This window comes from Tardiphaga sp. OK246 (genome assembly GCF_900188215.1).
Lineage (GTDB): Bacteria > Pseudomonadota > Alphaproteobacteria > Rhizobiales > Xanthobacteraceae > Tardiphaga > Tardiphaga robiniae.
The window spans coordinates 1,074,194-1,185,440 of record NZ_FZOX01000001.1 but is presented as its reverse complement, the minus strand read 5'-3'; the positions used below and the strand labels follow the sequence as shown (position 1 = coordinate 1,185,440).

111 protein-coding genes and 2 tRNA genes (2 of these 113 cut by a window edge) are annotated in these 111,247 nt (G+C 62.0%); 68 read left to right on the top strand and 45 right to left on the bottom strand.

All coding sequences use genetic code 11. The features are described from left to right. Both rutD and CHC01_RS05765 read left to right on the top strand, forming a co-directional pair. Positions 1-188, top strand: partial view of a pyrimidine utilization protein D gene (rutD, locus tag CHC01_RS05770; RefSeq protein WP_089263214.1) — the 3' portion only. The gene continues 613 nt to the left of window position 1, outside the view; only the last 188 of its 801 coding nucleotides appear in the window; the start codon falls outside the window, past its left edge; its stop codon occupies positions 186-188. Then, positions 185-997 (top strand): ABC transporter ATP-binding protein, encoded by an 813-nt coding sequence (locus tag CHC01_RS05765; protein ID WP_089263212.1) that lies wholly within the window; start codon positions 185-187, stop codon positions 995-997. The genes rutD and CHC01_RS05765 overlap by 4 nt, the downstream gene beginning before the upstream one ends. A 56-nt stretch (positions 998-1,053) precedes the next feature. Here the strand turns inward: CHC01_RS05765 and CHC01_RS05760 are convergent. The 4 genes from CHC01_RS05760 to CHC01_RS05745 form a co-directional block, all read right to left on the bottom strand. Continuing rightward, a tRNA-Thr gene (locus CHC01_RS05760) sits at positions 1,054-1,129 on the bottom strand. Positions 1,130-1,283: 154 nt separating this feature from the next. Continuing rightward, a complete protein-coding gene (locus CHC01_RS05755) occupies positions 1,284-2,999 on the bottom strand; it encodes a heme biosynthesis protein HemY (RefSeq protein ID WP_089263210.1) in 1,716 nt (571 codons plus the stop codon). 7 nt (positions 3,000-3,006) lie between these two features. Next, the gene (locus tag CHC01_RS05750) at positions 3,007-4,170 is read right to left on the bottom strand and encodes a COG4223 family protein (protein ID WP_089263208.1); all 1,164 of its coding nucleotides are present in this window, start codon (positions 4,168-4,170) and stop codon (positions 3,007-3,009) included. Between the two features lie 56 nt (positions 4,171-4,226). Continuing rightward, a complete protein-coding gene (locus CHC01_RS05745; RefSeq protein WP_089263206.1) occupies positions 4,227-4,973 on the bottom strand; it encodes a uroporphyrinogen-III synthase in 747 nt (248 codons plus the stop codon). A 145-nt stretch (positions 4,974-5,118) separates the two neighbouring features. Between CHC01_RS05745 and tsaD the strand changes: the two genes are divergently transcribed. From tsaD to CHC01_RS05725, 4 genes are read left to right on the top strand one after another with little or no spacing between them, the layout of a single operon-like run. Then, positions 5,119-6,192: a tRNA (adenosine(37)-N6)-threonylcarbamoyltransferase complex transferase subunit TsaD gene (gene tsaD, locus CHC01_RS05740; protein WP_089263204.1), complete on the top strand. Its 1,074-nt coding sequence runs from the start codon at positions 5,119-5,121 to the stop codon at positions 6,190-6,192. A gap of 10 nt (positions 6,193-6,202) precedes the next feature. Further along, positions 6,203-7,183 (top strand): NAD(P)H-dependent glycerol-3-phosphate dehydrogenase, encoded by a 981-nt coding sequence (locus CHC01_RS05735; protein WP_089263202.1) that lies wholly within the window; start codon positions 6,203-6,205, stop codon positions 7,181-7,183. A gap of 7 nt (positions 7,184-7,190) precedes the next feature. Then, the gene (locus CHC01_RS05730) at positions 7,191-7,604 is read left to right on the top strand and encodes an EVE domain-containing protein (protein WP_089263200.1); all 414 of its coding nucleotides are present in this window, start codon (positions 7,191-7,193) and stop codon (positions 7,602-7,604) included. Further along, positions 7,601-8,278 carry a class I SAM-dependent methyltransferase gene (locus tag CHC01_RS05725; protein WP_244558218.1) on the top strand — a complete coding sequence of 226 codons (678 nt, stop codon included), beginning with the start codon at positions 7,601-7,603 and terminating at the stop codon, positions 8,276-8,278. Before CHC01_RS05730 ends, CHC01_RS05725 begins: the two co-directional genes overlap by 4 nt. On the opposite strand, the gene CHC01_RS05720 is transcribed toward CHC01_RS05725, so the two are convergent. Further along, complete coding sequence (locus CHC01_RS05720) at positions 8,279-9,385, bottom strand: DNA topoisomerase IB (protein WP_089263196.1); 1,107 nt, start codon at positions 9,383-9,385, stop codon at positions 8,279-8,281. A 351-nt stretch (positions 9,386-9,736) separates the two neighbouring features. On the opposite strand from CHC01_RS05720, the gene acs reads away from it, so the two are divergent. From acs to CHC01_RS05705, 3 genes are all read left to right on the top strand, one after another. After that, positions 9,737-11,686, top strand: a complete 1,950-nt coding sequence (gene acs / locus CHC01_RS05715; RefSeq protein WP_176454517.1) for an acetate--CoA ligase — start codon at positions 9,737-9,739, stop codon at positions 11,684-11,686. Positions 11,687-11,724: 38 nt separating this feature from the next. Further along, positions 11,725-12,846, top strand: a complete 1,122-nt coding sequence (locus CHC01_RS05710; protein ID WP_089263678.1) for a Kelch repeat-containing protein — start codon at positions 11,725-11,727, stop codon at positions 12,844-12,846. Positions 12,847-13,119: 273 nt separating this feature from the next. Beyond that, on the top strand, positions 13,120-13,635 hold the full coding sequence (locus CHC01_RS05705; RefSeq protein ID WP_089263194.1) for a L,D-transpeptidase: 516 nt from the start codon (positions 13,120-13,122) through the stop codon (positions 13,633-13,635). Positions 13,636-13,698: 63 nt separating this feature from the next. On the opposite strand, the gene CHC01_RS05700 is transcribed toward CHC01_RS05705, so the two are convergent. Together CHC01_RS05700 and CHC01_RS05695 are read right to left on the bottom strand one after the other, a co-directional pair. Next, on the bottom strand, positions 13,699-14,214 hold the full coding sequence (locus tag CHC01_RS05700) for a thermonuclease family protein (RefSeq protein ID WP_244558217.1): 516 nt from the start codon (positions 14,212-14,214) through the stop codon (positions 13,699-13,701). A 111-nt stretch (positions 14,215-14,325) separates the two neighbouring features. Next, positions 14,326-14,556 carry a DUF1674 domain-containing protein gene (locus CHC01_RS05695; protein WP_115033144.1) on the bottom strand — a complete coding sequence of 77 codons (231 nt, stop codon included), beginning with the start codon at positions 14,554-14,556 and terminating at the stop codon, positions 14,326-14,328. 195 nt (positions 14,557-14,751) lie between these two features. Here CHC01_RS05695 and CHC01_RS05690 point away from each other — a divergent pair, with 195 nt between their 5' ends. The 3 genes from CHC01_RS05690 (at position 14,752) to purH (ending at position 19,660) form a co-directional block, all read left to right on the top strand. Then, positions 14,752-16,092: an RsmB/NOP family class I SAM-dependent RNA methyltransferase gene (locus CHC01_RS05690; protein ID WP_089263191.1), complete on the top strand. Its 1,341-nt coding sequence runs from the start codon at positions 14,752-14,754 to the stop codon at positions 16,090-16,092. A 183-nt stretch (positions 16,093-16,275) separates the two neighbouring features. Continuing rightward, positions 16,276-17,967 carry a heparinase II/III family protein gene (locus CHC01_RS05685; protein WP_089263676.1) on the top strand — a complete coding sequence of 564 codons (1,692 nt, stop codon included), beginning with the start codon at positions 16,276-16,278 and terminating at the stop codon, positions 17,965-17,967. A 100-nt stretch (positions 17,968-18,067) separates the two neighbouring features. Then, the gene (purH, locus tag CHC01_RS05680) at positions 18,068-19,660 is read left to right on the top strand and encodes a bifunctional phosphoribosylaminoimidazolecarboxamide formyltransferase/IMP cyclohydrolase (RefSeq protein WP_089263189.1); all 1,593 of its coding nucleotides are present in this window, start codon (positions 18,068-18,070) and stop codon (positions 19,658-19,660) included. 12 nt (positions 19,661-19,672) lie between these two features. Here purH and CHC01_RS05675 read toward each other — a convergent pair whose 3' ends face one another. After that, on the bottom strand, positions 19,673-21,064 hold the full coding sequence (locus CHC01_RS05675) for an MFS transporter (RefSeq protein ID WP_089263187.1): 1,392 nt from the start codon (positions 21,062-21,064) through the stop codon (positions 19,673-19,675). Positions 21,065-21,170: 106 nt separating this feature from the next. Between CHC01_RS05675 and ggt the strand changes: the two genes are divergently transcribed. The 3 genes from ggt (at position 21,171) to CHC01_RS05660 (ending at position 25,187) form a co-directional block, all read left to right on the top strand. Further along, positions 21,171-22,916, top strand: a complete 1,746-nt coding sequence (gene ggt / locus CHC01_RS05670) for a gamma-glutamyltransferase (protein WP_089263185.1) — start codon at positions 21,171-21,173, stop codon at positions 22,914-22,916. A gap of 80 nt (positions 22,917-22,996) precedes the next feature. After that, positions 22,997-24,301, top strand: a complete 1,305-nt coding sequence (locus tag CHC01_RS05665) for an MFS transporter (protein ID WP_089263183.1) — start codon at positions 22,997-22,999, stop codon at positions 24,299-24,301. Then, a complete protein-coding gene (locus tag CHC01_RS05660) occupies positions 24,288-25,187 on the top strand; it encodes an amidohydrolase family protein (protein WP_089263181.1) in 900 nt (299 codons plus the stop codon). Before CHC01_RS05665 ends, CHC01_RS05660 begins: the two co-directional genes overlap by 14 nt. Here the strand turns inward: CHC01_RS05660 and CHC01_RS05655 are convergent. Further along, positions 25,184-25,849 carry a glutathione S-transferase family protein gene (locus tag CHC01_RS05655; RefSeq protein ID WP_089263179.1) on the bottom strand — a complete coding sequence of 222 codons (666 nt, stop codon included), beginning with the start codon at positions 25,847-25,849 and terminating at the stop codon, positions 25,184-25,186. The genes CHC01_RS05660 and CHC01_RS05655 overlap by 4 nt on opposite strands. 108 nt (positions 25,850-25,957) lie before the next feature. On the opposite strand from CHC01_RS05655, the gene CHC01_RS05650 reads away from it, so the two are divergent. From CHC01_RS05650 to panE, 5 genes are all read left to right on the top strand, one after another. Next, on the top strand, positions 25,958-26,563 hold the full coding sequence (locus CHC01_RS05650; protein ID WP_439062031.1) for a DUF2239 family protein: 606 nt from the start codon (positions 25,958-25,960) through the stop codon (positions 26,561-26,563). 85 nt (positions 26,564-26,648) lie between these two features. Then, positions 26,649-28,013 carry an MATE family efflux transporter gene (locus CHC01_RS05645; protein WP_244558216.1) on the top strand — a complete coding sequence of 455 codons (1,365 nt, stop codon included), beginning with the start codon at positions 26,649-26,651 and terminating at the stop codon, positions 28,011-28,013. Between the two features lie 103 nt (positions 28,014-28,116). Next, positions 28,117-28,731: a 2-hydroxychromene-2-carboxylate isomerase gene (locus tag CHC01_RS05640; protein ID WP_176454503.1), complete on the top strand. Its 615-nt coding sequence runs from the start codon at positions 28,117-28,119 to the stop codon at positions 28,729-28,731. Positions 28,732-28,743: 12 nt separating this feature from the next. Beyond that, the gene (locus CHC01_RS05635) at positions 28,744-29,481 is read left to right on the top strand and encodes an SDR family oxidoreductase (RefSeq protein WP_089263173.1); all 738 of its coding nucleotides are present in this window, start codon (positions 28,744-28,746) and stop codon (positions 29,479-29,481) included. A 181-nt stretch (positions 29,482-29,662) separates the two neighbouring features. Next, positions 29,663-30,586, top strand: a complete 924-nt coding sequence (gene panE, locus CHC01_RS05630) for a 2-dehydropantoate 2-reductase (protein ID WP_089263171.1) — start codon at positions 29,663-29,665, stop codon at positions 30,584-30,586. A gap of 55 nt (positions 30,587-30,641) precedes the next feature. Here the strand turns inward: panE and CHC01_RS05625 are convergent, their stop codons facing one another. The 4 genes from CHC01_RS05625 to CHC01_RS05610 all read right to left on the bottom strand — a co-directional run bounded on the left by CHC01_RS05625 (position 30,642) and on the right by CHC01_RS05610 (position 33,519). Beyond that, on the bottom strand, positions 30,642-31,232 hold the full coding sequence (locus tag CHC01_RS05625; RefSeq protein WP_089263674.1) for a c-type cytochrome: 591 nt from the start codon (positions 31,230-31,232) through the stop codon (positions 30,642-30,644). A 76-nt stretch (positions 31,233-31,308) separates the two neighbouring features. Continuing rightward, positions 31,309-32,577 (bottom strand): PQQ-dependent sugar dehydrogenase, encoded by a 1,269-nt coding sequence (locus CHC01_RS05620; protein ID WP_089263169.1) that lies wholly within the window; start codon positions 32,575-32,577, stop codon positions 31,309-31,311. A 257-nt stretch (positions 32,578-32,834) separates the two neighbouring features. Continuing rightward, entirely contained in the window at positions 32,835-33,284 is a 450-nt protein-coding gene (locus tag CHC01_RS05615) for a hypothetical protein (protein ID WP_170849625.1), read from the bottom strand. A 160-nt stretch (positions 33,285-33,444) separates the two neighbouring features. Beyond that, positions 33,445-33,519: transfer RNA gene (locus tag CHC01_RS05610), tRNA-Gly, on the bottom strand. A gap of 298 nt (positions 33,520-33,817) precedes the next feature. Between CHC01_RS05610 and trxA the strand changes: the two genes are divergently transcribed. From trxA to CHC01_RS05595, 3 genes are read left to right on the top strand one after another with little or no spacing between them, the layout of a single operon-like run. Next, positions 33,818-34,756 carry a thioredoxin gene (gene trxA, locus CHC01_RS05605; RefSeq protein ID WP_414716828.1) on the top strand — a complete coding sequence of 313 codons (939 nt, stop codon included), beginning with the start codon at positions 33,818-33,820 and terminating at the stop codon, positions 34,754-34,756. Positions 34,757-34,786: 30 nt separating this feature from the next. Next, a complete protein-coding gene (locus CHC01_RS05600) occupies positions 34,787-35,461 on the top strand; it encodes an LON peptidase substrate-binding domain-containing protein (protein WP_089263165.1) in 675 nt (224 codons plus the stop codon). A 47-nt stretch (positions 35,462-35,508) separates the two neighbouring features. Beyond that, entirely contained in the window at positions 35,509-35,709 is a 201-nt protein-coding gene (locus CHC01_RS05595; protein ID WP_068730204.1) for a Trm112 family protein, read from the top strand. Positions 35,710-35,726: 17 nt separating this feature from the next. On the opposite strand, the gene CHC01_RS05590 is transcribed toward CHC01_RS05595, so the two are convergent. Genes CHC01_RS05590 through gstA form a run of 3 tightly spaced genes read right to left on the bottom strand, consistent with a single transcriptional unit; the run spans position 35,727 to position 37,379 of the window. Then, complete coding sequence (locus tag CHC01_RS05590) at positions 35,727-36,056, bottom strand: DMT family transporter (protein ID WP_089263163.1); 330 nt, start codon at positions 36,054-36,056, stop codon at positions 35,727-35,729. 7 nt (positions 36,057-36,063) lie between these two features. Continuing rightward, positions 36,064-36,762, bottom strand: coding sequence for a glutathione S-transferase family protein (locus tag CHC01_RS05585; RefSeq protein ID WP_089263161.1), 699 nt, complete (start codon positions 36,760-36,762; stop codon positions 36,064-36,066). Next, positions 36,759-37,379: a glutathione transferase GstA gene (gstA, locus tag CHC01_RS05580; RefSeq protein WP_089263159.1), complete on the bottom strand. Its 621-nt coding sequence runs from the start codon at positions 37,377-37,379 to the stop codon at positions 36,759-36,761. Before gstA ends, CHC01_RS05585 begins: the two co-directional genes overlap by 4 nt. A 102-nt stretch (positions 37,380-37,481) precedes the next feature. Between gstA and CHC01_RS05575 the strand changes: the two genes are divergently transcribed. Further along, positions 37,482-38,444, top strand: a complete 963-nt coding sequence (locus CHC01_RS05575) for a LysR family transcriptional regulator (protein ID WP_244558215.1) — start codon at positions 37,482-37,484, stop codon at positions 38,442-38,444. A gap of 25 nt (positions 38,445-38,469) precedes the next feature. Here the strand turns inward: CHC01_RS05575 and CHC01_RS05570 are convergent, their stop codons facing one another. After that, positions 38,470-39,690, bottom strand: coding sequence for a ubiquinone biosynthesis hydroxylase (locus CHC01_RS05570; protein WP_089263155.1), 1,221 nt, complete (start codon positions 39,688-39,690; stop codon positions 38,470-38,472). A gap of 142 nt (positions 39,691-39,832) precedes the next feature. Here CHC01_RS05570 and tesB point away from each other — a divergent pair, with 142 nt between their 5' ends. The 8 genes from tesB to CHC01_RS05530 all read left to right on the top strand — a co-directional run bounded on the left by tesB (position 39,833) and on the right by CHC01_RS05530 (position 49,495). Next, positions 39,833-40,708: an acyl-CoA thioesterase II gene (tesB, locus tag CHC01_RS05565; RefSeq protein ID WP_089263153.1), complete on the top strand. Its 876-nt coding sequence runs from the start codon at positions 39,833-39,835 to the stop codon at positions 40,706-40,708. A 169-nt stretch (positions 40,709-40,877) separates the two neighbouring features. Next, positions 40,878-41,216 carry a P-II family nitrogen regulator gene (locus tag CHC01_RS05560; RefSeq protein WP_089263151.1) on the top strand — a complete coding sequence of 113 codons (339 nt, stop codon included), beginning with the start codon at positions 40,878-40,880 and terminating at the stop codon, positions 41,214-41,216. Between the two features lie 468 nt (positions 41,217-41,684). Then, positions 41,685-42,023 carry a P-II family nitrogen regulator gene (locus tag CHC01_RS05555; protein WP_068730208.1) on the top strand — a complete coding sequence of 113 codons (339 nt, stop codon included), beginning with the start codon at positions 41,685-41,687 and terminating at the stop codon, positions 42,021-42,023. A gap of 54 nt (positions 42,024-42,077) precedes the next feature. Continuing rightward, entirely contained in the window at positions 42,078-43,517 is a 1,440-nt protein-coding gene (locus tag CHC01_RS05550; protein WP_089263149.1) for an ammonium transporter, read from the top strand. A gap of 293 nt (positions 43,518-43,810) precedes the next feature. Then, positions 43,811-45,040, top strand: coding sequence for an aminotransferase class I/II-fold pyridoxal phosphate-dependent enzyme (locus CHC01_RS05545; RefSeq protein ID WP_089263147.1), 1,230 nt, complete (start codon positions 43,811-43,813; stop codon positions 45,038-45,040). Between the two features lie 38 nt (positions 45,041-45,078). Then, positions 45,079-47,565 carry a DNA translocase FtsK gene (locus tag CHC01_RS05540; protein ID WP_089263145.1) on the top strand — a complete coding sequence of 829 codons (2,487 nt, stop codon included), beginning with the start codon at positions 45,079-45,081 and terminating at the stop codon, positions 47,563-47,565. Positions 47,566-47,758: 193 nt separating this feature from the next. Further along, positions 47,759-48,613: an outer membrane lipoprotein carrier protein LolA gene (locus CHC01_RS05535; RefSeq protein WP_349633095.1), complete on the top strand. Its 855-nt coding sequence runs from the start codon at positions 47,759-47,761 to the stop codon at positions 48,611-48,613. A gap of 66 nt (positions 48,614-48,679) precedes the next feature. Next, positions 48,680-49,495 carry an exodeoxyribonuclease III gene (locus tag CHC01_RS05530; RefSeq protein ID WP_089263141.1) on the top strand — a complete coding sequence of 272 codons (816 nt, stop codon included), beginning with the start codon at positions 48,680-48,682 and terminating at the stop codon, positions 49,493-49,495. Between the two features lie 6 nt (positions 49,496-49,501). Here the strand turns inward: CHC01_RS05530 and CHC01_RS05525 are convergent, their stop codons facing one another. Next, the gene (locus tag CHC01_RS05525) at positions 49,502-49,951 is read right to left on the bottom strand and encodes a cyclic nucleotide-binding domain-containing protein (protein WP_089263672.1); all 450 of its coding nucleotides are present in this window, start codon (positions 49,949-49,951) and stop codon (positions 49,502-49,504) included. Between the two features lie 72 nt (positions 49,952-50,023). Next, positions 50,024-50,710 carry a response regulator transcription factor gene (locus tag CHC01_RS05520; protein WP_068730214.1) on the bottom strand — a complete coding sequence of 229 codons (687 nt, stop codon included), beginning with the start codon at positions 50,708-50,710 and terminating at the stop codon, positions 50,024-50,026. Positions 50,711-50,959: 249 nt separating this feature from the next. On the opposite strand from CHC01_RS05520, the gene CHC01_RS05515 reads away from it, so the two are divergent. Continuing rightward, the gene (locus CHC01_RS05515) at positions 50,960-51,469 is read left to right on the top strand and encodes a L,D-transpeptidase family protein (RefSeq protein WP_414716827.1); all 510 of its coding nucleotides are present in this window, start codon (positions 50,960-50,962) and stop codon (positions 51,467-51,469) included. A 9-nt stretch (positions 51,470-51,478) separates the two neighbouring features. Here the strand turns inward: CHC01_RS05515 and CHC01_RS05510 are convergent, their stop codons facing one another. Next, positions 51,479-52,207, bottom strand: a complete 729-nt coding sequence (locus CHC01_RS05510) for a YggS family pyridoxal phosphate-dependent enzyme (protein WP_089263137.1) — start codon at positions 52,205-52,207, stop codon at positions 51,479-51,481. 75 nt (positions 52,208-52,282) lie between these two features. Here CHC01_RS05510 and CHC01_RS05505 point away from each other — a divergent pair, with 75 nt between their 5' ends. From CHC01_RS05505 to holA, 4 genes are all read left to right on the top strand, one after another. Next, the gene (locus CHC01_RS05505; protein ID WP_089263135.1) at positions 52,283-53,980 is read left to right on the top strand and encodes a diguanylate cyclase domain-containing protein; all 1,698 of its coding nucleotides are present in this window, start codon (positions 52,283-52,285) and stop codon (positions 53,978-53,980) included. 181 nt (positions 53,981-54,161) lie between these two features. Then, the gene (gene leuS, locus CHC01_RS05500) at positions 54,162-56,771 is read left to right on the top strand and encodes a leucine--tRNA ligase (RefSeq protein WP_089263133.1); all 2,610 of its coding nucleotides are present in this window, start codon (positions 54,162-54,164) and stop codon (positions 56,769-56,771) included. Then, positions 56,758-57,309, top strand: a complete 552-nt coding sequence (locus tag CHC01_RS05495; protein WP_089263131.1) for an LPS assembly lipoprotein LptE — start codon at positions 56,758-56,760, stop codon at positions 57,307-57,309. The genes leuS and CHC01_RS05495 overlap by 14 nt, the downstream gene beginning before the upstream one ends. 9 nt (positions 57,310-57,318) lie before the next feature. Continuing rightward, positions 57,319-58,347 (top strand): DNA polymerase III subunit delta, encoded by a 1,029-nt coding sequence (gene holA / locus CHC01_RS05490; protein ID WP_089263129.1) that lies wholly within the window; start codon positions 57,319-57,321, stop codon positions 58,345-58,347. 269 nt (positions 58,348-58,616) lie between these two features. Here holA and CHC01_RS05485 read toward each other — a convergent pair whose 3' ends face one another. From CHC01_RS05485 to rsmG, 3 genes are all read right to left on the bottom strand, one after another. Next, positions 58,617-59,507, bottom strand: a complete 891-nt coding sequence (locus CHC01_RS05485; protein WP_089263127.1) for a ParB/RepB/Spo0J family partition protein — start codon at positions 59,505-59,507, stop codon at positions 58,617-58,619. Between the two features lie 148 nt (positions 59,508-59,655). Further along, entirely contained in the window at positions 59,656-60,510 is an 855-nt protein-coding gene (locus tag CHC01_RS05480) for a ParA family protein (protein ID WP_089263125.1), read from the bottom strand. Further along, positions 60,497-61,207, bottom strand: a complete 711-nt coding sequence (rsmG, locus tag CHC01_RS05475; protein ID WP_089263123.1) for a 16S rRNA (guanine(527)-N(7))-methyltransferase RsmG — start codon at positions 61,205-61,207, stop codon at positions 60,497-60,499. Before rsmG ends, CHC01_RS05480 begins: the two co-directional genes overlap by 14 nt. Positions 61,208-61,309: 102 nt before the next feature. Between rsmG and CHC01_RS05470 the strand changes: the two genes are divergently transcribed. Continuing rightward, positions 61,310-61,843, top strand: a complete 534-nt coding sequence (locus tag CHC01_RS05470) for a DUF4269 domain-containing protein (protein WP_089263121.1) — start codon at positions 61,310-61,312, stop codon at positions 61,841-61,843. Positions 61,844-61,928: 85 nt separating this feature from the next. Then, entirely contained in the window at positions 61,929-62,117 is a 189-nt protein-coding gene (locus CHC01_RS05465; protein ID WP_089263671.1) for a hypothetical protein, read from the top strand. Between the two features lie 31 nt (positions 62,118-62,148). Here the strand turns inward: CHC01_RS05465 and mnmG are convergent, their stop codons facing one another. The 4 genes from mnmG to hemJ all read right to left on the bottom strand — a co-directional run bounded on the left by mnmG (position 62,149) and on the right by hemJ (position 67,882). Beyond that, positions 62,149-64,020, bottom strand: coding sequence for a tRNA uridine-5-carboxymethylaminomethyl(34) synthesis enzyme MnmG (mnmG, locus tag CHC01_RS05460; RefSeq protein WP_089263119.1), 1,872 nt, complete (start codon positions 64,018-64,020; stop codon positions 62,149-62,151). A gap of 302 nt (positions 64,021-64,322) precedes the next feature. After that, positions 64,323-65,657, bottom strand: coding sequence for a tRNA uridine-5-carboxymethylaminomethyl(34) synthesis GTPase MnmE (gene mnmE / locus CHC01_RS05455; RefSeq protein WP_089263117.1), 1,335 nt, complete (start codon positions 65,655-65,657; stop codon positions 64,323-64,325). A 235-nt stretch (positions 65,658-65,892) separates the two neighbouring features. Then, positions 65,893-67,158, bottom strand: coding sequence for a transcription termination factor Rho (rho, locus tag CHC01_RS05450; RefSeq protein ID WP_068730228.1), 1,266 nt, complete (start codon positions 67,156-67,158; stop codon positions 65,893-65,895). 274 nt (positions 67,159-67,432) lie between these two features. Beyond that, a complete protein-coding gene (gene hemJ / locus CHC01_RS05445) occupies positions 67,433-67,882 on the bottom strand; it encodes a protoporphyrinogen oxidase HemJ (RefSeq protein WP_089263670.1) in 450 nt (149 codons plus the stop codon). A gap of 514 nt (positions 67,883-68,396) precedes the next feature. On the opposite strand from hemJ, the gene CHC01_RS05440 reads away from it, so the two are divergent. Genes CHC01_RS05440 through dnaQ form a run of 4 tightly spaced genes read left to right on the top strand, consistent with a single transcriptional unit; the run spans position 68,397 to position 71,191 of the window. Then, entirely contained in the window at positions 68,397-69,236 is an 840-nt protein-coding gene (locus CHC01_RS05440; protein WP_089263669.1) for a pyruvate, water dikinase regulatory protein, read from the top strand. Continuing rightward, positions 69,233-69,841 carry a Maf family protein gene (locus tag CHC01_RS05435; protein ID WP_089263115.1) on the top strand — a complete coding sequence of 203 codons (609 nt, stop codon included), beginning with the start codon at positions 69,233-69,235 and terminating at the stop codon, positions 69,839-69,841. The genes CHC01_RS05440 and CHC01_RS05435 overlap by 4 nt, the downstream gene beginning before the upstream one ends. Before the next feature lie 16 nt (positions 69,842-69,857). Further along, entirely contained in the window at positions 69,858-70,457 is a 600-nt protein-coding gene (gene coaE, locus CHC01_RS05430) for a dephospho-CoA kinase (RefSeq protein ID WP_089263113.1), read from the top strand. A 32-nt stretch (positions 70,458-70,489) separates the two neighbouring features. Then, on the top strand, positions 70,490-71,191 hold the full coding sequence (dnaQ, locus tag CHC01_RS05425; protein WP_089263111.1) for a DNA polymerase III subunit epsilon: 702 nt from the start codon (positions 70,490-70,492) through the stop codon (positions 71,189-71,191). A gap of 61 nt (positions 71,192-71,252) precedes the next feature. Here the strand turns inward: dnaQ and secB are convergent, their stop codons facing one another. Then, positions 71,253-71,732: a protein-export chaperone SecB gene (secB, locus tag CHC01_RS05420; RefSeq protein ID WP_068730233.1), complete on the bottom strand. Its 480-nt coding sequence runs from the start codon at positions 71,730-71,732 to the stop codon at positions 71,253-71,255. Between the two features lie 503 nt (positions 71,733-72,235). Here secB and CHC01_RS05415 point away from each other — a divergent pair. The 3 genes from CHC01_RS05415 to CHC01_RS05405 are packed head-to-tail and all read left to right on the top strand — an operon-like array spanning position 72,236 to position 75,259. Continuing rightward, positions 72,236-72,931 carry a Tim44/TimA family putative adaptor protein gene (locus CHC01_RS05415; RefSeq protein WP_068730234.1) on the top strand — a complete coding sequence of 232 codons (696 nt, stop codon included), beginning with the start codon at positions 72,236-72,238 and terminating at the stop codon, positions 72,929-72,931. Next, positions 72,828-74,666 (top strand): murein transglycosylase A, encoded by a 1,839-nt coding sequence (gene mltA, locus CHC01_RS05410; protein WP_089263110.1) that lies wholly within the window; start codon positions 72,828-72,830, stop codon positions 74,664-74,666. Before CHC01_RS05415 ends, mltA begins: the two co-directional genes overlap by 104 nt. Next, positions 74,663-75,259 carry a Smr/MutS family protein gene (locus tag CHC01_RS05405; RefSeq protein ID WP_089263108.1) on the top strand — a complete coding sequence of 199 codons (597 nt, stop codon included), beginning with the start codon at positions 74,663-74,665 and terminating at the stop codon, positions 75,257-75,259. Before mltA ends, CHC01_RS05405 begins: the two co-directional genes overlap by 4 nt. 49 nt (positions 75,260-75,308) lie before the next feature. Here the strand turns inward: CHC01_RS05405 and hslU are convergent, their stop codons facing one another. Genes hslU through hslV form a run of 3 tightly spaced genes read right to left on the bottom strand, consistent with a single transcriptional unit; the run spans position 75,309 to position 77,832 of the window. Further along, positions 75,309-76,610 (bottom strand): ATP-dependent protease ATPase subunit HslU, encoded by a 1,302-nt coding sequence (gene hslU, locus CHC01_RS05400; RefSeq protein ID WP_089263106.1) that lies wholly within the window; start codon positions 76,608-76,610, stop codon positions 75,309-75,311. 41 nt (positions 76,611-76,651) lie between these two features. Further along, the gene (locus CHC01_RS05395) at positions 76,652-77,263 is read right to left on the bottom strand and encodes a DUF2585 domain-containing protein (RefSeq protein ID WP_089263104.1); all 612 of its coding nucleotides are present in this window, start codon (positions 77,261-77,263) and stop codon (positions 76,652-76,654) included. Beyond that, a complete protein-coding gene (gene hslV / locus CHC01_RS05390) occupies positions 77,260-77,832 on the bottom strand; it encodes an ATP-dependent protease subunit HslV (protein ID WP_068730238.1) in 573 nt (190 codons plus the stop codon). Before hslV ends, CHC01_RS05395 begins: the two co-directional genes overlap by 4 nt. 201 nt (positions 77,833-78,033) lie before the next feature. Here hslV and hisB point away from each other — a divergent pair, with 201 nt between their 5' ends. The 7 genes from hisB to coaA are packed head-to-tail and all read left to right on the top strand — an operon-like array spanning position 78,034 to position 82,687. Beyond that, positions 78,034-78,627 carry an imidazoleglycerol-phosphate dehydratase HisB gene (hisB, locus tag CHC01_RS05385; protein ID WP_089263102.1) on the top strand — a complete coding sequence of 198 codons (594 nt, stop codon included), beginning with the start codon at positions 78,034-78,036 and terminating at the stop codon, positions 78,625-78,627. Positions 78,628-78,658: 31 nt separating this feature from the next. Next, positions 78,659-79,189 (top strand): DUF2628 domain-containing protein, encoded by a 531-nt coding sequence (locus CHC01_RS05380; RefSeq protein ID WP_089263100.1) that lies wholly within the window; start codon positions 78,659-78,661, stop codon positions 79,187-79,189. Further along, the gene (gene hisH, locus CHC01_RS05375; RefSeq protein WP_089263098.1) at positions 79,186-79,836 is read left to right on the top strand and encodes an imidazole glycerol phosphate synthase subunit HisH; all 651 of its coding nucleotides are present in this window, start codon (positions 79,186-79,188) and stop codon (positions 79,834-79,836) included. The genes CHC01_RS05380 and hisH overlap by 4 nt, the downstream gene beginning before the upstream one ends. Then, positions 79,833-80,564: a 1-(5-phosphoribosyl)-5-[(5-phosphoribosylamino)methylideneamino]imidazole-4-carboxamide isomerase gene (gene hisA, locus CHC01_RS05370; protein ID WP_089263668.1), complete on the top strand. Its 732-nt coding sequence runs from the start codon at positions 79,833-79,835 to the stop codon at positions 80,562-80,564. Before hisH ends, hisA begins: the two co-directional genes overlap by 4 nt. 10 nt (positions 80,565-80,574) lie before the next feature. Then, positions 80,575-81,336: an imidazole glycerol phosphate synthase subunit HisF gene (gene hisF / locus CHC01_RS05365; RefSeq protein WP_068730242.1), complete on the top strand. Its 762-nt coding sequence runs from the start codon at positions 80,575-80,577 to the stop codon at positions 81,334-81,336. A 48-nt stretch (positions 81,337-81,384) separates the two neighbouring features. After that, the gene (locus tag CHC01_RS05360) at positions 81,385-81,705 is read left to right on the top strand and encodes a phosphoribosyl-ATP diphosphatase (protein WP_089263096.1); all 321 of its coding nucleotides are present in this window, start codon (positions 81,385-81,387) and stop codon (positions 81,703-81,705) included. Positions 81,706-81,733: 28 nt separating this feature from the next. After that, positions 81,734-82,687 (top strand): type I pantothenate kinase, encoded by a 954-nt coding sequence (gene coaA, locus CHC01_RS05355; RefSeq protein WP_089263094.1) that lies wholly within the window; start codon positions 81,734-81,736, stop codon positions 82,685-82,687. 4 nt (positions 82,688-82,691) lie between these two features. Here the strand turns inward: coaA and olsB are convergent, their stop codons facing one another. From olsB to CHC01_RS05335, 4 genes are all read right to left on the bottom strand, one after another. Next, positions 82,692-83,642, bottom strand: coding sequence for a l-ornithine N(alpha)-acyltransferase (gene olsB / locus CHC01_RS05350; protein ID WP_089263667.1), 951 nt, complete (start codon positions 83,640-83,642; stop codon positions 82,692-82,694). A 138-nt stretch (positions 83,643-83,780) separates the two neighbouring features. After that, on the bottom strand, positions 83,781-86,027 hold the full coding sequence (locus CHC01_RS05345; RefSeq protein WP_244558214.1) for a PAS domain-containing hybrid sensor histidine kinase/response regulator: 2,247 nt from the start codon (positions 86,025-86,027) through the stop codon (positions 83,781-83,783). 175 nt (positions 86,028-86,202) lie between these two features. Continuing rightward, complete coding sequence (locus CHC01_RS05340) at positions 86,203-86,673, bottom strand: hypothetical protein (protein WP_089263092.1); 471 nt, start codon at positions 86,671-86,673, stop codon at positions 86,203-86,205. A gap of 107 nt (positions 86,674-86,780) precedes the next feature. Beyond that, positions 86,781-88,319 carry a YifB family Mg chelatase-like AAA ATPase gene (locus tag CHC01_RS05335; RefSeq protein ID WP_089263090.1) on the bottom strand — a complete coding sequence of 513 codons (1,539 nt, stop codon included), beginning with the start codon at positions 88,317-88,319 and terminating at the stop codon, positions 86,781-86,783. Positions 88,320-88,501: 182 nt separating this feature from the next. On the opposite strand from CHC01_RS05335, the gene CHC01_RS05330 reads away from it, so the two are divergent. Next, positions 88,502-89,536 carry a GGDEF domain-containing protein gene (locus CHC01_RS05330; protein WP_244558213.1) on the top strand — a complete coding sequence of 345 codons (1,035 nt, stop codon included), beginning with the start codon at positions 88,502-88,504 and terminating at the stop codon, positions 89,534-89,536. A 72-nt stretch (positions 89,537-89,608) separates the two neighbouring features. Here CHC01_RS05330 and CHC01_RS05325 read toward each other — a convergent pair whose 3' ends face one another. Next, complete coding sequence (locus CHC01_RS05325) at positions 89,609-90,589, bottom strand: MBL fold metallo-hydrolase (RefSeq protein WP_089263086.1); 981 nt, start codon at positions 90,587-90,589, stop codon at positions 89,609-89,611. On the opposite strand from CHC01_RS05325, the gene CHC01_RS31840 reads away from it, so the two are divergent. Beyond that, a complete protein-coding gene (locus CHC01_RS31840; protein WP_141137046.1) occupies positions 90,588-90,770 on the top strand; it encodes a hypothetical protein in 183 nt (60 codons plus the stop codon). The two genes, CHC01_RS05325 and CHC01_RS31840, sit on opposite strands and share 2 nt — an antisense overlap. Before the next feature lie 12 nt (positions 90,771-90,782). Here the strand turns inward: CHC01_RS31840 and gshB are convergent, their stop codons facing one another. From gshB to rsmI, 3 genes are read right to left on the bottom strand one after another with little or no spacing between them, the layout of a single operon-like run. Next, positions 90,783-91,724 (bottom strand): glutathione synthase, encoded by a 942-nt coding sequence (gene gshB, locus CHC01_RS05320; RefSeq protein ID WP_089263084.1) that lies wholly within the window; start codon positions 91,722-91,724, stop codon positions 90,783-90,785. 36 nt (positions 91,725-91,760) lie between these two features. Continuing rightward, a complete protein-coding gene (locus CHC01_RS05315) occupies positions 91,761-92,174 on the bottom strand; it encodes a YraN family protein (RefSeq protein ID WP_089263082.1) in 414 nt (137 codons plus the stop codon). Beyond that, positions 92,161-93,117, bottom strand: coding sequence for a 16S rRNA (cytidine(1402)-2'-O)-methyltransferase (rsmI, locus tag CHC01_RS05310; protein WP_089263080.1), 957 nt, complete (start codon positions 93,115-93,117; stop codon positions 92,161-92,163). Before rsmI ends, CHC01_RS05315 begins: the two co-directional genes overlap by 14 nt. Positions 93,118-93,341: 224 nt before the next feature. On the opposite strand from rsmI, the gene CHC01_RS05305 reads away from it, so the two are divergent. Further along, positions 93,342-94,556, top strand: coding sequence for a penicillin-binding protein activator (locus tag CHC01_RS05305; protein WP_089263078.1), 1,215 nt, complete (start codon positions 93,342-93,344; stop codon positions 94,554-94,556). 3 nt (positions 94,557-94,559) lie between these two features. Here the strand turns inward: CHC01_RS05305 and hemW are convergent, their stop codons facing one another. From hemW to rph, 3 genes are read right to left on the bottom strand one after another with little or no spacing between them, the layout of a single operon-like run. Beyond that, the gene (gene hemW / locus CHC01_RS05300; RefSeq protein WP_089263076.1) at positions 94,560-95,723 is read right to left on the bottom strand and encodes a radical SAM family heme chaperone HemW; all 1,164 of its coding nucleotides are present in this window, start codon (positions 95,721-95,723) and stop codon (positions 94,560-94,562) included. Next, positions 95,710-96,345, bottom strand: a complete 636-nt coding sequence (gene rdgB / locus CHC01_RS05295) for an RdgB/HAM1 family non-canonical purine NTP pyrophosphatase (RefSeq protein WP_089263074.1) — start codon at positions 96,343-96,345, stop codon at positions 95,710-95,712. Before rdgB ends, hemW begins: the two co-directional genes overlap by 14 nt. A gap of 35 nt (positions 96,346-96,380) precedes the next feature. Next, on the bottom strand, positions 96,381-97,103 hold the full coding sequence (rph, locus tag CHC01_RS05290; protein ID WP_089263072.1) for a ribonuclease PH: 723 nt from the start codon (positions 97,101-97,103) through the stop codon (positions 96,381-96,383). Positions 97,104-97,256: 153 nt separating this feature from the next. Here rph and hrcA point away from each other — a divergent pair, with 153 nt between their 5' ends. Together hrcA and grpE are read left to right on the top strand one after the other, a co-directional pair. Beyond that, positions 97,257-98,345, top strand: coding sequence for a heat-inducible transcriptional repressor HrcA (gene hrcA / locus CHC01_RS05285; protein WP_068730256.1), 1,089 nt, complete (start codon positions 97,257-97,259; stop codon positions 98,343-98,345). 105 nt (positions 98,346-98,450) lie between these two features. After that, a complete protein-coding gene (gene grpE / locus CHC01_RS05280) occupies positions 98,451-99,047 on the top strand; it encodes a nucleotide exchange factor GrpE (RefSeq protein WP_089263071.1) in 597 nt (198 codons plus the stop codon). Positions 99,048-99,196: 149 nt separating this feature from the next. On the opposite strand, the gene pncA is transcribed toward grpE, so the two are convergent. Beyond that, a complete protein-coding gene (gene pncA / locus CHC01_RS05275) occupies positions 99,197-99,913 on the bottom strand; it encodes a bifunctional nicotinamidase/pyrazinamidase (RefSeq protein ID WP_089263069.1) in 717 nt (238 codons plus the stop codon). Between the two features lie 85 nt (positions 99,914-99,998). Continuing rightward, on the bottom strand, positions 99,999-100,943 hold the full coding sequence (locus CHC01_RS05270) for a hypothetical protein (RefSeq protein WP_089263067.1): 945 nt from the start codon (positions 100,941-100,943) through the stop codon (positions 99,999-100,001). A 380-nt stretch (positions 100,944-101,323) separates the two neighbouring features. Here CHC01_RS05270 and dnaK point away from each other — a divergent pair, with 380 nt between their 5' ends. The 8 genes from dnaK (at position 101,324) to CHC01_RS05230 (ending at position 108,498) form a co-directional block, all read left to right on the top strand. Further along, entirely contained in the window at positions 101,324-103,222 is a 1,899-nt protein-coding gene (gene dnaK / locus CHC01_RS05265; protein ID WP_089263065.1) for a molecular chaperone DnaK, read from the top strand. Between the two features lie 183 nt (positions 103,223-103,405). Next, complete coding sequence (gene dnaJ, locus CHC01_RS05260) at positions 103,406-104,548, top strand: molecular chaperone DnaJ (RefSeq protein ID WP_089263665.1); 1,143 nt, start codon at positions 103,406-103,408, stop codon at positions 104,546-104,548. Positions 104,549-104,640: 92 nt separating this feature from the next. Then, positions 104,641-105,243, top strand: coding sequence for a class I SAM-dependent methyltransferase (locus CHC01_RS05255; RefSeq protein ID WP_089263063.1), 603 nt, complete (start codon positions 104,641-104,643; stop codon positions 105,241-105,243). Between the two features lie 45 nt (positions 105,244-105,288). Next, positions 105,289-105,867 (top strand): NADPH-dependent FMN reductase, encoded by a 579-nt coding sequence (locus CHC01_RS05250; RefSeq protein WP_089263061.1) that lies wholly within the window; start codon positions 105,289-105,291, stop codon positions 105,865-105,867. Positions 105,868-105,873: 6 nt separating this feature from the next. Further along, complete coding sequence (gene pyrF / locus CHC01_RS05245; protein ID WP_089263059.1) at positions 105,874-106,590, top strand: orotidine-5'-phosphate decarboxylase; 717 nt, start codon at positions 105,874-105,876, stop codon at positions 106,588-106,590. Positions 106,591-106,613: 23 nt separating this feature from the next. Continuing rightward, positions 106,614-106,916 (top strand): DUF1330 domain-containing protein, encoded by a 303-nt coding sequence (locus CHC01_RS05240; RefSeq protein WP_068730266.1) that lies wholly within the window; start codon positions 106,614-106,616, stop codon positions 106,914-106,916. Positions 106,917-107,036: 120 nt separating this feature from the next. Then, positions 107,037-107,852 (top strand): 4-hydroxy-tetrahydrodipicolinate reductase, encoded by an 816-nt coding sequence (dapB, locus tag CHC01_RS05235; protein WP_089263057.1) that lies wholly within the window; start codon positions 107,037-107,039, stop codon positions 107,850-107,852. 22 nt (positions 107,853-107,874) lie between these two features. Then, complete coding sequence (locus tag CHC01_RS05230; protein ID WP_089263055.1) at positions 107,875-108,498, top strand: 2,3-bisphosphoglycerate-dependent phosphoglycerate mutase; 624 nt, start codon at positions 107,875-107,877, stop codon at positions 108,496-108,498. 26 nt (positions 108,499-108,524) lie between these two features. Here CHC01_RS05230 and CHC01_RS05225 read toward each other — a convergent pair whose 3' ends face one another. Beyond that, on the bottom strand, positions 108,525-109,316 hold the full coding sequence (locus CHC01_RS05225; protein WP_089263053.1) for an alpha/beta fold hydrolase: 792 nt from the start codon (positions 109,314-109,316) through the stop codon (positions 108,525-108,527). Positions 109,317-109,487: 171 nt separating this feature from the next. Here CHC01_RS05225 and CHC01_RS05220 point away from each other — a divergent pair, with 171 nt between their 5' ends. Further along, positions 109,488-110,138 (top strand): GntR family transcriptional regulator, encoded by a 651-nt coding sequence (locus CHC01_RS05220; RefSeq protein WP_089263051.1) that lies wholly within the window; start codon positions 109,488-109,490, stop codon positions 110,136-110,138. After that, on the top strand, positions 110,135-111,247 hold the 5' portion of the coding sequence (locus CHC01_RS05215) for an aldehyde dehydrogenase (RefSeq protein WP_089263049.1). It continues 417 nt past the right edge of the window; only the first 1,113 of its 1,530 coding nucleotides appear in the window; it begins with the start codon at positions 110,135-110,137; its stop codon lies beyond the right edge, outside the window. The genes CHC01_RS05220 and CHC01_RS05215 overlap by 4 nt, the downstream gene beginning before the upstream one ends.

Here is a 111,247-nt window from a genome sequence, read left to right as displayed (position 1 = left end):
CGCCCACACTGCTGGCCTCATCGCGGGACGACAGTCTGGTGCCGGCCTATCTCTCGCAACAACTGGCTGCCGCCATTCCGGGCGCGCGCGTTCGCGAAGTGGAATGGGGCGCCCATGCCTTCACCGCCGTGATACCCGACGTTTTCAATAACATGCTACTCGGCTTCTGCAGTGAGGTGGACGCATGAACGCCATGACACCAATCGCCACGTCGTCGTCCACATCCGCTGTGCTCAAGGCCGAACAGGTCGGCGCATCCTTCGGAAGCGGCAAGCAGTATGTTGAAGCCATCCGCGATGTCAGCTTCGAGCTGCGGCAGGGCGAGACGCTGGCTATTGTTGGCCCGTCCGGCTGCGGCAAGTCCACATTGTTCAATGTCATTGCCGGTTTGCTGAAGCCGACGCGCGGCCATGTGGAGGTTGCAGGCATCCGTGTCGACGACGCCGCAGGACATGTCGGCTACATGCTTCAGAAGGATCTGCTGCTGCCGTGGCGTTCCGTCATCGACAATGTGATGCTCGGTCTGGAGGTACGCGGCGCACCGCGGCAGACCTCGCGCGACATCGCCATGAAATTGATCCGCGCCTACGGCCTCGCCGGTTTCGAGAACGCCAAGCCCGCAACCTTGTCAGGCGGCATGCGCCAGCGCGTGGCCATCATGCGCACGCTGGCATTCGATCCGCAGGTGATCCTGCTGGATGAGCCGTTCTCGGCGCTGGATTTCCAGACCCGGCTGCTGCTGCAGGCTGACGTATCACGCATCATCGCCGAAAACGGCAAGAGCGCCATTCTGGTCACCCATGACATCGGCGAAGCCATCGCCATGGCCGACCGCGTTCTGGTGCTCAGCGCACGCCCGGCGACCGTGCGGGCGCTGCATGTCATCGATCTGCCCAAAGCAGGCCGCGATCCCGTAGCGCTGCGCACCGACGCTGCCTTCCAGGCCTATTTCGCCAAGATCTGGGCCGACCTGGAAATGCCTGCCACCGCGGCGTAAGGCACCAAAGCTGCGACTGACTGTTGCGACTGAAACGGATCGCGCCGGAGCGCAATTGGTGCCGCAAACAGGACTCGAACCTGTGACCCCGTCATTACGAATGACGTGCTCTACCAACTGAGCTATTGCGGCGAACCAAGCGGCGATTCGGCTTTTCGGCCGAAAACGCTGGGGCATCTGATATCGCCCGGGGCGTTGCTTTGCAAGAAGCGGCGGCGAATCTGGCGACCGAAAAGCGCGACCAACCACCCACTGAAACCGGCCATTTGGGCCTGAATCGGGGCTGCTATCCGCCCCAGCGCCGTAGAAACCCGCGCCAACCGCCCTGTTGCTGGCCTGCATTCAGCTCGGCGAATTCATCGCGATAATCGTCCGCCTCGTCCACGCCCGGATCGTCCGGGGGCCTGACGATGGGAATGACGGCCGGAATAGCCACCGCGGGCTTCACGGCGCTGGCGATATCGCTGCGGTCGCGGAACAGCGGTGGCGGCGCGGAGGCCGGTTTCGGGAGCGGCGGCGGCGCTTCGGCGGGCTCGGGCGCGGCATCGGCCGCCGGCTCGGGCTGTGCTGGTACTTCAGGTTCCACCGCGAGGTCCTGAGCCGGCGCGGAGGGTGTGACTTCGACCGGCACGGGCACCACGGGTTTTGGCATCGCGGGCGGCGGAGCCAGCACGGTTTCGCGCAAAATCTCGGTCTCAATCGTCGAGGCTCTGTCCGACGGCAGCGCGGCCAACGGCGTCTGCCACTGGAACGCATCGATCCGTCCGGTGACCGGCGATACCGGCCGCCAGCGATCGGACACATAGCCGTCGGCGGTCCAGACCGGATCATGCAACGCGCGCACGGCACGCAATGTCCAAGCGCGGGCACGGCCGCTGTCGCCATGTTCGGTACGTTCGATTTCCGCCATCAGCATCGCAACGCGCTGGGTGGAGTCGGCCGTAAACGGCGCCAGTGCTTCGCGGGCGCGTGTGAATTCGGCGGCATCGATGGCCGCTCGGGCAATCGCCAGCGCGCTTTCGATATGGCCTGGCGCTTTCGACGCCAGCGTCTCGACACGCACCAGCCGCTGCCGCGCGGAATCGCCGAGCTTCACATGGGCATAGGCGTCGGCGAGATCCGGATGCGGCTGCGCCAGCCACGCTGTCTCGATGATCTTCATTGCCCGACGAGTCTGATGCGCCTCGCTCTGGAATCGGCTAGCGAGAACGGCGGCTGGCACCAAAGTTGGCGCAAGCTTGATCGCCTCGGTCACGCTGTCGCGGGATAGATCGCGATCTTGTGTCTCAAGCTCCAGCGCACGCGCGGTGAGCAGCACGCCGCGCTGCCGACGAAACGCCGCGCGATCGATGAGACCAGAGGCAAAATTGTTGTCGAGGATTTTCAGCGCGCCGGTCCAATCGCTCTGCGCGCAGCGGAAGCCAAGAACGGCTTGCGACGCCCATGTCGATGCCGGCGATAGTTTCAACGCTTCTTCGGCAATCGTCACGGCGGCGACGGGATCGTCGCTGCGCTGCGCCTCGATGAACAGACCACGCAGACCCAACAATCGCGTATCGCCACGCTCGGCCATCGCCTGAAACGCACGATGCGCACCGGCGCGATCGCCATCGAGCTGGGCGGACTGGGCATGCAGCAACAGAGCGAGTGGATCGTCAGCCGTTAAACGTTTGGCGATATCGGCATGACGCCGCGCGGCGTGGCCATCGCCCTGCCCGATCGCCAGCAGACCATGGGTGATGGCCTGACGCCCGCGCGCCTGACGCTTTTCATGTCGGCGACGGCGCATTCGCTTCGGCGCGCCCCACAAACCACGCAGGAGCGACCAGGCGAACACCACCGCGACGATTGTCAGGCCGAGCACCAGCACAAACACCGGCACCGACGGCGAAGCGCGCCAGACGCCCCAGGATATCACGACATCGCCGGGCTGATCGGCGACCCAGGCGGCGCCAGCGGCCGCAAGTGCTATCAACACAAGAAACAGAATAATGCGGAACATCGGATTCCTATGGCGCTGGTTTGGAAAGCGCCGCCATCGCGTCGGCTGCGAATTGACGTGAAGCCGCCAGCGCTGCATCGCGCATATCGACTCTATCGAGCCAGGGCTGAACCACGGCACGATCCGCTGGCGACAGCGTCAGCAATTCACGCCTGGCCGTGGCGATATCGTTGCTGCGCGCAGCCGCGGACGCGCGTGACACGGCGCCGCTGTTGCTACCTGCGCCGACAGCATCGGTGCGCTCGATGCGCACCAGCTTGGCCGCGCCGGCCTGCAGACGATCCATGAAACCTGCGCCTACCGCAGGCGCGTCCGCCGGAGCGGGTGTGAGCTTCGGTAACACTGCAAGCAGTTCACGGCTGAGCGCGACTGTGTTTGGTACGCCCGTCGTTGCAAACGCATCGAGCGGCTTCAGCTGATTGGCATTGCCGGCAAGCGGTTTGACCGCCGCAAGCGCCGTCGCAAAGGGCTCACCTTGACGCACCGACGTATCGAGCAGTGATGCCGCAACGACACGGCGCAAGACCGTGTCATCGACAGGTTTGGTATTCTGTTGGGCGGCCGAAGACTTCAACTCGCCGGCTGCACGTTCGATCTGCCCGAGCCGCTCATTGATCGGCCCGAGATCGACCACACCGGCCGCGGTGCGCGGCGCGGATTTGAGTTGATTGATGTCGGCAACGACACGATCCGATTGTGTCTTCGCGGCAGTGAGATCGCCGCGCAATCCCGCGATGGATTTCTCGAGCGTATCGATCCGCGTTGCCAGCCCCGTATCCGGCGCAGCGACCGGGCGCGCTTCGATCTGCGCAATGCGAGAGGTCAGCGCATCGACATCTGCCTTGTCACTCGAAGCAATGCCGCTCAGGCCGAACCATGCGATCCCGGCGACAAGCGCACCGGCAACCGCGCCAACGGCGGCGGGAACCAGGACAGGTGCACGCGCAGGCGAGATGGGCGCCTGCTTTTCAACCGCAGCCTCCGCGGCGGGCTCGGACGGCGGCATGTCCGACGGTGCGGTATCGACGGACTCCGATGCTGTTTCCGGTACCGCAGGCTCCGCTGCAGCCGGACGCTCGGTGACCTCGGCAGCCGTCAATTCGATGGTTGGCGGCGGCCGCTTGGGCCGACCGGCATCCGGAGACGATCCCGTCTCATTATCGTCGGCCATGGCGTCGGTTCCCTCGTGACATGCCCGATCCCTACCGGGATTTGGTCACAGCAGTCTTAACGCGATAATGGCGCGATGGCACGGTCCAGCGCCGCGAACAGGGCATTTTCGTCCGGGGTCTGCGCCACCACGACCTGGCTGGCTCCGGCATCATGCGCAATCGTGCCGACCGCAGCTGAAAGGCAATAGTGTGGAACTGCGAGGGCAGCGATCTCGACGCCCGATAAGCCCACCGCCTGGAAGAATGCCCGCGCGCTCCGCCGCGAATAATGCAGCACGGCCTCGATTCTGCCGGCCAGGAAGGCCGCAGCAACATCATCCGGCAGATCGGCTACCGGCATCATCCGGTAGGTGGTTTGTGTCACCACCGTGAAACCGCGCGCGCCGAGTTCGCCAGCGAGATCCCGCGCCAGATCGGCGCCGGCCAGATAGAGGAGCGGGCGGGTCTTGCTCAGCAGCTTGCTCTTGCTGCTCTCCGTCAACAGGTCCCGCAGCGCCGCAGCATCACCTTCGGCGGACATGACCTGGGCAAAGCCGAGATTGCGCGCGGCCTCTGCGGTCCGGTCACCGACCGCGAACAGCGGCAGGTGAAGCAGGGTTGCTTGCACCGGCTGATCGGCGAGTGCGCGTAGCGCATTGGCCGACGTCACGACCACCGCGCCGAAATCTGCATCCGTATCGATGGACAGCATCACCTTTTCGAAGCGCAGCATCGGCGCCGCCAGCACCTCGAAGCCCCGCGCGCGCAAGGCGGCGGCGGTGCTGGTAGTGTCCGGCTGCGGGCGAGTGACGAGAATAGCCATATCTGAGGTCCGGTTTCGGGGGTCTCGCATGCCACGCAGGGCATCGAGTGATTGCACCTTGCGACCCCGCAATGCTACGCCGGGGACAGGAAAAGCCCGGATTTGGCTGATTTAGCAAGGACCGATAGTGACCACCGACCAACCGATGCTGGTGCTGGGAATCGAGACGACCTGCGATGAGACCGCGGCCGCCGTTATCGAACGCCAGCCCGACGGCAGCGGCAAGATCCTGTCCAATATCGTCCATTCGCAGATCAGCGACCATGCGCCCTATGGCGGCGTGGTGCCGGAGATCGCCGCGCGCGCCCATATCGACTTGCTCGACGGCATCGTCGGCCGCGCGATGAAGGATGCCGACGTCAATTTTGCGCAACTGAGCGGTGTGGCCGCAGCCGCCGGACCCGGCCTGATTGGCGGCGTCATTGTTGGTCTCACCACCGCAAAAGCCATAGCCATGGTGCATGACACCCCGCTGGTGGCCGTGAACCATCTCGAAGCCCATGCGCTGACGCCGCGGCTGACCACTTCCTTGGCGTTTCCGTATTGCCTGTTTCTCGTTTCCGGCGGTCATACTCAGATCGTGGCGGTGCTCGGCGTCGGCCACTATGTCCGGCTCGGCACCACCGTCGATGACGCCATGGGCGAAGCCTTCGACAAGGTCGCCAAGATGCTCGGCCTGCCCTATCCCGGCGGTCCGCAAGTGGAGCGGGCCGCTGCCGGTGGCGATCCCAAGCGCTTTGCGTTTCCGCGGCCGATGCTTGGCCGGCCCGATGCGAATTTTTCGCTCTCCGGTCTCAAAACTGCGGTACGCAACGAGGCCAGTCGGCTGATCCCGCTGGAAGAGCAGGACATCGCCGATCTCTGCGCCAGCTTCCAGGCGGCCGCGCTGGAATCGACGGCAGATCGGTTGAGCGTCGGCCTCAAACTGTTCGAAGCGCAATTCGGCCCGCCGCATGCGCTGGTCGCAGCCGGCGGTGTCGCCTCCAACCAGGCGATCCGCGGCGCGCTGCAGGCCGTCGCCGCAAAAGCGCAGACCACGCTGATCATCCCGCCGCCGGCACTGTGCACCGACAACGGCGCGATGATCGCCTGGGCCGGCGCGGAACGTCTAGCGTTAGGACTCACCGACACGATGGAAGCACCGCCCCGCGCGCGCTGGTTGCTCGACGCCGATGCCAAGGCGCCGGCAGGCCATTCCAAATCCCGCGCGGCTTACTGACGGGAACATCATGGCCGACTTCAACTCTGTGGCGGTGATCGGCGCTGGTGCTTACGGCACGGCGCTGGCCGATGTCGCGGCGCGCGCCGGCCGCGAAACCGTGCTTTATGCACGCTCGACTGCAGCCGCCGAACTGATGCAGGTGTCGCGCGCCAATCCGCGACTGCCCGGCGCTGCCATCGATGACTCTGTCTTCGTCACCGCCGATCTTTCGCTGGCAGCGCGCGCCGATATCATTCTGCTCGCCGTCCCGTCGCAACAGTTGCGCGAGGCATTGACGGCGCTCGCGCCGCTATTGCCGGCAGGCGTTCCGGTGGTCGCCTGCGCCAAGGGCATCGAGCGCGGCAGCCACAAATTCATGACGGAAGTCATCGCCGACGTCGCACCGCATGCGATTCCTGCCATTCTGTCGGGACCGAATTTCGCTGACGATGTCGCAGCTGGCTTGCCCACGGCCGTGACGCTCGCTTGCGCCGACGAGGATGTCGCTGTCGCACTCGTGCAGGCCTTGGGTTCGGCGACGTTCCGTCCGTATCACTCCACCGATGTGCGCGGCGTCGAGATCGGCGGCGCGGCGAAAAACGTGCTGGCTATAGCTGCCGGCATTGTCGCGGGCAAACAGCTCGGCGCCTCCGCGCTTGCGGCGCTGACAACACGCGGCTTCAGTGAACTGCTGCGGCTTGGTCTCGCTTGCGGCGCACGAGCCGAGACGCTATCGGGCCTGTCAGGATTGGGCGACCTGATCCTGAGCTGTTCGAGCGCGCAGTCGCGCAATTTTTCACTCGGCGTGGCACTCGGCCGCGGCGAGCAGCCGGCGCGCGGCAAACTTGCCGAAGGTGAGTTCACGGCGCCGGTGCTGATCGAACTTGCGACGTCGAAGGGCGTCGATATGCCGGTGGCAAGAGCCGTGGCGGCAATTCTGGCTGGCCAGGCAACCATCGATCAGGCAATCGATGGCCTGCTGACGCGGCCGTTCAAGGCAGAAGGTTAGAGACGTAATGAAATACTGGCTGGTGAAATCGGAGCCATCTGTATGGTCATGGGATCAACAGGTCGCGAAGGGCAAGAAGGGTGAAGCCTGGACCGGCGTGCGCAACCACAGCGCCAAGCTCAACATGATGGCCATGAAGAAAGGCGATCGCGCCTTCTTCTATCATTCCAACGAAGGCAAGGAAGTCGTTGGGATCGTCGAGATCGTGAAAGAGCACTATCCCGATCCGACCGATGAATCCGGCAAGTTCGTCTGCGTCGATATCGCCGCCGACAAGCCTTTGAAGACACCGGTGACACTCTTTGCCGTGAAGGCCGAGAAGAAACTCGCCGAGATGGCGTTGCTGAAACTGTCGCGGCTCTCGGTGCAGCCGGTGACCGCGGAGGAGTGGATGCTCGTCTGCAAAATGGGCGGATTGTGAGCGCCGACGGCGCGGCCAATCTTGCAATCACTGATCCCGTAGCTTTCATCCGCGCCAATACGCGCCTGCGACCGGTGCCACTGGTGCCGAACATTGTGCTGCACACAGCCGACGAGGCCGTACCGCTGTGGAGCAAGACTGAGGAAGAACTCGGCGAAGCCGGACTGCCGCCACCGTTCTGGGCCTTCGCCTGGGCCGGCGGACAGGCACTGGCGCGCTTTGTTATCGATCATCCCGGGCATGTTGCTGAAAAGACCATCATCGATTTCGCAACAGGATCGGGGCTGGTGGCTATCGCCGCGATGAAAGCCGGGGCAAGGAGCGTCTTCGCCTATGACATCGACGCCTTTGCGCGCACGGCCATTGCGCTGAACGCAGCTGAAAATGGCGTTACGATCAATGCTCGCGGTGACGATCTGCTCGGCGGCTCATCTGTCCCGCCCGCACAAACGATTCTGGCAGGCGATATTTTCTATGAACGCGACACCGCAGAGCGCGCCTTTGCATTTCTTTCAGAGCAAGCGGCGCGCGGTGCAACGGTCCTGATCGGCGACCCCGGCCGCAGCTATCTGCCGAAAGACAAATTGCGCAAGCTCGCGGAATACAGAGTGCCCGTGACGCGCGATCTCGAAGATGCAGAGATCAAGAACACGGCGGTGTGGACGCTGGCCTAACTACCCCGCCTCAGCCACCACCTGCGCCAGAAGCTGCTCGCGCTTCGATTGCGAGCGATAGCCCGTTTGCGTCGCGGCGATGCGCGCGAGGACGCCGTCCTCGAAGGCGGTGACGATGGTATCGTGCACATAGCTCTTGCGGCAGATCGCCGCCGTGTTCTGCAATTCGTCCGCCGCCGACCGCACGGCTTCGAGCACCTGCTTCCTGCGTCCGCGCTCACTGGCTGCCGGCTCTATCCGTGACAGGGTTTCAGCCACCGTCGCCGACGCCATCAGAGTGCGGAAATCCTTCAGTGAAATCTTGATGCCGGCGATATCGCGCAGGAAGGCGTTCACTGCTGCCGTGTTGACCTTGTGAATGCGGCCAGCATTGTCGCGATACTGGAACAGGCGTTTGCCCGGCACGTCGTGCAGGATACCAATCGCGCGGACGAGCTTCGACGCATTGGACTCCTTGCGCACTGCCTTGCCGCCCTTGGCCTTGAAGGTGAGCACGATGCAATCGTCTTCGAGCTGCACGTTCGACTTCATCAGCGTTGTAGCGCCGCGGGTGCCCGACAGCTTCATATAGCTCTCATTGCCGGCACGGATCGCGGTGCGCGTGACGAGTTCGATGACAGCGGCGAGCGCGAACTCACGCGTCGGCTCGTCGCCTGCCAGAAGCGCCGAGACGTTGCGGCGGATCTTCGGCAGTGCCGCCACCAGCTTCGCCAGCCGATGCGCCTTGCGTTGCTCGCGGACCTTCTCCCAATCCGAGTGATAGCGGTATTGCAGGCGGCCGGCCGCGTCGCGGCCTACGGCCTGCAAATGCGACGTAGGATCAGCGGCATAGCGGACCTCGGCATAGGCCGGGGGCACTGCCATGGAGTTCAGCCGCTTGATCGTCCCGATATGCTTGATCGGGGTGCCGTTGGCCCTGACGAAGGAATAAGATTTTCCGCGCTTGAGCCGGCGGATGGTCAGCTCAGACTGATCTCCGAGCTTCAGGCCCATTTCACGGGCCAAAACCTCCACACTCGCGGGGCTTGGCTTGGCCATACGGGCTGGCCGCGCGACGGAACGGGCGGAAACGGCCCGGGAAGGCGCGAAATTCTGCTGTTCCATCATAGTGTTATCTGCCTCGTCGGCCCTGTGTCTCTGCTAATGCCGTTTATTGATTTTTAGTTCCGGGCCGCTTGGCCGTCCCTGCGAGGGCGATTTAGGGGCTTCCCGCAACTATTGCGAGTCCACAGGTACGCAATTTCGGTTACTGGTTACCGTTTGGCGCCTGAATTGGCTTTATGATGAAGTTTCCAGGCCGTCAAAACGCGAACGTGATTGGGGCTGCGACCTTGCGGACCGACCAAAGGCCTAGTCCGGCCCCGCTTGTCCAGCTATCTCGCGCCGGCGCATATTGCGCGCAACGAGAACCGGCTGGCGGCGAATTCGCGCAGCGGTCGCACGGTGGTGGAGGGGACGATGTCCGACAAGATTTACGACGTACCGGCTGAGTGGACGACGCGCGCCTTCGTCGATGACGCAAAATACAACGAGATGTATGCGCGCTCGATCAGCGATTCCAACGGCTTCTGGGCCGAGCAGGCCAAGCGCCTCAACTGGAGCCACGCCCCCACCAAGATCGAAAACACGTCCTTTGCCCCAGGCAAGATCTCGATCAAGTGGTTCGAGGATGGCGTATTGAACGCCGCCTATAATTGCATCGACCGCCATCTACCGAAGCGCGCCAACCAGACCGCGATCATCTGGGAAGGCGACGACCCCTCGCAGTCGAAGCACATCAGCTATCAGGAACTGCACGACGAAGTCTGCAAGATGGCCAACGTGTTGCGCAACCGCAATGTCGGCAAAGGCGACCGCGTCACCATCTATCTGCCGATGATTCCGGAAGCCGCCTACGCGATGCTGGCCTGCGCGCGCATCGGCGCGGTCCATTCGGTGGTCTTCGCCGGCTTCTCGCCGGACTCGCTGGCGCAGCGCATCACTGACTGCCAGTCGAAGATCATCATCACCGCCGATGAAGGCCTGCGCGGCGGCAAGAAAGTGCCGCTAAAGAACAATGTCGATGCGGCCGTCGCGAAAGCCGGCGGCGTCGACTGGGTCGTCGTGGTCAAGCACACCGGCACACCGGTGAACATGGATCCGGCCCGTGACTTCTGGTACCGCGAAGCCGCCGAAGTCGTCACCACCGAATGCCCCTGCGAGCCGATGAATGCGGAAGATCCGCTGTTCATCCTTTATACGTCGGGCTCCACCGGCCAGCCCAAGGGCGTGCTGCACACCACCGGCGGCTATCTGCTGTTTGCGTCGATGACGCATCAATATGTGTTCGACTATCACGAGGGTGACATCTACTGGTGCACCGCCGACGTCGGCTGGGTGACCGGTCACAGCTACATTCTCTATGGGCCGCTGGCCAACGGCGCGACCACGCTGATGTTCGAAGGCGTGCCGAACTATCCGTCGATGTCGCGCTTCTGGGAAGTCATCGACAAGCATCAGGTCAACATCTTCTACACCGCGCCAACTGCGATCCGCGCGCTGATGCAGGCCGGCGACGAGCCGGTGAAGAAAACCTCGCGCAAGAGCCTGCGATTGCTCGGCTCGGTCGGCGAGCCGATCAATCCGGAAGCCTGGGAGTGGTACTATCACATCGTCGGCGAGGCGCGTGCGCCGATCGTCGATACCTGGTGGCAGACCGAGACCGGCGGCATTCTCATCACGCCGCTGCCCGGCGCGACGAAACTCAAGCCCGGCTCGGCGACGCGGCCGTTCTTTGGTGTCGTGCCCGAGATCGTCGATGCCGACGGCAAGGTGCTCGACGGCGAGACCTCGGGCAATCTCTGCATCGCCAAGTCATGGCCTGGCCAGATGCGGACGGTCTATGGCGATCACGCCCGTTTCGAACAGACCTATTTCTCGACCTACAAGAACAAGTACTTCACCGGCGACGGCTGCCGCCGCGATGCCGACGGCTATTACTGGATCACCGGCCGCGTCGACGACGTCATCAATGTCTCCGGCCACCGCATGGGCACCGCGGAAGTGGAATCGTCGCTGGTCGCACATGAGAAAGTGTCGGAAGCCGCCGTGGTCGGCTATCCGCACGACATCAAGGGCCAGGGCATCTACGCTTACGTCACGCTGATGAACGGGGTCGAGCCGACTGAAGAGCTCCGCAAGGAGCTGGTGGCCTGGGTCCGCAAGGACATCGGCCCGATCGCCTCGCCTGACCTGATCCAGTTCGCCCCGGGTCTACCAAAGACCCGCTCCGGCAAGATCATGCGTCGCATCCTGCGCAAGATCGCCGAAGACGAACCGTCATCTCTGGGTGATACATCGACACTGGCCGATCCCGCCGTGGTCACCGACCTCGTCGAGCATCGGCAGAACAAGAAGCCGGGGGCGTAACCGCTCGCCCAATCTGTCGGCAAACACGGAGTGATGTGGTGGATCGTCGGTCATTCGTGTTGGGAAGTGCTGCAGTTGTTGCGGGCGGAGCCTCCGCCCGTGCGCAACATGCCGGTCATCCCGCATTGCCTGCGGCACCATCGTCGAAAGAGCCCTACGCCAAATTGCAAGGCGGCGTACCGCATCACATGACGCCCGAGCAGGAGGCGCAGCGCGTCACAGAGAGTCCGGCGCCGAAAGGGCCGCAAGGAAAGTGGATATCGCGTGCGGCACTGCCGTTGCCGCGCAGCGAGATGGCCTGGGCGACATCATGGGCCGATCGTATGCATATCGTAGGCGGCTACGGCGAAGGCCGTGTCGACCGCCCCTATCACCATGTCTACGATCCCGCTTCAGATCAGTGGCTCGACGCGGCGCCCCTGCCGCGCGGCGCCAACCATGTCTCGGTCGCTGCCGATGCCGGACGCGTCTATGCGCTCGGCGGTTTCATGCAGCAGAACCGCGGCTCGGACCAGAACGCCTATGCCTATGATGTCGCTGCCAATCGCTGGGATACGATCGCGCCCTTGCCGCGACCACGCGGTGCCGGCGCTGCCGTTGCGCTGAACGGCAAAATCCATCTGATCGGCGGCGCGTCGGAACCTGCGGCAGAGCGCGCCAGTGTCAGTTGGCACGAAGTCTATGATCCCAAGACCGACAAATGGGAGACCCGCAAGGCACTGCCCGGTGCGCGCGACCATGTCGGCTGCGTCGCCACGCGCGGCGTGATCCATGTGATCGGCGGGCGTTTCAATACGTTCGAGTACAATACCGATCTGCACCATGTGTATCTGCCCGAGCGCGACACATGGGAGCTGCGCGCCGCACTGCCGACGACCCGTTCGGGCCATGGCCTTGTCGTGTATCGCGACCGGCTGTTTGCCATGGGCGGCGAATCCGGCGTGGTGCAGAACGGCCAGCTCACCCAGGGCAAGGTGTACGGACAGATGGAAAGCTACGATCCGGCCTCCGACACCTGGCAGAGCCACGCGCCGATGCTGACCCCGCGCCATGCGGTCGGCGCCACAGTTATTGGTGACTGGATCTATGTGGCCGGTGGCGGCGCTGTCCTCGGCGGCGCGGTACAATCCGCCGTCCATGAGGCGTTTACGCTGGCCTAGTGACCTCCAACGCATCGCATCTGGCTGCCCTCACGTGATTGTCAGGGCCGGATGGCCACCCCCGGCCAATTTAGAGCGAGTGTTGTTTTCCGGGCATTTACTTTGTTCAGCGGATTTCCTCTTTAGGCGCTCGTTGGCGCACTCCCCCGCGCCGGCAGAGACCAGTTGTTTACGCGACTGGTTGAGAATTTCCCGTGTGCAATTGTTTTCGTCGCCTTGAGAGGCGGCACGACCTCGTCGGCCGCTACCGACCGGGCCGAACTGGAGAGATCGATGTCCTTTAAGATTGCTAGTGCGCTGGCAGCCACCGTTGTCGTTGGCGCCCTGATGTCCCCCACCGCGCAGGCAGCGCCCAATGTGGTCGGCTTCCACGGCGACTATGCCCCCGGCACCATCGTCGTGAAGACCAATGAGCGTAAGCTGTATCTCGTGCTCGAACAGGGTCAGGCCGTGCGCTATCCCGTCGGTGTCGGCAAGCCCGGCAAACAGTGGGCCGGCGCCACCAAGATCGACGGCAAGTACCGCCAGCCGGCCTGGGCTCCGCCCGCCGACGTCAAGCGTGACAATCCGAATATCCCCGATGTGATTGCGGGCGGTTCGCCAGCTAATCCGATGGGCGTTGCTGCGATGACCCTCGCCGGCGGCGAATATGCCATCCACGGCACCAACCGCCCCAATTCGATCGGCGGCTATGTCTCTTACGGTTGCGTCCGCATGTACAACGAAGACATCACCGACCTCTATTCGCGCGTCTCGGTCGGCACGCCGGTGATCGTCACCCAGCGCTGATCGCTGGCAGCTTAGCTATTCTGAAAAGCCGCGCATGATGCGCGGCTTTTTGTTTTGCTGATCTCATCGGCTATCGCACCAGCCGTTGCGATGACCGCCACCATACGGGCGCGCGTGCCCTGCGTTGAGCATCGCTGCAGACACGTTGGGCGTTTGCCTGGTCGCGACATCGGCGACCACGCGGCCGGGATATTTGTCAGGCCCGATATTGTAGATCGTGAGACTTCCCTCGCGGAGCAACTTGGTCAGTGCGGCCGTCGCGGTTTCTGCTTTCTGAATCTCGCGCGCGCATTGCCCCTTCAGCTCCGGCGCATCGATGCCACGCAAACGAATGCGCACGCTGACGTCTTCACCCGACCCAAGATGCACGCGCGCGCCAAAAGTATCGCCGTCGATGGCATAGCGCATCTCGATCGAGTAGCGCGCCTCAGCATTGCCGGCGCGCCTGACGATCGCCTCGGAATCGCGGGCCGCCTCGGTCTGATCCGCGCCGGGCAGGAACGGCAGCCAGCGCTTCACCGGCAGCATGGTGCCGGCGGCCAGGCCGAGCACGAATACCCACGGCATCGCCGCGGACATGCGGGATCGCCACGGCGACGCACGGTGAATGCGCGATGCTGGGGTCATCGTCCTGCGATAATGTGAGTCGAAACAACCAGCCAGAAGAATCTGGCCCAGTGATCCGAAGAGTTAGAAGTCGGACGCAATGCCCTTACGTTCCCAGTCGCCAAAACGCGTGGGCTCCGGGCCTTCAGGTCCCTGGAACTCTTTCGCTTTCGCCGCAGTATGTGCTGCTGCAGCTGCAGCCCGACGTTCTTCTGCCTCGGCCAGCGCGCGCTGCGCGGCGGGCGTCAAAACTTTCTTCGGTGCCGGCTCAGGCTCCGGCAAAGACGTTGCGGACTCGGAAGGAATGTCGTTCATCTCAGGTTTCCTGCTGAACCGGCAAGGGCGGCACGCGTTACATAAATCAATGTCGAACAGTTGCCGTTCGACTGTGAGCATATAAGGGCGATTCTTACATTTGGCATATTCGCATGCGACAGAATCGCTCCCATCCAATGGCCGCATGCTGAGCCTGCCCGCGCCATTGCCCGCCCTCCGTCGTGATGTTTTCGCATGTCGCAAGTAAGATACGCACCGCCAACCGAGGTCCCCGGCCTCGCCGCGCGACGGATTGCGGCGGATATTCTCGACGGCGTCTTGCACAAGCATCGGACCCTCGACGACCAGCTCGAAGGCGCCGCGGCCCATCCCGGCCTGAAAACGCTGTCCGACCGCGACCGCGCGCTGATGCGACGTCTGGTTGCGACGATCCTGCGCAGACTCGGCACGCTCGGGCATATTCTCTCCCGCCTGCTCGACCGTGGTGTTCCCACCGATGCCCCGCGTGCGCAAAGTGCGCTCCTGATCGGCGCTGCCCAGATCCTCTGGATGGACGTGCCGGATCACGCTGCCGTCGACCTGTCGGTCCGCATGGTGCAATCCGACCGTAAGGCCGCGAAATATGCAGGGCTGGTCAATGCCGTATTGCGGCGCTGCGCGCGAGAAGGTCAGCCGCTGATCGACGAAGTGGCCGCCCAGACTCTCGACATCCCGCCATGGCTGATGGCGCGCTGGACGACGCATTACGGCGAGACGGCCGCGAAGGAAATGGCCGTGGCGCTGAGCTATGAGCCGTCACTCGATCTCACCGTCAAATCCGAAGCCGATGCCTGGGCCATGCGCCTGCATGGCGAGGTACTCCCCACAGGCTCCGTCCGAACCCTGCTTCAGGGCTCGGTGACCATGTTGCCGGGCTTCGATGACGGCCAGTGGTGGGTACAGGACGCCGCGGCGGCACTGCCGGCACGACTGTTCGGCGACCTCAAGGGCAAACGCATCGTCGATCTCTGCGCCGCGCCGGGCGGCAAGACTGCGCAATTGGTCCAGGGCGGCGCTCAGGTCACTGCTATCGACCGCTCGCCGAACCGTGTGGCGCGGCTGCGCGAAAATCTGGCGCGGCTGTCGCTTGAGGCCGAAACCGTCGTCGTCGACGGCACCGAATATCCCGGCGAGGGTTTTGACGGCGTGTTACTGGATGCGCCCTGCTCCTCCACCGGCACGATCCGGCGGCACCCCGACGTCGCCTGGCTGAAACAGGACTCCGACATCGTCATGCTGACGGCGCTGCAACGACGCCTGCTGCAGAAGGCGGCTTCCATCCTGAAGCCCGGCGGAACCCTGGTCTATTGCACCTGTTCGCTGGAGCCTGAAGAAGGCGAACAAGCCATCGCCGACCTGCTGGCCAAGGATTCCAGCATGCGCCGCGCCCCCGCCGACGCCAGTGAAGTTGCCGGCCTGGCCGAGATCGTCACCCCCGAGGGCGATCTGCGCACTTTGCCGAGCCATCTGCCCCATACCGATCCTCGGCTCGGCGGGCTCGACGGCTTCTATGCGGCGCGACTCATTAAATCCTGATATTCACAGAGTAATCTCCCGATTCGCGAGGCTTCCACAGGGGGCTTCCTTGTACTGTGTGCGGATCGCGTTTCCGGCTAAAAGGATTCGCAACAACCCTTTCTCTTCCAGTTCAAGGCGCGCGTGGTCGCACATCGCAGACGTATCTCGGGGCTGATCCTCGGCCGCTTCGCGCGGAGCGCGATGTCGCGCGCGTCCGGTGGATCGGCGGCGCTGGCCCGGCTCTGGCCCGGACGCACTGATCGCCTGATCATCGCGCCGCATGATCTGCGCACCACCGATGCCACCCGCGCCGCCGAAATCTATGCCGGGCGCTTCGTCTTCGCCGGCAAGATCGTCACCTGTCACGGCCGCTCGATCTTCGATCTGGAACCGCCGTCGGAAGACTGGGAAGTCTCGCTGCTCGGCTTTGGCTGGCTGAGGCATCTGCGCGCCGCCGACACCGCCATCACCCGCGCCAATGCGCGCTCGCTGATCGACGACTGGATGTCGAATACGTCGCGCAAGCGCCCGGTCGGACGCCGCGCCGACGTCATCGCCCGCCGTGTGATCTCGCTGCTATCGCAGGCGCCGCTGGTACTCGGCGATACCGACGGCAAATTCTATCGCCGCTATCTGCGCTCGCTCAGCCGCGAGATCCGCTCGCTACGCTACGCACTGTCGCATGCACCCGACGGCGTACCGAAGCTGCAGGTACTGATCGCGCTGTGCTACGCCTCGCTATGTCTCGCCAATCAGGCGCGCCACATCCGTACCGCCACACGCAAACTCTCTGACGAATTGCAGCGCCAGATCCTGCCCGATGGCGGACATATCTCGCGCAATCCCGGCGCGCTGATCGAATTGCTGATCGATCTGCTGCCGCTGCGGCAGACTTTTGCCGCCCGCAACATCGCGCCACCGCCGGCGCTACTGAATGCGATCGATCGCATGATGCCGATGCTGCGATTCTTCCGTCATGGCGACGGCTCGTTCGCACTGTTCAACGGTATGAGCAATGCGCCATCGCATCTGCTGGCGACGCTGCTGGCCTATGACGACACGCACGGCGTGCCGATGGCGCATATGCCGCATACCGGCTTCCAGCGTCTCGAGGCCGGTCAGATGACCGTGATCATCGACACCGGCCCGCCACCACCGTCCAGTGTGAGCCACGACGCCCATGCCGGTACGTTGTCGTTCGAACTGTCGTCCGGCCCGAGCCGCATCGTCATCAATTGCGGCATGCCGTCGACGGGTCGCGACAACTGGCGCGCTTTCGCGCGGGGCACGCCCGCGCATTCGACGATGACCTATCACAACACCTCGTCGTGCCAGTTCGTCGAACGCAGCGCGATGAAGAAGTTTCTGCAGGGCGCGCCGATCGTCAACGGCCCGCATGTGGTGGAGAGCTATCGCGAGATCACCTCGAACGGCACCATCCTGACCACCGCGCATGACGGCTATCACCCACGCTTCGGTGTCACGCATCGGCGCGTGCTGATGATCTCCGAGGACGGCTCGAAACTCGAGGGCGAGGACATCGTCGCGGCGGCGCCCGGCGCGCGGCTGAAAGGCAGTAATACCGACTACGCCTTACGCTTCCATCTGCACCCGTCGGTAAAGGCCAGCCGGCTCAGCGACGCCCGAGGCGTCATGCTGGTATTGCCGAACCGCGACGTCTGGACCTTCGAGGCGCTGGACGACAAGGTCGAGCTGGAGGACAGCGTGTTCCTGGCCGGCAATGACGGACCGCGCCGAACCGCCCAGATCGTGATCCACCAGAACGCCCAGCAGACCTCCAGCATCCGCTGGAGTTTTGCCCGCTCGGCCTCCTCGCCGTCGCAAACCACGGCCCGCCGCAACGCCCGCCGCGAGCCGGAATTGCCGTTGTAAATCAGGCCTTCACGACGAAATTGCTGGCATGCAAGCCCTTGCAGTTTCTTGCACCGCGAAACCATGCTACGCGGCGTCCTTCTCCCACGGGATACGCATCATGACCGACCATCCGCGCAAGGTTACTCGCGCTCTATTGTCCGTTTCCGACAAGTCCGGGCTGATCGAATTTGCTCGCGCGCTGTCTGCTCACGGCATCGACCTCGTCTCCACCGGCGGTACCGCCAAGGCGATCGCTGCGGCGGGCCTGAAGGTCTCCGATGTGTCCGACCTCACCGGCTTCCCGGAAATGATGGATGGCCGGGTCAAGACGCTGCATCCAAAGGTTCATGGCGGCCTGCTCGCGATCCGCGACAATGCCGAACACGCCAAGGCGATGAAGGATCACGGAATTTCGCAGATCGATCTGCTCGTCGTGAACCTCTACCCGTTCGAGGAGACCGTCGCGAAGAACGCCTCCTATGAGGATTGTATCGAGAATATCGATATCGGCGGTCCGGCAATGATCCGCGCGGCCTCCAAGAACCACGACGACGTCACCGTGGTCGTCGAGCCGTCGGACTATCAGTCGGTGCTCGACGAACTCGCCACCAACAAGGGCGCGACCACGCTAACGCTGCGCCGCCGTCTGGCAGCCAAGGCTTATGCCCGCACTGCGGCCTATGACGCCGCGATCTCGAACTGGTTTGCCGATCAGTTGAAAATCGATGCGCCGGATTTCCGGGCTGTTGGCGGCAAGCTCGTCGAAGCGTTGCGTTACGGCGAGAACCCGCATCAGACCGCTGCGTTCTATCGCACGCCCGAACTGCGCCCCGGCGTATCCTCGGCGCGGCAGGTGCAGGGCAAGCAACTGTCCTACAACAATATCAACGACACCGATGCGGCCTATGAATGCATCGCCGAGTTCGATCCAAAGCGCACCGCAGCCTGCGTCATCGTCAAGCACGCCAACCCCTGCGGCGTGGCCGAAGGCAGCAACCTGATCGACGCCTATCGCAAGGCACTGGCCTGCGATTCTACTTCGGCCTTCGGCGGCATCATTGCCATGAACCGCACGCTGGACGCGGAGACCGCGCAGACCATCACCGAGATCCTGACCGAGGTGATCATCGCGCCGGACGCCACCGAAGAAGCAATCGCCGTCATCGCCAAACGACGGAATATCCGCCTGCTGCTGGCAGGCAGTCTGCCTGATCCCCGCGCGCCGGGCCTGACCTACAAGACGGTGGCCGGCGGCCTGCTGGTGCAGAGCCGTGACAACGCGGTGGTCGATGACATGATCCTGAAGCCGGTTACCAAACGGCAGCCGACGGAAGCTGAATTGCGCGATCTCAAATTTGCATTCCGTGTGGCCAAGCATGTCAAATCGAACACGATCATTTACGCGAAAGACCTTGCCACCGTCGGTATCGGTGCAGGCCAGATGAGCCGGGTCGATTCCGCTCGAATTGCCGCACGTAAGGCGCAGGATGCTGCTGCCGAACTGAAACTCGCCGAGCCTATGACCAAAGGATCGGTGGTCGCGTCAGACGCGTTCTTCCCGTTCGCCGATGGCTTGCTCGTTGCCATCGAGGCCGGAGCCACGGCCGTGATCCAGCCCGGCGGTTCGATCCGCGACGATGAAGTGATCAAGGCGGCGGATGACGCCGGAATCGCAATGGTGTTCACCGGCGTCCGCCACTTCAAGCACTAAGGCTTCTCAGTCTCAGGCCTCTCGCACCCGTGCGAGCAGGCCAAGGCCTCCAACGAAGAACAGCACCAGCACCGCCATGCCAGCCTTCTGGCTGGCGGTGACTGCGGTGACGAGGCCGATCAATAGCGGCCCCATGAAGGACGTTACCTTCCCTGTCAACGCGAACAGGCCGAAGAACTGCGCGATGCGGTCCTGCGGTGCCAGCCGGATCAACAGCGTGCGCGATGCCGCCTGCAGCGGACCGCCCGCCATGCCGATCAGGCAACCCAGCGCGAGATAGGCCTTCTCCGCAGGCGCCGCGAACAGACCGCCACCGGGCACCGGCGGCGCGACCTTGATGAAGAAGATGGTTTCGCGATCAATCAGCAGGATCGCGATGATCGAGGTCAGCAGCAGCAGGATGCTGCCAGTGATCACACGCTTCGGTCCGAACGCATCGTCGAGCTTGCCGCCGACGAAGGCGCCGAACGTTCCGGCAATGGCCAGGATGATACCGAATGTGCCGATCTGAATCGTATTCCAACCGAACGTGCCGGCCGCATAGATGCCACCGAAAGCAAACAGCGACACCAGCCCGTCCGTGTAGATCATGTTGGCAATCAGGAATGCCATCATCGAGCGATGCTTCGGCAGATCGCTTAGCGTGTGCCTGAGATCGGTCAGACCTGCACGCACGGCGTGACCGGGCGAAACCTTTGCAGGAAAATCCGGCGTCAGCAGAAACATCGGCAGCACGAAGACGACGAACCACAGGCCCGACAGCGGCGCCGAAATGCGATCGCCCTGGAACGTCGCGGGGTCGAGACCGAGGATCGGGACCAGGCCGAAAAGCGTGCGCCCGGTGGTGGGGTTCGCGGCCATGAAGCCGAGCACGATGATCAGGCTGAGAATGCCGCCGACATAGCCGAGCGCCCAGCCCGAACCGGACAGGCGGCCGATTTTATCCGGCGGCACCAACGTCGGCATCATCGCATTGTTGAACACGGTGGCAAATTCCACGCCGATGGTCGCCAAGCCATAGGCAATCAGCAGCGGCAGGATGATAGCGGGATCGCCGGGCTTGCCGATCCACATGATGCAGGCGCCGATCACGAAGATCGCACCGAAGCTTGCGATCCAAGGCTTGCGGCGGCCGCTCGCATCGGCAATCGCGCCAAGCATCGGCGATGCCAGCGCGATGATCAACCCGGCCGCAGCGGTAGCGAAACCCCACAGCGATTGTCCCGTGGCGGCATCGGATGCCACACGCGTGGCGAAATAGGGCGCGAAGACAAAGGTGGTGATGAGACTGAAGTAAGGCTGGGCCGCCCAGTCGAAAAACATCCAACTGATCACCGCAGAGCGCGGTGGATAGGTCTTTGGCGCCGCTGTCACAGAGGCTGATGAAGCGGCGGCGACCGCCATGCGTGGTATCCCCCGCGAATCACAGAGTGTTGTCTCGTACGTTTCACAAGCCATATAGCATTCGAGACGGCGATGCGATCATGTCCGCTGTCAGCCGGAGTGATCGATGGCACCGTTTGCTTTCCTGCGTTGTGCGTGCGTCGCAGCACTCGCATTTATACTCGTCGTCCCGGCATCGACAAACGCGCAGCAGGCGCGTGACATCTATACCCCCGCACCGTCAGGCACGCTCAAACCCATCGCGGCCAAGCATGGCATGGTCGTCGCCCAGGAGAAGATCTCCGCCAAGGTGGGTGCGGATGTCATGGCGCGCGGTGGCAATGCGATCGATGCGGCTGTTGCGAGCGGTTTCGCCATGGCTGTCACCTATCCGCGCGCCGGTAATATCGGTGGCGGCGGTTTCATGGTGATCCACACAGCCTCCGGCGAAGACGTCACCATCGACTATCGCGAGACCGCACCGGCCGCTGCCACCCGCACCATGTTTCTCGGCAGCGACGGCAAGCCGGACACCGCGAAATCCCGCGATTCCGCTTTGGGCATCGGCATCCCCGGCACGGTGGCGGGACTTGCGCTGGCGCTGGAGAAATACGGCTCGGGCAAGTTCACATTGTCGGATCTGTTACAGCCCGCGATTGCGCTGGCGCGCGACGGCTTCATCCTGACTGACGATGGCGCAGATACGCTGCCGGATTGGCACAGACGCCTGGCGCGCTGGCCCGCGACGAAGAAGATCTTTTCGCGTGACGATGGCACGTCGCTGCGCGAGGGCGACCGGTTGATCCAGACAGACCTCGCAACAACGCTCACGGCGATTGCCGCACAGGGACCGCGCGGCTTCTATGAGGGGCCCATCGCCGAGAAGTTGGTCAGCGGCATCAATGCGGCAGGCGGCATTTTCACGGCAGACGACCTCAGGACCTATCAGCCCGTCGTTCGCACGCCAGTCCGCGGCAGCTATCGCGGCTACGACATCATCTCAATGCCGCTGCCGTCATCCGGCGGAACGGTGCTGCTGGAGACACTGAATATTCTCGAAGGCTTTCCGATGGGCGATATGCGGCAGGCCTCCGCACCGTCGTTGCATCTGCTGGTCGAAGCCATGAAGCGTGCTTATGCGGATCGCGCGCGCTATCTGGGCGATCCCGCTTTTGTCAACGCGCCGATCACGACGCTGACGTCGAAGGACTACGCCACCGGACAGCGCGCCTCAATCGATCCCAACAAGGCAACGCCGTGGACCGATGCCCTCTCGGCCGTACCGCCGCGCGAAGGACAGAATACGACCCACTATTCAGTGGTCGACAGCGCCGGCAATGCGGTGAGCAACACTTACACGCTGAACTTCAGTTATGGTGTTGGCCTGATCGCCGACGGCACCGGCGTATTGCTCAACAACGAGCTTGACGACTTCACCGCCGCACCCGGCGCATCCAATGCCTATGGTCTCGTCGGCTTCGAAGCCAACCTGCCCGGCCCAGGCAAGCGCCCGTTGTCATCGATGTCGCCGACCATTGTCCTGAAGGACGGCAAGCCGGTACTCGTCACCGGTTCGCCCGGCGGCAGCCGCATCATCTCGACAGTGCTGCAGGTGATCGTCAATGTGATCGACTACAGAATGGATGTGATGTCGGCCGTCGCGACCTCTCGCCTGCATCACCAGTGGCTGCCTGATGAAGTGCGCATCGAACGCGGCTTCAGCGAAGAGACCCTCAATGCCCTGCGTGCCATGGGCCACAAGGTGGTCGAGCCGATGGGCCAGACTTCGGCCAATTCTATTCTCGTGACGCCAGACGGCTTGCTTGGTGCCCCTGATCCGCGTACGCGTGGCGCTGAGGCATCTGGGTACTGACGTCCAATGACATATCCGGTGCTCCCAGGGGCGCACGGGTGAGCGCCCCCGAACCAAGACGACTAACGGGGGAAACAATCATGAGCGGCAACCGACCAACCGATCCCGGCGCCATTGAGCGCGCGGAAATCGAAGACACCAGCCTTCTGGCCTTCTATCGCGACATGAATCCGCCGGAGCGCCGCACATTCTGGGCCTGTGCCACAGGCTGGGCGCTCGATGGCATGGATTTCATGATCTATCCGCTGGTGATCGGCACCATCATCGTGATGTGGAAGGTCGATCCCGGCACCGCCGGACTCGCCGGCACGGTGACACTGCTCGCATCCGCCATCGGCGGCTGGCTCGGCGGTTATCTTGCCGACCGTATCGGCCGCGTCCGCACGCTGCAGCTGACCATCCTGTGGTTCTCGTTCTTCTCGCTGATCTGTGCCTTCGTGCAGAATTTCGATCAGCTGCTGGTGGCGCGTGCGCTGCTCGGCATCGGCTTTGGCGGTGAATGGGCCGCAGGCGCAGTGCTGATGGGCGAAGCCATCCGTCCGCAATATCGCGGTCGAGCTGTCGGCTCGGTGCAATCCGGGTGGGCGATCGGCTGGGGTCTCGCCGTGCTGTCACAGGCGGTCTTGTTCTCATGGCTTCCACCAGAGACAGCGTGGCGCTGGATGTTCGCCATCGGTGCACTGCCGGCTTTGCTGGTGCTGTATCTGCGCCGCTACGTCGAAGAGCCGGTCATCGCCGCGGAGACCCGCGCCAAGCAGAACGCCAGCGGCGATCGCCCCAAGCTCAGCGAAATCTTTGCCGGCCCGATGCTGAAGACCACGATCCTTGCGTCGCTTGCTGCGACCGGTTGCCAGGGTGGCTATTACGCCATCACCTTCTGGGTGCCGCGCTTCCTCACCACCGAGCGCAAGCTGTCGATCGTCTCATCGACCGGCTATCTCTCGGCGCTGATCGTCGGCTCCTTCATCGGCTATCTCGTCGGCGCCTGGCTCGCCGACCGCATCGGTCGCCGCAACCTGTTCCTGACCTTCTCGCTCGGCGCCATCGCAGTCATCCTGATCTACACACAGGTGACGCTCACCAACGAAGTTCTGTGGATCCTCGGCTTCCCGCTCGGCTTCTTTGCGTCGGGCTACTTCTCCGGCATGGGCGCGTTCCTCACGGAGCTCTATCCAACACGTCTGCGCGGATCTGGTCAGGGCTTCTGCTACAATTTCGGCCGTGGTATCGGCGCTCTGTTCCCGTTCCTGGTCGGCGCTCTGTCCAACACCACCAGCCTCGGCAATGCCATCGCGATCTTCGCAGTGCTGGCTTACGGCCTGTTCTTCCTCGCAGCCTATGCGTTGCCTGAAACCCGCGGACGTATTCTCTATGCAGACGCCTGATTCATCCCCCAGCGAACCCCGGGCTTGCCCGGGGCCGCAACCGACCCAGCGCAGCGCGACACGGTTCACCGTGCCGCGTGGTGCCGTTGATACGCATGCCCATGTGATCGGTCTGCCGCCGGACTATCCGTTCGTCGCCGGGCGGAGCTACACGCCGCCAAAGGCCACGGCGGCATCTTATCTATCGATGCTCGATGCGACCGGCATGACTTACGGCGTGCTAACGCAAGTCAGCGTGCATGGCACCGACAACCGCCTGCTGGTGGACGCGCTCACCGCCAATCGCCAGCGGCTGCGCGGCATCGCCGTGATCGGGCTGGATTGCCCCGAGAAGGAGAAGGTGGCGCTGAAAGAAGCCGGCGTCGTCGGCCTTCGGCTCAACGTGCTTTATGGCGGCGGGATGGGTTTCGCGCAGCTCGAGGACTACGCGTCGCTCTGCCGCGAGATGGGCTGGCATCTGCAATTCCTGATCGATGCCAAGGATATTCCGGCTCTCGCCTCACGCTTTGCGAAACTGCCGGTGCCATTCCTCGTTGACCACATGGGACACTTCCCGACCTCACGCGGCATCAACGATCCGGGCTTCGACGCTCTGGTCGGCCTCGTGCGCGACGGCGCATGGGTTCGACTGTCCGGCGCGTATCGCACCAGCCTCCAGGGTGGGCCGCCCTATAGCGATACGATTCCCTTCGCCCAGAAGCTGGTCGCCGCCAATCCCGACCGTTGCGTCTGGGGCTCCGACTGGCCGCATGTGGCGAACTGGGATGTGATGATGGGCGTAAGCGATCTGCTCGACCTGCTTGCAGAGTGGGTGCCGGATGAGACGACGCGCAATCGTATCCTCACGAACAATCCGCAGAAGCTGTTCGGCTTCCCCGCGGTCTAGCGCCCCACCGAATACGGCCCGCCCTTCTCCAGCGCACGCTGATAGGCGGGCCGCGCGTGGATCTTCGCGAGCCACGCCATCGCCTTGGGGTGTCCTTGCTCCAGCCCGGCGCGCGCGGACGCGGCTTCGAGCGGGAAGCTCATCTGGATATCGGCTGCAGTGAACTCGCTGCCCGCGAACCATTCGCTCTTCGACAGTTCGCCTTCCCAGAACGCCATGTGCTGTTTGAGTTGCGGATCGACCAGCGTGTCCAGCGCTTTCGCCGCGATGGCATTGACCACCGGGCGCATCAGCAACGGCGCGCGCTTCGGCAGCATCATGAAGATGAGCTTCAACAGTAGCGGCGGCATCGCCGACCCCTCGGCATAGTGCAGCCAGTAGGTGAAGCGCAGACGCTCCGGGGTATTGTCGGCGGGGATCAGCCGGCCATTGCCATAGGTCTTGACGAGATATTCGACGATCGCGCCGGACTCGGCGATCGTGTTGCCGTTGTCGGTGATGACCGGCGACTTGCCGAGCGGATGAATCGCCCGCAGCTCCGGCGGAGCCAGCATGTTGGGCTGCCGGTTGTATCTGATGATCTCATAGGGAGTGCCGAGCTCTTCGAGCAGCCACAGGACGCGCTGGGAGCGCGAGTTATTCAGGTGATGGACAGAGAGCATGGCGATCCTTTGCGAGCTGGCGCGCTCAATTATCGCCCGGGTAATATTGACAGATATATTATCCGGGTATAATTAGCATCGATCTTGATGATGAGACGGGCTTATCCCATGACTGAAATGAGTGTTCCTCCGTTTAGCGCCTTTGCCGGTCCGAAGCTGCTGGCTTCTGGGCCATTGGCCGAGGTGGCGATCGCAATCAAGATCGCGACCGGCGCAATCGCCGATCCGATCGTCATTTTCGACAATGCCACCGGCAAGTCACTCGATATCGATTTGCGCGGCAGCCATCGCGAGGTCGTCGCCCGCCTGCCTCAGCCAACAACTATCGAGCCGGAAACCGACGCGCCCGCTGAGCCCCGTGGCCGTGGCCGGCCGAAGCTCGGCGTCGTCGCCCGCGAAATAACGCTGTTGCCGCGACACTGGGATTGGCTCGGCGCACAGCCGGGCGGTGCCTCAGTCGCGCTACGCAAGCTGGTAGAAAATGCCCGCCGCGCGAGTGGCGACAGGGATCGTCAACGCGCCGCGCGCGATGCGGCCTATCACTTCATGTCGACAATGGCCGGCGATCGGCCGGGCTTCGAGGAAGCGTCGCGCGCGCTGTTTGCCGGCGATCGACGGCGCTTCACCGAACTCATCGCGAATTGGCCAGTCGATATCCGCGATCACATCGTAATACTCGCATTTCGTGATCAGGCCGCCGCCCCACCGGCCTGATCGCGCCCCATCAACCACCACAACACCGTGCGCATCAACGCGCGCTAACGGACCGTTATGTCTTCGTGCCAACCGAGAACCCGCTATGTCTGAGCCTTTGCCGATGACACCGCGTCCTTTGTGGAGGACGTTTCTCACCTTCCTTGCACCGATGATGCTGAGCAATATTCTGCAATCGCTGTTCGGCACCATCAACAGCATCTATGTCGGCCAGATGATCGGCGTCGATGCGCTCGCGGCGGCATCGGTGTTCTTTCCGATAATGTTTTTCTTCATCTCCTTCGTCGTGGGATTGGGAGCGGGCGCGTCGGTGCTGATTGGCCAGGCCTGGGGCGCGGGCGAGCGCCACAAGGTAAAGGCGGTGGCCGGCACGACTCTCGCTGTCGCCCTTCTGCTAGCGGTCATCATCGCGGTGTTCGGCGCCCTGTTGAGCCGACCAATGATGGTTGCGCTTGCGACACCGGCAGATGTTCTCGACCAGGCCAGCGCCTATGCCCGGATCATGATGCTGGCGATGCCGGCGACCTTCATCTTCATTCTGATGACATCGATGATGCGCGGCGTCGGCGACACCGTGACGCCGCTATGGGCGCTGGCACTATCCACCATCATCGGACTCACCGTCACACCGGCGCTGATCCAGGGCTGGTTTGGCCTGCCGCGACTTGGCGTGGCCAGCGCTGCCTGCGCCGCGGCCGCGTCGAGCGCGTTCACGCTGCTCTGGCTCGCCATGTACCTGCGCCGCAAGAAACACGCGCTCGCGCCCGACGCGGAGCTCCTGCGCAGAATACGGCTTGACCCCGCGCTGCTGCGCAAGGTGTTGCGGATCGGTATCCCTTCCGCGATCGGCATGGCCGTCATGTCGGTGGCCGAACTTGTGCTGCTCGGCCTCGTCAACGGCTTCGGCTCCAACGCGACCGCCGCTTATGGCGCGGTCAACCAGATTTTGAGCTATGTGCAGTTTCCGGCCATTTCGATCTCGATTACGGTCTCGATCTTCGGCGCGCAGGCCATCGGCCGCGGCCAGGCCGACCGGCTCGGCGCCATCGTCCGCACCGGATTGCTGATGAACGTCGTCCTGACCGGCGGACTGGTGGCGATCGCCTACCTGTTCTCCAGCACCCTCATGAGCCTTTTCATTGTCGATCCCGCGGTCCTCGAACTCGCACAGCGATCGCTTCACATTGTACTGTGGAGTTCGGTCCTGTTCGGCATGGCCACAACCTTCTCCGGAATGATGCGTGCCAGCGGAACGGTATTCGCACCATTGGCGCTTCTGGTTTTCGCCATCGTTGCCATCGAGGTGCCCTCGGCCGTCATCCTCAGCCGCACTATCGGTCTCGATGGCGTCTGGGCCGCTTACCCCATCACCTTCTGCGCCATGTTTGTTCTGCAGATGAGCTATTACATGCTGGTGTGGCGCAAACGGACCGTACAGCGTCTGATCTGACACTGTGCGTCGTCAAGCCATAGCATTACGGTCATCATAAAAGATGTGGACGCATCGCACGTGCTGCGCCACACTGCACCCAATAAAAATTCGGGAGACCGCCTTGGCCAAGACGTCGCCACAATTCCTGTTCGATTTCGGCAGCCCCAACGCCTATCTCAGCCATCTGGCGATCCCGGCGATCGAAGCGCGCACCGGCGTGACATTCGAATACGTCCCGGTCCTGCTGGGGGGCATCTTCAAGGCGACCAATAATCGCTCGCCGGCGGAGACCTATGCCGGCGTCAAGAACAAACGTGAATTTCATCAAATCGAGACCGAGCGGTTCGTGAAGCGCTTCAGCGTCAAGCCCTACACGATGAATCCGTTCTTCCCGGTCAACACGCTGAACCTGATGCGCGTCGCCATCGCGGCACAGCTTGACGGCGTGTTCGAGAAATATGTCGAGGCGGCATTCCATCATATGTGGGGTGAGCCAAAGAAGATGGATGACCCCGACGTGGCCATCAAAGCGCTGACGGAGTCGGGTCTCGATGGCGCAAGACTGTTCGCACGCGGGCAGGAGCCGGAGGTGAAGGCGGTGCTGGTCGCGAACACGCAGACCGCAGTCGAGCGCGGCGCCTTCGGCTCGCCGACCTTCTTCGTGGGTAACCAGATGTTCTTCGGCAAGGAGCAACTGCGCGAAGTCGAGGAACTGATCACCGGCGCCAGCACGTAACGGGAGAGTTTCATGCAGAAGCGCAACGCGACTGTCGCGGTCATCGGAGCTGGAGACTATATCGGCGCCGAGATCGCCAAGAAGTTTGCCTCAGAAGGTTTCACAGTGTTCGCCGGGCGCCGTAACGGCGACAAGCTGGCGCCTTTGGTGGCGGAGATCGAGGCCATAGGAGGCACAATCGTGGCGCGCTCGCTCGATGCCCGCAAGGAAGACGAGATCGCCGCCTTTCTCAACGACGCAGATGCGCACGCGCCATTGGAGGTCTGCATCTTCAATGTCGGCGCCAACGTCAATTTCCCAATTCTGGAGACGACCGAGCGGGTGTTTCGCAAGGTCTGGGAGATGGCCTGCTATTCCGGTTTCCTGGCCGGGCGCGAAGCTGCACGGCTGATGATGCCGCGTGGCCAGGGCAACATCTTCTTCACAGGCGCCACCGCGAGCTTGCGTGGCGGCAGTGGTTTTGCCGCTTTTGCATCGGCCAAATTCGGGTTGCGTGCAGTAGCTCAGGCGATGGCCCGCGAGCTCGGCCCGAAAAACATCCATGTCGCCCATCTGATTATCGACAGCGGCGTCGACACCGCCTGGGTGCGCGAACGCCGCGAGCAGATGTGGGGCAAGGAGGCGCTCAACAATCCCGATTTGTTGATGCCGCCTGCGTCGGTCGCCCAGTCATACTGGCAGCTCTATCAGCAGCCGCGTAGCGCCTGGACGTTCGAGCTGGAGATCCGCCCGTTCGGAGAGAAGTGGTAGTCCGCTCACACCACAGCCGTCATTGCGAGGAGCCCTTGCGACGAAGCAATCCAGCTCTGCATCGACAAGGAACTGGATTGCTTCGCTCAAGGGAAAGTTGGCAAGCTAACTTTCCCAGAGCTCGCAATGACGGGCTACTGTTTGACAGCTTCACGTTCCAATCCAACATGGACTCATCCCAATGCGTATTCTCGTGGTCGGCGCCGGTGCTATCGGCGGTTATTTCGGCGGCAGGCTGTTGCAGGCCGGCAATGACATCACTTTCCTGGTTCGCCCGAAGCGCGCCAGCGAATTGGCGAGCGCCGGCCTTGTCATCAAGAGCCCGCACGGCGACGTGACCCTGAAGAATCCGCCGACGGTGCAGGCAGATGCGATCAAGGAGAAATTCGATGTCGTGCTGCTGAGCTGCAAGGCCTTCGACCTCGACGACGCCATCGCGTCCTTTGCACCCGCGGTTGGGCCAAACACGGCGATCATTCCGCTGCTCAACGGCATGAAGCATCTCGACGTACTGGAGAAGAAGTTCGGCGCCGAGAACGTCATGGGCGGCCAATGCCAGATCGCTGCAACGCTCAACGACGCGCGCGAGGTCGTCCAGATGGCGCCGATGCAGGTGCTCAGCTTCGGCGAACGCAAGGGCGGCAGTTCAGATCGCGTGAAGGCGATCGCTGCGATCATGGCGACCGGCAACTTTGGAGGCGCGGCCTCCGAGAATATCATGCAGGATATGTGGGAGAAGTGGGTGTTCCTGGCGACAATCGCCGGCTCCACCAGCGCGATGCGCGGCGCTGTCGGTGACATCGTCGCGGCACCTGGCGGCCGGGACTTCATCCTCGGCGTGCGGGATGAGATGAGTGGCGTCGCCAAGGCCAACGGCTTCGCACCGCGGGCAGCCTTCCTCGAACGCACCGAGGGCATGCTGACAGCAGAGGGTTCGAAGATGACCGCCTCGATGTATCGCGACATCCTCAACAAGGCGCAGATCGAGGCCGACCAGATCGTCGGCGATGTCATCGCCCGCGCCGATGCCGCCAAGGTTGCCGTGCCGCGACTGCGGATGATCTATACGCATCTCAAGGCGTATGAGCATCAGCGGGTAGCGTAAGCATCGGGACGTAGCCCGGATCAACCCAATCGCAATCCGGGCTACGGATTTCCCCTCATAGATGCGCCAGATAATGCGCCAGCGCAGTGATCTCTTCTTCACTGAGCGAATAGGCAACCTCAGCCATCGCTGCCATGCCGCCACCGGCGCGGACGCCGGACTTGTAGTCGCGCAGCGCCTTGACGAGATAGTCCTCGCGCTGTCCGGCGATACGCGACACCGCCTTCGTGCCGCCATAACTTTCCGTGTGACATGATGCACAGCGACGGCCGACCGCCGCTTGCGCGCCCTTGGCCGACAAATCCGGATTGTCATCGGGCTTCTTACCCTCCGGCGGTTTCAGCGAGGCGAAATAGGCGCCGAGATTGCGGATGTCGTTGTTGTCGATCTGCTCCAAGATCGGCTGCATCTGTTCGTTCTTGCGCGTACCTGAACGAAAGAACACCAGCTGCCACTGGATAAACAGATCCGGCTGTGCGGCGAGCGAAGGGATATTCTCCATTTGCGAGATGCCATTCTCGCCGTGACAGCCGCTGCAGAGCTCGGCTTTCTCCTTACCCGCGGCGATATCGGCGGCATCAGCCGGACTGGACCCAGAACCAAGAACTAGAAAGACAAGAAAAGCCGCGATTGCAGAACGATGCATGAGCCACATTCCCATTCCAGAATACATGAGGCTGGAGCTGCGGATGACGCAACTCCAGCCTCACGCAATTCGCGACTTACTTCGCGTAGCTGATGCGATAGATTGCGCCTGCCCAATCGTCGGCAATCAGCAGCGATCCATCCTTGGCCAGAACGATATCGGCAGGGCGGCCGAGATAACCCTGGTCACCCTCGATCCAGCCGGAGGCAAAGATCTCCTGCTTGGCGTTCTTGCCATCCGGCCCGGCGATCACACGCTTGATACGTGCGCCCTGATACTTGTGCCGGTTCCACGAGCCATGCTCCGCAATGAAGATGTTGTTCTTGTATTCGGCAGGAAACATGTTGCCGGTATAGAACTTCATCCCCAGGGGTGCGACATGGGCGCCGAGATTCAACACCGGCGGCGTGAATTCCGAGCACTTGTGACCCATGGCGAATTTCGGATCCGGCATGTTGCCTTGATGGCAATGCGGATAGCCGAAATGCTCGCCGAGCTTCGAGATCATGTTGAGCTTGTCGCTCGGCATATCGTCGCTGATCCAGTCGCGCGCATTTTCGGTGAACCAGTATTTGCCGGTACGCGGATCGACGTCGCCGCCCACCGAATTGCGCACGCCCAGCGCAACGATTTCGGCATTGCCGGTCTTGGGATCGACACGGCGGATCTGCGACAGGCTGGTCGGCGGAATGCCGATGTTGAAGGGAGGTCCGAACGGAACGTAGAACCAGCCATCTTTATCGGGCGCGAGATACTTCCAGCCATGTGCGGCGAATGACGGCATATCGTCATAGACCACCTTGCCGTCACCGAGCTTGTCGATATTTGCCTCGGCATTCTCGTATTTGATCAGCTTGTTGATATCGATCACATAGAGCGCACCGTCCTGGAAGGCGATGCCCGTCGGCATCTTCATGCCCTTGATGACGGTCTTGACCTCTTTCTTGCCGCCCTTGTCGGTGATCGCATAGACGTTGCCGAGGCCGAACGATCCGACAAAGAGTGTGCCTTTATCGCCCCAGGCCATCTGCCGCGCCGCCAGCACGCCGGATGCATAGACCTCGATCTTGAATCCCGGCGGCAGCTTGATCTTCTTCATCATGGCTGCGAGTTCGGCATCGGACGCACCGGTCGGCGGGCCCGACGGCGGCGCCAGCCCCTTCTGTGCCTCGGTCTCGTCACCGAGGAACCAGTCGTCCGGCGGATTGGTCCAGAATTCCTTGGTATCGGATTTGTAGCTCTTGAGCTTCTGCTGTGCGCTCGCTTGATTGAGCGAGGCCATGCCGATCGCCGTAGCGAGGATGGCGGCGCACGCAACAACGGATCGACCAGTCATCGATTTCATCGCGTCACTCCCTGTGCAGCTTGTTGCGGCTGCTATGTCTTATTGAACGTTCGAGACGAACTTTATTGGTCTGTGATTTTCTCAGACAGTGAGATGCTAGCACAAATGTCGCAGGTGAAAAGCGCAACTAACGCTCGCGCAAATGAAAGACGTCGCCATCACGACGACATCTTGAAAAAAATTTTGAAAGTTAGTTCCAGTAGCCTGATGCAATTGGCGCATCGCACCGCATCATCGCGCGATCACTGCTACGTTTTTTAAAGGCTACCCTTGGTGAGATAGCGCCAGGCCACGGCCAGCAAGATCAACCCGATGAAGATCAACGCGACCGGCAGCTTCTTCTTTTCGCGCGGGGGCGGTGGCGTGTTGGGCTTGATCCGGCGAAAGGGCGTGACGTTGTTATTGTTGTCGTCGGGCATTGGTCTTGATCTCGAAGCCGTCTTGATGATGGGCGCGATGCCGGTGCCGCCCATGCGGGAATAATAGCTGCGGTAGACAGTCTGGATGGTGGCTTCGGCCGCGGCTGGCTCGGATTGTTTGCCACGCGCCAGCAGCGCGAGATAGCCCGCATAGAATGTCTGGGCTTCCTGCGGCAGCGCGTCGAGGCTTTTCAGCTTCGCCATCATCACCCAGGTCGCAAAATCCGCCCGCGCCTCGTCATTGGCACGCTTGGCAATTTCCAGGTTGGAATCAGTGGTCGACGGCATCGTCAGTCTCGTACCCGCTTCGCCCGTGGATTGTCTGCCCAACGCCCGATGATTTCAAGCGATGCGGGGCGGATCTGCGTGCCTGCGGATCACAAACGACAAGGCCGCCGGACGGCGGCCTGTGATCGATAAAACTGATGCCAAAAAACCAGGAAAATTCTGGAGCGGGCGAAGGGATTCGAACCCTCGACCCCGACCTTGGCAAGGTCGTGCTCTACCACTGAGCTACACCCGCATCCGAGAAGACAGGCGGCGATTGCTCGCCGCCGACGCGCAGACCTATGCCAAATGCCGGTGGCGAATGCAACAGTTAGACTGCATCTCGGATCGCGGCGAGTTAATCGCGGTTTATGGCCCTTTGAGCCCGATTTTGCCCAGAAAATGGGTCAAAACAGCGAAATGTCGCCTCTCGGGTCGAATCGGTCCCTGCCGGACCTATTTCACCGGATTGCAAATTACTGTCACGGACGCCATTTAATCGCTCAGGCCATGCTAGAAGCAGCCAAATTTTTCAGACATCGAGCGAGGTTCACGTGACCATCATGGATCAGGGCGGCGCACAGGCGCCGCAGGCAGGTTCGACGCCGCAGGCAGCAACCGCTCTCATCAAGGACACGACCACCCGCACCTTCGTGCAGGACGTCATCGAGGAATCCAAACGCCAGCCGGTCCTGATCGACTTCTGGGCACCTTGGTGTGGTCCGTGCCGCCAGCTGACTCCTGTCATCGAAAAAGCCGTGACCGCCGCCAAGGGCAAGGTGAAGCTGGTCAAGATGAACATCGACGAGAATCCGGAGATTCCCGGCCAGATGGGCATCCAGTCGATCCCCGCCGTGATCGCCTTCGTCAACGGCCAGCCGGCCGATGGCTTCATGGGTGCGGTTCCGGAGAGCCAGGTCAATGCGTTCATAGACAAGCTGACAGCCGGCATGCCCGGCGCCGAGCCCACGGCAGCAGAACTGCTTCAGGAAGCCGAAGCGATTCTGGCTGAAGGCGATCCGGCCACCGCCGCTTCGATCTATGGCGAGGTGATTGCCGCCGATGCCGGCAATATCGCCGCCATTGCTGGCCTTGCCCGCTGTTACGTCGAGACCGGCGCCATCGAGCAGGCCAAGCAGACCCTTGAGCTCGTCCCGGTCGCGAAGCGTGAGGACGCTGCGGTCAAGGCCGTGCAGGCCAAGATCGATCTGGTCGAACAGGCCAGTGCGCTCGGTCCGGTCACCGAACTGGAACAGAAGGTCGCCGCGAATCCGCTCGACCATCAGGCCCGCTTCGACCTTGCGATCGCGCTCAATGGCGCCAATCAGCGCAGCGAGGCCACGGGTCACCTGCTTGAAATCGTCAAGCGTGATCGCAAATGGGATGACGACGGCGCCCGCAAGCAATTGATCCAGTTCTTCGACGCTTGGGGACCGACGGATGAGGCCACCGTTGACGGCCGCAGGCGGTTATCGACTATCCTGTTCTCGTAATTCTTCTCGTGTGACGAATCGGAACCGGACATGCCCATCAATGCCGACTATCGCGGGCCTGCCGAACTTCCCGAGGTGATCCCGGTCTTTCCGTTGCCGGGCGCACTGCTCCTGCCGCGTGGCCAGATGCCGCTGAACATTTTCGAACAGCGTTATCTGGCGATGATCGACGATTCGCTTCGCGACGGGCACCGGCTGATTGGCATGATCCAGCCCGATGCGGCGCATTCGCCGGATGAGGCCAAGCCGGCACTGTTCAAGGTCGGCTGTGTCGGGCGCATCACCCAGCTCGCCGAATCCGGTGACGGCCGCTACATCCTCGAACTGACCGGCGTTTCCCGTTTCGAAGTGGTGCGGGAACTCTCGGTGCTGACGGCATATCGGCAGTGCAAGGTCGACTACTTCCCCTTCATCGACGATTTCACCGCACGCAAGGGCGAAGACGATGTCGACCGGGCCGCGCTGCTCGCGGTGCTCACCGATTTCCTCAAGGCCAACAACCTGAAAGTGGATTGGGAAGGCATCGACAAGGCTCCCAACGAGGCCCTGGTGAACGCGCTGGCGATGATGTCGCCCTATGGTCCGCCAGAGAAGCAGGCGATGCTCGAAGCGCCCGATCTCAAGACCCGCGCCGAGATCCTGATCGCTGTCACTGAAATGGATCTGGCCAAGAAGCGCACCAGCGGCGACCCACCGCTGCAGTAATTCTGATAAATAACCATGATCAACGACCGCATCACCGGAGCGCACCCATGACCACACCGCCAATCGAGCGCGCCGAAAGCACCGTCGACGCCAAGCTGCTCGAGATTCTGGTGTGCCCGCTGACCAAGGGCCAACTCGAATTCGATGCCGCCCGCCAGGAGCTGATCTCGCGCCAGGCCAAGCTTGCTTATCCAATCCGCGATGGCATTCCGATCATGCTGCCGGAAGAAGCGCGGAAGATCGACTGAATTTCTGATGTGGCGGCTCATGCCGGCGCAAATCTCAAGGCGACGATTCCCGCGACGATGAGGGCGACCCCGCCGCCGCGCAGCAGAGTCATCGACTCGCCAAACAGCACGCTTCCGAACAGGACCGTCCCGGCTGCACCGATCCCGACCCATACCGCGTAGGCGGACCCCACCGGCAAAACCTCCAGAACCCGGCCGAGCAGATAGACGAACGCGGCGAGGAAGATCAGCGACAGGATGGTCCAGCCCAGGCGGGTGTAACCCGCGGCATATTTCATCGAGATCGCCCACGCCACATCGAGAAGCCCGGCCACGATCAGCAGCAGCCATGCGACACCCTGGCTCACGGTTGCCTCACGCTGCGATCTTGAGAAGATGAGCGTCCCGCTCAACGAGGAATGCACGCAGTCGGTCAGCGTAGTCGGCCGTGACGGCGTTCGCTACGCTCGGACGCCTGCGTAACGCTGCGCGCCATGCCCGAACCTTGGGTATTTGGGCGAAGACTTCCGTGTCAGCGATGGTATCGAACACATCGAAGTAGCGGAAGATTGGCGCGTAAACCGCATCGACCATACTGAAGTGCTGCCCCGCGAAAAACGGCGCTGCAGTTAGCACGTTCTCGATGCGACCGAATTTTCCAGCCAACATCTTCCGCTTCGCTTCATAGCCGTTCGCGTCGGTGGCCGTCTCAAATCCCCACAGATCCGTGAGGATCGACGAGCCGAACTCGATCCAGCCACGGTGCGTGGCTCGTTCGAGCGGATCGGATGGATGAAGCCGCACGCCTGTCTGCGTCTCTTCGAGATATTCGCAGACCACCGCACTCTCGAAGAGCACGGCGGTGTCGTTGCCGTCGCGTCGGACAAGCAGAAGCGGAACCTTGCCCAGCGGGGAGATCGCACCAAACCAGTCCGGCTTGTGCGCGAGATCGATATAGCGCCGCTCGAAACGGACACCCTTTTCAGCAAGCACGATGGCCGCTCGCTGCACGTAAGGGCAGAGATGATGGCTGACGAGCGTCAGTACTGGCGCGTCTGGTTGATCCACGGTCATACCTTTATTCTCTCGGCGCGCATGGCCTGCTGTACGGCGGGCCGCGCTTCGACGCGGGCCATGAAGTCGCGCAGATGCGGAAAGTTGGACAGATCCACCTTTGCAACGTTGGACCACCCGACGATCGTGAACAGATAGGCGTCGGCCGCTGTGAAGTTTTCTCCGAGCAGGAACGGCCCGCCCGCCGCCAGATGGCGTTCGACCGACGTCAGCCGCTCTGCGATCTTTGCACGTGCAACATCTCCCGCCTGCGCGCCATATTCGGGGTGAAACAGCCACGGGCTGAACATCTTGTGGAGTTCGGTGGCAATGAAGTTGAGCCAGGATTGCAGCTCGACACGCTGCTGTGTGCCCGCAGGTGGCACCAACCTGCTTTCGGGTTTGAGGTCCGCAAGGTATTGAACGATCGCGGTGCCCTCGGTCAGCACTGTCCCATCATCGAGCGCCAGCGCCGGCACATAGCCATTCGGGTTCACCGTCGAATAGTCGCTGCCCGCCTCGGTGACGTGGGGCGACTTCCGGATATCCACCCGCACGAGTTCAAGCGGGATACCCGCCTCGTTCGCAACAATGTGTGGCGAGAACGAACAGGTACCGGTGGCGTAATAGAGTTTCATGGTTGGATCTTTCATTGCATCCGTCGTGGGGGCGCTATCGCACCAGCAACGTAGCGCCCGCGCAAACGCAAGTCCCATTGGCATTTCGCCAGCGGCGCTTGCGTGACTGCAAGCAAACCCACTGCTATCTTCGTCAACATGGATGATTGGAACGAACTTCGGCTGGCGCTCGCCATCCAACGCGCGGGCAGTCTGACAGCGGCGGCGATAGCACTCGGCGTGGATCACTCCACGGCCTTCCGCCGCCTGAAAGCGTTGGAGGACAAGGTTGGTGTGCGGCTATTCGAACGACTTCCAGGCGGCGTCTATCAAGCGACGGAGGCCGGTGCGCGGATGGCTGCCGGCGCAGAGCGCATGGAGGACGAGGCACTGGCGCTTGATCGCGACATATCAGGTCGTGACCATCGTCTGTCCGGCCGTCTGACGATCACGTCGTCCGAGACACTGGCCTATAGCCGGCTGACGCCGCTTCTCGCCGCCTTCCAGCAGGCTCACCCCGGGATCGTCGTGGAGTTGGTGATCGACAACCGCGTGCTGAGCCTGTCGCGCCGCGAAGCCGACATCGCATTGCGCCCTATCCGTCCGAAAGAAGGCGATCTTTGGGGACGCAGACTGTCGGCCATCGCGTGGGGGCTCTATGCCGCCCCTGCCTATCTCGAGGCAATTGGCGGCCCGTTATCGAATCCATCCGAGATCGATCGCCATTCCTTGATCGGCTGGGAGGAAACAACATCAGGTATCGGGGCTGCCGACTGGCTGTCACGCGCCGCGCCATCGAACGCCTTCGTCTATCGGACGAACAGTCTGGTCAACCAGCTCATCGCAACGAAAGCCGGCATCGGGCTCGCGCTAATGCCGTGCTATCTCGCAGATCAGGACACTGGGGTGGCAAGAGCACTATCTGAGCCCCTCAAGGAACTTGAGGGTGAACTCTGGATCGTGACTCATGCGGATTTGAAGAATACGGCGCGCGTCAGAGCCTTCTTCGATCTCGTCGGCGAAGGATTGATCCGCGAGCGCCCACTGTTCGAAGGCGAGAAGAAGCAGACACCTTCCCCACGTTGAGCGGCATAACCGCATGACGTGCTGCCTACAGTGCCTCGCCCTTCAATAACCGCGGCACTTCGCCCGACAATCCCGCCGCCTGCTTGATGAACGCGCCCTTCAGCGGCGGCAAGCGATCGACGATGCCGAGACCGATGTCGCGGATGCTGCGCACGAATGGCAGATCGTTCGAGAACAGGACGTTGAGCACATTGGTGGCGACACCCATTGTCATGGTGTCGAAGCGGCGCCAGCGCTGGTAGCGCTCCAGCACATCGCTCTGGCCGAAATCCATCCCAAGACGTGCAGCGTCGACGATGGTCTCTGCCAATGCCGCGACATCCTTCAGACCCATATTGAGTCCCTGCCCCGCGATCGGATGGATCACGTGCGCAGCGTCGCCGATCAGCGCCAACCGTTCGCCGATGAAGGAGCGCGCGACGAAGTAGCCGAGCGGAAAGGCCCGCGGCTTGTCGAGCGCTTTGACCTCGCCAAGGTGCAGGCCGAACCGCTGCTCGAGCTCGGCATGGAATTCATCATCCGGCAAAGCGACGATGCGCGCGGCTTCCGCGCGCTTCTCGGTCCACACCAGCGACGAACGCTTGCCAGTCAAAGGCAGAATTGCAAACGGCCCGGCGGGCAGGAAGTGTTCTTCGGCACGTCCGTCATGATCGCGCTCATGGCCGACAGTGACGACGATACCGGACTGGTCATAATCCCAGCCATGGGTCGCGATGCCCGCACGCTCGCGCAGCTTCGAGCGCGCGCCATCGGCAGCGACAAGAAGAGCTGCCTCGATCACACTGCCATCCCCGAGCGTGACGCTGACACCGTCGGCCCGTGAATCGAATGTCGTCACCGCGGTCGCACGCAGGTCGACGCCCGCCGCTTCGGCGCGGATCACGAGTTCGTCGATCAACCGGCGATTCTCAACCATATGTGCGAACGGCTCGCCCGGCTCCACATGACCGCCGAAGGTTAGGAAGGTCGGACGGGTGGCGTCTTCCAGCTTGGAATCAGTAACGACCATGTCGAGGATCGGCTGGCTTTCGGCAGCCACGGCATCCCAGACACCGAGAGCATCGAACAGCCGCCGACAGGCAGCAACGATGGCCGTGGCACGCGGATCGCGGCTTGGCCGGTTCGCCAGCGCGGGATCGGCTACAATAATCGGCAGATCGGGGCCAAGCCCCTGGCGCAACGCCAAAGCCAGCGCCAGTCCGGCGAAGGCTCCGCCGCCGATGACAATGCCTCGTTGTGCCGCCATGATATCCGTTCTCGCTGTTGCCACGCGCTTATAGCTGGGCGAAACAGGATCGCGAAACAAGGGCGGCAATGGGACCGGGGCCTGCACGGCCAAGGTCTTGGTAAACCTCCCTTAATATTGCCGCTGAGCGAAAGATGCCGACATGTCCAAGAGCCTGATCGATCTGATCGATATCCTCGATCTCGAGACCATCGAGGTGAACATGTTCCGCGGGCGCAGCCCGAAAACGCGCTGGCAGCGGGTGTTCGGCGGCCAGGTGATCGGCCAGGCCATGGTGGCTTCGTGCCGCACCGTCGAAGGCCGCATGCCGCATTCGCTGCATTGTTATTTCATTCTGCCCGGCGACCCGCAGATTCCGATCGTCTACGAGGTCGAGCGCCTGCGCGACGGCAAGAGCTATTCGACCCGGCGTGTCACCGCGATCCAGCATGGCCACGCGATCTTCTCGATGATGGTGTCGTTCCACGCCGAGGAGGAGGACTCGTTCAACCACCAGGATCCGATGCCGGACGTGCCGCCGCCGGACAAGCTCACTGCGGAAGAGCTGTCGAAACATCCGATCATCGAGAAGATGCCCGATTTCATCCGCCGCTATTACGAGTCCGATCGCCCGATCGAGCTGCGTCCGGTGGAATTCCAGCGTTATGCTGGCGAGAAGATTCCGGAGGGGCGGATTAATTTCTGGATTCGTACCGCCGCAAAGCTGCCCGACGATCCGGCGCTCCATATGTGTGCGCTGGCCTATGCGTCGGACTTTTCGCTGCTCGATTCCATCATGGCCCGCTATGGCCGCACCTTGTTCGACGGTCAGGCGATGGCGGCCAGTCTCGATCACGCCATGTGGTTTCACCGCCCGTTCCGCGCCGACGAATGGCTGCTCTACAGCCAGGATTCGCCGAGCGCCCAGAACGGTCGCGGCCTCGCGCGCGGCCTGATCTTCAAGCCCGACGGCACGCTGGTGGCGACCGTGGCGCAGGAAGGCTCAGTGCGCGAGCGCCGCGAGAAGCCGGCGACGTAAGTTGCTCCGCTTCCAGCCATGAATCCCGCTTCGCCGTCATGGCGTGCAAACGGCCCGCCCCGAAGGCAGGGTCGTCGCCCAATTTCCACGCGCCATGCCAACGGGGATGGCATAAAGCTGTCTGATTGCGTAAGCAGGGTCGTACACCGCCCCCGAAGAGGAATCCTGCATGAAGCTCGTGGTCGCGATCATCAAACCCTTCAAGCTCGATGAAGTGCGTCAGGCTCTGACGGCCATCGGCGTCCACGGCATGACGGTGACCGAAGTGAAGGGCTATGGCCGGCAGAAGGGCCATACCGAGATGTATCGCGGCGCCGAGTATATTGTGAACTTCCTGCCCAAACTGCGCCTCGAAATCGCTGTGGCGTCCGACCTCGCGGCCAAGGCGGTCGAGGTCATCTCCACCGGAGCCCGGACCGGCCAGATCGGCGACGGCAAGATTTTCGTGACCCCGATTGACCACGCCCTGCGTATCCGCACCGGCGAGACCGACAGCGACGCGCTTTAGGCAATAGACCAGCGCCCCACGGGCTTTCAGCCAGAGCTGCTCTCAGTCCGCTCGAATACGCCCGAAGGGCTCTACGGCCTTGTCCGGGTTGAGCCCTGTCAATTCCACGCGCGCCAGTTGGAAGGCCTGCAGATTAGACAATTTCGAGTTTTTTGCCTCGTATTGACGTATTTGGACACCTCTGGGCTGCCCGCCGCCTAAGCAGGAATATGTCGAGAGCCTGTCATGCTTTCATTTTGGGCAGGATTGGCTAGAGTTTGGGCGCGACCGAATAGCGCACTCTGTCTCATCACGTGAGAAACGCGAAAAGCTGGGGATTCATAAACCGTTAGAGAATTCCGCCGATCTGGCACGGCATTTGATTCTATCTGGTCTGGCTGTGCCCGCGTAGTGAACTTCTCCGCGTGGTGAACCTCAGTCGAGATCGCCCGGTCGGTTTTCGGTCGGGCCCAAGCGGGGATAGGACCCATGAAAATTGTTATGGCGATCATCAAGCCATTCAAGCTTGAGGAAGTCCGTGATGCCCTGACCGCCATTGGCGTTCATGGTTTGACGGTGACGGAAGTCAAAGGATATGGCCGACAGAAGGGCCACACGGAAATTTATCGCGGCGCTGAATATGCGGTGAGCTTCCTGCCCAAGATCAAGATCGAGGTGGCTGTCGCTTCCGATCAGGTCGACAAAACCATCGAAGCCATCACCACCGCCGCCAAGACCGGCCAGATCGGCGACGGCAAGATCTTCGTCATCAACCTCGACCACGCGGTTCGCATCCGCACCGGCGAGGCCGATGCTGCAGCCCTCTAAGTCGAATTCCTCGGATTTCGCGCTCACCCATTCTTCAATCAGGAGTCAAACACAATGACGTTTAAGCGTCCCTCTGGCGCGGGATTGGCGGCACTCGCCGTTGGCCTGTTCGCCGCAACTGCGGCTTACGCCGATCCGACGGTCAACAAGGGCGATAACGCCTGGATGATGACCTCGACGGTGCTGGTTCTGTTGATGACCGTCCCCGGCCTCGCCCTGTTCTATGGCGGCCTCGTTCGTTCCAAGAACATGCTCTCTGTGTTGATGCAGGTCCTCTACACCGCTTGCATCGTGATGGTGATCTGGGCTCTCTACGGCTACAGCATCACGTTCACTGGCGGTTCGGCTTATATCGGTGGCTTCTCGAAGGCGTTCCTCGCCGGCGTGACGCCTGACTCGATGGCTGCTTCGTTCACCGCAGACGCCAACATCTCGGAACTCGTCTACTTCTGCTTCCAGATGACCTTTGCCGCCATTACCCCCGGCCTGATCGTCGGCGCCTTCGCAGAACGCACCAAGTTCGCCGCGATTGCACTGTTCATCCCGCTCTGGGTGACGTTGATCTACTTCCCGATCGCGCACATGGTCTGGTACTGGGCTGGTCCGGACGCCATCGTTGCAGCCGCCAAGGCTGTTGCGGCTGCGGCTCCCGATGCGAAGGCTGCGGCTCAGGCCAAGCTTGATGAAGTCATGGCCGATGCCGGACAGGTGTTCCTGTGGGGCGCTCTCGACTTCGCTGGCGGCACCGTCGTTCACATCAACGCCGGCATTGCTGGCCTCGTGGGCTGCCTGATCATCGGCAAGCGCACCGGCTACGGCAAGGAGCTGATGGCTCCGCACTCGCTGACCATGACCATGATCGGCGCGTCCCTGCTGTGGGTTGGCTGGTTCGGCTTCAACGTCGGTTCGAACCTCGAAGCCTCGGGCACTGCCGCTCTCGCGATGACCAACACCTTCCTCGCAACTGCGGTTGCGGCGATGGCCTGGATGTTCGCGGAGTGGATGACCAAGGGTCACCCGTCGCTGCTCGGCGCAGCATCGGGCGCGGTTGCCGGCCTCGTCGCCGTCACCCCGGCTTGCGGCTTCTCGGGCCCGATGGGCGCGATGGTTCTCGGTCTGGTCGCAGGCGTCGTCTGCCTGTTCTTCTGCACCGTCGTGAAGAACTCGCTCGGCTATGACGACTCGCTCGATGTGTTCGGCGTCCATTGCGTCGGCGGCATCATCGGCGCGCTTGGCACCGGTATCCTGGTCAACCCGGCCCTCGGCGGCACGGGCGTCATGGACTACGTCGCCGGTAAGATCGGCGACTACGACATGGTCACCCAGATGATCGCGCAGTGTAAGGCTGTCGCGACCACGTTGGTGTGGTCAGGCGTCGGTTCGGCGATCCTGTTCAAGGTCGTCGACGTGATCGTCGGTCTCCGCGTCAATGTTGAAGTCGAGCGCGAAGGCCTCGACGTCACCGAGCACACCGAACGCGCCTACAACATGTAAGCGTCACGAGCATCCCGGATCATCGGTCCGGGATGCTCACAAAGGGATCGGTTGGGGCACTACCCGGCAATGTCCCAACCGTCGAAGGGCTCCAGCGCAAGCTGGGGCCTTTCACTTTTTGGGGGCCATTCTGATCCCCGCGTAGGCCTGGACGGCCGCCGAACACGTGATAGCAAGGCCGGCCCCTCGATGGTTAATCGCGTCTTAACCTCGCCGTATCTATGGTGGTTTGATCTCGTTTCGGCCGATCTCATGGGGCGATCGGCTGCCTTGAAAGTACTGGCGTTTTCCTGATGGCACTCACCGCTCCTCCTTCCGCGGCGCAAGGCGCTGGCAGCCGGACCTCGGCTGGGCCCGATGGCGAGCGTTCGCCGTTTGCGCGGTTGACGGAATTGCTGGCGCCGTATCAGCCCGGCCAACCGCTGATCACACTGTCATTGGGCGAACCGCAGCACCCGGTGCCGGATTTCGTTGGGCCGGTCCTCGCCAAACACATCGCCGATTTCGGCCGCTATCCGATCGCCAAGGGCATTGAGCCGTTCCGCCGCGCCGCCGCTACGTGGATGGGTACGCGCTTCAATCTCCCGCGCGCCCTCGATCCGGAAACCGAAGTGCTGGTGCTGAACGGCAGCCGTGAAGGCCTGTTCTTCGCCGCGATCACGGCCGCGCGCTTTGTCGGCCCGCGCAAAGGCACGCCGGCGATCCTGCTGCCAAATCCGTTCTATCCAGCCTACGGCGCCGGTGCGCGCGCCGCGGGTTGCGAGCCGATCTTCATGCCGACCACAGTGACCAACGGTTTCCTTCCCGATCTCGACGCGCTCGATGAAGCGACGCTGGCACGCACGGTCGCGATGTACGTCGCATCGCCGGCCAATCCGCAAGGCGCCGTCGCGACGCCCGCTTACTTCAAGAAGCTGCACGACCTCGCGCTGCGCTACGGTTTCATCGTGCTGTCCGACGAATGCTATTCGGAAATCTACACACAGGCCGCGCCCGGCAGCATGCTGGCGTCAGCCGGAGCCGACTATGCCAATGTCGTTGCGTTCCAGTCGCTGTCAAAGCGCTCGAACCTACCTGGCATGCGCGTCGGCTTCGTCGCCGGCGACAAGAAGTTCCTGAGCGCGTTTCACGAATTGCGCAACGTGGCCGCGCCGCAGGTGCCGGTACCGCTGCAGCAGGTCGCGGTTGCCGCCTATAGCGACGAAGCACATGTGGAAGAGAATCGCAGGCTCTACCGCCTGAAGTTCGATCTTGCGGATCAGATCCTCGGCAATCGCTACGGCTACAAGCGCCCGGCCGGCGGCTTCTGTCTGTGGCTCGATGTCTCCGCATATGGCGGCGACGAAGAGGCAGCCGTGAGACTGTATCGCGATGGCGGCGTGCGCGTGGTGCCCGGAAGTTATCTGGCGCGCCCGCAGGCCGACGGCAGCAATCCCGGCGCCGGCTATATTCGTTTGGCCATGGTGCAGGACAGTGAAACGACAGCCGAGGCTTTGCATCGGCTGGTGAAGATTTTGAATTGAAGATCCTGGATTGATGCAGGGCGCATGAGCACTCCGGTATGAGCACCACGATCGAACGCGTCATTCCTCTGGTCGGTCATCTGCCCGCGTCGATTCGCGAGATGCTGGGACGACGGCTGCGCGAACTCGCCGGCTTCGGTCTGGTCTGCGCTGCGGGTGTCGCAGCGGCAGCGATGATGACGTGGTCGGTGCAGGACCCGAGCCTGAGCCATGCCACCTCGCGTGCGATCCGCAATGTCGCCGGTTATCCCGGCGCGATCGGTGCCGATCTGTTGATGCAGATCCTCGGCCTCGGCGCGATCATGATGATTCTCACCATCGCCGTCTGGGGCTGGCGGATGATGACGCATCGGCATTTCGATCGCGAAGCGCTGCGTATCGGTTGCTGGGTCCTTTGCACCATCATCGCATCAGGTTTTGCCAGCTGCTGGCAGCATGGCGGGTCGTGGCCGCTGCCGACCGGCGTCGGTGGTGTGGTCGGCGACGCGCTGTTTCGCGCGCCCGCGGTAGTCTTCGGTCCCGTCGGCTTCATCTATCGATTCGTCCTCGGCTTTATTCTCTGCGCGGCGATGATCGTGACCTTCTTCATCGCCTGCGGTTATGGCGCACAGGCGAAGGAAGAGTTTGCCGAGATCGACATCGAGGAAGACGACGAGCCATTCGAGGAAGACGAAACCCGCGATCGCAGCTCGATCTCGGTCTCGCTTGGCTGGGCCGCGCATGCCGTGATGAGCGCGAAGGCGCGTCTCGGCCGGTTGCTCTCGCTGGTCTACGGCAAGATGGTTGCGAGCGAACCCAAGGCGCGCGCGGCATCCTTCGAGCGTCAGGAACCCAATCTCGGCGGTCGCCGCAACAGTCCCTCTATCGCGCCGCATGACGAAGACGAGAGCGGTCACGACGAGGACGAAGAGCAGGACTACGAGGAAGAAGAAGAGGAAGAGGAGCCCGCCCCGAAGGCGCGCAAGAAATCCTCGGCCAAGGAGCCGGTGCGCAAATCCAACGGCAAGTTCGAACTGCCCTCCGTCGGCATGCTCACCGCGCCGAAGGCCGCGGATCGCAAGCCGCTCAGCAAGGCCGAACTCGAAGCCAATTCGCGCGCGCTGGAAGGCGTGCTGCAGGACTTCGGCGTGCGCGGCGAAATCGTCAAAGCCAATCCCGGCCCCGTCGTCACGCTGTACGAACTCGAACCCGCACCCGGCATCAAGTCGTCGCGCGTGATCGGCCTTGCCGACGACATCGCACGCTCCATGAGCGCGCTGTCTGCCCGCGTCGCCGTCGTCCCCGGTCGCAACGCCATCGGCATCGAGCTGCCGAACCAGCATCGCGAAAACGTCTACTTGCGCGAACTCCTGACCGTGCAGGACACCAATGACGGCAGCATCAAGCTGCCGCTCTGCCTCGGCAAGAATATCGGCGGCGAGTCCATCATCATCGATCTTGCGCGCACCCCGCATATGCTGATCGCCGGTACCACCGGTTCGGGCAAATCAGTCGCGATCAACACCATGATTCTCAGCCTGGTCTACCGGCTGCGGCCGGATCAGTGTCGCCTGATCATGGTCGATCCGAAGATGCTCGAACTCTCCGTCTATGACGGCATCCCGCATCTGCTGACGCCCGTCGTGACCGATCCGAAGAAGGCCGTGGTCGCACTGAAATGGGCTGTGCGCGAGATGGAAGAGCGCTACAAGCGCATGGCCAAGCTCGGCGTCCGCAATATCGACGGCTACAATGCGCGCCTCGTGGAAGCCAAGGCCAAGGGCGAGGAGCTCTCGCGCACCGTTCATACCGGCTTCGACAAGGAAACCGGCAAGGCGATCTACGAGGAAGAGAAACTCGATCTCGCGCCGTTGCCCTATATCGTCATCATTGTCGACGAAATGGCCGACCTGATGATGGTCGCCGGCAAGGATATCGAAGGCCTGGTGCAGCGTCTCGCGCAGATGGCACGCGCCGCCGGTCTCCACGTCGTCCTCGCGACGCAGCGTCCGTCGGTGGACGTCATCACCGGCACGATCAAGGCCAACTTCCCGACGCGCATTTCCTTCCAGGTCACGTCGAAGATCGACAGCCGCACCATCCTGGGCGAGATGGGCGCCGAGCAACTGCTCGGCCGCGGCGACATGCTCTATATGGCTGGCGGCGGTCGCATCTCGCGCGTACACGGTCCTTTCGTGTCGGACGAGGAAGTCGAGAAGGTGGTGCGCCACCTGAAGACGCAGGGCGAGCCCGAATATCTCGAGGCGGTCACCGCCGAAGAACCGGAAGAGGGCGAGGACGGCGCGGTATTCGATTCGACCGGCATGGGTGCCGATGGCGGTGGTGGCGATCTGTTCCAGCAAGCCGTTGCCATCGTGAAGCGCGACCGGAAGGCGTCGACCAGCTACATCCAGCGCCGGCTGCAGATCGGTTACAATCGCGCAGCGTCGTTGATAGAGCGCATGGAAAATGAAGGCATCGTCGGTCAGCCCAACCATGCCGGTAAACGCGAGATTCTGATCGAAGAAGAAGAAAGCGGGTTCTGAGAGTTTGACCCCGCCGATGGACAATCCCGCTTTTGAGTCGCGAAATCGCCACAGCTCCGGGTTAGCGCCTGCGCTGGCGGCGCCAGCCGCGGCGGGGGCGCAAGAGACCACCGGCCGGACCGCAAAACCGGTACCCATTCTGACGCAAAGCGCGGTAAAATGCGCCGAACCCGCCGAGCAGGACGACGCCTTGATGAGACGCCCGACCCATCACGCCGCAGACCGGTCTTTCCTGCGCATCGGCGCAGCCGGCCTCGTCGCGACGTTTGTCGCCGCCATTGTGGCGCCCTCGGCCTATGCCCAGTCAATCCCATTGCCGCGACCTGCACCGCAGGCGCGCAGCAATGGCAGTTTTCAGATGTCGGCCTCCGAGCCCCAGGCCGTTCGGCCGCCGGTTGCAATCGCACCCAAGACATCGGCGACGACATCCACGCCACCGAATCCAATCATTCCGGATCCGCGCCGCAACGTTCCCGCCAGCATTTTCATGAGCTTCGACGCCAATCAGAAGGCGCAGGCGAGCAAGGTCAGCAGCTATCTGTCATCGCTCAGCAATCTGAGCGGTAACTTTGTTCAGGTGGGCCCGGACGGCAGCCGTACCACCGGTGATTTCTTCATCCAGAAGCCCGGCAAGGTCCGTTTCGAATATGATGCGCCGACGACCATCGCCATGGTGTCCGACGGCCAGTCGCTCGCCGTCCGCGATTCCAAGCTGGCAACCCAGGACATCTACCCGCTGTCGCAGACACCGTTGCGCTATCTGCTGTCCGATCGCATCGATCTGATGAAGGACACCAATGTGGTCGCCGTCAGCGCTGACGACCTCTATACGTCGGTGACCATTGAGGAAAAGAACGCGCTGGTCGGCACTTCGCGCCTGATGCTGATGGTCGGCACCAAGGATGGACAGCTCAAGCAGTGGACCGTCACCGACCCGCAGGGCTATGACACCACGGTCGCGATCTACAATCTCGATACCGCGAAAAAGCCCGACCCGGGGCTGTTCAAGATCGACTTCACCAAGTATCCCACCAGCGGCGCGAATTAGTTTTCGCTGTAGGTGATGCCCTCATGATGAGCAGGCGCGCTTGCGCCGTCTCACCATCGGATTTCCATGCGTTTTTCCCTGACCACCTGGAATATCAATTCGGTGCGATTGCGCATCGACCTTGTCGCCAAGTTTCTCGAAGAGATGCAGCCGGATGTGCTGTGTCTGCAGGAAACCAAGTGCCCGGACGGTGCCTTTCCGCTCAAGCGCTTCAAACAGCTCGGCTATGACCATGTCGTGCTGAACGGGCAGAAGGGTTATCACGGCGTCGCCATCGTCTCGAAACTTCCATTCGAGAGCAGCGACATCCGCGTGTTCTGCAACAATCTGGACTCACGCCACATCTCGGTATCGTTCGGCGAAAAGGCCGGCATGGCCGTGCCGCTGATCGTGCATGATTTCTATGTGCCTGCCGGCGGCGACGTACCGGATCCGGACGTGAATGCGAAGTTCGCGCACAAGCTCTCGTTCCTCGACGAGATGAAGACCTGCGAGCCGCTGCATCCGCGCGGCGATGCGCGTCACATCCTGGTCGGCGATCTCAATGTGGCACCGCATGAGAATGACGTGTGGTCGCACAAGCAGATGCTGAAAATCGTGTCGCATACGCCGATCGAGTGCGAAAAGCTGCTCGCCGTGCAGAGCGAAGGCAACTGGATCGACGTCGCGCGCGAACGCATTCCCCTGTCGGAGAAGATCTACACGTGGTGGAGCTACCGCGCCGCCGACTGGGCGGCGTCGAATCGCGGCCGCCGCCTCGATCACATCTGGGTGTCGTCCGCGCTAAAAGATTCGATCCGCGACTTCACCGTCACGTCAGATGCACGCGGCTGGGAGCGACCATCGGATCACGTACCGGTCACGACGGTGCTGGAGCTTTGATATCAGTTACTGGCTGAGCTTGGCGCCGATCAGCGTCACGTCGCTGGCGAGCTGACTGACGCGAGTCGCCATGTCGTCACGCAGACGGCGCGCGGCCGCGGGATCGCTGTCAAGCACGCGCTGAAACAGGCTGCGTGTGATCCGGATCGTGCTGGAATATTCCGTGGCGACCGCCGTCGAGGGCCGCTGCATCGCCACCAGTAATGCAAGTTCGCCCATCAATGTGCCGGGGCCTGCGATCACTTCATGATCGCTGCCGTCGTCGAGGCTGATGCGGAATGCGCCGTTCTGGACGACGTAGCCGCAATCGGCATCGTCGCCCTGCCGAAACAACACCGAGCCCCGCGCAAATTCCTGCTGCTCGGAACCGATCGCGATCACGCGCAAAGCGGCGATACCCAACAGGCGCAATGTCGGGACGCGCTCAAGCAGGGCTACATCATCATCGATCGACATGCAGAACCGTGTGATCGGGACGCGCAAAGGAGGATACCGAACAGCTAATGGCGAATCGGCTCCCGAATCGTATCACGGCACCAACTTGTAGCCACCGGCTTCCGTCACCAGGATTTCAGGATTGGCGGCGTCCTTCTCGATCTTCTGACGCAGCCGATAGATGTGCGTTTCCAGCGTGTGCGTGGTGACGCCGGAATTGTAGCCCCAGACTTCCTGCAGCAACGTCTCGCGCGACACCGGCAACTGCCCGGCGCGGTACAGGAAGCGCAGGATCGCCGTTTCCTTCTCGGTCAGGCGGACCTTCTTGGCATTGGCACCGGTGAGCATCTTGGAGCCAGGCCGGAAGCTATAGGGACCGACGGTGAAGACGGCATCTTCGCTGGCTTCGTGCTGACGGAGCTGCGCACGAATACGCGCCAACAGCACAGCAAAGCGGAATGGCTTGGCGACATAATCATTGGCGCCGGATTCCAGACCGAGAATGGTGTCGGAATCGGTGTCATGCCCGGTCAGCATGATGATCGGCGCCTTGAAGCCACCCTTGCGCAGGCTGCGCACGACTTCGCGACCGTCCGTGTCGGGCAGGCCGACATCCATCAGCACCAGATCGGGGGAATTGGCCTTGGCTGCAGTAGCGCCCTTGGCGCCGGTGTCGACAGCGGAGGCCTCGAACTCTTCGTGCAGCGACAGCTGCTCGACCAGCGCCTCGCGCAAATCAGTATCGTCATCCACGATCAAGATCTTGCGGGCATTGGGCATTGCGACAATCCTTTGAACGGCTGCGGCGGAGCGTTGTTCGCCGCGCTGAAACAGTGGGCCAGAAATCGTGACAGGCTTCGCCGTTACTGCATATTCTAGCGCAAAATCAGCGACATTCCCGGCGAATGTACTGCTGCAGCGCGAAATAGAACATTTGCGGTAAATAGCAAGGCGGAGTTCGCGATTCGGATGGGAAGTCTCGTTATTTCAGACACTTATCGAACAAGCTTGCGTGATCGACCGCTAACTATGGTTCACATTCGCGCGTCAGCCGGAGACAGACTCCGTGGATGGCTGACGACCGATCACGCAACCATACCCGTCGCGCTCGGCCGCGGCGGAATCAAGGCGAACAAACGCGAAGGAGATGGCGGAACGCCGCTTGGGACGTTTCGCCCCATCCGCCTATGGTGGCGAGCCGACCGCAATCCACGTCCGCGTAGCTTTCTGCCGATCCGCCCCATCACGCCGATGGATGGCTGGTGCGAGGATCCGTCTGATCGGCACTACAATCGGCCTGTGCGGCTCGATCGTGGTCATGACGGCGACCGACTGGCCCGCGAGGATCATCTCTACGATTTCATCATCGAGATTGACCAGAACACCCGGCCGCGGATCGCCGGACGGGGGAGCGCGGTGTTCCTGCATCTGGCGCGCCCAAAATTCGCGCCGACCGCGGGCTGCGTGGCCATGACCAAGCCAGCCATGCTGCGGCTGCTGGCCCGGATCGGACCGAAGACGAAGATCGTTATCGGCTAGGCCTCTGGCCTAGCGACGTCCGAAAATCGCCGAGCCGACGCGCACATGAGTTGCGCCGAACTGGATGGCGATGGCGAAGTCGGCGCTCATTCCCATGGATAATTGCGTGAGCCCGTTGCGTGCAGCGATCTTCGCTGTCAGCGCGAAATGCGGTGCCGGCGCATCGTTAACCGGCGGAATGCACATCAGTCCGGAAATCGTCAGCCCATAGGTATCGCGGCAACGCGCCAGGAAATCATCAGCCTCGCCCGGCGCGATACCGGCCTTTTGCGGCTCCTCACCGGTGTTGAGCTGTACGAAGAGCTGCGGCGTCCGCTGCTGCGCCTTCATCTCCTTGCTTAACGCTTCGCAAATGCTCGGTCGATCGACCGAGTGAATCGCATCGAACAAGGCGACCGCTTCCTTGGCCTTGTTGGACTGCAAAGGCCCTATCAAATGCAACGCAATCGCGGGTTGAGTGGCGATTAACGCCGGCCATTTGGATTTTGCCTCCTGGACGCGATTTTCGCCGAACACACGCTGACCGGACTGGATCACGGGCGCAATTGCGTCAGCCTCGAACGTCTTCGACACCGCGATCAACGTCACAGAACTGCGGTCCCGCCGCGCTTCGTTACATGCGCGGAAGATATCGTACTCGACCGAAGCGAGTCCGTCGGTTGGTAAAGAAGACGTTACGCCCGACGACTCTTGCACGGATTTATTTTCAACCAAGGCGCGAACTTTCTTGAGATCCATTGCAGTTTAACGAATCCGGGAAAGGCTTTTTGAAGGCTTTGGAGTACCTATGTCCGCGGGGCTTAGGGATCGAAGATGTCACGCATCGGTATTAACCGCAATAAAGCGAGGCTTAGGGGAGCTCTCGGTATTCGCGCTCGACTGGTCCTGTTGGCCCTCATTCTGGTCGGGCCATTGATGGCGGAGCGAATTCGCTCACTCGATGCGACGCGTACCCACCAGATCGCGACGGCCGCGCGTGATTTCGCTGGTGTCGCCCAGCACAGCGCCGATGCACAGCGCGAAGTTTTCGCCTCGATCGAGGCCGTGCTGAAATCATCCGCCTACATCTATACGTCGGCCGCTCAGGTGAATCGGAGCTGCGCCATTATGCGGGCGAGCCTCCGCGGCGATATGCCGTGGCTGCGCAGCCTGACGGTGGCCGGTGCGGATGGCATCGCCATGTGCTCGACCTGGCCGGAAGTCATCGAGCAGAGATTCGATTTCAGCGATCGCCCCTATTTCAAGAAAGCGATAGCGACCGGTGAGTTTGTCGTCAGCGATTATCTGTTCAGCCGCTTGACGAACCAGCCGACAGTGATGGCTGCCTATCTCGCACCGGGCCTGACTAAGGACGACGATGCCGTGGTACTGGCGGCGGTGAATCTCGACTGGATGTCGAAGATCATGGGCAATCTCGGCGACCGGCCCGGTGTCACGACACTGCTGGTCGATCATGCCGGCACCGTGCTTGCAGCGCCGCCGACAAACGCCAGCGCGATCGGTCGGCCGATGGAAGACCTTGCTCTATTGCCGATGATCGAAGCGCATCTGCGCAATACGGATAAGCAGACCGGTTCGCTGTCATTCAGCGCCAGTGACGGTTCACAGCGCACCGTATCATTCGCGACAATCCCCGGTACCGGCGCGCAATTGATCGTCAGCATCGACGAGGCCCGAGTCTCGGCGGTTGCCGATCGCGAAATCCGCACCGCCTATTTGCAGCTCGCTTTCGTTTGCCTGTTCGTTCTGCTTGGTGCGCTGGTGGTTGCGGAGCGACTGATCATCAAGCCGATCCAGATGATGGAGACCATGGCGCAGCGCTTCGGTCGCGGCGACTGGTCGGCCCGCGTAGCGCGGAACAAGCTGCCGGCCGAGTTCGTACCGCTGGCACGCGCATTTTACGGCATGGCGGCGCAGTTGCGTGGTCGCGAACGCGAATTGCGCGCCAGCAACGAGCAGCTCACGGTGCTTGCCTCCATCGACATGCTGTCTGGCCTTGCCAATCGGCGCGGCTTCCAGAGCCGCCTCGATTTCGAATGGCTGAAGGCCCAGCAATCCGGCGACCATCTGACGCTGCTGATGATCGACGTCGATCACTTCAAACTCTTCAACGACACCTATGGCCATCCCGAAGGCGATGCTTGCCTGGCGCGCGTCGGCGAAGCTCTCTCCAGCCTGGCCGATCGCTGCTCGGGCTTTGCCGGACGCTATGGCGGCGAGGAATTCTGCCTGCTGCTGCCGGGCACCGAGGTCGCCCGCGGCGTCCAAATCGGCGAAATGGTACGCGCGGCAATCTGGAACCTGGCGGTCTCCCATGCCACCAGCGCACATCAGCGGGTCACGGTCAGTGTCGGCGTGGCCTCGACGATGCCAGCTACGCTGGAGACGGCGAACGATTTGATCGAGGCAGCCGATGCCTCGCTCTACGCCGCCAAACGGCGTGGCCGCAACACCGTGGTGGAGCACGGCTTCGTCCGGGCATATGGCACGGCTGTGTCGCTGGCGGGGTGAGACTGCGGGCCCGCCCCTGGTCCCGTTTCTTGTCTTAAACCATTGACCTAACGCGGCCTTTTATGGCCTAGTCCCCGGCCTCAAGCGCGAATTCAGCCCGAGCAAGCACCGGTTTGCGACCTCGTTCGCGCGTCCATGATCTGAGAAGCGCTCGAACCGGCCGGCGGATTTCAAAAACACCATGAGCAACGAACGTTACAACGCCCGCGAGACCGAACCGCGCTGGCAGCGCGTCTGGGACGACAAGGCGATCTTCGCCACCAAGAACGACGATCCGCGCGAGAAGTATTACGTACTCGAGATGTTCCCCTATCCGTCGGGGCGCATCCATATGGGCCATGTCCGCAACTATACGATGGGCGACGTGGTTGCGCGCTTCCAGCGCGCGCAGGGCAAGAACGTGCTGCATCCGATGGGCTGGGATGCGTTCGGCCTGCCCGCCGAGAACGCCGCGATCGAGCGCAAAGTCGCTCCGAAGGCGTGGACCTATGAGAACATCGCGTCGATGAAAAAGCAGCTGCAGACCATGGGTCTGTCGCTGGACTGGTCGCGCGAATTCGCAACCTGCGACCCTACCTACTACAAGCATCAGCAGAAGATGTTTCTCGATTTCATGCGGGCAGGTTTGGCCGAGCGCAAGAAGTCCAAGGTGAACTGGGATCCGGTCGACCATACCGTGCTGGCCAATGAGCAGGTGATCGACGGCCGCGGCTGGCGCTCAGGGGCGCTGGTGGAGCAGCGCGAGCTGACCCAGTGGTTCTTCAAGATCAGTAAATATTCCGACGAGCTGCTGTCTGCCCTGGATACGCTGGATCGCTGGCCCGACAAGGTGCGCCTAATGCAGCGCAACTGGATCGGCAAGTCGGAAGGTCTGCATTTCCAGTTCGGACTGATCGGCGCACCCGCGGGATTCGACAAACTGCCGGTGTTCACGACACGCCCGGACACGATGTATGGCCCGACTTTCGCTGCGATCTCGCCGGATCATCCGCTGGCGAAAGCGCTGGCAGAAAAAGACCCCAACGTTGTCGCCTTCATCGAGGAATGCCATCGCATGGGCACCTCGCAGGCCGAGATCGACACAGCCGAGAAGCTCGGCTTTGACACCGGCATCAAGGTCACGCATCCCGCCGACGCGTCATGGACACTGCCACTCTATATCGCAAACTTCGTGCTGATGGATTACGGCACCGGCGCCATCATCGGCTGCCCCGCACACGATCAGCGCGACCTGGATTTTGCGCGCAAGTACGACCTGCCGGTGCTCGACGTGTTCGTGCCCGTCGGTAGCGATGAGCGCGTTGGTAACATCGCTTTCGCTCCGGCGAAAAGTGAGACTGTGCAGTATGTCCGTTGGGTGGGTGCACCCGGTGTGATGACCTGCGAAGAAGCGATGAAGAAGTCGCTCGAGATTTTCGAGAAGGACGGCTGGGGCAAGCGCGAGATCAATTTTCGCCTGCGCGACTGGGGCATCTCACGTCAGCGCTATTGGGGTTGCCCGATCCCGATCATCCACTGCCCGAGCTGCGATATCGTGCCGGTGCCGGACAAGGATCTGCCGGTCGTGCTGCCGGAGGACGTTTCCTTCGACAAGCCGGGCAATGCGCTCGATCATCATCCGACGTGGAAGCATGTGAAGTGCCCGAACTGCGGCGCGGATGCGCGGCGCGAAACCGATACCATGGACACCTTCGTGGATTCGTCCTGGTACTTCACGCGCTTCACGGATCCATGGAACACGTCGGCACCCACGACGACCGCCGTTGCCAATCGAATGATGCCTGTCGATCAGTATATCGGCGGCGTCGAGCACGCGATCCTGCATCTGCTGTACAGCCGCTTCTTCACCCGCGCCATGAAGGCCACCGGCCACGTCAATTTCGACGAGCCGTTTGCCGGCATGTTCACGCAAGGCATGGTGGTGCACGAGACCTACAAGAAACAGGACGGCACCTTCGCCTCACCGGCCGAGATCAACATCGAGATCGGCGGTAACGGCCAACGCGCTACGCTGATCGCCACTGGCGAAGACATCACCATCGGCCCGATCGAAAAGATGTCGAAGTCGAAGCGCAACACAGTCGACCCCGACGACATCATGGGCACCTACGGCGCCGATACCGCCCGTTGGTTCATGCTGTCGGATTCGCCGCCCGACCGCGACGTCATCTGGAGCGAAGAAGGCGTCAAAGGCGCTTCGCGCTTCGTGCAGCGTCTGTGGCGGCAGATCAACGAATCAGCCGCGCACGGCAAATCGGCGCCGGCAGCCCGGCCGGCTGAATTCGGCCCCGATGCCTTGGCGATCCGCAAGGCGGCCCATGGCGCGCTCAGCAAGGTCTCGACCGAGATCGAAAAACTGCATTTCAATGTCTGCCTCGCCCATATCCGCGAATTTTCCAACCTGCTGGGCGAAGCTTTGGCGCGTTCGGGAACCCCGACCCCGGATGTCTGCTGGGCGCTCCACGAGGCCTCGGTCATCCTTGTTCAACTGTTTGCGCCGATGATGCCGCATCTGGCCGAGGAATGCTGGGGTGTGCTGGGGCAACCGGGCATGATCTCGGAAGCCCGTTGGCCGCAAATCGAGCCCAATCTGCTGGTTGAAGACACCATGACCCTGCCGGTACAGGTCAACGGCAAGAAGCGCGGAGAAGTCACAGTGGCCCGGGAAGCGACGAACCCGGAAATTGAGGCTGCCGCTCTGGCGCTCGATGCTGTAAAACAGGCTCTCGACGGCAAACCCGTCAAGAAGGTCATCGTCGTCGCCCAGAGGATCGTGAATGTTGTCGGCTAAATCCCGCATTGCCGCCCGGCTTATGGTCGTCGCCACCCTGGCGGCGCTGACGGCCGGCTGCTTCCAGCCGATGTATGCCGAGCGTGGCGACGGTAAACCCGGCCTGCGCGAGAAGCTGCAGGGCGTCGAGGTTCCGCCGCTAGACTATCCCAACGCGTCGCCGCAAGCCCGTGTCGGCGTGAATATCCGCAATGCACTGATGTTCAAGATGTACGGCAGCGCTACCGGCCTGCCGCCGACCTATCAGCTGAAGATCCGTTTCAACCCAAGCCGGACCTCGCTGATCGTCGACCCGAATACCGCGCTGCCGACCAGCGAAAATTACGGTATCGACGCGACCTATGGCCTGATCGAGATCGCCACCGGAAAGCAGGTCCTGACCGGCAGCACCTTCTCCCGCGTCACCTATGACATCCCCGGTCAGCTGCAGCGCTTCGCCCGCGCCCGCGCCTATCGCGACGCCGAGGACCGCGCGGCGGGTGAGATCGCTGACAACATCAATACCCGTCTGGCGTCGTTCTTCTACGCCGGCACCTAAGCCTGTCGCGTGGTCGCGCTTCGCGGAAAAGATATCGACACGTTCCTGGCCAGGCCGGATGCCGGCCGGCCCATTATCCTGCTCTACGGAGCTGACGCTGGACTCGTCCGCGAGCGCGCCGACGCGCTGATGAAATCCGCGGTCGACGATCCCAATGATCCATTTTCGCTGGTTCGCATGGACGGCGATGATTTGGCCGCCGAGCCGTCGCGTCTCGTCGAAGAAGCCATGACGGTGCCGCTGTTCGGCGGTCGTCGCGCGATCCGCGTCCGCGCAGGCTCCAAGAATTTTTCCAGCGGCGTCGACACGCTCGCCGATTCCGACATCAAGGACTGCCGCATCGTGATCGAGGCCGGCGAGCTCAGGCCGGAATCACCTTTGCGGAAAGTCTGCGAGAAGGCCAGGACCGCGGTGGCCATCGCCTGTTACCCCGACACCGAGCGCGATCTCGCAAAGCTTATCGATGAAGAGCTCCGCGTCTCCAATCTCCGCATGGCGCCGGATGCACGCGCCACACTAATGTCGCTGCTCGGCGGCGATCGGCAGGCATCGCGTAACGAGCTCCGCAAGCTCACGCTCTATGCGCATGGTACCGGCGAAGTCACGCTCGACGACGTGATGGCCGTCGTCGCCGACGCGTCCGAGCTGAAGATCGACCCGATCGTCGATGGCGCCTTTGCGGGAAATCCCGCCGCGGTGGAAGTCGAGTTCAACAAGGCGATGATCGCCGGAACTTATCCAGGCATGATCATGATGGCCGCGCAGCGCCAGGCCGCATTGCTGCACAAAGCCAGCCTGCTGGTGGAGGCTGGTAGTTCGGCATCAGCAGCCGTGGAAAGCGGATTTCCGCGGCTGCATTTTTCCCGCAAGGGAACGGTGGAAGCAGCGCTGCGAAATTTCTCCGCACAGCGGTTGGTCAGCATCATCGACCAGCTCGCCGTTGCCGCCCTCGATGTCCGCAAGCAAAACGCCCTCGGCGCGGTGATCGCACAGAGGGCGTTGATGTCGATTGCCGTGAATGCAAGACGGCGCGGTTAAGTAGCGATGGCCCTCCCTTAACCTCGCCCCGCATTTGCGGGGAGAGGTCGACCGGCGAAGCCGGTCGGGTGAGGGGCATGGGACAAAGTCAGCCCAACACACGATCTTTCGGATCGCACCAATTCGGCTTCAAAAACGTCAGTGAAATGATCCGACCCGAGAGCATATCTCTGCGGCGAACTCTGTGCGCTGCCCCTCACCCGCCGCGAAGACGCGGCGACCTCTCCCCGCGCAGAGCGGGGAGAGGTTAGGAAGCAGCACCGTCGAAATCAGCCTTCCGAATCCAGCCGCTTCAGAATTTCGTCGAGCTGATCGAGATCACGATACTTGATGATCACGGTGCCGCCGGGATCACGGTGATCCACCGACACTTTCAGCCCGAGCACGTCGCTGACCCGTTTCTCCAGCGCGATCGTGTCGGCATCCTTCGCCGCCTTGGGAGACGACGTGCGCGGCTTCTGCGGCGCGCGCTCCGGCACGCCCTCTTCATGCGCGAGTGCTTCGGTCTGACGAACGTTCAGTCCCTCGGCGATGATCCGCTTCGCGGCGCTGGATGCGTCCGGCAGGTTGATCAATGCGCGTGCGTGACCGTTGGAGAGCTGCCCCGATGCGATCAGGCCCTGCACGTCTTCCGGCAGCTTGGTGAGGCGCATCATGTTGGCTACATGGCTGCGGCTCTTGCCGACGATTTTCGCGATCTCGTCCTGGCTATGCTTGTAAGTCTCGGCGAGCGCGTGATAGCCCTGCGCCTCTTCCATCGCATTGAGATCTTCGCGCTGGACGTTCTCGATGATCGCGATTTCCATTGCGGCCGAATCCGTCACGTCGAGCGGCACGATCGGCACTTCGTGCAGACCGGCGATCTGCGACGCGCGCCAGCGGCGTTCGCCGGCGATGATCTCGAAGCGATCGTTGCTACCCTTCACCGGCCGCACCACGATCGGCTGGATCACGCCATGCTGCTTGATCGAGGCCGCGAGTTCGGCGAGCTCAGCATCGGCAAAAGCCCGACGCGGGTTGCGCGGATTGGCCTTGAGAAATTCAATAGGCACCTTGCGCTGGTTGCGCGAAGGACGCTCGACATGCGCGGCCTCGCCGCCGACATCGCCGATCAGACTTGCAAGACCGCGGCCCAGCCGCGAACGCGCTTCATCAGCCATCGCCAATCCCTTCGAACTCATCGCGCCACTCCGTACTCAAACTTGAAATTCGGTTACAGGCTGGGCAAAGGCGCACTTGCGCCGCGCCTGCCATTATCGTTTGCGATCCGCTGTGGTGGGCACGCTGTGCTTTGCCCACCCTACTTGCTCAGTGAGCGGTGCGCAGGTCGCGCTCGCGCTGGATCACTTCGGTCGCGAGCCGCAGATAGGCTTCAGAGCCCGAGCACTTCAGGTCATAGACCAGCACCGGCTTGCCGTAGGACGGCGCTTCCGAAATGCGGACGTTGCGCGGAATCATGGTCTCGTAGACCTTGCTGCCCATGAATTCGCGGACATCGGCAACCACCTGGTTTGACAGGTTGTTGCGCGAGTCGAACATGGTCAGCACGATGCCATGGATCGACAGGTTCGGATTCAGCGTCGAGCGCACCTGCTCCACGGTCTGCAACAATTGCGACAGACCTTCGAGCGCGAAGAACTCACACTGCAGCGGAACGAGAATCGCATCCGACGCGGCCATGGCATTGACGGTGAGAAGGTTGAGCGATGGCGGGCAATCGATCAGCACGTAAGTATAGTCGGAGCCCGGCGAGACATTGTTGTTCAACTCGCCGATCGCATCGCGCAGCCTGAAGGCGCGGTCGCGGGCCGAACCGAGTTCAAGCTCGAGGCCCGACAGATCCATGGTCGAGGCGGCTATGTGCAGACGCGGCACGGCGGTGACGACGACCGCATCGCGCAGCGGCGCTTCGCCGATCAGAACGTCGTAGGTCGAGCAGTTGCGATTGCGACGATCGATGCCGAGACCGGTGGATGCATTGCCCTGCGGATCGAGATCGACGATCAACACGCGCTCGCCGATCGCGGCGAGTGCGGTGCCGAGATTAATCGCGGTGGTGGTCTTGCCGACGCCGCCCTTCTGGTTGGCCAGCGCCAGGATGCGCGGATGGCCAGGCACCGTATTTGACATATGCTCTTGATATTGCTGATCAATTACGGTCATTGGTGTGGCCATTTTGGTTTGCGGACGGGGTCAGTCGCTCGATCCGGTCGAGTTCGACGATCCAGCCTTGTCCGCCGGTCAGGCTGGCATGCAGGCGCGGGCTTATATTCCAATATCTAGTAGCTTCGGTCAATTCCGATTCTACATCTTGACCCTTGAGAAATAAGGCTTTTGTGCCCGACTTCATGAAAGGCTCAGCGAAACCGATAACGATATGTAACGAGGCAACGGCACGCGCGGTGATGCAATCGACATGCTCGGGAAATCTATCCACATTATCCCCGATGTCAGCCAGATGAATCGTGCCGGGGGCTTGCGTCACACGTAACGCTTCGCGCAGGAACGCCGCCTTCTTGGCGTTTCGCTCGACGAGATGAACATGCCCACCTGCGACGTCACCCATGGCACAGGCCAGAACGACACCGGGGAAACCTCCGCCGCTGCCGAAGTCCAACCAGATCTTTGCATCCGGCGCGAGGTTCAGAAGCTGTAGCGAATCCGAGATATGGCGCGTCCAGAGATTTGGAAGCGTGGCCGGCGAAATCAGATTTGTCTTGGCCTGCCACTGCAGCAACAGGTCGACATAGCGATCGAGCCTGTCTTCCGTTTCACGTGAAACAGGTGTCAGCCGCAAGGCCGCAGCCTTATCGGCATCGAGCCGGGGTGCGGGCGCCGCTTGTTGGGATCGTTGAGCCATTGGATTGTCTGAAAAGCTGTTGGGACCCATCCATACTCTGAGTCCATTACAGCCGCTATCAAATTGCCGGATTGAGGCGACGAATCCGGGCGGGAATTGCCGATGAATGAGCGACCGACCTATCAGGATGCCCTTCGACGCACCGGCCTGCTCCGCATCCTCGAACCATTCGACCCGCATGTGATCGGCACGCTGCCGCTCGGTGTCGCCCGGCCCGACAGTGACATCGATATCATCTGTTGCGCCGCCGACCTGTCCGCGGCTGTTGAACTTGTCTGGAAGCACTTCGGCGAGTCCGAAAGCTTTGCCATCTATCAATGGTCGGCCAAAGGCCGACCGGTGATCGCGACATTCGAAGCGTATGGATGGCCGTTCGAGATCTTTGTCAGCTCGACTCCCGTACAGGATCAAGCTGGCTGGCGGCACTTCGAAGTCGAGAAGCGACTGCTGACCCTGGGCGGACCCGCCTTCCACACCGCCATCTGCGCGTTACGGGCCGGAGGAGCAAAGACAGAGCCCGCCTTTGCGCGTGCGCTCAAGCTTGAAGGCGATCCTTACGCCGTCCTGTACGACCTGTTCAGCACCTCTGATAACCAGCTGAATGCCGCCCTGAGGGCGCAAGGGTTTGCAGTATAGAGGATTCAGGACAGTGAGTTGACCAGGATCAATGCGAGCAGGACGAGTCCGGCCTCCAATGAATCATCGTTGGAGGCAGATGACCATGAGTGTGATCGTACGGCTTTTCCTGATGCTGGCAGCACCCATCACTGCGCTATTCGTCTCGCGTGACGCACTCAATTTCGACGTGGTCCAGACAATCGTCGCCGTGATTCTCTTTACAGTGGCCGTAGCAGCCGTTGCCTTCTGGCCCCGCCGGCCAGTGAAGCCATCTTCAACGGAGCCGCGCTGATTTCGGCTTCTGTTTCACGTGAAACAACCAATTAGGCCAAAGCAGCCTTCGGCTTCCGTGCTTCGCGGCGGAGATAGGCCGCGAGAATGGCCAATGCGGCCGGAGTCATACCATCCAGACGTCCCGCCTGCCCCACCGTGTGCGGAAGCGCGGCCTTGAGCTTGGCCCGGGCCTCATTGGACAGTCCGGGGACCGCATCATAGTCGACATCCACCAGCGAGAGACCCTCGTCACGGCGAAAAGCCTCCACATCCGCGGTCTGACGCTTCAGATAGACATCATATTTGGCATCGATCTCGATATGGGTGCCGATCGCTGGGTCAATGGCCGATAATTCTGGCCAGATCCGGGTCACGGTGGCCCATTCGGTCTCTGGGTAGGAGAGGAGATCGAAGGCAGAGCGACGCTGACCGTCGTGATTGAGCACCAGACCATGCTTCGCCGCCCCGTTAGGAGTGATCGACAGCGCCTGGGTCAGGGTCTTACCGGCGGTAAGGCCTTCCATCTTGGCGCCATGCCGGACCGAACGAGCGCTGCCGACACATCCCAGGCTGATACCCTTGTCGGTCAGGCGCTGATCGGCGTTGTCGGCACGCAGCGTGAGACGATATTCGGCCCGCGACGTGAACATTCGATAGGGCTCGGTAATCCCACGCGTGACCAGGTCGTCGATCATCACGCCGAGATAGCCATCGGCACGATCGAACACGGTCAACTGGCTCCCACTCGCGGCCAGGGCCGCATTCAAACCGGCGACGAGACCCTGGGCGGCCGCTTCTTCGTATCCGGTGGTGCCATTGATCTGCCCGGCCAGAAACAGGCCGGCGACGCGCTTGGTCTGCAGCGTCGGATCGAGTTCGCGGGGATCGACGTGATCGTATTCGATCGCATAACCCGGGCGGACCATTCGGACCTGCTTGAGACCGGGGATCGAGGCCAGGATCGCAACCTGAACCTCCTCGGGCAGTGAGGTAGAGATGCCGTTGGGATAGACCGTGGAGTCATCGAGGCCTTCCGGCTCCAGGAAAATCTGGTGACCATCGCGATCGCCAAAGCGAACGATCTTGTCCTCGATGGACGGGCAGTAACGGGGCCCCGAACTCTTGATCTGACCGGAATACATTGGCGAGCGATGCACATTGGCCCGGATCACCTCATGGGTCGCCGGTGTGGTGCGCGTGATGCCGCACTGAATCTGCGGATTGGTGATCCGCTCGGTCATGACCGAGAACGGCTCCGGCGGATCGTCAGCGGACTGCATCTCTACCCCCGCCCAGTCGATGGTGGTTCCATCGAGCCGCGGTGGCGTACCGGTCTTGAGCCGTCCGAGGGTAAAGCCGACGCGCTCGAACGCCTTGGACAGGCCGAGGGCGGGAGCTTCATCGATCCGGCCAGCGGGCCAGTTCTTCTCGCCGAGATGGATCAACCCGCGCAGAAAGGTCCCAGTGGTGATGACCACCGATCCGGCAGCGAGTTCGCGGCCATCGGCAAGACGGATGCCGGTGACCCGGCCGTTCGACATCAGCAGGTCGTCGGCCTCGCCTTCGATCACACTCAGATTCTTGGTCGCGACGATCGCCGCCTGCATCGCTGCAGCGTAAAGCTTGCGGTCCGCCTGGGTGCGCGGGCCACGAACGGCCGGACCCTTCTTGCGATTGAGCATGCGGAACTGGATCCCGCCGGCATCGGCCACGCGGCCCATCAACCCGTCCAGCGCATCGACCTCGCGAACCAGATGGCCCTTGCCGAGACCGCCAATAGCAGGATTACAGGACATTGCGCCAATGGTCGCAAACTGGTGCGTGACCAATGCAGTCCGCGCGCCCATGCGCGCAGCACCAGCCGCGGCCTCGCAGCCGGCATGGCCTCCCCCGATTACTATGACGTCAAACTTGTCCTGCATGGCCGCAGCTTCTAGCGCGGGCGCCGCCGGGATTGAAGAGAAATCCACAGGCACTGTTTCACGTGAAACAACAGTGTCTTTGGAAGAATGGAGGCCAGACTGTTTCACGTGAAACACATTCTTCTTCGGCCATCATTGCGAGGGGCATATTGCAACGAAGCAGTCCTGTCTTTTGCAAGTCAGCTACCCCTTCTGGATTGCTTCGCTCCGCTCGCAATGATGGCTGAAATCTCTGTGCTTTACCGAGTTCCACGCCCGAGTTGATCCAATATTCATTTCATTAAAAAATGAACAAAGAAATATTACTTACCTATACAAAAATCCCGGAAGATGCTATCGAGGATATCCTCTACATCGACACGTCCCAGCAATCGTCCCAATTGCTGCGCTGCAGCACGCATATCCTCGGCGACGAATTCTTCCCCTTGCTCAGCCGATGCTGCAGCATTCTGCAGCAAATCCGATGTGCTGCGCAGCAAAAGACGCTGCCGCTCCCGGGTAATCAGCCCGGCCTCTCCGCTCCCGAAGTACCGACCGGCGAAGTCGACCAGCAGTGCCAACAGCTGTGCAAGACCATCGCCGCGCTCCGCAGAAATTGCGATCAATAGATCTGGCTTGGCCGACGCAGTCTGGACCAGATCGACCTTATTCCGGACCACCCAGACCGGCGTTTCAGATTCCGCAAGCCATTGCTCGGGATTGGATACCTCCGCGCTGGAGTCAACCAGCCATAGTACCAGATCCGCCTCGGCCGCGCGGGCCCGGGCCCGGCGCACGCCCTCCTCCTCTACCGGATCGGCCGTCTCGCGAATGCCGGCGGTGTCAATGATAGTTACCGGATAACCGTCGAGGTCGAGCTGCACCTCGATAACGTCGCGGGTGGTGCCGGCATGCGGTGAAACAATTGCCACGTCGCGCCGGGCGAGCTGGTTCATCAGCGTCGATTTGCCGACATTGGGCTGACCCGCGATGGCCACCACCAGACCGTCGCGCAACCGCTCGCTTCGACCCTGCGCCGCAAGCACCCCCTCGATCTCCCGATGCAGCGCCGATGCTTTCGCCAAAGCCGGCGCCAGCAATTCGGCGGATACGTCGCCTTCGTCAGAAAAATCGATGCCGACTTCGACCAGGGCCAGCGCCTCGATGATCTGCTGTCGCCAGTTGCGCGCCTTGTCGCCGAGCAGTCCCTTGAGCTGCCGCAGCGCCTGACGCCGCTGCCGGTCAGTGTCCGCGTGAATCAGATCGTCGAGGCCTTCCGCCTCGGTCAGGTCGAGTTTGCCGTTCTCGAACGCGCGGCGCGTGAATTCGCCGGGCTCCGCCGGCCGTAAGTCGTCGATGGCGCCCAGGGCCTCAAACAAAGAAGCCAATACCGCGCGCCCGCCATGAATATGAAATTCGGCAACGTCCTCGCCGGTCGCGCTCGCTGGCCCCGGAAACCACAGCGCCACCGCATCGTCGATCGGGCCGAGCCGGTCATCCGAGAGGAGAACATGGGTGGCCATCCGCGGCGCCGGCAGCTTCCTTGCCAGACGCGTCAGCGCCTCACCTGCCTGAGGACCTGACACGCGGACAATCGCAATCGCTGTCGGCGGGCGGCCGGAGGACAAAGCGTAGATCGTCTGGTCGCGTGGATGCATCGCCTATTTGCCGATGGGGGCGATGCGATGCAATGGGGATTCTGAACCCAGAATCCCGAGATGTTTAAGACAATCCGTGATTCCGGGTCTGTGCATCAGGCGTCTTCGCCGACCTCCGTACATCCCGGAATGACGGTCAACGGCCAGTACAAAGAACCGACACAAAAAAGCGCCGCTGCTTTCGCAACGGCGCGTTTTGCAGTCCTGCAGCTGTTCGCTCGAACAGCCCCGAAACTTACGTATTCATCGAATCGAAGAATTCCGAGTTGTTCTTCGTGTTGCGGAGCTTATCGAGCAGGAAGTCGATAGCGTCCATCGTACCCATCGGATTGAGGATCCGGCGGAGCACATACATCTTCTTGAGCAGCTGTGGATCCGTGATGAGCTCTTCCTTGCGGGTACCCGAGCGCGAGATATCGATCGCCGGGAAGGTCCGCTTGTCCGAGACCTTGCGGTCCAGGATGAGTTCCGAGTTACCGGTGCCCTTGAATTCTTCAAAGATGACTTCGTCCATGCGGCTGCCGGTATCGACCAGCGCGGTGGCGATGATGGTCAGCGAACCACCTTCTTCCACATTACGGGCCGCACCGAAGAAGCGCTTCGGACGCTGCAGCGCATTGGCGTCGACACCGCCGGTGAGCACTTTGCCGGACGACGGGACCACGGTGTTGTAGGCGCGGCCGAGACGGGTGATCGAATCCAGCAGGATGACGACGTCGCGGCCATGTTCGACCAGGCGCTTGGCCTTCTCGATCACCATTTCGGCGACCTGAACGTGACGGACGGCCGGTTCGTCGAAGGTCGAGGAAACGACTTCGCCCTTCACCGAACGCTGCATGTCGGTGACTTCTTCCGGACGTTCGTCGATCAGAAGAACGATCAGATAGCATTCCGGATGATTGGCGGTGATCGAATGTGCGATGTTCTGCATCAGCACGGTCTTACCCGTACGCGGCGGCGCGACGATCAGTGCGCGTTGACCCTTGCCGATCGGCGCGACGATGTCGATGACACGCGCCGAGAGATCGCGGCGGGTCGAATCTTCCAGCTCGAGGCGGAAGCGCTGGTCCGGAAACAGCGGGGTGAGGTTGTCGAAATTGACCTTGTGCTTCGACTTCTCGGGATCTTCGAAGTTGAGCGTATTGACCTTGAGCAAAGCGAAGTAACGTTCGCCTTCCTTCGGGCTGCGGATATGGCCTTCGACCGTATCGCCAGTGCGCAAGCCGAAGCGGCGGATCTGCGAGGGCGAGACATAGATATCGTCCGGACCCGGCAGGTAGTTCGCATCGGGCGACCGCAAGAAGCCGAAGCCGTCGGACAGAACTTCGACGACGCCTTCGCCGATGATGTCGGTTTCCTTGATTGCCAGCTGCTTCAAGCTCGCAAACATCAGCTCCTGCTTGCGCATGGTGCTGGCATTTTCGACCCCGAGCTCTTCCGCAAACGAGACAAGCTCGGCTGGCGTCTTGGCCTTGAGGTCCTGGAGTTTCATTTCCCGCATTGGGAGGGATCCTGTGGAAAGTCGGGGAGGGAGCGCGAGGTAGCCAAGACGGATGCGGACGCTGGAAAAGATCAGGAAAGTCCGCAGGTCTCTGGCCAGGAAGTCTTGAGCGAGGAAGGTGCTGAAGGAGCTTCAAACCTGATGCGGTGGCCGGTTCAAAAAGCGAAACCGGTACAAACCACATCCGCCTGCGTGGGGTGGGATGACGCGAATATAGAAAATCGTAGGGTGTCGCGCAAGGAGCCGAAACGGCGGTTGTGATGACAAATTTGGCCTAGAACGGCTTCACGATCACCAAAATGACGATCAGGATCATCAAAATTGTGGGTACCTCGTTGATAATTCGATAGAATTTCGAAGTCCGCGTATTTTTGTCCTGAGCAAAATCACGCACCCGGGCACTCAGGAAGCCATGAACGCCAGACATCAGCAGCACCAGCGTCAGTTTGGCGTGAAACCAGCCCGAGCTGAACCAGTGACCGGCCCAGGCGAGATACAGGCCGAGGATCCAGGTGGCGATCATCGCCGGATTGATGATCGCCTTGAGCAGACGACGCTCCATCACCTTAAAGGTTTCGGATTGCTTCGAGCCGATCTCCGCATCGCAGTGATAGACGAACAGTCGCGGCAGATACAGCATGCCCGCCATCCACGAGATGACGGCGATCACATGCAGCGCCTTGGCCCAAGAGTATAGCAGGTCATATCCGCCACCGACGAACATCGTCAAAAAAACATACAGGCCGGAAAGCCACTCGGACATTTTTAGGAAACTCTTAATCGCTCGGTAACGGTTGCAGGGGCATCGTCGCCACTGGAACGTATTGCGAGACGTCAGCGTTGCAGCGACGACGGATAAAGACCCGATCGACGCGTTATCCGCAAGCGGTCTCTTCCCTAAACAATCCTTATAGATTCTTAGGTTTGAGTCTAAGTAGCAGTGGATTGCGCCCGCGCAATGCTGTCCCGTCTTATCCCTATCTTATGCACATTGCCGCGTGATTCCCCCAAAGCGGCCTGCATGCAAGTTCGATATGCAGCGCAAAGGCTTACCATCGCCGTGCACTGGATTATCCCAAGACAAACCCGGATAACCCCATTATCATTCAGAGCAGCCTCAGAGCTTTTCCTCTTCATGAGCCCTGTGAAGAAAAAACCGAGTTATCCCGGGCCCGCCGAGGCGATGGTCGATTTCCCGGAAAAGCTCCACAGAGATTCACAGGACATACACGATCATGGTGCCCACCACCGGCAGCTATTTTCATCTTCATCTGGTCTCCGATTCGACCGGTGAGACGTTGATCACGGTGGCCCGCGCCGTCGCGGCGCAATATGCCAACGTCACCCCGGTCGAACATGTCTACCCACTGGTCCGCAGCCAAAAGCAACTCGATCGTGTGCTTTCCGAAATCGAGGAAGCGCCGGGCATTGTTCTCTTCACGCTGCTGGAAAAAGATCTCGTCGGCCGACTGGAAGCCAAGTGCCAGGAGATCAACAGCCCGAGCCTGTCGATCATCGGGCCAGTGATGCAGCTCTTTCAGGCCTATCTTGGTGCGTCGACCACCGGCCGCGTCGGTGCGCAGCACACGCTCAACGCCGAATATTTCAAGCGTATCGATGCACTGAATTATTCGATGATGCATGACGACGGCCAGCATGTGGAAGGCCTCGAAGAAGCGGACGTGGTTCTGGTCGGCGTGTCGCGCACATCGAAGACACCAACATCGATCTATCTTGCCAATCGTGGTGTGCGCACGGCCAATGTGCCGCTCGTCCCCGGCATCCCCATTCCCCATCAGCTTGAGACGTTGAAAAATCCGCTGGTGGTCAGCCTGCACGCGACGCCGGAGCGCTTGATTCAGATTCGCCAGAACCGGCTTCTCAGCATTGGCAGCGATACGGCCAATGACGATTATATCGATCGCCAGTCGGTCACGGACGAAGTCACCTATGCGCGCAAGCTTAGCGCCAAATACGGCTGGGCTTTGTTGGAAGTGACACGTCGCTCCATCGAGGAAACCGCGGCAGCCATCATGAAACTGCTGGCCGATCGCCAGCGTCAGAGGATGTCCGAATGACCATTTGGCGTGGCGTGCAACCACTGATCCTGGCGTCGCAGAGTTTGGCGCGTCGTGAGTTGCTGGCGAATGCTGGCATTACGTTTGATGCGATGCCGGCGGATATCGACGAGCGCGGCATCCAGCAGAAATCCGGGTTGACGGCGCCTGGTGAGATCGCGGCTTTGCTCGCCGAGCGGAAGGCGGCCTTTATCTCGCTGCGTCATCCCGGCCGCTATGTTCTTGGCGCCGATCAAATCCTGGCGCTCGGGGATCGGATGTTCAGCAAACCCGCCGGACGCGAACAGGCGGCCGAACAACTTGCGATCCTCGCCGGTCGGACCCACGAATTGCATTCAGCGCTTGCCGTCGCTTGCGATGGTGCGACGTTGTTCTCCAATGTCTCCGTGGCGCATATGACCATGCGCAAGCTGGATGATGCGGCGATCAATGCCTATCTGGACGCTGCGGGCGACAAGGTGACGACGAGTGTCGGCGCCTATCAGCTCGAAGGTCTGGGTGTGCATCTGTTCGAGCTGATTGAAGGCGATCACTTTACCATTCTCGGCCTACCGCTGCTGCCGCTGTTGAGTTTCCTGCGCGGCGAAGAGATGATCGCGATCTGATTTTTATGAGGAATTGATGCGCGTATTGGGGCTGACCGGTTCGATCGGAATGGGGAAATCCACCACGGCGAAGTTGTTCATGGAAGCCGGCGTGCCGGTCTATGACGCCGACGCCACCGTGCACATGATCTATGAGGGCGAAGCTGCACCGCTGATCGAGGCGGCGTTTCCCGGAACCACCGTAAATGGCAAGGTCGATCGCGCGAAGCTATCGCCGCTGGTGGTGCACGATGCCGCCGCGATGAAGAAGCTCGAGCAGATCGTGCATCCCCTGCTCGGCGCCTACCACAAGAAATTCCTGGACGATGCCGAGAAATCTGGCGTGCCGGTGGCGGTGGTCGATGTACCCCTGCTCTATGAGACCGGCGGTGAAAAGCGCGTCGATGCGGTAGTCGTCGTGTCCACCAATCCCGAGCAGCAGCGCGAGCGCATCCTGGCGCGCGAGGGTATGACAGCCGAGAAACTCGACGCCATTCTGGCGCGGCAGCTGCCTGACGCCGAAAAGCGCAAGCGCGCCGACTTCGTGGTGGATACATCGAACGGATTGGACCCCGTGCGGGAGCAGATCCGTGAAATTCTCGCCGAGGCTGTTAAGATGCCGCAACGGCGACCGTAACCGCCCCCTGATTCGACAACCGGCTTACTGCGATGCGCGAAATCGTCATGGATACCGAAACCACCGGCCTCGATCCCCTCCGGGGCGATCGGCTGGTGGAAATCGGTTGCCTCGAAATCTTCAACCGGATGCCGACCGGCCAGACCTTCCATGTCTACGTCAATCCCGAGCGTGACATGCCTCAGGAAGCATTCAACGTGCACGGGCTGTCGGCCGAGTTCCTGTCGACCAAGCCGCTGTTTCACGAAGTGGTCGACGACTTCATGGCCTTCATCGGCGATTCGCCCCTGGTGATTCATAATGGCATGTTCGACCTCGGCTTCATCAATGCCGAACTCGATCGCATCAAGCGCCCGCCGGTGCCGCGCGAGCGTCTCGTTGACACGCTGCTGCTGGCGCGCCGCAAGCATCCCGGTGTGTCGAACAAGCTCGACGATCTCTGCGCCCGCTATGCGATCGACAATTCCCGCCGCACCAAGCACGGCGCGCTGCTCGACTCCGAATTGCTGGCGGAAGTCTATATAGACCTCATTGGCGCCCGGCAGTCGCAACTGATCCTGGCGGACGAAGCGCCTGCGCAGCGCACCGGCAGCATCAATGATGCACCGCGCCGCCAGCGCGAGATCGCACTTGCGCCGCGCGTGACCGAAGCCGATCGCGCCGAGCACCGCGCCTTTGTCGCAACGATGGGCGAGAAGGCAATCTGGAACGAATTTCTGGGAACGCCGTCGTAAAACGACAATGGCCGGGACAAGCCCGGCCATGACGTAAGCTTATTGTTTGGAGCACCCGAACTTAGTTTGCCGGACCAGCGTCGGCTTGAGCCTGACGTTCCAGGTTCTGCCGGTACAGACCGACGAAATCCACGGGATCGAGCATCAGCGGCGGGAAGCCGCCATCGCGCACAGCGGTGGCGATGATTTCGCGCGCGAACGGGAACAGCAGGCGCGGGCATTCGATCATAACCAGCGGGTGCAGGTTTTCCTGCGGCACGTTGACGATGCGGAATACGCCGGCATAGGCCAGTTCGAACGAGAACAGCACCGAGCCGGCGTTCTCGGCCTTGCCCTCGACCGACAGCGTCACTTCATATTCGCTCTCGGAGAGATTGTTGGCGCCGACATTGATCTGGATATTGATGTTCGGCTGCTGGGCCTGCGGTGCCAGCGAGGCTGGGGCGTTCGGGTTTTCGAACGACAGGTCCTTGGTGTACTGCGCCAGTACATTAAGCTGAGGGGGGGACTGCTCCGGAGGGGTGCCGTTGCCGTTTGCCATCGAAAATTCTCCTGAAGCGCTGCCGGGCGGGTGGAACCGGTTCGTCGCGGGCGTCCGCACGAACGGTCGAATGAGGTGATCGCGGCGAGTGGCTATCATAGGCCTAAGGCACTCGACAAGGATGCCCCGCCGCAACCTGGACGCTAGAAAATCGCCGGTTTGACCCACCGCTTGGGCATCCAGGTGCAAAACCGGTCATATTCGCCCCGAATTCACGTTAAATGACTGAAAGTGCGGGTTTTCCTCGTTCGATCCGATTTCCTCTGACAGACAAACGCGCTAGAATTTATCGAAACGGTTGCGGTCGAGGCTGCCGGTGCGAAGGCCGCTTTGCCGCAGCCGGACACGATGGCGCGCCATTGGCTGGGCTTAGTTTCATGTCTACATGGAGCAGGTTCGCCCATGACGCGATCTCCCGACCTGCGGGAGCCGATTTCAGCACCGCGATGGGCGGCATAGTCTTCCGCCGGGCATGCCCGGCACCGATCAGAAAGCAATAAGACGTGGACATTTACACCATCATCTTCCTGGCACTGGCGGTCTTCATTTTCATCCGCCTGCGCAATGTGCTCGGACAGCGCACCGGCGAAGAGCGTCCGCCCTTCGACCGCGCGGCGCGTGATGCTCTGCCGCCCGAAGGCAATGTCGTACCGATGCCCGGCGGCCCCATTGATCAGGCTGCGCCGGCACCGGCCGCCGACGTCTCTCCCGCCGAGCGCTGGAAGGGCATCACCGAACCGGGCACGCCGCTCGCCGCCGGTCTCGATGCCATCGTCGACCAGGATTCGTCGTTCGATCCGCGCCATTTCATCACCGGCGCCAAGGGCGCCTATGAGATGATCGTGTTGGCCTTTGCCAATGGCGATCGTCGGTCGCTGAAGGATCTGCTGTCATCGGAAGTGTTCGACTCGTTCGACGCCGTCATCAAGGACCGCGAGAAGAACGAGCAGAAGACCGAGACCCGTTTCGTCTCCATCGACAAGGCCGAACTCGTCGGCGCCGAAGTGCGCGATCGCGCGGCACAGCTCACCGTACGTTTCGTGTCGCAGATGATTTCGGTGACGCGCGACAAGACCGGCGCTGTGGTCGACGGCAATGCCGACAAGGTCAGCGACATCACCGACGTCTGGACTTTTGCCCGCGACATCACTTCGCGCGATCCGAATTGGAAGCTGGTTGGCACCGGCAGCGTGCAATAACGCTGCCAGGCTCGGCCGGCTTGCCGCGCTGTGCGTGATTGCTGCTGCGTTGGTCCCTGTCTCTGCGGACGCACGGGTCCGGCGTCACGCCAAGCACGTCAAGAATGATCCTGCACAATTTGTGTATGTGCCGCGGCACAATCCGCCGCGGGAATGGCCGTTCGAATTCACAGGCAGCCAATATGCGCCGGTGAATTGGGCCGATATCGCCGGCTGGAGCGAGGACGATCACCTCCTCGCCTTCCAGGCTTTTCGCACCAGCTGCAAGCCGATTGTTGCTCAACGCAACTCACCAACGGATTCGAAGGCGCTCGGCACCACGCTCCGCGATCCCTGCCGGGCTGCGAGAACTGCCGAGATTTCCGATGGCGCCAAGGCCCGCGCTTTCTTCGAAGACCATTTTCTGCCGCTGCGTATCTCACGGCTCGGCGAGCCTGAAGGTTTCGTCACCGGCTACTATGAGCCGGTGATCGACGGTTCGCGCACGAAGACTGACGTTTACACCGTGCCGGTCTATCGCCGCCCGTCGAATCTGTTTGTGCGCGGCTATCGCCAGTCATCCGCAAGCATGCCGAATGGCGGCGACGTGTTCCGCAAGATTGGCCGTCGCAAACTCGTGCCTTATTATGATCGTGGTGAGATCGAAGACGGCGCCATCGCCGGGCGCGGGCTCGAAATCGTGTGGCTGAAGAGCCAGACCGATTTGTTGTTTACGCAGATCCAGGGCTCGGCGCGCGTCCGCCTCGAAGACGGCGGCACGGTGCGGATCAATTACGATGCGCATAATGGCTATCGCTATACGCCGGTCGGTCGCGTGCTGATTGATCGTGGCATCATTCCGCGCGAGCAGATGTCGATGCAGCGTATCCGGCAATATATGGAAGAGAACCCGGATGCCGCGAGCGAACTGCGTCGGCAGAATCGCTCCTATGTCTTCTTTCGCGAAGTGCAGCTCTCCGACAAGGACGAAGCCGTCGGTGCGCAAGGCGTACCGCTGACGCCGGGCCGATCCATCGCCGTCGACAAGTCGCTGCATGTCTATGGCACACCGTTCTTCATCGAAGGCGATCTGCCGGTCGACTCGGATACGGCAAAGACGCCGTTCCGTCGCCTGATGGTAGCGCAGGACACCGGCTCGGCCATTGTCGGCCCGGCCCGTGCCGATCTGTATTTTGGGGCCGGTCCAGAAGCTGGCCGAGTCGCCGGCCGGATGCGCCACCCTGCGCGCTTTGTTATGCTGGTGCCGAAGAGTCTCGATCCCTCTGTGCGCGGCCATCACATGCCGCTGCCCGATGCGCGGCCGTCGGAGACAATCGCAAAGCTGTTTCCGCAGACCGAGCCGAAGCCGGTCGAAGCATCGAAGGTCGAAAATTCCGCGATCGATAACAAGGCTGCAGCAAAGCCCGATACGTCCAGGTCTGAGACATCGGTCGCGTCGAAGCCCGCGGCGCCAGCCGTGACAATGACGACGCCATTGCCAGTTGCAAAACCAGCTGCGGCTGTAGTCGGGCCCGCTCCGACATCCCCGCCAGCCGCGGCTACGACAGTGCCATTGCCGGAGGCACGGCCTGCGGTCGCGCCTCAAGTCGCAGCCGAGGCGAAGTCGCAGAAAAAACCCGAAGTAAAACCTGAAGTGAAGCGGGAAGTTAAACCGAAACGTGCCAAAGCCAGGCACCGCGTGTATCGTCGCGCAGTGAAGCAGCCGCAGTCCCTCTTCCGTTTTCCCTGGCAATGAAGCGTTCACGTCCACCGCAACTCATCGATCCCGTGGCGCCGCGCCGTCGCCGCGTGCTGAGCGAAGAGGAGCGCGCGCTGTGGGAACTGGTTGCCAAACAGGTCAAGCCGCTGCGCAAGAAGCGTGTGGTGAAGCCGGAGCCTGAGGAAGACGGGCCAACGCTTGTGAAAGTCGCGGCGCCCAAGAAGATGACCTCGGCACCCCCAGCAGTCCTCAAAACCGCAAAGCCTGCGCCGCCGCCGGTGCCGCCTCTGGCGCCGCTCGGGCGTCGCGAGCGTTCGCAGCTCTCGCGCGGTCGCAAGGACATCGACGCGCGGATCGATCTGCACGGAATGACACAGACGCGCGCGCATCACGCGCTGTCGGCATTCCTGCATCGCGCCAGCCATGACGGCATGACTTTCGTGCTGGTTATCACCGGCAAGGGCCGCACGACCGGCCCGGAATCCGAGCGCGGCGTCCTGCGCCGCCAGGTGCCGCTCTGGCTGGGACTGCCGGAGTTTCGGTCGCTGGTGGTGGGATTCGAGGAAGCGCATATCGGGCACGGCGGCGCCGGTGCGCTGTATGTGCGGATCAGGCGGGCGCGTTCTTAACCTCTCCCCGCAAGAGCGGGGCGAGGGAGCGAGAGGTCAGTGCTTCGTCTCACAAAATAAACCGGCTCAGATCCGAATTCTTCGCCAGATCCCCCACATGCTTCTGCACGTAGGCGGCATCGATTCGGATGGTCTCGCCGTTGCGATCGGGCGCAGCGAAGGAAATCTCGTCGAGCACGCGCTCCATCACCGTCTGCAAACGTCGTGCGCCGATATTCTCGACGCTTGAATTCACGGCAACGGCAACGTCGGCCAGTGCATCGATGGCATCGTCGGCGAATTCCAGCGTCACGCCTTCGGTCTGCAGCAGCGCCACATATTGCTTGATCAGCGAAGCTTCCGGCTCGGTGAGAATGCGGCGCATGTCGTCGCGGGTCAGCGCATTAAGCTCGACGCGGATCGGCAGGCGGCCCTGCAATTCCGGCAAGAGATCGCTCGGCTTGGCAATATGGAATGCGCCGGATGCGATGAACAGGATGTGGTCGGTCTTCACCGCGCCGTGCTTGGTGGAGACGGTGGTGCCTTCGATCAGCGGCAGCAGGTCACGCTGAACGCCTTCGCGCGAGACTTCGCCGCCGCTGCGGCCGTCGCGCACGCAGATCTTGTCGATCTCGTCGAGAAACACGATGCCGTTGTTCTCGACCACTGAAATCGCTTCCTGCACGAGTGCGTCGCTGTCGAGCAGCTTGTCGGCTTCCTCATTCACCAGCGGCTCATGTGCATCTTCCACGCGCAGGCGGCGCGTCTTGGTGCTCTTGCCCATCTTGCCGAAGATATCGCCAATCGAGATCGCGCCCATCTGCGCGCCGGGCATTCCCGGGATTTCGAACATCGAGGGGCCGCCGGAGGACTGAACCTCGATCTCGATCTCCTTATCGTTGAGCTCGCCGGTGCGGAGCTTCTTGCGGAACGACTCTTTCGTTGCTGCGCTTGCGGTGGCGCCGACCAGAGCATCGACCACGCGATCCTCGGCGGCGAGCTGAGCTCGCGCCTGGACGTCCTTGCGCTTGCGCTCGCGGGTTAGCGAGATCGCGACCTCGACGAGGTCCCTGATGATCTGCTCGACATCACGGCCGACATAGCCGACCTCGGTGAACTTGGTGGCTTCGACCTTGATGAAAGGCGCGCCGGCGAGCTTCGCCAGCCGGCGCGCGATCTCGGTCTTGCCGACGCCGGTGGGGCCGATCATCAGGATGTTCTTTGGCAGCACTTCCTCGCGGAGCGAACCGGTCAGTTGCAGGCGCCGCCAACGATTGCGCAGCGCGATCGATACCGCGCGCTTGGCGTCGTGCTGGCCGACGATGAACCGGTCGAGTTCGCTTACGATTTCGCGGGGAGAAAAGTCGGTCATGTCACTCTACGTAAGTTGAGAAAGGCGTGGGGACAAGCGGATCAGATAATAGGTGGGCCGGCCTGCCAGGTTCGGATCGCTTCGAATGGATGAATCAGCATGATCACGTTCAAAGTGAGATTGTCGCGAATGTGCAGGCCGACCAGAATCTCGAACAGAAGCGCGATCGCGACGGTAGCGGCGACCGGCAGCTTCCGCGCCAGGATGAAGCCCGTGGTCATCGACAGCGTGTCCGCCAGCGAATTGACGATGCTGTCGCCGTAATAATCGAGCGACATCGTACCCGCGCGGTAGCGCTCGATGATCCAGCTCGAATTTTCCAGCAGCTCCCAGCCGCCTTCGACGAGCATCGCAACGATCAGCCGCGCGATCCAGGACAGTCGTGGAAACAGCAGCCAGGTGGCGGCGTAAAACAAGAAGCCGTGGATAATGTGAGAGAATGTGTACCAGTCGGTGAGGTGCTGTGAATTCTCCGAACTCAGCACCACGCCATGCCACAGCTTCACGTAGCCACAGGCGCAGATCGGCAATCGCCCCATCGCATAAAGAAGAGTCGCCTGCAGGGCGAGCAGGCCGAGTGCGATGACGACGCCCTGCTTGATCGAGAGGTCGCTGCCGGACGACGCGTGGGTATTGTGACCCGCGACGGTCATGCCTCCAGCATTTCCAGCGTCACGTTGCGGTTGGTGTAGACGCAGATATCGGCGGCGATATCGAGTGATTTGCGCACGATGGTCTCGGCATCCTGGTCGGTGTCGACCAGCGCCCGCGCTGCCGCCAGCGCGTAATTGCCGCCAGAGCCGATGGCCATCACGCCGGCTTCCGGCTCGAGCACGTCGCCGGTGCCGGTCAGCACCAGCGAGACGTCCTTGTCGGCGACGATCATCATGGCTTCCAGCCGGCGCAGATACCGGTCGGTGCGCCAGTCCTTGGCGAGTTCGACGGCCGCCCGGGTCAATTGGCCGGGATACTGCTCCAGTTTGGCTTCGAGACGCTCGAACAGCGTGAAGGCGTCCGCCGTGGCGCCGGCAAAGCCGCCGATCACGTCGCCCTTGCCCAGTTTACGGACCTTTTTGGCATTGGATTTGATGACCGTCTGGCCGATCGAGACCTGACCGTCGCCGCCGATCACGACTTTACCGCCCTTGCGGACGGTCAGGATGGTGGTGCCGTGCCAGACCGGAGATGATCCGTCATGGGAAGCCGAATAGGATGCGTTCATGGAAACCCTCTTGAGCGCCTGATCTAGGCACGGATACCGGCCGTTGCAAATCCGGCGACGAAGCATAGGCCAGCGGCCGATGCGCGCGGATTCCGGTCACCATAGGGGCAAAGATCGGTCCGGAATCGGCTCTCCCGCGGTAGCGAAGGTGTCATCTCCCTGTTAAAAGGGCGCGTTTTCAGCAGGCGGAGAGGCGTTTTCATGCGCACGGCGACGATCAAGCGCAAGACCAAGGAAACCGATATCGAGGTCTCCGTGAACCTCGACGGTACCGGCGTATCCAAATCGACCACCGGAATCGGCTTCTTCGACCATATGCTCGATCTGCTCGCCCGCCATTCCCGCATCGACGTCACTGTGAAGGCGGTCGGCGACCTCCATGTCGATTTCCATCATACGGTGGAGGATGTCGGCATCGCGCTTGGCCAGGCGGTCAAGCAGGCACTTGGCGATATGGCCGGGATCACCCGCTATGCCTCGGTCTATATGCCGATGGACGAGACCCTGACCCGGGTGGCGCTGGATATTTCCGGCCGGCCGGTGCTGGTGTTCAAGTCCACCTTCCCGACCCACAAGATCGGCGAATTCGACACCGAGCTGGTGCGCGAGTGGTTCAACGCCTTTGCCGGCAATGCGGGCGTGACTTTGCACGTCGAAACCCTATATGGCGAGAACAGCCATCACATCGCCGAATCCTGCTTCAAGGGTCTGGCGCGGGCGCTGCGGGCGGGTGTTGCGATCGATCCGCGCAATGCCGGCGAAGTACCATCCACCAAGGGTCAGCTCGGCGGCTGATCGGCCTCTACGGTTTCGGGCGGAGTTTGCCATGCCGGTCTACACAGTTCACGCACCTCGCGGTGCCGGCCCTGAGCCGTTTGCGGCAACGGACAAGTTCGAGTTCGTGCGCGATGGATTCCATTTCTGGGCGTTCGTCGCCGGCCTGATCTGGCTGATCTATCATCGGCTGTGGTGGGCACTGCTCGGCTATGTCGTGCTGTCGATCGCCGGCGAAGTCGCGCTGTCGATGTTGAAGGTCGATCTCGGCGCCCGTTTCGTTGTGATGCTGCTGTTCGCGCTGCTGATGGGCTTCGAGGCCGCCAGCCTGCGCCGCTGGACGCTGTCGCGCGGCAAGTGGCGTCAGCTCGATGTGGTCGTTGCAGATAACAAGGATGCCGCCGAGCGTCGCTTCTTCGATCGCTGGACCGCGCAGCATAACGCAGTCAACGATCAGTGGGCGAGCGATCGCGGCGGTCCGCCGCCGACCCGTCACGTTCCCAGCCAGTCTTTCTCACGTCCGCCGTCTCCGGCGCAAAACGACATCATCGGGTTATTCCCGCAACCGGGAGTGACACGGTGAGCGTTGCCATTATCGATTACGGCTCCGGCAACCTGCACTCCGCAGCGAAAGCGTTCGAGCGCGCCGCGCGCAGCATGGATGTGCCGGAGAAAATCATCGTCACGCGCGATCCCGAAGCGGTGTTCCGCGCCGATCGCATCGTGCTGCCCGGCGTCGGCGCTTTCGCGGATTGCCGCAAGGGACTGGATTCACTGGACGGCATGGTCGAGGCGATGACCGAAGCGGTGCGCGACAAGGCGCGCCCCTTCTTCGGCATCTGCGTCGGCATGCAGCTGATGGCGACCAAGGGCAAGGAACACGTCACGACCGAGGGGCTGGGCTGGATCGCCGGCGATGTCGAGAAGATCCAGCCGCGCGAAGAGAATCTGAAGATCCCCCATATGGGCTGGAACACGCTCGACATGGTGCGTGAGCACGCGGTGTTGGAGCGCCTGCCGCTTGGGCCGAAGGGCCGCCATGCCTATTTCGTACACTCCTATCACCTGAACGCGGTCAACGAAGCCGATGTGCTGGCGCGCGCCGATTACGGCGGTCCCATCACCGCCATCGTTGGCAAGGACACCGCGATCGGTACGCAATTTCATCCCGAAAAGAGCCAGCGCTTTGGCCTGGCCCTGATTTCGAACTTTCTGAAGTGGAAGCCGTGATTCTCTTTCCCGCCATCGATCTGAAAAACGGCCAGTGCGTTCGCCTTGAGCAGGGCGACATGGCGCGCGCCACTGTGTTCAACCTCGATCCCGCCGCACAGGCGCACGACTTCGAGACTCAAGGCTTCGAATATCTCCATGTCGTCGATCTCGATGGCGCCTTTGCCGGCAAGCCGGTGAATGCGCAGGCTGTGGAGTCGATGCTGAAGGTCATCAAGATGCCGGTGCAGCTCGGCGGCGGCATTCGCGATCTCAAGACGGTGGAAGCCTGGCTTTCCAAAGGTATCACCCGCGTCATCATCGGCACGGCTGCGGTGCGCGATCCAGCTCTGGTGAAGGAAGCCGCGAAGAAATTCCCCGGCAAGGTGGCCGTCGGCCTCGATGCGCGCGACGGCAAGGTTGCCGTTGAGGGCTGGGCTGAGACCTCGACCGTCACTGCGCTGGAAATCGCGCAGCGTTTTGAAGATGCTGGCGTCGCCGCCATCATCTTCACCGATATCGCGCGCGACGGTTTGCTCAAGGGTATCAATTGGGATGCGACGATTGCGCTGGCAGATTCGATTTCAATTCCGGTGATCGCCTCGGGCGGTCTCGCCTCCATCGATGATATCAAGGCCATGCTTGAGCCACGTGCTGCGAAGCTCGAAGGCGCGATCTCCGGCCGTGCGCTGTATGACGGGCGGATTGATCCGGCCGAGGCGCTGAAGCTCATCAAGCAGGCGGCATAAGGACCGAGCCATGTTCAAAGTCCGCGTCATCCCCTGCCTCGACGTCAAGGATGGACGCGTGGTGAAGGGCGTCAACTTCGTCGACCTGCGCGATGCCGGCGATCCCGTAGAGGCTGCGATCGCCTATGACGCCGCTGGCGCGGACGAGCTCACTTTCCTCGATATCAACGCTACCCACGAAAACCGCGGCACCATGATGGATGTGGTGCGTCGCACCGCTGAAGCCTGCTTCATGCCGCTCACGGTCGGCGGTGGGGTGCGTACGGTGGACGATATCAAGACGCTGCTGCGCGCCGGTGCCGACAAGGTCTCGATCAATTCGGCCGCGGTGGCCAATCGCCAGTTCGTCAAGGAAGCCGCCGAGAAGTTCGGCGATCAGTGCATCGTGGTGGCGATCGACGCCAAACGGTCCGGCTCGCGCTGGGAGATCTTTACCCATGGCGGCCGCAAGTCGACTGGCATCGATGCGATCGAGTTTGCCCAGGAAGTCGTGTCATTGGGCGCGGGCGAAATCCTGCTCACCTCGATGGATCGCGACGGCACCCGCTCCGGCTTCGATATCGAACTGACCCGGGCCATCGCCGACAGCGTCGGCGTACCGGTGATCGCTTCGGGCGGCGTCGGCAATCTCGATCATCTGGTCGAAGGTATCAGGAGCGGCCACGCCACCGCGGTGCTGGCGGCCTCGATTTTTCACTTCGGGGAATTTACCATTCGCGAGGCCAAGGAGCATATGGTCCGGGCCGGACTGCCGATGCGGCTCGACCCCTAGGTCAATCTCTGGCAGGAGTCTGCGCTGCCCAGCCAACAAGGCGCCGAAATGGCTTTTACGCTTCATGACCTTGCCGATACCATCGACGCCCGCGCGGCGGCGGGTGGCGACGCGTCCTATACCCGCAAGCTGCTCGACAAGGGCGCGGAGCATTGCGCCAAGAAATTCGGCGAGGAAGCGGTCGAAACCGTGATCGCGGCGGTCGAGAACGATCGCACCAATCTGATCAATGAAAGTGCCGACCTGCTGTTTCATCTGCTGGTGCTGCTGAAAGCGCGCGGCGTAACGATTCAGGAGGTCGAGGCGGCGCTCGGTCAGCGCACGTCGCAATCCGGACTGCAAGAGAAAGCGTCGCGCAAGAGCGAGTAACAGCGTCGATCACAACGGGGACCGCTTCATGGATATGCGGGCAGACCAACAATACAATCCCTATCGGAATTTCTCGCGGGAGCAGTGGGCCAAGCTGCGCGACGATACGCCGATGACGCTGGAGGCCGGCGAGATCGCCGCCCTGCGTTCGATGTATGATCGCCTCGATCTGCGCGAGGTCGAAGAGATTTACCTGCCGCTGTCCCGCCTGCTTTCGATCTATGTCACGGCGACACAACGTCTGTATTACGCGCAGCGCAAGTTCCTCGGCATCGAGGATCGCAAGATGCCCTATATCATCGGCGTCGCCGGGTCGGTGGCGGTCGGCAAGTCGACCACCGCCCGCGTGCTGCAGGCACTGCTCGCAAGATGGTCGCCGCGGCCCAAGGTCGATCTCGTCACCACCGACGGCTTTCTCTATCCGAATGCGGTGCTCGAGCGCGAAGGCATCATGCAGAAGAAGGGCTTTCCCGAAAGCTACGATCTGCCGACGCTGCTACAGTTTCTCAGTGACATCAAAGCCGGCCGCAATGCTGTCCGCGCGCCTGTGTATTCGCATCTCACTTACGACGTGGTCCCAAACAAGTGGGTCGAGGTCGATCAGCCCGACATCCTGATCGTCGAAGGCGTCAATGTGCTACAGACCGGCCGCCTCCCGCGCGACGGCAAGGCGGTGCCTGTGGTCTCCGACTTCTTTGACTTCTCCGTCTATATCGACGCCGATGAGCCGGTACTGCGCGACTGGTATGTGAGACGGTTTCTGGCGCTGCGCGACACCGCATTCCACGATCCGCGATCCTACTTCAATCGCTACGCATTGCTGTCGGATGAAGAAGCGACGGCGACGGCGCTGGCGATCTGGGAGCGCACCAACCTCGCCAATCTCGAAGACAACATCCTGCCGACGCGACCGCGTGCGACGCTTATCCTCAAAAAGGGTGCGGATCACGTAGTGGAAAACGTCGCGCTGCGTCGCCTCTAAGCGATTACGCCGCGTGGCGTGAGGTGTCCGTGCTGAAATGCTCGATATAGCGTGCGCCGATTGACGTCACCGGCATCACGATCAGAACGTCGGTGGTGCCGAACTGATGATCGATCACGGCGCCGTCGCCGATCATGGCGCCGATCCGTAGATAGCCTTTGATCAGCGGCGGTAGCGCACGAAGCGCCGCCTTGGTGTCGATGGCATCCGCGGCCATCCGGTTCATCTCGACATAGCGCGACGGATGCGCGCGGGCGCGCCAGGCTTCGGGCGCGCGGGCGTTGTGATGTAGGAACGACAGCGGCAGCGCGAGGCGATCCGGATCGGTGCCTTCAAAACTGGCGCAACCGATCATGACGTCGAACTTGTTCTGCCGCACATAGCTCCAGATGCCCTGCCACAGCAATTCGACGGTACGCTTGTTGCGGTAGCGCGGCAGCACGCAGGAGCGGCCGAGTTCAAGAAACCGCAGACCGGCATGGCGCTCGATCATCCCCGACAGATCGAATTCGCTGTCGGTATAGAACCCCCCGTTCTGCATGGCCGCCTCATGGCGTAGCAGGCGATAGGTGCCGACCACCGGCTGCTTGCCGGACAGTGTGGGCTTGGCATCGTGATCGACGACGAGAAGGTGATCGCAGATCTTGTCGAATGCATCCTTGTCGCGGCGTGCCAGCATCGTGGCGGCGTCGGCGATCGCGGTGCCGTTCTTGTAGAATACCTTGTAGCGCAGACGCTGCGCGCGCTTCACGTCGCGCTTGTCCTGCGCGAGGCGAACTTCGAGCGGACCCATCCGGCCTAACGAATTCGTGGCGACCGGAATGCCGTTGGCGGGATGGAGATGCAGCGGCGGCTTGAACCAGGTGATCGCCGTCTGCGCAGCGGCGCTCATGTTCTGGGGCCGCAACATCTGCATGAAACCCTGCTTCGGTCGCACCAGTTCGTTGCCGTGCATGGCCATCCCCAACTCAATCGCCTTGTGCCGCAGGCATCACGCGAATCATCGATGCGGCTTATCCGCACCAGACATCACGGGCGCTCAACAGCCGTGTGACGGGCGTGTTGCGGGGGTGTGACAGCGAAGGTGGAGCTGCTAGGCGGCGACGTGCCGCGTCTTGGCGAGTCCCTTGAGGGCTTCGGCGAGCTTGTCGCGGTCCAGCGGCTTCATCAGGAAGCCGTCCATGCCGGCCTCGAAACAGGCATAGCGATCTTCGACCAGTGCATTCGCTGTGAGGGCCAGGATCGGGGTACGCCTGACGCGTTGACCGGCCTCGCGCGCGCGAATGCGTTTGGTGGTCTCGATGCCGTCGAGCTTCGGCATCTGGATATCCATCAGGACGAGGTCATAAGGCGTGCCTGCGGAGTCGGAGGCGAGCCAGGATTCCAGTGCCTCTTCGCCATTGGTGGTCACGACCGGCTTGTGGCCAAGCCGCGTCAGCAACGAGCGCATCAGTAGCGCGTTGATCTCGTTGTCTTCGGCGACCAGGATCGAGAGGCTGGGTGCCATCGCCGCCGTTGATTCCGGTGTGGCCAGATCCCGATCCAACGGATCATCGGCGGCGATTGTCGGTGAGTCCGTCTGCAATGTGAGGCGCGCGGCGAGCGAGGTCGCACGCAGTGGCTTCACCAGATAGCCGGTGAACGCACTCGGCGTTGTGGGCTGCAGCTCATGACGCATCGCCGGCGTGAACAGCACGATCCGTCGCAGCGCGTGCGGAATTGCAGCGTTCGCAAGCCGCTCGGCAGCGTCAGCACCAAGAGCGCGATCGATCATGATGGCGTGCCATGAACGTTCGGGTAGCAGCGCTTGCGCGACGGCGAGATCGGAGACAGTGCAGGTCTGCGCGCCCCATCGCCCGAGTCGCAGAGCTGTGAGCGAAGCTTCGATGGTTTGTGGCGCCACCAGCATCACCGAAAGGCCCGTGAGATCCGGCGGCACGAAGGTCGCGGTGCCGCTGTCGGAAGCGGTGAGCGGGATCGACACTTCGAATGTCGAGCCGGCACCGAGCTTGCTCTGCAGTGTGATGCGGCCGTTCATGCGCTTGACGATACGTTCGCTGATGCTGAGGCCGAGACCCGTTCCGCCATAGTGGCGCGCGGTACCCTCGTCTGCCTGTTCGAATTCGCGGAAGATGCGCTGCTGCGCATCCGGCGCGATGCCGATGCCGGTGTCGCGCACCAGGAAAGAGACTTCGTTCGGCCAGATGCCGGGTTCGACGATCAGCGCTACGCCGCCGGTCGCCGTGAACTTGATGGCATTGCCGGCGAGATTGAGCAGCACCTGGCGCAGGCGCGCCGCATCGCCCATCACTGTCAGCGGCAGTCGCTCGTCGACATAGGCCGCGATTTCGAGATTGCGGGCCTGCGCACGCGGCGCCAGCAATTCGGTGATGTCCTCGATCAATCCGGCTAGTGCAAAGGGGCGATGTTCCAGATCGATCTTGCCGGCCTCGATCTTGGAGTAATCCAGCAGCTCCTCGATCAGCGACAGCAGCGCATCGCCGGAGGTCTTCACGGCCTTGGCGTAAGTGGTCTGTTCGGGTGTCAGCGGCGTATCCAGCAGCAAGCCGCTCATGCCGAGAATGCCGTTCAGCGGCGTGCGGATTTCATGGGACGCCATGGCGAGGAACCGCGACTTGGCGCGGTTGGCGGCATTGGCATGGTCGCGCGCTTCACCGAGGGCACGCTCGGTCTGGGTGCGGTCGGTGACATCGCGACCCACGCATTGCAACTCGGCGGGCTGGCCCGCATCGATCCGCACCAGACCTTCGCGCCAGGCGATCCAGCGCGGACCGGTCGCCGTGGCGATCTTCTGATCGTGCATGCTGGTGCCGTTGGGCTCGTTGGCGATATCGCCCTGCTCCAGCAGCGTGAGTTCGAAGTGGCTGCCGATCAATGCTTCGCGCGATTGTTCCGCCAGCGCACAATAGGCATCGTTGACGAAGGTGATACAGCCTTCGTTGTTGCGGATCACGATCAGGTCGCCTTGTGCCTCGAACAGGCTGCGCGCGCGCTCTTCGGCTTCCTTCAATTCCCAGTTCCGGTCGACCAGGGCTTCGTTATGCGCAGTCAGCTTGCGCATCCGTTTGCCCATGAAGCGCATGCGGATGCTCATGGTGGCCAGGGCGACGCAGGCCAGCGCGAACAGGAAGCTGGCGCCGATTGCAAAAGCGTGCGGGTCGTAACCGGAGTCTTTCGAGGTCGAACCTGAGATGAAACCATAGGCGCCACCGAAGGCAGCCGAGAACATCACGAAAGAGCGGATGACGAAAGCAAGCCACGGAAAACGGCGCGCGAAGCGGCGGAAGTAGACCTTGATCCGGAAAACACCTTTCGCCACAGATCAGCACTCCGGCTTGGTCACATCATGGCTCGCGATTGCACGCGAATACAGGCCGCGATTAGGCGATCGCAGATCTCAGAAACAATGCGGGTATGTTGTTGCCAAGTGCTTGCACGGTGGCAGTTTTGAATTTGCCCGCGCAGACATGGTTGATGAAGCGTTAATGCGCGGCCTAGAGGCTGGCCGCTGCCATCCGCGCCGGGCTGCGGCTGTGGGCGCTGACGATCAGCGCTGCGGCATCGCGCGCCGTGAAGCTGCGAGATTTCACGAAGATCCGGTAGTCGGCGTCGTCCTGTTCCGACAGATAGATAACGGGCTCCGAACTCGCCGATGTGTTGGCAATGCCGATGAAGCGCGTCGCGGCCGTGACGGGGCAGGCATCGGGTTCCGCTGCATCGGCATCATCGAGCACGACAAAGTCGGCGGTTTCGGCGCTATCGACGATCTGCACACGGACGGTCGCCTGCAGGGGATCGTTGGTGAAGCTGACATGCGATTGCGCCTGCCAGGGCATGGTGGCGATCTGGATGGTGGTCTCACCGGTGGAGATGCAGGGATGCGTTCCGCTCACGAGATCGCCGCGGGCGAGAAAGGCTGCCAGCGCCAGCGGAATCGTCGAGGCTAAAATCTTGAAACGCAGCATGACACGGTACTCGCCCTGGCCCCGCAATGCGGGGTTATGGTGAGCAGAGCGTAAACAAAACTCGTTACTATCGCGTTGACGTCCACATCAGTGGCGAGGAGAAGACGTCAAGCAGCTCGGCGAATGTCCTCCGCCAGCGCGCGGTAAGACAACGCTTCGGCCAGATGCAGCCGCCCGATTTTCTCGGCGCCGTCGAGATCCGCCAGCGTCCGCGCCACGCGCAGCACGCGGTGATAGCCGCGCGCGGTCAGTCGCATCGTTTCGGCGGCATCGCGCAACAATGTCAGTCCCTGGGCATCCGGCTGCGCTACCGTTTCCAGCACAGAGGCCGGCGCGGAGGCATTGGTATGTGTGCCCGCCAATCCCGCCACGGCATAACGCATGGTCTGCAGATCGCGCGCGGCGGCGACACGCGCCGCGACTTCGGCGGAACCTTCCGACGGTGGCGGCAGAATGAGATCCGCCGCGGTCACCGCCGGGACTTCGATGCGCAGATCGATGCGGTCCATCAAGGGGCCCGAGATGCGCGCCTGATAATCCGAGGTGCAGCGATCGATGCGGCCACGTTTGCAGGAGAAGCCCGGCTCGAAAGCGTGACCGCAGCGGCATGGATTCATCGCAGCAACAAGCATAAAGCGCGCGGGATAGGTGACGCGGTGATTGGCGCGCGAGACCGCCACCTCGCCATTCTCAAGCGGCGCGCGCAGCGAATCCAGCACGCGCGGATCGAACTCCGGCAGTTCATCGAGAAACAGCACGCCTTGATGCGCCAGCGAAATCTCGCCCGGCCGCGCGCGCAACCCGCCGCCGGTGAGTGCGGCCATGCTGGCGGAATGATGCGGTGCGCGGAACGGCCGGCGTGAGGTGAGCGCACCGTCCTTGATCTCGCCGGCCACCGACGCGATCATTGAGACTTCGAGGAGTTCCGCCGGCGATAGCGGCGGCAGGATCGATGGCAGCCGTGCCGCCAGCATGGATTTGCCGGAACCTGGCGATCCCGCCATCAATAGATGGTGGCCGCCGGCGGCAGCGATCTCCAGCGCGCGTTTGGCGCTTTCCTGTCCCTTGATGTCGCGCAGATCCAGCAGCGTTTCCTCACGCGCATGTATCTTCGGCTGCGGCCGCGACAGAACCTGCGTGCCCTTAAAGTGATTGGCGATCTGGATCAGCGACGTCGCGGCGATGATCTGGATATCGGGACTGGCCCAGGCGGCTTCCGCGCCGCAGGCTTCTGGGCAGATCAATCCCTCGTCGCGCGCATTGGCGCCGATGGCAGCCGGCAGCACGCCGGCGACCGGAGCGAGCGAGCCATCGAGACCGAGTTCGCCGAGCACGGTGAAGCCCGTCAATGCATCCGGCGGAATCGCGCCGATCGCGGCCATCAATCCCAGCGCGATCGGCAGATCGTAATGGCTGCCTTCCTTGGGTAAGTCAGCGGGCGCGAGATTGACGATGATCCGCCGTGCCGGCAGCGCCAGACCCGAGGCGACCAGCGCGGCACGGACCCGTTCGCGCGCTTCGGATACTGCCTTGTCGGGCAGGCCGACGATCAAAAAATTCGGCAGACCGGGCACGACCTGAACCTGCACGTCGACCGCGCGGGCCTCGATCCCCTCAAAGGCTACGGTGGAAACCCGTTGAACCATGCCGCCCCCATTCGAGATGAGAGCGTAACCTAAGGTTGCTTCTACTTCAAGAACAATCAGTGAACGAAATGTAGCGGTAAAGTATGCTGGTTTTGGCTGAAATAGGCCATTGGCGTAGAAAATCTTAAACACGTCATGCAAAGCATCCTATGAGCTTCGAGACGAAGACTGGGTGCCCGCAGATGTCAGATCGCTTGTCGATGCCGCCAGACGCGCCGGATGACGCCGACCTGATCGCTGCGCTGAAGGCGCAAATCGAAGCTCAGCAGGCCATCATCGATCAACAGGCTGCTTCGCTGGCGCATAGCCGGAAGATATTCGATCGCTCCTCGGCGGCAGCGCGAATCGGCGTCTGGGAATGCGACCTCTCCGATGAATCGCCGGTCTGGACCGATGTTGTCTATGACATCTTCGATCTACCGCGTGGCTCGACGCCGATTCGCGAGGAGGCGCTCGCCTGTTATCCCGAAGAATCCGTCAGGGAACTGACGAAGCGGCGCAGCAAGGCCATCGAGGATCGCACGGGCTTCAGTCTCGATGCGGAGATCATCACCTTCAAGGGCAACCGGCGCTGGATCAGGATCACGGCCACTGTCGAGTCGGTCGATGGCGTTGCCGTCCGCATCTTCGGCATGAAGCAAGACATCACCGAAGAAAAAATTCTGGCGGATCGCAATCGCTATCTCGCCGAATTCGATACGCTGACCGGCCTCGCCAATCGCAGCCAGTTTCAAACCAAGCTGTCGCTGTTCGATGCGGCGTCGGCCATCAAGGTGAAGCCGTTCGGCGCGCTGCTGTTGATCGATCTCGATGAATTCAAGCCGGTCAATGACTGTTTCGGCCACGCAGCGGGCGATGCCTGTCTGACCGTCGTTGCAAATCGAATTCGCAACATATGTGCCGGTGCGGAACTGGTCGCACGACTCGGCGGTGACGAATTCGCGGTTCTGCTGGGGCCTCATGCGGAATTCGAGGAAGCCTCGGAGACGGCGCGTGCGATTGTCACGCAGTTGGGACTGCCGATTGATCATCGCGGACAACAGTTGCGGGTTGGCGCATCGGTCGGCATCGCGCTGGCCGATAACTGCACGTCATCGCAATTGGCAGCCATGGCCGATTCGGCGCTCTATGCGGCGAAGGATGCCGGACGTGGCACGTTCCGGATCTACAAACGCGGAGCGGAGAGACGTCCGAGGGACACCTCATCCGCGGCGTGAGGATAAATTGCTGCGGAATTCCTGCGGCGGTCATTGTCTCAAGATCGCCGCAGGAAAGTCGCAGGATTTCCGCTAGAGATTCATCACCATCGGCTCGGCGATATAGCGGAAGCCGTCGCCTGATTTCACCACATGACCATAGCCCGGCCACGCGAAGTGATAGGACATCACGGCGGTCTTGTTGGCTGCGAGCATGTCGAGCATCTTCACCCGCGTCGCCGCCGCCATCTTCGGATCGGAGTCATAGGCGAACTCCATCCGCGGCTTCTCCAGCAGCAGCACCTGATGATGGGTGAGGTCGCCGAGGAAGGCGAAAGATTTCCCGTCCGACTGGATCATGAACATGTGGTGGCCGAACGTATGGCCAGGTGCATGCATGGCGGTGACGCCCGGCAGGAACTCCTGGCCGTCCTTGAAGAACACCAGGCGATCCTTCACCGGCAGCAGGTTCTTGCGCGCATGGACGATGAAGTCCTTGAGCGGCGAACCGAGCTTGCCTTCGTCGGTCCAGAACTTGAAGTCTTCCTCGCTGAGATAGATCTGCGCGTTGGGAAATAGCGGCTTGTCATTGGCATCGACGATGCCGCCGATATGATCGATATGGGCGTGCGAGCACACCACGGCATCGATATCGCCGGGCTTGATACCGGCTTCGGCCATACTTTTCTGCAGGCGACCCGTGGTGTTGCCGAACAGTTGCGACGTGCCCATGCCGGTGTCGAACAGGATCAGTCTGTCGCCCATGTTGACGATCGGCGCGTTCTGTTCGAGCACGACGTTGCTGCTGCTGAGGAAATTATCCGTCAGCATCTTCTGCACGTCTTCCTTGGGTACGCCGACGAATGTGCCGGAGGGATCGCCGAGCGGCAAAGGTCCGTCGGAGACAACGGTGACTTCCGCGCTGCCTAACATGAAACGGTGGAAGTAGGGCGCCTGTGTGCCGAGCTTTGGTGCCTTGGCCGATGCGCTGCCGATGAGGCCGGGAGCGAGAAGATTTGCGCCCAAACCAGCGCCGAGCGAGAGCAGGGACCTTCGCGAAACTTCTGAAGTCATGCGTTTCTCCACTGATATGCTTTTGCTTGCCGCCACATGTAGCGGGCCGCTCGATTGGTCGAGCGTGCATCGGCATGCTGCGCTTGCCGTCCATGACTGGCAAGCAAAAGCAGCAGGCGGAGAATTGCGACAAATGGAATTCAAACTGCTGCGTCAAGTATTGACGCAGCGCAGCGAGTGACGCGAGCGGAGTTTACTTCCGCTTCGCTTCGATCACGTCCCAGACCCGCGCCGCGACATCCGGTCCGCCAAGCTTGGCGATGGCGCGAATGCCCGTGGGCGACGTCACGTTGATCTCGGTGAGATTGCCATCGATCACGTCGATGCCGACGAACAGCAGACCGAGATCACGCAGTGCCGGTCCGACACGTTCGCAGATTTCGCGCTCACGCGGCGAGAGTTCAGTGGCCTTGGCGGCGCCGCCACGCACCATGTTGGAGCGCAAATCGTCTTCAGCCGGCACGCGGTTCACGGCACCCGCGAATTCGCCGTCGATCAGGATGATGCGCTTGTCACCATGCTTCACTTCGGGGAGGAAGCGCTGGATGACCCACTGCTCCTTGAAGGTCACGGAGAACAGATCGTAGAGCGAACCGAAATTCATGTCCTGCGGCAGCACGCGAAACACCGCTGCGCCGCCATGGCCATGCAGCGGCTTCATCACCACAGCGCCATGCTCGGCGCGGAATGCATTGATCTCGTCCTTGTCGCGCGAGATTAGCGTCGGCGGCATCAGGTCCGAGAAGCCCATCACGAAAATCTTCTCCGGCGCGTTGCGCACCGAGGCCGGATCATTGACCACCAGCGTCTTCGGATGAATGCGCTCGAGCAGATGCGTCGAGGTGATGTAAGCGAGATCGAATGGCGGGTCCTGCCGCAGCAACACCACGTCGAAGGATTCCATGTTGGTGCGGGTGGGATCGCCGAGGGTGAAATAATCGCCCTCGATATCGCGCACCGACAGCGATTGCACTGGCGCCACCACGTCATTGCCGCGCAGCGAGAGCTTGTCCGGCGTGCAATAGGACAGTTTGTGGCCACGCTTCTGGGCTTCCAGCAACATCGCGAAGGTCGAATCGCCCTTGTGATTGATGCGCGCAATGGGGTCCATCTGGACGGCGACGTTCAAGGTCATGCTGGGGTCCGGAATTGTGGTCGGGAAAGCGAAAATTCAGGTACTGGCGTCGAATGCCGCTAACAGATGGCGTGGCAAATGTCTTGGCGCAATCAGCACGACGTCGAAACGCAGGTCGAATTCTGCATGTTCGGGATGCGCCATCAGCCAGCCTTGGGCGGCATCCATGATCCGGGCCTGCTGGCGGGGCGTCACGGCATAGGCGGCTTCGTCCAGGCTGGCGCGGGCCTTCACCTCGACAAAGGCGATCAGGCTGCGCTTCCTGGCAACGATATCGATCTCGCCGTGGGGCGTGCGAAAGCGGCGGGCGAGGATGCGGTAGCCCTTGGCCAGCAGCAAAGCAGCGGCACGGCTTTCGGCGGAGAGGCCGGTGTTGAACGCGGCGACGCGTTCCGGCGCAGCTGGCTTGGCTGCGGGCTTCGGGGCGGAGACTTTGTCAGTCTTCGCCATCGCCTGAGTCCCTGTGAATCTCCTTGGCCAGTTCCAGCGCGCGGGCATAGACGGCGCGGCGCGGCCGGCCGGACAGTTCGACCGCATGCGCCACGGCATCCTTGACGCTGTCGCGCTGCAGCGAGTTGCGCAGCAGGGCATCGAGGTCGTCTTCGGTTATGGCTTGCGCATCGGCGGCCGGCGGCCCGATCACCAGGACGAATTCACCCCGGGTTTCCAGCCCATCGGCCTCCTTGGCCAGATCGGCAATCGCTCCGCGATTGACCTCTTCATGCATCTTCGTGAGTTCGCGGCAGATCGCCGCATCGCGGTTGCCCATGATGTCCGCGAGATCGGCCAGCGTGTCCTGCACGCGGTTGCCGGAGTCGAACATCACCAGCGTGGCATCGATGGCAGCCAGCTCGGTCAGGCGGGATCGCCGCGCCATCTGCCGCGACGGTAAAAAGCCCTCGAAGAAAAAGCGATCGGTCGGCAGGGCAGAGACGGCCAGCGCGGCCAGCACCGAGGATGGCCCCGGCAGCGAAATCACATTGAAGCCTGCTGCGGTCACTTCCCGCACCAGCTTGAAGCCGGGGTCGGAAATCAGTGGCGTGCCGGCATCCGACACCAGCGCGATGGACGCGCCCTGCGACAGCTTTTCAAGAATTTTTGGCCGTGCCTGTTCGGCATTGTGCTCATGATATTGCTTGAGTGTGCCGGTGATCCCGTAGCGCTCGGTCAGGCGGCGGGTGATGCGGGTGTCTTCGCAGGCGATAATATCGACCCCTGCCAGGGTCTCCAGCGCGCGCAGGGTGATGTCGCCAAGATTGCCGATTGGCGTGGCTACGAGATGCAGCCCCGGAACAGCTTTCGGTGCCATGAGCAAATGGCCGGAGACCGTGAAGGTCCGGGCCGATGGCGCCGCGGCGTCCGCAGGCGATGAGGAGAGGGGTGTTGCGCGCATGGCGACAATGTAGAGCGAATTGCGCCAAAGGGGGACAGCCGTTTTTCGGCGTTTGGCCGTGGTTCATTCCCGTCGTGCTAATCCGGCCGCGGTGACGGGGTATGCCGGACATAAAGCTTTTGTTTTGGTTAACTTATCGCCGACAATATGTCTGAATCCGCGCCTCACACTATATAGCGGGTGACGAGGCGGGCCGATCTGATGCGGCCGAAAGAAGAGAAGTGATGGCGGATCCGTTCGACCCCAAATCCGGGACCAAGGGCGCAACACGGCGGACGGCTGTCGGCCTGCTGCTGGGCGCGCCGCTGCTCGGGGCCTGCGCGGGTGTGCAATCGACGCTGACCAATGCGTTTGGCACCGGACCGACGGCGCCATCGGGACCGCCTGCCGGACCGGCGCAGCAGTCGCAAGCCATCGGCACCGGGGGCACGAAAGTCGGACTGATCCTGCCGCTGTCGGCTTCCGGCAATGCCGGCGTCGCCGCGCAGTCGATGAAGAACGCCGCCGAAATGGCGCTCACCGAATTCCAGAATCCCAGCATTCAACTGCTGATCAAGGACGACAATGGCAGTGCGCAGGGCGCGCAGCAGGCCGCCCAGCAGGCGCTCGACGAAGGATCCGAAATCATTCTCGGACCGTTGTTTGCGCTGTCAGTGCCGGCCACCGCGCAGCTCACGCGCGCGCGCAACGTGCCGGTGATCGCGTTCTCGACCGATTCCAGCGTCGCCGGCCGTGGTGTCTATTTGCTCAGCTTCCTGCCCGAGTCCGACGTCAATCGCATCGTCGATTACGCCGCGGGCACGGGCAAGCGCTCCTTTGCGGCGATGCTGCCCGAGAATGCCTATGGCAATGTGGTCGAAGTTGCGTTCAAGCAGGCCGTCGCGCGCAAGGGTGGCCGCGTCGTCGCTTTTGAGCGCTATGGTGCTGACCGCTCCAGCGCAGCACGCAACATTGCCGCATCCCTCACCGGCGCCGACGCGTTGTTCATTGCTGACGATGGCGACGCGGTTGTCGCAACGGCTGATGCCTTGACTGCGGCGGGTGCCAATCTGCGCAATGTGCAATTGCTCGGCACGGGCCTGTGGGACAATCCGCGCGTCTTCAACAGCGCGGCTTTGCAGGGCGGGCTCTATGCCGCGCCAGATCCTGCAGGGTTTCGTGCCTTTGCGGGCCGTTATCGCGCGAAATATGGCGGCGATCCCGTGCGTACCGCGACGCTCGCTTACGATGCGGTCGCGCTGGTCGCCGCTTTGGCGCGCACCCAAGGCGGACAGCGCTTCGCACCTGAAACGCTCACCAATCCATCCGGCTTTGCCGGCATCGATGGTCTGTTTCGTTTCCGCAGCGATGGCGGCAACGATCGCGGCCTCGCCGTGATGAAGGTTGCGTCGGGTGGTGGTCAGGCCGTGGCGGGCTCGCCGAAGAGTTTCGGGGCGTAGCGCCTACGCCGCCAGATCTGCCACGACAGCATCAAGCACAGGGAAGCCCTCCTGCGTCACGCGCAGGCGGCCGTTCTGCTCGACGACGATGGCGCCTTCCTCGCGCAGGATGGCGATGCGCTTCTCATCCAGCGCGCGGCCGGACAGCATCTGATAGCGCGCGGGATCGATGCCTTCGGCGAGGCGCAGGCCCATCAGCAGATATTCGTCGGCGCGTTCTTCGCTGTTGAGCAATTCATCCGACGTGACGCCGTGGCCGTTGTCTTCCACACGCATCACCCAGGCTTCCGGACGCTTCTCGGTGGCGATGGCATGTCTGACACCGTCGATGTCGAGGCGGCCATGGGCGCCAGGCCCGATGCCGGCATATTCCTGACCGCGCCAGTAGACGAGATTGTGCTTGCACTCCGCACCGGGGCGAGCGTGGTTGGAAATCTCGTAGAACGGCAGGCCCTGCTGTGCGCAGACTTCCTGCGTCACGTCATAAAGCGTGCGCGCGAGGCCCTCGTCGGGGGTCTTGAGCTTGCCGGCGGCGTGCAACCCGAAGAACGGCGTGCCTTCCTCGATGGTCAGCTGATACAGCGATAGATGCTCGGCGGCTTCCGAGATGGCGAGCTTGAGTTCGTCGATCCACATCTGCGGGGTCTGGTCGGGGCGCGCATAGATCAGATCGAACGAATACCGATCGAACGCGCTGCGCGCGATGGCCACAGCATCGAGTGCCTCGCGCGCCGTATGCAAACGTCCCAGTGATTTCAGCGACGCATCGTCAAGCGCTTGTACGCCGAGCGACACGCGGTTGACGCCGGCCTCGCGATAACCGCGAAAGCGCGTCGCTTCGACGGAGGTCGGGTTAGCTTCGAGTGATACTTCGACGTCGGAGGCAACGTTCCAGTATTTTCCGATCGAATCCAGAATCGCGCCGACGGTCTGCGGCTGCATCAGCGACGGCGTGCCGCCGCCGAGAAAGATCGACGTCACGGTGCGGCCTGGCGTGCGGGCAGCCGTGGTTTCGATCTCCCGTGCGAAGGCCCGCGCGAAACGTACTTCGTCGACGGCGTGATGACGGACGTGGCTGTTGAAGTCGCAATACGGGCACTTCGACAGGCAGAACGGCCAGTGCACATAGACGCCGAAAGCGTCCTGCTGTGCGTCAGCGGGGTTCAAGGCAGATCTCCGCGAGTTTCACGAATGCCCTGGCGCGATGCGACAAGCCCTCGCCGAGTGGCGGCAACCCGTGCTTCTCGACCGCGGTCATTTCGCCATAGGTGCGGGTGTGACCATCGGGCAGGAATGTCGGATCGTAGCCGAAGCCGGCAGTGCCGCGCGGCGGCCAGACCAGCGTGCCATGGGCGTGCGCTTCGACTTCCTCGAGATGACCGTCGGGCCAGGCCACGCACAGCGCCGAGACGAAATGCGCGGTTCGCTTGTCGGGTGTGGTCGCGCCGCGCTCCTGCAACAGGCGTTCGATCCGCGTCATCGCGCCGGTGAAGTCCTTGGACTCGCCGGCCCAGCGTGCCGAGAAGATGCCGGGTGCGCCGTCGAGGGCATCGACGACGAGGCCTGAATCATCCGCGAAGGCCGGCAATTGCGCGACATTGGCCGCGGCAATCGCCTTGATGGCGGCATTGGCCTTGAAGGTGTCGCCGGTCTCGTCGGGCTCGGCGAGGTCGAGTTCGCCGGCCGATACTGCTTCGATGCCATAGGGCGCCAGGAGATCGCGCATCTCGGCAAGCTTGCCGGGATTGTGGGTGGCGATGACGAGCTTCCCAGTGATTCGACGATGCATGATGCGAGTCTACGCCTGCTTGATGACTTGCGGAATCACGCGATGGCCATTTTCTGCAGTTCGACGAGGCGTCCGACGCCCTTTTGCGCCAGGGCCATCAGCTTCAGGAACTCGTCCTGCGTGAACGGCGTCTTCTCGGCGGTGCCCTGCACCTCGATGATGCGCCCGTCGCCGGTCATCACGAAATTGGCGTCGGTATCGGCTTCGGAATCCTCGGCATAGTCGAGATCAAGCACCGGGGTGCCCTGATAGATGCCGCAGGAAATCGCCGCAATATTGTCGCGCAGCACGTTGCCGACGCCGTTCTTGAACATGTTGCGGTTCTTCATCCACGAGATGCAGTCGGCCAGCGCAACCCATGCGCCGGTGATCGACGCCGTGCGGGTGCCGCCATCGGCCTGGATCACGTCGCAGTCGATGGTGATCTGGCGTTCGCCGAGCGCTTCGAGGTCGACGGCAGCGCGCAGCGAGCGGCCGATCAGGCGCTGGATCTCGACGGTGCGGCCGCCTTGCTTGCCGGATGCGGCTTCGCGGCGGGTGCGTTCCAGCGTGGCGCGGGGCAGCATGCCGTATTCGGCGGTGACCCAGCCGCGGCCCTGGCCCTTAAGCCATGGTGGCAGGCGCTCCTCCAGCGTGGCGGTCACCAGCACGTGGGTGTCACCGAATTTCACCATGCAGGAGCCTTCGGCATATTTGACCACGCCGCGTTCCAGCGACACGGCGCGCAGTTCATCGGGCGCACGACGGCTTGGCCGCATGAGAAAATCCTTCCAAATGTCCAGAGAGAGCCTGTTCGCGGTGCTTTTAGGGGGCACGGAGCGCAGCGGCAAGGGCAGGGCAGGTTCCACGCACGCAATGGTGCTTGTATCCGGGGGCTCGGGGCGACAGATTAGGTTCTCAAGGAGTACCCTGTGGCCCACCACGATCCGATCGGCCTGATTTCGCCGCATGCCGGGCTCGCCCAGCTCAATGAGCGATCGCGTGAGATCTTCCGGCAGATCGTCGAGAGCTATCTCGCCACCGGCGAACCTGTCGGTTCGCGCAACATTTCGCGCCTGATCACGGTTCCGCTGTCGCCGGCCTCGGTCCGCAACGTCATGTCGGACTTGGAGCAGCTCGGCCTGATCTATGCGCCGCATACCTCTGCAGGACGGCTGCCGACCGAACTCGGACTGCGGTTTTTTGTCGATGCCTTGATGCAGGTCGGTGACCTCACCGAGCCGGAGCGGCAATCGATCCAGCAGCAACTGTCTTCTGTGGGGCGCTCGCAGACGGTGGAGGCGGCGCTCGGCGAGGCGCTGACGCAGCTGTCCGGACTTACCCGCGCGGCGGCGGTGGTTCTGACCGCCAAGTCCAATGTGCGGCTGAAACACATCGAATTCGTCCGTTTAGAGCCCGAAAAGGCGCTGGTCGTGCTGGTTGCCGAGGATGGCCAGGTCGAAAACCGCGTGCTGACCCTGCCGCCGGGCGTGCCGTCGTCGGCGCTGAACGAGGCGTCTAACTTCCTCAATGCCCGGATTCGCGGCCGTACGCTGGCTGAGGCCCGGTTGGAACTGGAAACGGCACTGACCCAGAACCAGATCGAGCTCGATCAGCTGACCCAGAAGGTCATTGCCGCCGGCATTGCCAGCTGGTCGGGTGGCGAGAAGGACGATCGGCAGCTGATCGTGCGCGGCCAGGCCAATCTGCTTGAGGATCTTCATGCGCTGGAGGATCTTGAACGCGTTCGCCTCCTGTTCGACGATCTCGAAGCCAAGCGCGAGGTGATCGACCTTCTCGGTCGGGCGGAGACGGCCGAAGGTGTCCGCATCTTCATCGGCTCGGAAAATAAACTCTTCTCGCTGTCCGGCTCGTCCACGATCATTGCGCCCTATAGCGATGGCGCCGGCCATATTGTCGGCGTTCTCGGTGTCATTGGCCCGACCCGGCTGAACTATGCGCGGGTGATCCCGATGGTAGATTACGCGGCGCGCATCGTCAGCCGCATGCTCGGGGGCTGACAGATCGGCCGAATCCGGCCGGTTGCGCTTGATTTTCGGCGCTCAAACCCCGATATCCCGCTCAGCAATCCCACCATTTTGGCGTGTTTTTGAGAAGGCAGCGTGATGACTGATTCCAATGGGCAGAACGACAATCAGGACAAGACGGCAGCGGCCGCCGATCCGGTGGTCTCCAAGCCCTACATCATGCCGGACGATCCGGAACCGAATTCGGTCGAGGCCCTGACCAAGGAAGCCGCGGAATCGCGCGACAAGATGCTGCGCACGCTGGCGGAGATGGAAAATCTGCGCAAGCGGACCCAGAAGGAAGTTGCCGACGGCCGCACCTATGCGATCGCCAATTTTGCGCGCGAAGTGCTCGATATCGCCGACAGTCTGCAGCGTGCGCTGGATGCCGTGCCTGCCGACACCAAGGCCGCGGCCGATCCGGGCCTGAAGGCGCTCCTCGAAGGTGTCGAGCTTACCGAGCGTTCGCTGCTCAACACGCTGGAAAAGAACGGCGTGAAGAAGTTCGATCCGTCGGGCGAGAAGTTCGATCCGAATTTCCAGCAGGCGATGTACGAAGTGCCCGATGCTTCCGTGCCTGCGGGCACCGTCGTTCAGGTCGTGCAGGCCGGTTACACCATCGGCGAGCGCGTGCTGCGCCCAGCGCTGGTCGGTGTCTCGAAGGGCGGCGCCAAGGCCGCACCTGTTTCGGAGTAACAGAGCCTCTGGCTGCCATCACCCGCGAAAGCGGGTGATCCAGTACACGCCGGTCTCAGTGAGTGATCACAAGCGCCGGTGATTACTGGGTCGCCCGATCCAAGCGCGCAATTGCGTGCCAGGTCGGGCGATGACAATGAGAGTATGGGTCAAGCCGCCAGATCGCCCGACTGAATACGCTTCACGCCGGCCTTGTTCATGTCGGCCCAGGCTTTGGCCAGTGAGCCCTGCGTGTCGATGCCGCGGCAGGCATCTTCGACTACATAGACATCGAAACCTGCTTTTCGCGCATCGAGGGCGGACCACGCGACACAGAAGTCGGTGGCGAGGCCGGCGATAAATACGCGCTGCAATTTGCGGGCTTTCAGATAGGCGGCAAGACCGGTGGTGGTCTTTCCGTCAGCCTCGGTAAACGCCGAATAGCTGTCGACGTCCTTGTTGAAGCCCTTGCGCAGGATCAGCTCGGTATGCGGGATCGCGAGATCCTTCGACAGCGCAGCCCCTTCAGTGCCCTGCACGCAGTGATCCGGCCACAGCACCTGCTTGCCGTATTTCACGTCGGTGGTCTCAAACGGCTTCTTGCCGCTATGGCTGGACGCGAATGAGATATGGCCCGGCGTGTGCCAGTCCTGCGTCATCACCACATCGGCGAATTTCTTGGCGATGCCGTTGATGACCGGGACGACCTTGTCGCCGTCCTTCACCGCAAGGCTGCCACCGGGCAGGAAGCAATTCTGCACGTCGATCACCAGCAGGACGGATGTGCGATCGAGGCTGACCTTGCCAGCGGCGGATAGTGTTTTGGGAGCTAGGCTGGTCATGGCTAAGGCTCCAAGCCCCCCGAAAACCTGACGTCTGTTGAGCATCGCGAAATTCCCCGTACCGAATTGGCCAAGCAAATCAGGTCACGGGGAGCTCGTAAAGCGGGCCGTGAGGACGGCCGTGCGTTCTTTAGCGCGGCTCGATGCCGTCGCGCACGGCGCGGAAGCGCGGAAACGCCTTGGCCCAATCATCGCGCGGTGCGCTTGCAATAATGCGCATCGTGATTTTGCCGCCGCCGAAGCGCAGCCACTGCACAACGCTGACCGGCGTGTTGTTCTTGCCGCTGACGGCGTCGATACGGGTTTCCCAGCCTGCCATGCCGTCGATCCGCTGCGGCTCCGACATGGTGATGCGGCCTTCGCGCAGGCCCGGAATCGTGCCTGCTGCCTGCTGGGCAAAGCGGCCGCGATCTTCGGTCTTTTCAGGTGCCGAGGCCAGGCTGCCGATCACCATGAAAGGGCTCGTTTCGATGCTGTTCTCGTCGCTCGAGTCGGCCAGCAATAGCGCGGCACCCGGCGCCAGCGTGCGGACGGTCTTGAAGTCGCTCATTTCCGAGACCTTGAACGGCATCAGACCGAGTTGTTCTGCCAGCGGGACTTCCTTACGGACCACGGCGGATGAGAGCATCTGGCGCACCGCGTCGTCGGTGTAGATTTTCTGGGCGTTTTCCGGGACTTGCACGGCGACATAGCCGGAGAAGGTCCCGCCGCCGACGATCATCGAATAGCGCCTGACATTGCCGGTCGCGTCCTTGGCATTCTCGATCGTGTAGAAGGCCTTTCCGGCCGTGGTCTCGATGCTCTCGGGCTTCGCGGCCATACCCGCCGGATTGGCCTTGAACGCGGTCTCAACCTCGTTGAAGGCGGCGGCCGGCAGTTCGGTTACAAGCACTTTGACGCCCTGATCGGATGTCTCGAAGCCGACAAAGGTCTTTGCCGGGGCGAGGCCGACCAGCGGGGCCAGACCCACGCGGACCCCCGGCGGGAAAATCGGATCGGCCGCCAAAGCGGGGCGGTGGGCGACCGAAATGGCCGTCAGCATGGTCAAGGCGAACAGGGGCGCAGCATGTTTCATGAAAAATCTACTGGGTTTGCATTGAGGCTGTTCGATGGTGCGGGGCTCCGGCCTTGGTCGCCGCGCGCCCGGTCGGAAAGGGCTTTCACGGTTGCCCTGTTCCGCCAACAGATCAAGCCATAAATCCGTTCCCGGCGCCGTCCGCGCCCATCCGTCGCGTATTGGCGAAACAACCGCCAAGGGTCTGTTTCACCAAATATTAATTTCGCGCACCGGTCGTGTTTTCATGGGTCTGGAGCGTGCCAGATGCCTTGCGGCCACCACCCCCCCTCCTATATGAGGCCTACCGTCGCAATATCGCGAATAGTTGATGTTTGGGGGTTGGGAGCGGGGTGCCGTCAGGGCCCAGCCAACCTGCCGCAGAAAAAGGATATGAGAGCATGGGAAAGGTCATCGGTATCGACCTCGGTACGACGAATTCCTGCGTCGCCGTCATGGATGGCAAAACGCCGAAGGTCATCGAGAACGCAGAAGGCATGCGGACCACGCCGTCCATCGTGGCTTTTACCGATGATGGCGAGCGCCTCGTCGGCCAGCCGGCCAAGCGCCAGGCAGTTACCAATCCCGAGCGCACCATTTTCGCGGTGAAGCGTCTGATCGGCCGCCGCTATGACGATCCGACCGTCGAGAAGGACAAGAAGCTCGTCCCCTACAAGATTGCCAAAGGTGGCAATGGCGACGCCTGGGTCGAAGTCGACGGTAAAACCTATTCGCCCTCGCAGATCTCTGCCTTCACGCTGCAGAAGATGAAGGAGACCGCGGAGGCTCATCTCGGCCAGAAGGTCGAGCAGGCCGTCATCACCGTGCCCGCTTACTTCAACGACGCCCAGCGTCAGGCCACCAAGGATGCCGGCAAGATCGCTGGTCTCGAAGTGCTGCGCATCATCAACGAGCCGACTGCGGCTGCGCTCGCTTACGGCCTCGACAAGTCGAAGTCCGGCACCATCGCGGTGTATGACCTCGGCGGCGGCACCTTCGACGTCTCGATCCTTGAGATCGGCGACGGCGTGTTCGAAGTGAAGTCCACCAACGGCGACACGTTCCTCGGCGGTGAAGACTTCGACATGCGTCTGGTCGGCTACCTCGCCGACGAGTTCAAGAAAGAGCAGGGCATCGACCTGCGCAACGACAAGCTGGCTCTGCAGCGCCTGAAGGAAGCTGCTGAAAAAGCGAAGATCGAACTGTCGTCGACGACCCAGACCGAAATCAACCTGCCGTTCATCACGGCGGATGCCTCCGGTCCGAAGCATCTGACGTTGAAGCTGACCCGCGCCAAGTTCGAAGCGCTGGTCGACGATCTCGTGCAGAAGACCATCGAGCCTTGCCGCAAGGCGCTCAAGGATGCGGGCCTCACCGCCGGTGAAATCGGCGAAGTGGTTCTGGTCGGCGGCATGATCCGCATGCCCAAGATCCAGGAAGTCGTGAAGCAGTTCTTCGGCAAGGAGCCCCACAAGGGCGTCAACCCGGACGAAGTCGTGGCCATCGGCGCCGCCATTCAGGCCGGCGTGCTGCAGGGCGACGTCAAGGACGTGCTGCTGCTCGACGTGACCCCGCTGTCGCTGGGCATCGAGACGCTGGGTGGCGTGTTCACCCGGATCATCGAGCGCAACACGACGATCCCGACCAAGAAGAGCCAGGTGTTCTCGACGGCCGAAGACAACCAGAACGCCGTTACCATCCGGGTCTTCCAGGGTGAGCGCGAAATGGCGGCCGACAACAAGCCGCTCGGCCAGTTCGACCTGATGGGCATTCCGCCGGCTCCGCGCGGCATGCCGCAGGTCGAGGTGACCTTCGACATCGACGCCAACGGCATCGTCAACGTGTCGGCGAAGGACAAGGCGACCAACAAGGAACAGCAGATCCGGATCCAGGCATCCGGCGGTCTGTCCGAGTCCGACATCCAGAAGATGGTCAAGGATGCCGAAGCCAACGCTGCCGAGGACAAGAAGCGTCGTGAGGCTGTCGATGCCAAGAACCACGGCGATGCCCTCGTGCATTCGACCGAGAAAGCTCTCGGCGAGCATGGCGATAAGGTCGGTGAGACCGAGCGCCGCGCTATCGAGGATGCCATGAGCGACCTGAAGGAAGCTCTGAAGGGTGAAGATGCCGAGGCGATCAAGGCCAAGACCAACACGCTGGCGCAAGCTTCGATGAAGCTCGGCGAAGCGATGTACACCCAGCAGGCCGAGGCTGACGCCAAGCGCGATGCCGAGAAGGATGACGTGGTCGACGCCGAATTCACGGAAGTCGACGACGACAAGCCGAAGAAGTCGGCCTGATAGGCGAGCGGAACGATGACCCTCATCCTGAGTAGCGCGGTGCGCGTCTCGAAGGATGAGGGTTGTTTTTTGTTAGACCGACCTTGTTAGGCAAGTTTTGTTAGTGCGGGAGTAGCATCTTCATCGATGCGTTCTTCTGGGATGCTCCTCGGGATGAGGACCAATTTCGGGCGGATCTGGCTGATGTCCACCAAGCAATGTTATTACGAGACGTTGGAAGTCGAGCGCGGCGCGAATGATGCGACCCTGAAGACGTCGTTTCGCAAGCTTGCGATGAAATGGCATCCGGACAAGAATCCAGGCGATGCCGCCGCTGAAGTGAAGTTCAAGGAAATTGCCGAGGCCTACGACGTCCTCAAGGACGGCGACAAGCGCGCGGCCTATGACCGTTATGGCCATGCGGCCTTCGAACAGGGCAATGGCGGCGGCGGTGGTCCGGGCTTTGGATCCGGCTTCGCCTCCTCCTTCTCCGACATTTTCGAAGACCTGTTCGGCATGGCCGGACAGCGCGGCGGTGGCCGCAGCGGCGGCCGCGAGCGCGGGGCAGATCTTCGCTACAACATGGAAATCACGCTGGAGGAGGCTTACTCCGGCAAGACCGCACAGATCGAGATTCCGGTCGCGGTGACCTGCGAAGCCTGCTCCGGCACCGGCGCCAAGGCAGGAACCAAGCCGAAGGCCTGTTCGACCTGCGGCGGTGCCGGCCGCGTCCGTCAGGCCCAGGGCTTCTTCACGCTGGAAAGGACCTGCCCGAGCTGTCAGGGCCGCGGTCAGATGATCGAGGATCCGTGCCCGAGCTGCTCCGGCGCCGGCCGCGTCGAGCGCGAGCGCACGCTCTCGGTCAACATTCCGGCGGGCGTCGAGGACGGCACCCGCATTCGTCTTGCCAATGAAGGCGAAGCCGGCGCGCGCGGTGGCCCGTCGGGCGATCTCTATATTTTCCTGTCGCTGGCCTCGCACGACTTCTTCCAGCGCGATGGCGCGGACCTGCATTGCCGCGTGCCGATATCGATGGTGACCGCCGCGCTGGGCGGCGAATTCGAAGTGCCGACCATCGAAGGCGGGCGCAACAAGGTCAAGGTTCCCTCGGGCACCCAGTCCGGGCGGCGCTTCCGCGTTTCATCGAAAGGCATGCCGGTGCTGCGCTCGCGCCAGACCGGCGACATGTATGTCCAGGTCGTCGTGGAAACGCCGCAGAACCTGACGAAAAAGCAGCAGGAGCTGCTGGCCGAATTCGAGAAACTATCTTCGGGTGCAACGCAACCTGAAGCCGCGGGTTTCTTCACTAAGGTCAAGGACTTCTTCGGAACGCGGACAAGCTCCTGACGTTGGAAGCTTGACCGTTTCTATTGTTGCCTATACCTCTTTATGACGAAATTCTGACGTTCCGCACGTTCCGCGGTCTGCCTGGAAGCGACATGCCTCTGCACTCGTCCGCGCGTACGTTGAAGAAGCCGCTCCGTCTCGACGACGAGGTTCGCTTCCTCCGTTCATGGATCGATAAGCCGCTGCATATGGGTGCCGTGATGCCGTCGGGCAAAGCTCTTGCCCGCACGATGGCGCAATATGTCGACAATGACGCGACCGGTCTGGTCATCGAACTTGGACCAGGCACCGGCGCGATCACCTCTGCGCTCGTCGCGCATGGGGTGGACCAGAAGCGTCTGGTGCTCGTCGAATTCAATCCCACCTTTTGCGCACTGCTGCGTGAGCGCTACCCACAGGCGACGATCGTTCAGGGCGACGCCTACACATTGCGCGATACCCTGTGGGATGTGCTGAAAGAGCCCGCCTCCGCCGTCGTCTCCGGCCTGCCGCTGGTCACCAAGCCGATGCTGACGCGCCTCAAGCTGATCCGCGATGCCTTCGCGGCGATGTCGCCGAACGCGCCCTTCGTGCAGTTCACCTATTCGGTGGCGCCGCCGATCCCCAAATCGCTGCCCGGCGTGTCCACAGAGGCCTCCGAGCGGATCTGGATGAACCTTCCGCCGGCGCGCGTCTGGGTGTATCGCAAACGCTAGTGCCGGCCGCGATCGCGCGGTGGCTTCGCCCCGACGATCGGAATCATGGCTGCGATCAAGATCCTCGTAATTCCAGGCTCGCTGCGCACAGGGTCGCTGAATGCGAAACTGGCGGCTGTCGCCATTGACGCGCTGGTTCGCGCCGATGTCGATGCCACTAGGATTTCGCTCGGCGACTTTCCGCTGCCGATCTATGACGGCGACCTCGAGAGCAATTCCGGCGTACCGAAACATGCGCTCGATCTGAAGCGTATGATATCGGCGCATCATGGTGTGCTGATCGTGACGCCTGAATACAACGCGTCGCTGCCGCCGCTGGTGAAGAATACGATCGACTGGATCTCGCGCGTGGAAGACACGCATGAGAGCAAGGGCCAGGTGTTTCGCGAGCGGCCGTTTGCGATTGCGGCGGCTTCGAATGGGCGGCTTGGCGGTGCGCGCTGTTTGCAGGCCTTGCGGCTGGTGCTGTCAGCCTGCCGAGCGACCGTGATCCCGAACCAGCTCACGCTGGCGTTCGCCGGTGAGGCCTATGACGATATGGACCGGCTGAAACACGCCGCCGACAAGGATGCGATGACGGCGATGGTGCGCCAGCTTATCGATGTCGCGCAGCAGATGAAGTGAGACGAGATGACGTTGCAGACCATTGATCCCCGCGACCGCCTGATCGTCGCGCTCGATTTGCCGGATGTTGACGCTGCCGAAGCGATGATCGCGCGGCTCGGCGACAGCGTGACTTTCTATAAGATCGGCTATCAGCTCGGCTATGCTGGTGGTCTGCCGCTGGTGCGCAAGCTCGCCGATACCGGAAAGAAGGTGTTCGCCGATCTGAAGATGCACGACATCGGCAACACCGTCGCGCGTGGTGTGGAAAGCGTGGCGAAGCTCGGCGCGACCTTTCTCACCGTGCATGGCTATCCGCAGACCATGCAGGCGGCGGCCAATGCTAGCAAGGGCTCCGGCCTGAAGATCCTCGCGGTGACAGTACTGACCTCGTACGACAACGAGGATCTGAAGGCCGCGGGCTATCAACTCGGTGTCAGCGATCTCGTCGCCGCGCGCGCGCAGCAGGCGCAGGCGCTCGGTATCGATGGCCTCGTCTGCTCGCCGGAAGAGGCGGCGAACCTGCGCAAGCATATCAAGCCTGAGATGTGTCTGGTCACGCCCGGTGTGCGCCCTGCGGGCAGTGACGTGGGCGATCAGAAGCGGATCATGACCCCGGCACGCGCGATTGCCGAAGGTTCGGACTATCTGGTGGTCGGCCGTCCGGTAATGGAAGCTGCTGATCCGAAGGCTGCGGCCGAGGCGATCGTCGCCGAAATTACGCAGGCACTGGCGAACAAGTAAGAACGGGACAGGGAGAGAGACAGATGGCCAAGGCTTACTGGATTGCACGCGTCGACGTGCACAATATGGACGGCTACAAGCAATACGTGGCCGAGAACGGCCCGGTCTTCAATAAATTCGGGGCCAAATTCCTGGTGCGCGGTGGTCAGTTCGAGGCCAAGGAAGGCACGTCGCGCTCGCGCAATGTTGTGCTCGAATTCAAGGACTACGCGACCGCGCTAGCCTGTTACAATTCGCCGGAATACCAGCGGTTGGTCGCGATGCGCAGCCCGCACGGCGAGAGCGATCTCGTGATCATCGAGGGGTATGACGGTCCGCAGCCTTGAGCGGCAGGGCCTTAAGCATGTGTTTGATCTGATTGGTATCTAAGGACTTTAGGTACCGTGGGCGTGTTGCCGCCGTGGCAACGCGCCGCTATACCGCCTTGAGATACTGAGGATCGTTCAATGTCCGATATGAGACTGATCGTTGCTGGCGCCGGCGGCCGAATGGGCCGCGCGCTGATCCGCACCATCTCCGAAACCCCCGGCGCTGTCGTTTCCGGTGCGCTCGAGGCGCCCGGCTCGGAGCTGCTCGGACAGGATGCCGGCGTGCTCGCCGGCCTGCCCGAGAACGGCGTCAAACTCTCGGCCGACCTCTGGACGCTGTCGAAGGATGCCGATGGTATCCTTGATTTCACGGTGCCTGCGGCGACCATCGCCAATGTTGCGATCGCAGCCCAGCGCGGCCTCGTTCACGTGATCGGCACCACCGGCCTGTCGTCGTCGGACAACGCGGTGATCAAGAGCGTGACCGGTCAGGCCATCGTCGTGCAGTCGGGCAATATGAGCCTCGGCGTCAATCTGCTCGCCGCGCTGGTGAAGCGCGTTGCGCAGTCGCTCGATGACGGCTTCGACATCGAAGTGCTGGAGATGCATCACAAGGCCAAGATCGACGCGCCCTCGGGCACGGCTTTCATGCTGGGTCAGGCTGCTGCCGAGGGTCGCAAGATTCCGCTCGAGCAACATTCGGCGCGTGGCCGCGACGGGCTCACCGGCGCGCGCAAAACCGGCGATATCGGCTTTGCCTCGTTGCGCGGCGGTACTGTCGCTGGCGATCATACGGTGATCTTCGCCGGTCCCCATGAACGCATCGAGCTGTCGCACAAGGCCGAGGATCGCATGATCTTCGCCCATGGTGCGCTGAAGGCGGCGATGTGGGCGCATGGAAAAAAGCCAGGTTTGTACTCGATGGCTGACGTGCTCGGCCTTGGTGAAATGTAAGAAGAACGAAACGGAATTCTCGATGAACGAACGTCTTCTCGTCCTCGTCCGTCATGGACAGAGCGAATGGAATCTGAAGAACCTTTTCACCGGCTGGAAAGATCCTGATCTCACCGAGAAGGGCGTCGCAGAGGCCAAGGAAGCCGGCCGCAAGCTGAAGGCGCAGGGTCTGACCTTCGATGTCGCGTTCACCTCGGCGCTGACCCGCGCGCAGCACACGCTCAATCTCGCACTGGAAGAGATGGGCCAGACCGGCCTGCCGATCACGAAACATCTGGCGTTGAACGAGCGCGATTACGGTGATCTCTCCGGCCTCAATAAGGACGACGCCCGCGCCAAATGGGGCGAGGAGCAGGTCCATGTCTGGCGTCGTTCCTATGACGTGCCGCCGCCCGGTGGCGAGAGCCTAAAGGATACGCTGGCGCGCACGCTGCCGTATTTCGTGCAGGAAATCCTGCCCTGCGTGCTGCGCGGCGAACGCACGCTGGTAGCGGCCCACGGCAATTCGCTGCGTGCCCTGATCATGGTGCTGGAGAAGCTGACGCCGGAAGGCATTCTCGCCCGCGAACTCGCAACCGGCGTGCCGGTGATCTATCGGCTCAATGCCGATGCGACGGTGGCGTCGAAACTCGATCTGGCGGGTTGATCGACGCGCTCGGTTGCGTGGCGCGGCTAGCGCGCCATCGCAGCCGACACGAAATCCGAGATCGCATCGAGAAAGACGTCCGGCTTCTGCAATTGCGGGACATGCGCGCAGCCCGGAAGCACGATCAGCCGTGCATCAAGTAGTCCGGCAGTAAGCTCTCTGGACATCGGTGGTGGCGTCGCTTCATCGTGCTCGCCGACCAGCACCAGCACTGGCACTTTGACGGTCCCGATCTCAGGGCGCAGGTCCAGCGTCGCCAGGGACTCGCAGGCACTCTGAAACACGCCGGGATCCGTGCGCAAAAAGGCCTCGCGGCGATCGCGCATCAGCTCCGGGTTCTGTTCCTGAAATTCAGCGGCGAACAAGCGTCGCATCGCGACATCGGTAATCGCCGGCAATCCCTTGGTCGATGCTGCCGTCGCCATGTTGCGGAACGCCTCGCGGCCAGGTTCGGAAAACGCTGCGCCGCAATCGGAGAGAACCAGACGGCCTGCAATGCCGGGATGGCGGATCGCCATCTGCAAGGCAACGAAACCGCCATAGCCGTTACCGAGCACGATCGTGTCCGCGCCGTCGCCGCAGTCCCTGACGGCCTCCGCCACGCGGTCCGCTACGGCCGCCAGTCCGCCGCTTACGGCGTCTGATCCCCCAAAACCCGGCAATTCGGGAACGATGACACGGTGGGTCTTGGCCAGCGACGGCACGATGCTGTCGAAGCTTGCCCGGTCAGACAGCAGCGAGTGAAGCAGCACGATGGCCGGTCCTTCGCCGAATTGCGCTGCATTGACGGTGCCGTTTGCCAAGCGCCGATCTGCCATTTTTGCCTCTCTCGTCAAAAGCTTGCAGCCCGCAGCCTGGTCGGCTGTCGCATCCGCCTGTCCTGTTGTGTCCCGGACCGGAGCCTAAAAGCAAGTCCTCGATCGCGCAAATCTGACTTGACGTGATATTTCACGAGATGCATCTTTGTCGGAGAATCAGAGGAAATATCCGTGCTTCTTCGAGATAATGTCTACAACAGCCTCAGGTCTGATATCCTGATGTGTCGCTTTTTGCCAGGCGATGATATGCGGGAGCAGGAGCTGGCGGAGCGCTATGCGGTCAGCCGCCAGCCCGTACGTGAGGCTTTGCTGCGGCTCGAGCGCGAGCATCTCGTGACGGTGCAGCCGCGCCAGGGTTATCGGGTCAATCCGATCTCGATCTCGGACGCCCGGGACCTGTTGCGGTTTCGCTATGCGGTCGAGCCGGCCTGTGTGTCGGAAGCGATCGAGCACGCCTCGGACAACATCCTGCGCGGATTGGACCAATACAGGTCGTTCGACGGCTCGGCGAAAGATTTCATCGATTATAACCGCGCCTTCCACATCGCGCTGGCACAGGCGTCCGGCAACCGGCGCATGGCGTCGGCCGCGCGCGATCTGATCGAACAGGCCGACCGGCTGGTGCGTATCAGCATCGCCAACGTCAAGGGCCGCGATCACATGCAGCTCGTGGGCGAGCACGTCAGCCTGATCGACGCCATGCAGCGCCGCGACCAGCGCGGCGCTGCGCGCATCATCAAGGCTCACATCGAGAAAACAGAAAAGCGCGTGCTGCCTGCCTTGGCGCGTAACGCGATCATCGTCGAAGGGAGAGATCTATGAACATTCCAACAAAAACAGGCTCCATCGATGTCGAGATCCACGGCAATTTCGTCGATGGCCGCGAAATCGAAGCCGGCAACGGCGAGATGATCGATGTGCGCAACCCGGCCACGGGCGACGTCATCGCACGAATTCCCAATTCGACCGCAGCCGATATCGATCATGCCATGAAGAGCGCGCGTGCGGCGTTCGAAGGGCGCGCCTGGGGTGGCATGGATACACGTGCCCGTGCGCGCCTGATCAATAAGCTCGCCGATGCGTTCGAGGCCAACCTAGACACGCTGTATCGGCTGGAAACGTTGAACAACGGCCGTCCAGTCAACGAGACACGTGCGCAGCTCTCGCGCCTCCCGGACTTCTTCCGCTACTTCGCGGGCGTCGCCCTGGCGCGGCGCGATTCCGTCATTCCGGTTGAAGGCGCGTATCTCAACTATACGCTGCGCACGCCGATCGGGATCGTGGCGAACTGTACGCCGTTCAATCATCCGCTGATGATCCTGTGCAAGTCGCTGGCTGCCGTTCTGGCCACCGGTTGCGTGACGGTCGTGAAGCCCTCGGAATACACGCCCCTGACCACGCTGAAGCTCGCGCAGATCTTCACCGAAGCCGGCCTGCCGCCGGGTGTGTTCAATATCGTGCTGGGCTACGGCCCAAGTGCCGGCAAGATGTTGTCCGAACACCCTGACATCAACAAGCTGGTGCTGACCGGCGGCACCGAAGCCGGGCGCATCGCCGGATCATCCGCGGCGAAAGTGTTCGCGCATCAGACCATGGAGCTCGGCGGCAAGACGCCTGTCATGGTGTTCGACGATTTCGATGTCGATCAGGCAGTGAACTACGCTGCCTTCGGTGCCTTCATCGGTGCCGGCCAGACTTGCGTCTGCGCTTCCAGGCATATCGTGCAGGCCTCGATCTACGACGAGTTCGTAGCGAAGCTACAGGCCAAGACGAAGTCTATCCGTATCGGCGATCCGTTCGATCCCAACACGCAGCTCGGCCCGGTGATCTCGGCGCGCCAGCGTGACCGCGTGCTTTCCTATGCGCGTTTCGGTCACGAAGACGGTGCCCGGCTGGTTGCTGGTGGCGTTGCGGCAAAGGTTGCCGGTCAC

Excerpts from the sequence above, each read along its gene's own strand:
- CHC01_RS05360 (WP_089263096.1), top strand. The coding sequence starts at position 81,385 with ATGGCTTTTACGCTTCATGACCTTGCCGATACCATCGACGCCCGCGCG.
- CHC01_RS05595 (WP_068730204.1), top strand. The coding sequence starts at position 35,509 with ATGACCACACCGCCAATCGAGCGCGCCGAAAGCACCGTCGACGCCAAG.
- CHC01_RS05495 (WP_089263131.1), top strand. The coding sequence starts at position 56,758 with ATGTTGTCGGCTAAATCCCGCATTGCCGCCCGGCTTATGGTCGTCGCC.
- CHC01_RS05240 (WP_068730266.1), top strand. The coding sequence starts at position 106,614 with ATGGCCAAGGCTTACTGGATTGCACGCGTCGACGTGCACAATATGGAC.
- hslV (WP_068730238.1), bottom strand. The coding sequence starts at position 77,832 with ATGAACGCATCCTATTCGGCTTCCCATGACGGATCATCTCCGGTCTGG.
- tsaD (WP_089263204.1), top strand. The coding sequence starts at position 5,119 with ATGCTGGTGCTGGGAATCGAGACGACCTGCGATGAGACCGCGGCCGCC.
- leuS (WP_089263133.1), top strand. The coding sequence starts at position 54,162 with ATGAGCAACGAACGTTACAACGCCCGCGAGACCGAACCGCGCTGGCAG.
- CHC01_RS05330 (WP_244558213.1), top strand. The coding sequence starts at position 88,502 with ATGTCAGATCGCTTGTCGATGCCGCCAGACGCGCCGGATGACGCCGAC.
- hisB (WP_089263102.1), top strand. The coding sequence starts at position 78,034 with ATGCGCACGGCGACGATCAAGCGCAAGACCAAGGAAACCGATATCGAG.
- CHC01_RS05635 (WP_089263173.1), top strand. The coding sequence starts at position 28,744 with ATGCAGAAGCGCAACGCGACTGTCGCGGTCATCGGAGCTGGAGACTAT.
- CHC01_RS31840 (WP_141137046.1), top strand. The coding sequence starts at position 90,588 with ATGCGTTTCTCCACTGATATGCTTTTGCTTGCCGCCACATGTAGCGGG.
- secB (WP_068730233.1), bottom strand. The coding sequence starts at position 71,732 with ATGGCAAACGGCAACGGCACCCCTCCGGAGCAGTCCCCCCCTCAGCTT.
- gshB (WP_089263084.1), bottom strand. The coding sequence starts at position 91,724 with ATGACCTTGAACGTCGCCGTCCAGATGGACCCCATTGCGCGCATCAAT.
- CHC01_RS05625 (WP_089263674.1), bottom strand. The coding sequence starts at position 31,232 with ATGCATCGTTCTGCAATCGCGGCTTTTCTTGTCTTTCTAGTTCTTGGT.
- dnaK (WP_089263065.1), top strand. The coding sequence starts at position 101,324 with ATGGGAAAGGTCATCGGTATCGACCTCGGTACGACGAATTCCTGCGTC.
- CHC01_RS05315 (WP_089263082.1), bottom strand. The coding sequence starts at position 92,174 with ATGGCGAAGACTGACAAAGTCTCCGCCCCGAAGCCCGCAGCCAAGCCA.
- tesB (WP_089263153.1), top strand. The coding sequence starts at position 39,833 with ATGTCCAAGAGCCTGATCGATCTGATCGATATCCTCGATCTCGAGACC.
- pyrF (WP_089263059.1), top strand. The coding sequence starts at position 105,874 with ATGACGTTGCAGACCATTGATCCCCGCGACCGCCTGATCGTCGCGCTC.
- rph (WP_089263072.1), bottom strand. The coding sequence starts at position 97,103 with ATGCGGCCAAGCCGTCGTGCGCCCGATGAACTGCGCGCCGTGTCGCTG.
- CHC01_RS05660 (WP_089263181.1), top strand. The coding sequence starts at position 24,288 with ATGCAGACGCCTGATTCATCCCCCAGCGAACCCCGGGCTTGCCCGGGG.
- pncA (WP_089263069.1), bottom strand. The coding sequence starts at position 99,913 with ATGCTCAACAGACGTCAGGTTTTCGGGGGGCTTGGAGCCTTAGCCATG.
- mltA (WP_089263110.1), top strand. The coding sequence starts at position 72,828 with ATGCCGACAAGGTCAGCGACATCACCGACGTCTGGACTTTTGCCCGCG.
- CHC01_RS05765 (WP_089263212.1), top strand. The coding sequence starts at position 185 with ATGAACGCCATGACACCAATCGCCACGTCGTCGTCCACATCCGCTGTG.
- coaE (WP_089263113.1), top strand. The coding sequence starts at position 69,858 with ATGCGCGTATTGGGGCTGACCGGTTCGATCGGAATGGGGAAATCCACC.
- CHC01_RS05750 (WP_089263208.1), bottom strand. The coding sequence starts at position 4,170 with ATGGCCGACGATAATGAGACGGGATCGTCTCCGGATGCCGGTCGGCCC.
- hslU (WP_089263106.1), bottom strand. The coding sequence starts at position 76,610 with ATGACCGACTTTTCTCCCCGCGAAATCGTAAGCGAACTCGACCGGTTC.
- CHC01_RS05340 (WP_089263092.1), bottom strand. The coding sequence starts at position 86,673 with ATGCTGCGTTTCAAGATTTTAGCCTCGACGATTCCGCTGGCGCTGGCA.
- CHC01_RS05225 (WP_089263053.1), bottom strand. The coding sequence starts at position 109,316 with ATGGCAGATCGGCGCTTGGCAAACGGCACCGTCAATGCAGCGCAATTC.
- dnaQ (WP_089263111.1), top strand. The coding sequence starts at position 70,490 with ATGCGCGAAATCGTCATGGATACCGAAACCACCGGCCTCGATCCCCTC.
- CHC01_RS05405 (WP_089263108.1), top strand. The coding sequence starts at position 74,663 with ATGAAGCGTTCACGTCCACCGCAACTCATCGATCCCGTGGCGCCGCGC.
- CHC01_RS05615 (WP_170849625.1), bottom strand. The coding sequence starts at position 33,284 with ATGCCGTCGACCACTGATTCCAACCTGGAAATTGCCAAGCGTGCCAAT.
- CHC01_RS05655 (WP_089263179.1), bottom strand. The coding sequence starts at position 25,849 with ATGCTCTCTGTCCATCACCTGAATAACTCGCGCTCCCAGCGCGTCCTG.
- CHC01_RS05600 (WP_089263165.1), top strand. The coding sequence starts at position 34,787 with ATGCCCATCAATGCCGACTATCGCGGGCCTGCCGAACTTCCCGAGGTG.
- coaA (WP_089263094.1), top strand. The coding sequence starts at position 81,734 with ATGGATATGCGGGCAGACCAACAATACAATCCCTATCGGAATTTCTCG.
- CHC01_RS05700 (WP_244558217.1), bottom strand. The coding sequence starts at position 14,214 with ATGTCCGCGGCGATGCCGTGGGTATTCGTGCTCGGCCTGGCCGCCGGC.
- CHC01_RS05665 (WP_089263183.1), top strand. The coding sequence starts at position 22,997 with ATGAGCGGCAACCGACCAACCGATCCCGGCGCCATTGAGCGCGCGGAA.
- CHC01_RS05525 (WP_089263672.1), bottom strand. The coding sequence starts at position 49,951 with ATGTCGATCGATGATGATGTAGCCCTGCTTGAGCGCGTCCCGACATTG.
- CHC01_RS05585 (WP_089263161.1), bottom strand. The coding sequence starts at position 36,762 with ATGACCGTGGATCAACCAGACGCGCCAGTACTGACGCTCGTCAGCCAT.
- CHC01_RS05560 (WP_089263151.1), top strand. The coding sequence starts at position 40,878 with ATGAAGCTCGTGGTCGCGATCATCAAACCCTTCAAGCTCGATGAAGTG.
- olsB (WP_089263667.1), bottom strand. The coding sequence starts at position 83,642 with ATGCACGGCAACGAACTGGTGCGACCGAAGCAGGGTTTCATGCAGATG.
- CHC01_RS05545 (WP_089263147.1), top strand. The coding sequence starts at position 43,811 with ATGGCACTCACCGCTCCTCCTTCCGCGGCGCAAGGCGCTGGCAGCCGG.
- grpE (WP_089263071.1), top strand. The coding sequence starts at position 98,451 with ATGACTGATTCCAATGGGCAGAACGACAATCAGGACAAGACGGCAGCG.
- CHC01_RS05335 (WP_089263090.1), bottom strand. The coding sequence starts at position 88,319 with ATGGTTCAACGGGTTTCCACCGTAGCCTTTGAGGGGATCGAGGCCCGC.
- CHC01_RS05690 (WP_089263191.1), top strand. The coding sequence starts at position 14,752 with ATGTCGCAAGTAAGATACGCACCGCCAACCGAGGTCCCCGGCCTCGCC.
- CHC01_RS05395 (WP_089263104.1), bottom strand. The coding sequence starts at position 77,263 with ATGACCGTCGCGGGTCACAATACCCACGCGTCGTCCGGCAGCGACCTC.
- CHC01_RS05645 (WP_244558216.1), top strand. The coding sequence starts at position 26,649 with ATGTCTGAGCCTTTGCCGATGACACCGCGTCCTTTGTGGAGGACGTTT.
- CHC01_RS05250 (WP_089263061.1), top strand. The coding sequence starts at position 105,289 with ATGGCTGCGATCAAGATCCTCGTAATTCCAGGCTCGCTGCGCACAGGG.
- acs (WP_176454517.1), top strand. The coding sequence starts at position 9,737 with ATGTCCGACAAGATTTACGACGTACCGGCTGAGTGGACGACGCGCGCC.
- CHC01_RS05480 (WP_089263125.1), bottom strand. The coding sequence starts at position 60,510 with ATGACCGTAATTGATCAGCAATATCAAGAGCATATGTCAAATACGGTG.
- CHC01_RS05230 (WP_089263055.1), top strand. The coding sequence starts at position 107,875 with ATGAACGAACGTCTTCTCGTCCTCGTCCGTCATGGACAGAGCGAATGG.
- CHC01_RS05255 (WP_089263063.1), top strand. The coding sequence starts at position 104,641 with ATGCCTCTGCACTCGTCCGCGCGTACGTTGAAGAAGCCGCTCCGTCTC.
- CHC01_RS05755 (WP_089263210.1), bottom strand. The coding sequence starts at position 2,999 with ATGTTCCGCATTATTCTGTTTCTTGTGTTGATAGCACTTGCGGCCGCT.
- CHC01_RS05485 (WP_089263127.1), bottom strand. The coding sequence starts at position 59,507 with ATGGCTGATGAAGCGCGTTCGCGGCTGGGCCGCGGTCTTGCAAGTCTG.
- CHC01_RS05720 (WP_089263196.1), bottom strand. The coding sequence starts at position 9,385 with ATGATGGAACAGCAGAATTTCGCGCCTTCCCGGGCCGTTTCCGCCCGT.
- CHC01_RS05510 (WP_089263137.1), bottom strand. The coding sequence starts at position 52,207 with ATGGATCTCAAGAAAGTTCGCGCCTTGGTTGAAAATAAATCCGTGCAA.
- CHC01_RS05520 (WP_068730214.1), bottom strand. The coding sequence starts at position 50,710 with ATGCCCAATGCCCGCAAGATCTTGATCGTGGATGACGATACTGATTTG.
- panE (WP_089263171.1), top strand. The coding sequence starts at position 29,663 with ATGCGTATTCTCGTGGTCGGCGCCGGTGCTATCGGCGGTTATTTCGGC.
- CHC01_RS05535 (WP_349633095.1), top strand. The coding sequence starts at position 47,759 with ATGAGACGCCCGACCCATCACGCCGCAGACCGGTCTTTCCTGCGCATC.
- CHC01_RS05555 (WP_068730208.1), top strand. The coding sequence starts at position 41,685 with ATGAAAATTGTTATGGCGATCATCAAGCCATTCAAGCTTGAGGAAGTC.
- gstA (WP_089263159.1), bottom strand. The coding sequence starts at position 37,379 with ATGAAACTCTATTACGCCACCGGTACCTGTTCGTTCTCGCCACACATT.
- CHC01_RS05650 (WP_439062031.1), top strand. The coding sequence starts at position 25,958 with ATGACTGAAATGAGTGTTCCTCCGTTTAGCGCCTTTGCCGGTCCGAAG.
- CHC01_RS05270 (WP_089263067.1), bottom strand. The coding sequence starts at position 100,943 with ATGAAACATGCTGCGCCCCTGTTCGCCTTGACCATGCTGACGGCCATT.
- CHC01_RS05570 (WP_089263155.1), bottom strand. The coding sequence starts at position 39,690 with ATGGCGGCACAACGAGGCATTGTCATCGGCGGCGGAGCCTTCGCCGGA.
- CHC01_RS05540 (WP_089263145.1), top strand. The coding sequence starts at position 45,079 with ATGAGCACCACGATCGAACGCGTCATTCCTCTGGTCGGTCATCTGCCC.
- dnaJ (WP_089263665.1), top strand. The coding sequence starts at position 103,406 with ATGTCCACCAAGCAATGTTATTACGAGACGTTGGAAGTCGAGCGCGGC.
- dapB (WP_089263057.1), top strand. The coding sequence starts at position 107,037 with ATGTCCGATATGAGACTGATCGTTGCTGGCGCCGGCGGCCGAATGGGC.
- CHC01_RS05685 (WP_089263676.1), top strand. The coding sequence starts at position 16,276 with ATGTCGCGCGCGTCCGGTGGATCGGCGGCGCTGGCCCGGCTCTGGCCC.
- CHC01_RS05305 (WP_089263078.1), top strand. The coding sequence starts at position 93,342 with ATGGCGGATCCGTTCGACCCCAAATCCGGGACCAAGGGCGCAACACGG.
- CHC01_RS05550 (WP_089263149.1), top strand. The coding sequence starts at position 42,078 with ATGACGTTTAAGCGTCCCTCTGGCGCGGGATTGGCGGCACTCGCCGTT.
- CHC01_RS05515 (WP_414716827.1), top strand. The coding sequence starts at position 50,960 with ATGGTTCACATTCGCGCGTCAGCCGGAGACAGACTCCGTGGATGGCTG.
- CHC01_RS05620 (WP_089263169.1), bottom strand. The coding sequence starts at position 32,577 with ATGAAATCGATGACTGGTCGATCCGTTGTTGCGTGCGCCGCCATCCTC.
- CHC01_RS05435 (WP_089263115.1), top strand. The coding sequence starts at position 69,233 with ATGACCATTTGGCGTGGCGTGCAACCACTGATCCTGGCGTCGCAGAGT.
- hemJ (WP_089263670.1), bottom strand. The coding sequence starts at position 67,882 with ATGTTCGTCGGTGGCGGATATGACCTGCTATACTCTTGGGCCAAGGCG.
- CHC01_RS05675 (WP_089263187.1), bottom strand. The coding sequence starts at position 21,064 with ATGGCGGTCGCCGCCGCTTCATCAGCCTCTGTGACAGCGGCGCCAAAG.
- CHC01_RS05730 (WP_089263200.1), top strand. The coding sequence starts at position 7,191 with ATGAAATACTGGCTGGTGAAATCGGAGCCATCTGTATGGTCATGGGAT.
- CHC01_RS05530 (WP_089263141.1), top strand. The coding sequence starts at position 48,680 with ATGCGTTTTTCCCTGACCACCTGGAATATCAATTCGGTGCGATTGCGC.
- CHC01_RS05705 (WP_089263194.1), top strand. The coding sequence starts at position 13,120 with ATGTCCTTTAAGATTGCTAGTGCGCTGGCAGCCACCGTTGTCGTTGGC.
- mnmG (WP_089263119.1), bottom strand. The coding sequence starts at position 64,020 with ATGCAGGACAAGTTTGACGTCATAGTAATCGGGGGAGGCCATGCCGGC.
- CHC01_RS05745 (WP_089263206.1), bottom strand. The coding sequence starts at position 4,973 with ATGGCTATTCTCGTCACTCGCCCGCAGCCGGACACTACCAGCACCGCC.
- ggt (WP_089263185.1), top strand. The coding sequence starts at position 21,171 with ATGGCACCGTTTGCTTTCCTGCGTTGTGCGTGCGTCGCAGCACTCGCA.
- CHC01_RS05325 (WP_089263086.1), bottom strand. The coding sequence starts at position 90,589 with ATGACTTCAGAAGTTTCGCGAAGGTCCCTGCTCTCGCTCGGCGCTGGT.
- CHC01_RS05465 (WP_089263671.1), top strand. The coding sequence starts at position 61,929 with ATGAGTGTGATCGTACGGCTTTTCCTGATGCTGGCAGCACCCATCACT.
- rsmI (WP_089263080.1), bottom strand. The coding sequence starts at position 93,117 with ATGCGCGCAACACCCCTCTCCTCATCGCCTGCGGACGCCGCGGCGCCA.
- rdgB (WP_089263074.1), bottom strand. The coding sequence starts at position 96,345 with ATGCATCGTCGAATCACTGGGAAGCTCGTCATCGCCACCCACAATCCC.
- CHC01_RS05470 (WP_089263121.1), top strand. The coding sequence starts at position 61,310 with ATGAATGAGCGACCGACCTATCAGGATGCCCTTCGACGCACCGGCCTG.
- CHC01_RS05735 (WP_089263202.1), top strand. The coding sequence starts at position 6,203 with ATGGCCGACTTCAACTCTGTGGCGGTGATCGGCGCTGGTGCTTACGGC.
- CHC01_RS05380 (WP_089263100.1), top strand. The coding sequence starts at position 78,659 with ATGCCGGTCTACACAGTTCACGCACCTCGCGGTGCCGGCCCTGAGCCG.
- hisF (WP_068730242.1), top strand. The coding sequence starts at position 80,575 with ATGTTCAAAGTCCGCGTCATCCCCTGCCTCGACGTCAAGGATGGACGC.
- CHC01_RS05505 (WP_089263135.1), top strand. The coding sequence starts at position 52,283 with ATGTCACGCATCGGTATTAACCGCAATAAAGCGAGGCTTAGGGGAGCT.
- CHC01_RS05695 (WP_115033144.1), bottom strand. The coding sequence starts at position 14,556 with ATGAACGACATTCCTTCCGAGTCCGCAACGTCTTTGCCGGAGCCTGAG.
- purH (WP_089263189.1), top strand. The coding sequence starts at position 18,068 with ATGACCGACCATCCGCGCAAGGTTACTCGCGCTCTATTGTCCGTTTCC.
- rsmG (WP_089263123.1), bottom strand. The coding sequence starts at position 61,207 with ATGGCTCAACGATCCCAACAAGCGGCGCCCGCACCCCGGCTCGATGCC.
- mnmE (WP_089263117.1), bottom strand. The coding sequence starts at position 65,657 with ATGCATCCACGCGACCAGACGATCTACGCTTTGTCCTCCGGCCGCCCG.
- rho (WP_068730228.1), bottom strand. The coding sequence starts at position 67,158 with ATGCGGGAAATGAAACTCCAGGACCTCAAGGCCAAGACGCCAGCCGAG.